Genomic DNA, 115,343 nt, shown 5'->3' on the forward strand with positions numbered 1-115,343 from the left:
CGACGGAAAACGGCAGCCAACTTAGTGGGCTGATCACTTCACAAGACCCGGATAACCATGCATCCGTCGCTTATTCAATGGCTACTCCGGTTGATGGCTTCACACTTAACAGGGATGGACAATATACTTTTGATCCGGGCCATGCTGCTTACCAGTCCCTTGCCGCCGGTCAGGATCAAACGCTGACGATCCCCATTACGGTTACGGATCAACACGGGGCCAGTGATACCCGGAATCTGGTCGTTACCGTACACGGTCAATCTAATGATGCGGTGATTGCTGGAGCAGACTCCGGTAGCGTCACTGAGGATTCTTCACTACAAGTCACTGGCATCCTGAGTATTACCGATAACGATGCCGGGCAGGATTACTTCCAGGCAGGTAGCTACACAGCAGCCCATGGCACCTTGTACCTTAATGCTAATGGTCACTGGGCTTACAATCTGGATAACACCATTGCCGACGTTCAGGCGTTGGGGGCTGGCACAACGACCACCAACAGCCTGACCGATATAATCCCGATTCAGAGTGCAGATGGCACAACGCATGATGTTGTTATCACCATTAACGGTTCTAACGATGGCCCGGTACTGAATGCCATTTCCGCCGCCTCTGCAACAGAAGGTGACAGCCAGCTGACCACGGGAAGCATTACTTGCGCCGATGTCGATACGGGTGACACTGCAACTTACTCCACCACTATGACAGTGTCAGGGTTTACATTGAATGCCGATGGCACCTACTCTTTCGACCCGACCGATCCGGCCTACGATGGTTTAGCTCAAGGCGATACGCAAAAAATCGTGATCCCGGTCACGGTGACCGACGGTAGTGGTGCTGCAGATACTAAAGCCCTGGTGATGACGGTTAGTGGTACCAACGACGCCCCCGTGCTTGCTCAGATACAGGCGCAAAGCGCGACGGAAGATGGCAGCCAACTTGGCGGACAGATCACTTCACAAGACCCGGACAACCATGCGTCCGTCGCTTATTCAGTGGCTACTCCGGTTGATGGCTTCACGCTTAACAAGGATGGTCAATATACTTTTGATCCGGGCCATGCTGCGTACCAGTCCATTGCGGCCGGTCAGGATAAAACGCTGACTATCCCCATTACGGCTACGGATCAGCACGGAGCCACCGATACCCGGAATCTGGTCATTACTGTACACGGTCAATCGGATGCTGCGGTGATTGCTGGAACAGATTCCGGTAGCGTCACCGAGGATTCTTTATTACAAGTCACTGGTAGTCTGATTATTACCGATAAGGATGCAGGGCAGGATCACTTCCAGGCAGGTAACTACACAGCAACCCATGGTACCTTGCACCTTAATGCTAATGGTCACTGGGCTTACAATCTGGATAACACCCATGCCGACGTTCAGGCGTTAGGAGCTGGCACAACGACCACCAACAGCCTGACCGACAGGGTTCAGATTCAGAGTGCTGATGGCACAACGCATGATATTGTTATCACCATTAACGGTTCTAACGATGGCCCGGTGCTGAATGCCATTTCCGCCGCCTCTGCAACAGAAGGTGACAGCCAGTCGACCACGGGAAGCATTACTTCCGTCGATGTCGATACGGGTGACACTGCAACTTACTCCACCACAGCGACAGTGGCAGGATTCACCCTGAAGGCCGATGGCAGCTATTCTTTCGACCCGGCCGATCCAACCTACAATGGCTTGGCTCAGGGCGATACGCAAAGAATCGTGATCCCGGTCACGGTGACCGACGGTAGTGGCGCTACTGATACTAAAGCCTTGGTGATGACGGTTAGCGGCACCAACGACGCTCCCGTGCTTGATCAGATACAGGCGCAAAGCGCGACAGAAGATGGCAGCCAACTTGGCGGGCAGATCACTTCACAAGACCCGGATAACCATGCATCCGTCGCTTATTCAATCGCTACTCCGGTCGATGGCTTCACGCTTAACCGGGATGGTCAATATACTTTTGATCCGGGCCATGCTGCGTACCAGTCCCTTGCGACCGGTCAGCATAAAACGCTGACTATCCCCATTACGGTTACGGATCAACACGGGGCCACCGATACCGGGAATCTGGTCATTACTGTACACGGTCAATCGGATGCTGCGGTGATTGCTGGAGCAAACTCTGGTAGCGTCACCGAGGATTCTTCATTACAAGTCACTGGTAGTCTGAGTATCACCGATAACGATGCAGGACAGGATCACTTCCGGGCAGGAAACTACACAGGAACCCATGGCGGCTTGCACCTTAATGCTAATGGTCACTGGAGTTACAATCTGGACGACACCCATGCCGACGTTCAGGCGTTGGGGGCTGGCACAACCACCACCAACAGCCTGACCGATAGGATCCCGATTCAGAGTGCGGATGGCACAACGCATGATATTGTTGTCACCATTAACGGTTCTAACGATGGCCCGGTACTGAATGCCATTTCCGCCGCCTCTGCAATAGAAGGTGACAGCCAGCCGACCACCGGAAGCATTACTTCGACCGATGTCGATACGGGTGACACTGCAACTTACTCCAGCACTATGAGAGTGCCAGGGTTTACATTGAATGCCGATGGTAACTATTCTTTCGACCCAGCCGATCCGGCCTACGATGGTTTAGCTCAGGGCGATACGCAAAGAATCGTGATCCCGGTCATGGTGACTGACGGTAGTGGCGCTACTGATACTAAAGCCTTGATGATGACGGTTAGCGGCACCAATGACGCACCAACACTCTCTTCAACCGTTGTGTTGCCTGCCGGTACAGAGGATAAGGTGGTTATCATAAAGACTTCTGACCTCCTGGCTCACGCGGCTGATGTGGATCATCGTGCCCGTCTTAGTATTCATAACCTGTCGGCGGACCATGGTCGGATTACTGATAATCGTAATGGCACATACACCTTCACCCCGACTGCAAATTACAACGGCCCGGTGCAATTTAGCTATGAAGTACAGGACGAGCATCAATCCTCTGTCGCTCAAACAGCTTCTATGAATCTGGCTGCTGTTGATCATCTTTCAGTAATATCCGGAAATGTTGTTGCCACTGTTGCCGAAGGTGACATTGGTGATATCACCAATGTTAGAGGCATGCTCACTATCAGTGATGTTGATGTTGGTGATAATCCCGTTTTCCCGAATGTGTCGCCCACTGCAACGACCTATGGTCATTTCACCATGGTTAATGGTTTGTGGACCTATCTGCTTGACCAGAGCAAGGTGCAGGATCTAAACCCGTCTGCTCCGGATGCCAGCAAGCGCCAGGTCGCAGACTCTTACACATTTACGGCCAGTGATGGCAATGCTCAAACCGTTAATGTCGCTATCACGGGTACCAATGATGCGCCCACGATTGCGACGGTTGCTCTCAGTGGTACTGAAGACATAGCTTATACCTTCAGTCCCACTGACTTTGGCTTTCAGGATGTGGATGCGGGTGCAGTTTTGGATCATGTCACCATCACCCGGTTGCCTGTTGCCAGTGAGGGCAAACTGCAATTAAATGGTGCAGATGTCACTGTCGGCCAGAATATAGTGACCAGTGCTATCCCCAATTTAGTATTCACCCCTGCCGCCAATTTTCACGGCGATGTGCATTTTGCTTATACCGTAAACGATGGTAAGGCAGATTCAGCCGAAGCAACTGGCAACATCAGTGTTTCGAGTATTGTTGATGCCGCTACCCTATCGACAAGTGCCACACCTGTGGGAGATGAAGATAAGGCCATCGCGCTAAACCTGGTTGTTGCATCGCACGGTGATACCCCGGAAAGCATTACCCTGACAGGTTTTTTAGCAGGTACTCAGTTTTCATCAGGTCAGAGCGACGGTTCCGGTGGCTGGGTGGTAAATGCCAGCGATGTCTCATCGTTGACTTTAACACCGCCAGCAAATTATCAGGGCTCCATGCCGTTATACGTCACTGCAAAGACGAGTGATGGTACCCACTCTGTTACCTCTCCCCCCCAGACTGTTTCGGTCACGGCCAGACCTGTAACCGATGCAGCGTCAGTGGCTTTACATTTTACCGCTGAGCAAAAAGTTATGACCTTTGGCAGTGAGGGAACCGGCGGGGTTTTGAACCAGAGCCAGCTTGATACACCAAACCTTATTACAAAACTGGCCGTTGAGTTTAACATTATCGGAAGTCAACAAGTTGCCACAAGTGCCCATCATGCCGCTACGTTTCTAAGTTATGGCGTCCCCGCAGATCCAAATGAGTTTTTTGTCTGGAGACCAGATAACCTGACCATTGGAATAGGTCGCCATGAGCATGCTACCGGCATCGATACAACTGACGGAAACAGCCATCGCTACACAATATTATGGGACTCAGTGACGGGTCACCTGGATGTACTTGTCGACGGCCAAAGTGCCTATAGCCGTGACAACATCGCAACAGGCTATCAAATCCCGGGGCATGGCGTTTTTGCTCTTGCCCAGGATCAGGATCATTATGCAGAAGAGTCGGGGCCTGCTGCCACAGGGAACCATGGTTTTAACCCTAATAGCGCCTATCATGGTCAGATGTACAGTGTATCGATGGCTGCCAATGTCGATGTCGAAAAAACTCTCTTGGCTCATTCTCCCCTGGGCAAAGTAATACCAAAAAATGCAGGCCTGGTTTTTGACATACAAGCAGACCATTCTGGCACTCTTGTCGATGTAACGGGTCACCATCAGTTATCCCAGGCCGGGGCATTGACTGAACAGAAGGTATCAGTCGATACGGATATCGCTACTCCAGATAGCTCTGCACTACTGCATTTACACCCAACGATAACACCACCTTCTGATCCGCAGGACCATATCAGTAAGATTGAACTCACAGGTTTTAATGTCGGAACGGTATTAAGTGATGGCCGTGGTCACACTCATACAGTTACCCAAATAACAGAACATATCGATGTTCACGACTGGGCAACCAGTGGTGTGACAGCTCAGTTACCCGGTGGAAATGCACAAAATATGGATATCCGGCTAGTCGTAACAACCACCGGTGCTGGAGGTGATGCGGTTGGTGAACATTCTGAACCGCTGATACTGGATCCGACTCAGCCTTTACCTGCACCTCCGATTTCGAGCCATGATCAGGCTCCGGGCAGTGAAAGCTCTGACGTTACCGTTCAACAGGATAGACAGGCATCTGGAGGACCTTTACAGGGAAGCCTTTCCGATAACGAACCTGAAATCAATCTGGAGGCGCTGCGCGATCAAAATCAACCCCTGGCCTCGGGTGATATCGACAGTGCCCGGATTATACGTGCCGGGGTCGTTCTTGAAGCAGCTACCGAAAATGAAGCCGAGGACTCGTTAGACCGTCAGGTTGAGCAACATCTCAATGAACAACAAAGCCAGAGAGGTGAAGAAGAAACCGTTTCGAATGAGGTAAAAGGCGAACCATCACGATCGACCGATGAAAAGCTCCTGGCAAGCGGTACCGCAGATACTAACCACGATGATGCAACCTCAGGGAGTTCAAGCTTTCACATAGATAACCTGGTACCCAAGCCGGATGATAATTCCTTTCCACCGATTTAACGACCCAACTGACAATTGCTGCAAACGCAGACAAGAACCGTTCCAAAACTCAATTTTTGGGAGAATAGATGACAGATCAGAGCAACAATGAAGCCACTGATCGATGGGATACGGGATCTCCTGAGCGGACACACTTTGATGCCTTGCTCGATAGCCTGGTTATCGTGACTAAGTTGTATGATAAACCAAGTACAGCGACTGCCTTAAGTGCTGGCTTGCCTTTGATTGAGAATAAACTCACCCTCGCTCTGTTACCACTGGCGGCCGAACGAGCCAGTTTGTCTGCGCGCTTATTGAATCGTGAACTCGACACAATACTTCCCGAAGTCTTGCCTGCTATTTTGTTGCTCCACAATGGCAATGCCTGCGTGCTGACCAAACTCGACATTACCGCTAACGAGGCCACAATTATTCGCCCGGAAGCAGGCCTGGGCAAGGCTGAAATGCACCTTGATGAGCTGCGTATGCTGTACACAGGGTTCTGTTTTTTTATTAAGCGTGAGTACAAATTTGATAAAGGCCGCCGCCTGATAACCGGCGAGGCAGGCAAACATTGGTTTTGGGACACCTTGCGACTGTCTTTCCCGATTTATCGTGATGTGGTCATTGCTTCTGTTGTTATTAATTTATTTGTACTCTCCACACCCTTTTATGTCCGAAATATCTATGATCGGGTCGTCCCTAACTCAGCCTTTGATACTTTATGGGCATTTTCAATTGGGGTCGCCATTATTTTTTTCTTCGATCTTTTGCTGAAATTGATCCGGACCTTTTTCCTGGATGTTGCGGGGAGAAAGTCAGATGTCATTCTTTCATCCAGAATTTTTGCTCATGTTCAGGCTTTGAAATTAGAACACCGACCCAGGTCAGTGGGTTCATTTGCCAGAATGGTAAGTGAATTTGAGTGTATTCGAGATTTTATTACCTCTGCGACACTGAGCACATTGGTTGATGTACCTTTTGTCATTATTTTCCTGATCGCAATTTACATATTTAGTGGCCACCTCGCTCTTGTCCCGGTGGTTTCAATTTTTATTATTTTAGTCATTACACTGTTGATCCGCCGACCGGTTGATGAGGCTATCTCCCATAGCTATGGTGCATCCTCGGTAAAGAATGGGTTACTGATTGAAACCCTTAATGGCCTGGAAACCGTTAAAAGTAATCGAATGGAGGGGTTGAATCAGCGAAAGTGGGAACAGAATATTGGCGAAGCCTCATACTGGAGCAACCGCTCCCGGCTTTATTCAACCTTTGGTACGAGCACGTCTGGCTTTATACAGCAAATGTCGACGGTTGCCTTACTTATTGTTGGTGTGTATGAAATTGCAAACCATGATCTGACCATGGGTGGGTTGATTGCGGCAAGTATGTTAACAGGGCGTGTGATTTCTCCAATGACCCATGTTGCAGGCTTAATCGCACGATGGGGACAAACCAAAGTAGCTTACAAGGGTATTGCCGGTATCATGGCAATGCCTGTCGAACGGGAGGATGAAAAACAGTACCTTCAGTGCGACCTTACTGATGGCCACTATCAGCTTGAAAATGTTTCGTTAACCTTTCCTGAGCAAACTGTTCCTGTTATCAAAACAGTGTCAATTAATATTCCCGCAGGAAGTCGATTGGCGGTAATTGGTCGTATTGGTTGCGGAAAAACCACTTTGCTTCGGCTCTTAATGGGACTTTATACGCCTACCGAAGGTGTCATTAAGCTCGACGGTATTGATATTCGTCAGCTTGATCCGAGTGACCTGCGCAAGATGATAGGCTCTGTTGAGCAGCTGCCCACCCTGTTTTCAGGAACAATACGCGATAATATCGCCACAGGTACCCCCTATGCTACCGATGCGCAGATCCTTAAAGCCGCAGAGATGGCAGGTGTCGTCGAATTTACTGCGACGCACCCAGACGGCTTGAACCGGGAGTGCGGTGAGCAAGGGAGAATGCTTTCTGGAGGTCAACGACAGTGTGTGGCACTTGCTCGCGCTTTGCTCCGAGATCCAAAAATTCTGATCTTTGACGAGCCAACCAGTGCACTTGATCAAGACTCGGAAAGAAAACTGATACAGCGCCTGAATCAACTGGCACCTGATAAAACCATTATTATTTTTACACAACGGCTTGCCATATTGAGTTTACTGGATTCCATCGCGGTCATGGATCATGGCGAGATACTGATGAAAGGAGAAAAGCAAAAAATTCTTGATCAGCTTGCGAGTCAGCCTCCCGGCCGGATGAGGGCTGTATGAGTTTATCACGGTTAAAAGGCAAATCATTCACTCAGGCCGATCTCGATTTTATCACTGACGCCTCTCAAGGCGAGTTATTGCGAACACCATCTGCAGCCAGAGTGACGCTCTGGATAGTATTTGTCATGGTGTTGTTTTTGCTCGTTTGGGCCTATTTCGCCAACATCAATGAAATCGTTCGCGGCCAGGGCAAAGCGACCCCCATTAGCCGTACACAGGTCATTCAAAACCTCGAAGGCGGTACTATTAAAGCAATCCACGTCAGTGAAGGACAATCGGTCATGCAGGGGGAGTTGCTCATGGAGCTTGATCCGACTGTGGCGAGCGGGTCATTGACACAATCGGTCGTGGAGACTTCATCGTTACTTGCAGAAGAAACTCGCCTTTCGGCAGAAGTTGCAGGCATTCACCCTGAATTCACCCCTGAACAAGTTGCCACCCACAACACTTTTATTGATACACAGTTAAAGCTCTACAAAGTGAGACAGGATGAGCTTCATATGCAGCTTGATGATATCCATCTAAAAACAAGCAAGGCTCACCAGGAACTTGTCTCCGCTCAACAGCAGTTGGAAGATCAGCAGCGACAGGTTGATTTGATCCAGCAGCAGCTCAAAATGAACGAGCCTCTACTTAAAATGGGTGCAGTATCTGAGTCGGTTGTGATTGACGTTAAACAACGGCTCAGTCAAGCACAATCAGAGGTTAATAAAACAAACAATCAGATCCCAAAGCTGCAAGCAGAGATTCAGCGCCTTAAGAAAGAAGAAGGCAGTACTTTATCAGGCTTTCGGGCGGAAGCTCAGGAACAGCTATCCGAAGTGCGAACTCGTCTTGGTATTGCACGTGGTAAAAAAACCGTCAACGAGGCAAGCGTCCAAAACACCGAACTGCATTCTCCGGTTGATGGGGTGATTCAAAAATTGTATGTCACAACGATTGGTGGTGTCGCAAAACCAGGGGCTGAGCTTATTGACATTGTGCCAGTGGGTGATGAGCTATTGGTTGAGGCTAAGGTAAAGCCCAAAGATATTGGTTTTGTGCAGCACGGCCAGCATGCAAAAGTGAAAATTTCGGCGTTTGATTTTGCTGTCTACGGTGGCCTGGATGGCAGGGTTCAGACCATTTCCGCCGATTCCATTACGGACCAACATGGCGATAGTTTTTACATCGTAAAAGTAAGAGTCGAAAAAGCATACTTTGGCGAGGGTTACAGCCACCTGAATGTCATTCCTGGCATGCAGGCAACTGTCGACATTAGCGTGGCAGAACGCAGTGTATTGCAGTACATCACGAAACCACTATTGAGAGCTTTACAGTAATAACCATCTACTGCAGTGGCGATTATGTGTTTATATTGGGAGCTGATGACAATGAAGCCTGTATTACGCACCACACTCACAGTCCTTGGTATGCTCTGGTGCAACACGAGTTGGGCACAAAGCCTTGAGCAAACGATTAATGATGCTATAAAGACAAACCCGGATATGGCTGCAACCATACAGGCTTACTTTGCATCGCAGGCTGAACTCGACATTGCCCAGGGAAGGTTTCTACCCAATGTTGATTTAAGTGCTGATAGCGGGCGGGAAGATCTGGATCGGGCTAATGTTGGAGAAACCAATCAAACTCGCAAGCAGGCCAGGCTGAAATTATCAATCCCGCTATTTCGTGGTTTTGCCAATACCAGTGAATACTCACGCGCTGACTTCAACATGCAGGCTCATTATCATCAGACACTGGCACAAGCTGAATCACTCGCTCTACAGGTGGCGCAGGTTTATACCAGTGTAATGAATGCTCAAGAGGTATTGCGTTTGTCGCAAGAAAACCTGGAGCAACATCTCGAAACCTACGATATGGTCGCTGCACGCAAGCGACAGGGCATATCGGATAAATCCGATCTTACGCAAATCAAAGGACGCATTGCCAGAGTCAGAGCCAATTTACTTGCTGCCCGCAACAACTTGAATGATGCTGAAACATTATACAAGCAACTCACTGGTAACTATCCTGGTGACTTTATCCGTCCGGAGGTCGATCAGTCTTATTTACCTGAAAGCCATGATCGAGCCATTAAATTAGCACTTCAGAATAATCAGCTACTCATCGCCAGCAGGCTCGATGTGAATGCTTCAACAGCTGATGTGAAGGGTGTTCAATCTGAAAACTACCCCAGCTTTGACTTGGTCGCAGATCGTAGTTGGAAAGATAACGTGTCTGGTTTTGATGGTCGGGAAGATGAATCGCGACTGCTTGTAGAAATGAACTGGAACCTCTATTCCGGAGGGCAAAGCAGCTCTCGTTATCGTCGGGCTCTCTACCAGGAGGAAGCCTCTCGGATGCGTTCGAATAAGGTGTACCGCGAGGTTCAGGCCAATGCAGAGTCATCTTGGGACGCTTTCGTGACACTAAAGCAATCACGCGTCCATTTACACGATTATGTTGAGCAATCCAGAGAGAGTACTAAGCTATACTTGGCACAATTTAAGGCTGGTCATCGTACGTTATTGGATTTACTTGATACTCAGAACGAGCTGTTTGAAGCACGCAAACAATACCTCGCTGCTGATTATCAGTATGTTTATGCCCAATACCGTGTTCTTGCGAGCATAAGCAATATCCTGGGTGCGATGCGAATCAATACTATTCGGCCACTGTTGCAAAAAGAGCCACAAAAGACAATTCCATAAGCTAGGGGTGTGTATCCACCCGGGGCTCACTTCCGCAGCGGAATTTGACAGATTCGACAATCGTATCTAATTAAAATATGTGCTCTGTTATCCTTCCAGTGCCTTGCATATTCATTCCTTGAACTCTCCTCGGGCTCGTCATGAATACACGACTATCATTGTTTATCGCCTTGTTCCTGTCTCTTTCTTTCCCTCCTGCTTTTGCCGACAAAGAATGTTCTGATATTGACGCTCTCGGCCTGAAAGAGAAGCAGCAAAGATTGACTGATATGAAACAGCGCTTCATCGAAACCCTTAAACCCTGGAAACATCTGGATCATATTCGTAAAGAGGCCACCAATCCCGCGCAATTAGATGAAGCAGGGGATCTTACCCTGCAAAGCATCCCTGAAATCATTCAAAAAAATTATCCGGAAGTGTCCAAAACTATTCAGGAAGATATTACTCAGCAGATAGAAGAACTCGATAGGGTGGCAGACTGTTTCCACTTCGGTAAGCGAAGCAAAGAGTCGCTGATGAAACTGCGTTACCGCAAGGTCAAAGATACCGACAACCCCTATATTGGCTTCCTGTTGCCAAAGGAGAGGGATCAGCCCCGCAAAGCGGAAGTTACCAGCGCTTCATCCTGCCGGGATAAACACTGCGACTTCAGTATAAGGAATGTCGATGACCTGGATAAAGATATTATCCTGCTGGTTCATCGCCCTGCCCGACTCAGCACTCCGATCATGCATACGAAACCCATTGTCGACCCCAACACCACTGCCACAGAACGCCTGCCTGAACGCGCTTATCTTCTGGAGCTGAACCTGCAAAGGGTCGGCGAGTGTTTTACAAAGCCCGAAATCTACATGCACCTGACCTACTACAATGGCGACCAGCCCATTCGTGAGGATACGATTGAAATCCCCTGGGCAAAAGAAAAAGGCGTCAATAAAGGCAAAACAGAACTGGTTATCTGGTTGAATGCAGACTCTGTTCAACTGACACTGATGGAAAATGACTGGGACATCCCCTTCAGACTGATCGGCAAAATCCTCAGCAGGGCTGTAGCCATTGGAATACAGCTGGCCAGCGCCAGTTATCCTGAAATAGGCCATATCCAGAATGCTCTTGGTACACTCAGTAATCGCTCCTCATCGGAAGAGACAGACTTCTATGATGCCCTGGACAGAATGAATGCGGATGACCTCCTGGATACCGTTCGCCTGCAAAGAACCAACGTTCAAAGTTATGTCATCATGAAAACCGGGGTTGTAAAAATGACACTGATGCCTGTCTACACCCTCAAAACAGGATTGAATGACGAACTCTAACCGAACGGTTATCACGTAATCCCTGCATGGAGGGTCAGAAATATTGCTCACTACCTTCCGGAGTCTACTGCCGTTATAATGGCGACCTTTTCACCAGCCAGATCAGTTTTCGCTGATTTTGCTATTCTGAGTCACCTGGGGCCTGAACATGACAGCTTCAGGGTCTCAGACCCGTTATACAGCAGACAGGAATCCGGCTTTGGCGTCTGAAATAACCAAAACAGCCCTGAGCGAACAAACAGCCCTGAGTGAAAAGACGGCCCTGAGCGAAAAAAATGTGAACCCAGAAAGCGAAAGTATGAGCGCAACAAAAAAGCTTTATATCAAGACCCACGGTTGCCAGATGAACGAGTACGACTCAGCTCGAATGGCTGACCTGCTCGGAGAAACCCATACTCTGGAGTTGACAGACAATCCGGAAGAAGCCGATGTTGTGTTGGTTAACACCTGCTCTGTGAGGGAAAAAGCCCAGGAAAAGCTGTTCCATCAACTGGGTCGCTGGAAAAAACTGAAAGAAGCCAATCCCGATCTGGTGATCGGTGTCGGAGGCTGCGTGGCCAGTCAGGAAGGGGAAGCTATCCGCAAGCGTGCGCCCCAGGTAGATGTAGTATTCGGACCACAAACCCTGCACCGCCTGCCAGAAATGATCGATGCCACCCAGAGCAACCATATCCCCGTGGTCGATGTCACCTTTCCAGAAATTGAAAAGTTTGACCGGCTTCCAGAGCCTTCCGTAGAAGGGCCAACGGCCTTCGTTTCCATCATGGAGGGGTGCAGCAAGTACTGTACATTCTGCATTGTTCCTTACACCCGTGGTGAAGAAGTCAGCCGCCCCATGGATGACGTGATTGCCGAGTGCGTGGGTCTGGCCGAGAAAGGGGTTCGGGAAATCAATCTGCTAGGGCAGAATGTGAATGCTTACCGCGGCGAAAAAGACGATGGTACTGTTTGTGATCTGGCTGAGCTGATCACCATAATCGCTGCGATAGACGGCATTGACCGAATTCGTTTCACCACGTCTCACCCGAAAGAGTTCTCCCAGAGCCTGATCGATGTTTACGCTCAGGTACCGGAGCTTGTCAGCCACCTGCACCTTCCTGTGCAGGCCGGATCTGACCGAATTCTCTCCCTGATGAAACGTAACCACGAAGTTGAGATGTACCGGGACAAGATTCGCCAGTTGCGTGAACACCGCCCTGACCTGAGTCTCTCTTCAGACTTTATCGTGGGCTTCCCGGGTGAAACCGATGAAGATTTTGAAGACACCATGAACCTGATCAATGAGATCGGTTTTGATGCCTCGTTCAGTTTCATCTACAGCAAACGCCCTGGAACACCGGCATCGGACATGCCCGATAACGTTCCTGAGTCCACCAAAAAGCAGCGACTGAAAATTCTGCAGGAGCGGATCAATCAACAGGCCATGCAAATCAGCCGTCGTCTGGTAGGCAGCACCCAGAAAATTCTGGTAACGGGCTACTCCAAAAAAGACCCGGGCGAACTGAGTGGCCGTACAGAGTGCAATCGTGTGGTTAACTTCAAGTGTGCCGAACCTCGCCTGATTGGTCGATTTGCCGACGTTGAGATTGTTGAGGCGTTCCCTCACAGTTTGCGTGGCAGTCTGATTGATTCTGAACTGGGTGTTGTTGCCTGACCCTTCGAACAGAGTGGCTGGCCTCAAGCTCACCGGGACCAGCTATCAATCTTCTTTTCCCCTCTTACAAATCCGCTAACAAAATCGTGCAGGCTAGAACATACCTCTGAGCTTTGTAAGCTTTTGACGTTAAAACATAACTACCCAGAGGAGACCCACGCTCTCTGGCCACACCACCAGAAGACCTCTGGCGGTAGCGTGCAGGGAAAATCATGAATGTCCAGGGAAAAATCATGACCCCCCTGCAATTATTAACCCGTAGCTTATATTTTTTTCTTCTTAATACGTCCATGGCCTTATACCTGCACATCAGGATAAGGCCTCAGCATTAATGCTCACGATTTGGCTACTACATCAGCTCTGCAGAGCTAACGGCTGAGCAATTGGTAAGGCCAGCCGGGAGCATTGGCACATCGAGAATAAGCTTCACTGGAAACTCGATGTTGCGATGAGAGAAGACGAGTGTCGCATCCGAAGAAATGACGAAGCAGAAATTTTGGCAGGCTTTAAGTACTCAACCTTAGACATATTGCAGTCAATCTGCTGAACAACACGAAAACCTTCAAAGCAGACCTGAAGAGAAAACAAAAGAAAGCCGCTATGAGTGCACGTTATCTGGCTGAAGTCTATACTGGGCAGGCTCTTTCACGATTTTGCCGTGGATCGACAGCCCGGCAGGAAAACGGATTTACAGCAAACGCCTCGCCATTGCCGAGCCGCCCTTCGGCCATATGCAGGAGATGGGGCTCACACGGTGAGCACTTCGAGGGCGTCCCAAGGTCAATACCCAGTGACAATTGATATGCGCTTTGCACAATCTCAAGAAAATCCATGGTTATGGCGGCGAGAAGCTGCTAAGACGGATGGATAAGATCAAAAAGAAACGCTTAAACGACTCTGTTCGGTGTTTGTGTGAACAGCTTGCCCCCCAGAAGCGCCTGCGGTGCTCTGAACGGTTCTCAGACTGTTAATAAGCCAGAGTGGAAAAATTATAAATTAACCGGGAGCCTGAAGTTCAGCACTCGCTAATAACAGAATGCGCAAATTTTACGGTTTTTTTTGGGTTTTTCTACGGGCTCGTTATGTGCTCAAAATACAACTATAATCCCTTCGGGCATAGTTGGTTAAAACGTGTGCCTTTGTTCCTGAAAGGCGTGATTATCAAGAAATTGAGAGATTTTGCATACAAATCTATCATTTTTTGAGTTTCGTTAATTGCACTAACATGCTCTCATTATGAGTTGGCTTTAGCGCATAAATACTAAACATTAGTACTAGATGTAAGGAGTTTAATCTATCAAGAGCTTTATTATATGCGCCCTTTTTATTACAGGCATATCGAATTTAGGGTACGCTTCGTGTCTGGTATATAAGAGTTCCAACAGCTGGACCGCAATTGGTTATATTGGTCTAGATAACCGAACTATCTACAAGATTTCTGATAGATCACTGAAAAATGTTTACGTTGACATGCTACAAAAGTTTGCTTTTGAGCTAACAAACAACTTGGGTTTTAGTATTTTTTCAAAAATCTTCTACGAAATCCCACATCAAGAAAAAGTGATAGGCTATATTAGCGTTTTCAAAAATGTCGTTTATGAAAGCGCAGATAGTTGGAATAAGGTTGGTTATATAGGTTGGAATCGTCGTACTATCTATAAAAATAAGGATAGTTGGGATATCACAGGGTATATCGGATTTGGTTGCGACGATTATGACGACGATTAGTAATTCTAAACTTTAAGTTAAAGTTCAACGAATAAGTATAGATTGTGCGCAGCCGCAATCTTATCCGGTTGTTGGACAAGCCCGGATTTGACAGCCACTCGGTATAGTTTACGGGAAATAGCTTTTTCTCTGACAGCCTTTATAACTGATGTAGGTTGATTTTGGCTTTTGTTACGCTGAGCGCCCTCTGTGTCAGGCTAGATGTCACCCTATTTTCTTTTCTCGCAGGTTCGCTGGTCGGCCATTGACAGCTCCACCTGATCCGTTACAGTGTCCTCACTCAACCTGCATGCCAACTGACACCCGTTAGGTGGCATTTCCCATAACATCAGACAACTATCACGGAGCACACCATGTCAGTTTTGAGAATCGCTGTGAACGGAGCCAAAGGCAAAATGGGACAGACAGTGGTTGAGTTTGTCCAAAAACACAGCCGTCTGGAACTGGCCGCATCCATCGACCTGGGCGATGACCTGGCAGCGGAAGTGAAAAACAACGACGCCGATATTGTCGTTGACTTTACCCGTCCGGAAATTCGTATGGAAACTGTAAAGAACACTCTGTTCTCTGGTGCTTCAGCGGTAGTCGGTACCACCGGCTTTACACCTGATGACCTGGAGAGCATTCGGAGCTGGGTCAGGGAAACCGGCAAAGGCTGCTTTATTGCACCTAATTTCATCGTGGGTAACGTGCTGATGCAGCAGTTTGCCAGGCAGGCCGCCCGTTATTATGAATACGCCGAAATCATTGAGTACCATCACCAGCAAAAAGTGGACTTCCCATCGGGTACCGCAGTAAAAACAGCCGAACTGATGAGCGAAGAGCGCGAGAAGTTCAATATTGGTACCCATGACCAGGTCGCCAACATTGAAGGCTCGCGGGGTGGTGATTACAGGGGAATAAAGCTGCACGCAGTCCGTATGCCAGGCTTTGTAGCCTCTCAGGAAGTGATTCTGGGCGACACTGGTCAGTACCTGACCATCCGTCATGATTCCATCGAACGAACAAGCTACATGCCGGGTATTCTTATGGCCAGTGAGTACATTCACGACAAGGCTGAACTGGTATACGGGCTGGAACATATTCTCTGATCGCGGAGAATGAATGGATTAAACAGATGACATTGTTAAAACCTACGGTAAAATCAGACTTTCAGCAGTCTGATTCACTCATTTTTGCCGACTGTGAGTGCTCTGCAAAATACACTCATAGCGAATAAAATACGGCAAGAATCGGACTACAGTATATGCTTAACCAATATGAATCGCAGTAAGAGCTGAATTCTCGACTTGAATACCCAGATCCAGGCAACACCGACAAAAAGTGCAGGTATAACCTGTCAATTTCTCCTCGAACCGGACGATCCCCGTCGATTCGCAGAACTTTGCGGACAATTCAATCAGCACCTGAAACAGATAGAACAGCGCCTTGGCGTTGATATCCGTTATCGTGGCAACCAGTTCACGATCAGGGGTGAGGATCAGAATGCCCAGGCTGCTTCAGAGATACTCAAGCGTCTCTACCGGGAGACCGGAAAAACAGAACACCTGACGGCTGAGACAGTGCACCTCTATCTTCAGGAATCAGCCGTTGAATGGGTCCACGAAGCCAGATCCGACCATCTGATCACTCTGCGTACCCGCAAGGGCACAGTCACTCCAAGAGGTGAAAACCAGCAGAAGTATGTTCGTTCCATTCTTACTCACGATATCAACTTTGGTATTGGCCCGGCTGGCACCGGTAAAACCTATCTGGCTGTTGCTGCTGCCGTCCAGGCTCTGGAAGAAGAGGAAATCCGTCGAATCCTGCTGGTAAGGCCCGCTGTGGAAGCCGGTGAAAAGCTGGGCTTTCTTCCGGGTGACCTGTCTCAAAAGATCGATCCTTATTTGCGTCCTCTCTACGATGCACTCTATGAAATGCTAGGCTTTGAGCGAGTCGACAAACTGATCGAGAAAAATGTGATCGAGGTTGCCCCCCTTGCTTACATGCGTGGCCGTACTCTTAACAACTCTTACATCATTCTTGATGAAGCCCAGAACACGACGCCGGAACAGATGAAAATGTTTCTGACCCGCATCGGTTTTGGCTCAACGGCCGTCATTACCGGTGACATTACCCAGGTCGACCTGCCCAGGGGTACACGTTCTGGCCTGGCTCATGCCATTGATGTTCTCAAAGGTGTCGACGGTATTGGCTTCAACTGGTTTAACGCCAAAGACGTTGTCCGTCACCCGATTGTCCAGAGAATTGTGCGGGCTTACGATCGCTTTGATCAGGCAAGTCAGAACAAGTCTGTTGCAGGGGTTCAGTAATGTCTGCAGACGTCCATGTCGACATACAAATAGCCAGCGGGAGTTCCGAAATACCCTCGCAATCGGATCTGCACAGATGGGCAGCTGCAGCTGTTGGCGATCATCGCGAAGAAGCAGAAATCAGTCTGCGTATTGTTGACAGTGAGGAAGGTGCAGAACTCAACCGGCAATGGCGCCGGAAAAACGGCCCTACCAACGTTCTGTCTTTTCCCTCTGACCTGCCGGAAGAACTCAACCTGCCCCTTTTGGGCGATCTGGTTATCTGTACACCCGTGGTTGAGCGTGAGGCCAGGGAACAGAAAAAAACCCTTCAGGCACACTGGGCTCATATGATGGTTCATGGCACACTGCACTTGCTGGGTTATGACCATATCGAAGAAGACGAAGCCGAAGCGATGGAATCTCTTGAAACAGCGATTCTCCAAAGCCTCGGTTTTCCTGATCCGTACCAGTCTGAAAAGAGCGGATCATCATCATAGGAGAGGCTGGCCGAATCATGCAGATGATGCCATGAGAAGGCCTTCACGGTAATACAAGGTAATGAACGACGACACTGCTCCGGGCGACTCGCCCGCCCCGACATGGAAAGACAAACTGACGGCTTTGTTCGCTCAGGACCCTCAGAACCGGAGTGAGTTAATGACTCTGCTCAATGATGCCGGACTCAGGGGCATTATTGACGATGAAGCTCTCAGTATTATTGAGGGCGCTGTTCAGGTGGCCGACATGCAGGTCAGGGAAATCATGATCCCACGCTCCCAGATGGTCTGCGTTGATGAAGACCAGGAGCCTCGGGACTTCCTGTCCAAGGTGATCGAATCAGCCCACTCCCGCTTTCCCGTCATCGGCGATACCAAAGACGAGATTATCGGCATTCTTCTGGCCAAGGATCTTCTTCCGCTGATTCTCCAGAATGGGAAATTCAATATCAAGGACCACCTTCGTCCTGCCACTTTCATTCCTGAAAGCAAACGTCTGAATGTGCTCCTGAAAGAGTTCCGAACCAACCGTAATCACATGGCCATAGTCATTGATGAATTTGGTGGTGTAGCCGGTCTGGTGACGATCGAAGACGTACTCGAACAGATTGTCGGGGACATAGAAGACGAGCACGATGTTGAAGAGGACAGCTTCATCAAACCGGTTGAGGAACAGACCCGTACTTTTATCGTCAAAGCCCTGACCCCCATAGAAGACTTCAACGAGCACTTTGAATCCAGCTTCAGCGACGAAGAGTTCGATACCATTGGCGGGATTGTCCTGCAGGAGTTCGGGCATATGCCCAAACGGAATGAGTTCGTGGAAATTAACGGTTTCCGATTTGATGTTCTGAATTCTGACGGCCGCCGAATTCGACTGTTGCGAGTTAGCGCCGTCTAGCAGCCTGTCGGACTTAAGCGTCCGTAGCGAGGATTGCAAGAAATTGAGGATAAAAATCTCTGTTTCTGAGGAGAATAGCGAGCTATTTGACGAAGAAACAGGGATTTTTAGACCAGTTTATTGCAACCGCACGACTGCATGGATGCAGGAGCTAGAGCAACGCAGGAGCAGTTGTCGTGTAGGACAGTCTTAAGTCCGACAGGCTGCTAGTACAAAATCAGGCAAGCTGGCCTGGAGGACTCAGGGTGACTGGTTTCAGTCAGATCTCCAGCCAGTCACCGCTGAGGAAACTGATTTTCCCGTATTCCATTTATGAACAAAAAAACGCTCTACTTTGGTCACCTTGCCACACTGTTTGCTGGAAGTTTGTTTCCACTGGGCTTCAGTCCCTTTAACATCTGGCCTGTCCTGATCGTTGCTACGGCAGCAGGCTTTGCTTATACCCGTACAGAAACAGTAAAAACGACCACTGTCCGAGGCTTTCTGTTTGGACTGGGCCTTTTCGGTACAGGGACTTCATGGATTTATGTCAGCATCCATAATTTTGGTGCTGCCTCAGTCCCCCTGGCAGGTCTGCTAACTGCTCTGTTCGTTATTATGCTGGCTGCCCTGATGGTTATGCCGCTTTTCTATCTTTATGCAAAACTCAGGCATCGATTCAATATTCAGGCTCCCTGGCAACAAGCCTTGATTTTCGCCGGATTATGGACACTGTTTGAATGGGTCCGTAGCTGGCTACTCACTGGCTTCCCTTGGCTTCTTGAGGGTTACTCACTGCTCGACACGCCTGTTCAATCCTGGGCACCTGTCGTAGGTGTTTTTGGATTGACTCTGCTCATGGCTTCGACTGCAGCCCTGATTACTGCAACACTGGTCACTGATAGAGCCCATCGGAACCCATCTTTGATCGCCCTGTCAATCTCCTTGGTGTTCTGGGTTGCATCGGTTCCACTGGGTAAATTACAGTGGACTAGCCCCGTGGGAGAAATCAGCTTCAGTGCTGTTCAGGGGAATATCCCCCAGCTCCTGAAGTGGGAACCCGGCCATGTTGAGGAAACACTGAATACTTTCTATAGACTTTCTGAAGACGAGTGGGATCAGGAGCTGATCATCTGGCCTGAAAATGCCATACCTCTTTACTACAGTCAGGCCAGATCAGTGCTCAGTCAGCTCAATCGAAAAGCAGCTGAACACAACAGCGCCCTGGTTCTCGGCTTGCCTGTTGATGAGCGATCTGAGGGCACAGCATCTCTGTTCGACGAAAAATATTACAACGGCATAATCGCCATGGGTCTGGGAGAAGGTCGCTATTACAAGCAAAAGCTGGTTCCCTTTGGGGAGTACGTTCCTTTCGATTCACTCCTGCGCGGGCTGATCAGCTTTTTTGACCTGCCTATGTCAGCATTCAGCCCGGGGCATAGTGGTCAGGAAAAACTGCGAGTCCCCAACGCTGTAATGACCACTTATATTTGTTATGAAGTGGTTTACCCTGACTTTGCTGCCCGGCAGGCAAAAGACAGTGGGTTGTTAATAACCATCAGTAATGACACCTGGTTTGGCAAGTCCATTGGCCCCGAGCAACATTTCCAGATGGCCCGTATGCGCTCACTGGAGACCGGTCGATACATGATTCGCGCGACCAATGACGGTATCAGCGCCCTGATAAACGATAAAGGTCAGGTGGTTGCAAGCATCGAACGTTTCAAACCCGGAGTACTGAGAGGTACCGCTGAAGTCATGACAGGCAATACCCCTTTCATGCTACTGGGGTCCTGGCCCGTTTTATTCCTGAGTTTGATAATGATTATTGTGGCGACTCTCTGTGCAAGAAGATCTGTCACTGATTCAGAGAAGAAAGCATCGGTTGTCTCTTATCTGAAGTGACATACTCCCAAAATTAAACCACGCCCAGTTCTTTCAGTCGTTCCACCAGGTAACTGCGCTGAGTATGACGCTCAGACAAGACCACTTCACTGCGTGGATGCAAGAACAGAGGCAGGGACATTCTGGACTTCTCACTCTTACCACCAGTCGGGTTGATCACCCTGTGACTGGTGGAAGGGAAATAACCTCCGGAAGCTTCCTGCAACATATCCCCGGTGTTGATAATCAGGTAGCCGAACTTTGAAGGAACATCGACCCAGCTGCCATCTTTCAATTTGACCTGCAAGCCTGGCTCACTGGCCGCTGGCAGAATGGTCAGCAGATTAATATCTTCATGAGCCGCAGCGCGAATGGCTCCCGGCTCTTCTTCTCCAGTGAACGGAGGATAGTGAAGTACCCTGAGTAATGTATTTGGCGTGTCTTCAATCATATGAGGAAGCGGCTCGGAAAAGCCTTCAGCTACTTCAGAGGGCGCATTACTTTCAACCCATTCCAGCAACTCAGCCGCCAGATCAGAAGCTTTTTCATAATAATCTGTAATTTCTGATTTCAGTTCAGCAGGAATCCGGCCCCAGGGGTAAATATGGTAATACTCTTTAATATCTTTCTTCTCATGCCCTTTGGCTACTTCCGAAACCTCAGGTGGAAAATAGCCGTCCTGCTTTTCAGGATCAAACAGAAAATCCTGTCTGGCGGAAGAATTAAAGAAGTTCAACCAGTTATCGTAAATTGACTGAACCAGATCCTGACTCAAAGGGTGATTGGTTAAAACCGCAAAGCCGGTTTCGCGGAGTGATTCAACAAATTTTTGAGCTGCATCTGTGGCCGTATAATCAACTACTTTAACGTCCATTATCCTGATATCCGGTCAGTAAAAGTGGCGAGATATTATCGTTCAGTTCAAGAAAAGAACAAGCTTTATGTGGTATTAAAAGCATTAAACCGGCTTCATACAAAAGATTGTTTTTTTATTCTCAATAGCCGCCGATAGGCTATAAGGGTCTATGATATTGGCGTTCACATTCGAATTCCGGACTGGATGGGGTTCTGATTCAATGACAAACACCAACTTCAAGCAAAAACCCTGGCGACATTTGACTCTGGCACTACTAATGGGACAGTCGACAGCCATGTACAGCTCTGCAGAACGCCCATCCGGGGTGCGAATTGAACGCGATAGCCTGGGAGAAGTGACTGTTCCCAGGGACGCCCTCTACGGTGCCCAGACCCAGCGGGCAGTTGAGAATTTTCCTGTTAGTGGGCAGCCATTGCCTCATTCTTTCATAGAAGCCATTATCCGCATCAAAAAAGCCGCAGCCCGAACCAATCAATCACTTGAGTTACTGGCTGAAGAAAATGCTCTGGCCATTATCGAAGCTGCAGACACTCTTATTGAAGGAAAATATGCGGATCAGTTTCCTATCGATGTCTACCAGACCGGGTCCGGAACAAGCAGTAATATGAACGTGAACGAAGTGATCAGTAATCTGGTCAATCGTACTTCAGGATTAAAAATCTCACCCAATGATCACGTCAATATGGGACAAAGCAGTAACGACGTCATTCCTTCTGCTATTCATGTATCGTCTGCCTTGTTGATTCATAATCACCTGCTGCCCGCTTTGAATCATCTTCTGGAGGTGATGAAAAAGCGTCGGGTAGAGCTTGAGAATACCGTAAAAACGGGTAGAACCCATATGATGGACGCCATGCCCGTCACTTTTGGTCAGGAAATCAGTGGCTGGATAGCGCTGATCAATAATGACCGGCAGCGAATCAGGCAAACCCTCGACCGTCTCTATCAAATCACCCTCGGTGGCACCGCTGTTGGAACCGGTACCAACACTCATCACGACTTTGCAACAAAAGTCAGTCAACAACTGAGTCAGGATACCGGTTTGCTTTTCAAACCTGCCAATAACTTCTTCGCTGCCCAGAGCCTGCCGGCGACAGCACTTGAACTGTCCTCCGACCTTCGCAGTGTGGCGGTGTCACTGATGAAGATCGCCAATGATCTGCGCCTGATGAACAGTGGACCTTTGGCGGGATTAGGTGAAATTGAACTGCCTACTCTGCAGCCTGGCTCCAGTATTATGCCGGGTAAGGTGAATCCGGTTATCTCCGAATCGGTTACCATGGCGGCCGCCCAAATCATGGGTCTGGATTCAGCCATCGCGATTGCCGCCCAGTCTGGCAATTTTCAGCTCAATGTCATGCTGCCGCTGATCGCCAACAACCTGATCAATAGCATTACCCTGGCCACCAATAGCAGCCTGATTCTCGCTGACAAGGCTATAGCCGACTTTACTGTCAGGGAAGCTCATATCAAGGAAACACTGAGGCGTAATCCGGTACTGGTGACAGCCCTGAACCCGTTGATTGGTTACATGAAGGCAGCAGAAATTGCCAAGCAGGCTTATCGTGAGAAACGTCCGGTCATCGAAGTTGCTAAAGAAAAAACCGGCATGTCGGAAGAGGCATTGAAGAAGATTCTGGACCCTGGACGGGCCACCAAAGGCGGTATTGTCAAATAGCCTGAAGGGGGTGTCACAAAAACCCGTTTTCGACACCCTTAACGAATAGTCAGCCGATACCAGATTAAGCCCAGATATTCATGCAGGGCCAGTTCACTGAGCCTGAGATTGCGAACCCTCGGGATCCAGTTGGACCCTTTCTGCCAGGGGATCTCTTTCGAGTTGAATGCTGTGGGTGCCGGGATCACTTTGAAGCCAGCCCTTTCAAAACTCAACACTGCCCGGGGTTAAAAACAGTTCGCAACAATCTATTATAATCTCAAACTATCTTATAAAATCTAAAGCATAGATAAGAGATTAGTAAAGATAGGTGAGGCAGCTCGTCTACTTGGTACAGAACCAGTAACACTTCGAAAATGGGAAAGTACAGGTGAGCTGCTTCCTGCCAGAAAGACCAAAGGTGGAACTCGTTACTACGACGTGTCTGAATTCATAGGCTACAGTAACGAAGCTGCGCCTACGCTTTGCTATTGCAGAGTATCCGGTCACGACCAAAAGCCGGACTTAGACAGGCAGCAAGAGTTACTGGAAGCCTGCTGTTCTGCAAAAGGTTGGCGAACTCAGGTTATACGAAAAAATGCTTGAGACTTTGCAAGATGTTGTTAGCTCACAAGATTGAACTCAGACCGACAAAACAACAAGCCGATTATCTTGATAGGGCTTGTGGTTCTCGTCGTCATGCGTTCAATCAACTGTTAGCCCATTTCAATCAAGAAGGCGTTAAATGGTCAAAGAAGGCTGCCAATGAAAAATACCAAGAACTCAGGCTTGAGTTTCCCTGGTATGCCGAAGTCAGCCAACGTGTCACCAGGAACACAATCGACGATCTTCATGACGCCTTTACTCACTTCTTTCGTCGGGTGAAGAAAGGAGAAAAAGCAGGTTATCCAAGATTCAAGAAGCGAGGACTACACGACAGTTTTTCTCTCAGAGAAAAACCCAAGTTCGATGTTGATGGCAGAACACTTCGCATTGAGAAACTGAAAACCCGCATCAAGATGCGCCAAGAGCAGAGGTTCACAGGAACACCCTGTCAGGTGACGATCAGTAAGCGAGCCGGAAAGTATTTCGCTTCTATTTTGGTAGACACTCAGGATTACGACCCAAAAGCACAAAGCCGTGAGTCTGTAGGCGTTGATTTTGGCATCAAAGGTTTAGCTATTTGTTCGAATGGTAAAACCTTTGCTGCTAATCAGAAACTGAAAGGCTCTCTGAAACGCCTTAACAGGAAACAGAGGGCGTTAAGCCGCAAAACAAAGGGAAGCAACCGCTATGTGAAAGCCAAGCGAGCGGTTGCCAAACTACATTACCGGATAAGTAACCAGCGATCAGCCGTACTACATGAGGTAAGTGATTATCTGACGTCAAGATTCAAAATAATCACCCTCGAAAATCTGAATGTCAAAGGCATGGTAAAAAACCGCAAACTGGCAAGAGCAATCAGTGACGCAGGTTTCGGTAAGCTGAGAGAACTTGTTGAATACAAGGCAGAGCTGAGAGGATGCCAGGTTGTGATTGCAGATCGGTTCTTTCCCAGCTCGAAGAAGTGTGCGGTTCATACTTGCGACTACGTAAATGATAATCTTACTCTGTCTGATCGTGAGTGGCGGTGTCCAAAATGTAAAACTCTGCATGATAGGGATTACAGTGCGAGTTTTAACCTTGATAATTATGGACTAGGCGACCCCGTCGAGACACGTTACAGCTCGACGGGGTCGCCCAGACCCTAAACCCTACGCAAGAGTGGAGTTAGACACGATTCGTCGTGCATCCATGTCGACGGCGTAGATAAGCCTACATAATTATAGATTATGTTAGATTTTTAGTAGCGGCATATGCCAGGCGTGAGTAATCAGGACAACAGTTGTCTGCACTTTATCTGGCAGCTTATTACCCAGCAGTTTTTTACTGTTTTGGGCGTTTTGCCGGGTTGTCATGCTCTGAGTTTCTATCCATGATACATCAACGTTATAGTCATTCTTCAGAACTCTGGCCATCATTTCCGACTCAGGTCGCTTCCCACCTCCAGTGGCCAGAATGGGGACTTCACACTCCCGGTACAACAAAGCGGTATAACGAATACGCTCAAGTGACAGAGGGGTCGGCTGATAACCCTCCAGTTCAGCAGAGTTTCTCGGCCTTCCCCCTCCCAGCAGCACCATGGCATCGGCTTTTTTACAAAGACTCCCATTAACAGGAGGATATATTTCCAGCCCCCTGGCCAGAAGATGGGCAATAGGGGCAACCGAAAGCAGATAGAGAAAAATCAGGGCCAACCACGCCAGCCAGCCCATTGTTGTTTTAAAGATCATGTTTTAAAGATCATGTTTTAAAGATCATTGCCACAATCAGCATCCATAGAATATTAAAGGGGGAAGCTGGCAGCTCTCGCTCACCCCAATCAGCTACTGTAATTCACCAACAATATAACATCGTTACTGAGAAAAAAGCTTAACCGGCCAGGAGCCTGTCAGAATGATCTGATTCAGGCATTCAACCTGATAGCAATGAGTCAAAAAAAAATGACAAGGCTCAGCTTGATGGGGTCAATAAGAGCCTACTTATTCAGCTGCCACTAATGCTGATCTTTTAAGCTTTTTCGTGACATCCAATGATCAGTATTCCGGCTCAGGACTATTTACCTGACAAGAGATCCTGATAACAGATCGGAAAGCACGTACTAAACCCCTAATCCAGACATGAGTTAATAAAGCCACTGACAAACCTTTATTGAAGTAGCCTTATGACCGAAAAAGAGAAAATGCTTGCAGGACTGGATTACATCGCATTTGATTCTGAATTGACCAAGGATCGTCTGGAGGCCAAGAAGCTGTGTCACCGCTTTAATCAAGTTTCACCGGACGACAAAACACAACAGGCAGAGGTTCTCAATGAACTTCTGGGTACCCTTTCGGAAGCATGGATAGAGCCCTTTTTCTATTGTGATTATGGCTACAACATCCACCTGGGAGAGAACTTTTACGCCAACCATCACTGCACGATTTTAGACGGTGCAAAAGTCACCATTGGTAATGATGTGCTGTTTGGTCCCAGTGTCACCATAAGCACTGCGGGACACCCTCTGGATTCAGTAACTCGAAACACAGGGCTGGAGTTCTGCAAACCCATCACCATCGGCAATAACGTCTGGCTGGGCGCTAATGTGAGCGTCAATCCCGGAGTAACTATTGGCGATAATTCTGTGATTGGAGCGGGCAGTGTGGTGACTCGTGACATTCCTGCCAATAGCGTGGCTGTGGGAGCCCCCTGCAGAGTCATTAAATCAGTCATGAGCAAAGAAGCCATTTTATCCCCCTTAGGCTGATGAGATAGCTTTATCGCAAAGGGCCTCTGGTTCACGACTGCACTTCGGCTTCCTTTGGTTTTCGAGACGTCAGACGAGCAAACAGAATGCCCACCTCAAACAACAACCACATCGGGCCAGCCAGCAGAGCCTGGGAAATCACATCAGGAGGGGTCAGCAGCATGCCCAGAACAAAGCAACCTACGACAATATGGGGACGCTTTCCGGACAGGGACTCGACGGTTGAGACTCCCGACCAGATCAGAAGCACAGTGGCAACAGGAATCTCAAACGCCATACCGAAGGCAAAAAACAGTTTCAGAATAAAATTCAGGTAACTGTTTATGTCGGTCATCATCGTGACACTCTCAGGGCCTGCACTGCTAAAGAACCCGAAGATCAGCGGAAAGACCACAAAGTAGGCAAAAGCCACTCCGGCATAAAACAGTACGACACTGACAACAAGCAGTGGTATTGCCAGCCTTTTCTCATGCCTGTATAGCCCTGGCGCAATAAACCCCCATATCTGATTCAGAATAAAAGGAATAGCGGCAAACAGTGACAGGACCATGGTCAGTTTGAAAGGCGCCAGAAAGGGCGATGCAACATCGGTGGCTATCATACTGGTGTTTTCCGGCAGGAAAACTCGCAGAGGCTCTGAAAAGAATTCATAGAGCGTAGTGGAAAAGTAGAAGAGCCCGGCAAAAATAATCAGCACAACAACGATGCTCCGCAGAATACGGGTTCTCAGTTCAAGCAGATGCTGAACCAATGGTTGCTGCTTGTCATTGCTCTCGGTAGTAGATGACATTTGTTTATTATCCTGAAAACCCTGCAGAAAATAGCCTTCGGCATCAGGCTTTATGGGAAATTTCTTTTTGAGTGCTGCCTCCCTGTGCGGCCTTTTTCAAAGCGGGATCACTCTCTTCTTCAGTCAACGCTTGCTTGAAGCCTTTCAACGCACCACCCAGATCGCCGCCTATGCTCTTCAACTTTTTCGTACCGAACAGCACAACCACAATCAGCAGAATAATTAATAACTGCCAGATACTGATTCCACCAAGACCCATTGTTACTCACTCCGATGGTTAGGTAGTTAAGCATACTCAACTGAAAACCCTTCTCACAATCAGTAGATTCAATAGGACAGCCACTACTTGCGAAATAAACAGCCGCCATTCTGCACAGAATCCTACCTGAAAGGATTTCCAATAAGTACCTGGCCAGTTGGTTTCGCATATTCTGGCGAGTGGATTTTTTCATCCTTCAAGGCGCAACGACGGGCGCGTAGCCATAGCTACGCAACCAGAGTTGGAACGCAGAAGGGTGGAAAAAGCCGCCGTCCAGAATATGCGAAACCAACTGGTTAGGTACTTAAGTGAATTCATTCGATTAATGACATACCCATCCTTACAATAGCGGGCAATATTTGTGAGGACAGTTTATGAGACACTCGATTCTCGACATCTTCTGGCGCTTTCTGGTGCTGGGTTGCTACTCCTTCGGGGGGCCCACAGCCCATATTGGCTACTTTCATAAAGAGTTTGTGGGACGTCGTAAATGGCTCAGCGAAAGAGATTACGCTGACACCGTAGCCCTCTGCCAGATGCTGCCCGGACCGGCCAGCAGTCAGGTGGGAATGAGCATCGGTTTTGAACGTGCCGGCCTGCCGGGTGCTATTGCTGCATTCCTGGGTTTCACCCTTCCTTCTGCCCTGATCATGATCTTGCTGGCGCTGGGCTACAGTGAGATATCCGGCATCCCTGCCGCTATGGGAATGCTACAGGGCATCAAGCTGTTTGCCGTTGCTGTAGTGGCTGATGCGCTTATCAAAATGGGCAAATCATTATGCCCGGACCGCCCCAGGGTGACATTAGCGGTATTGTCAGCAGGGGCCATGTTGCTGCTTCCCCATGTATTCACCCAGATTGGGGTGATTTTTGTGGCGGCAGCCTGTGGATTCTTCATCTATAAAGATCAGTCTGCCCATGACGACCATGCCCGGGTTAAAGGCAGCAAACGACAAGCCTTTGCTGCACTTATTCTTTTTCTTGCCGGCCTGATCTTGCTGCCTTTCTTTGCAGATATGTCAGACTCTACCAGTCTGAGCCTGTTTGACAGTTTCTATCGGGCCGGTGCCCTGGTATTTGGCGGCGGCCATGTCGTTCTGCCGATGCTTCAGGCTGAAGTTGTACATCCCGGCGGTGTTACCCCTGACGCCTTCCTGGTAGGCTACAGTGCCGCCCAGGCAGTACCTGGCCCTATGTTTGCGCTGGCCCCTTTTCTGGGCGGTGTATACGGCGGTAGCTACAGTATTTCCCATGCACTGGCCGCGCTGTTGGGTATTTTTGCTCCCTCTTTCCTTCTGCTGGCAGCGGCCTGGCCCTTCTGGAATCGTCTGAAAGCCATGCCAAAGCTGAGAGCTGCTATCAATGGCATTAATGCGGCGGTAGTAGGCTTGCTTCTGGCAGCCTTCTACAACCCGGTTATTACTCTGGCCATCAAGGATGCTCAGGATGTTGCCCTGGCATTGCTGGCTTATCTGCTTCTGGCTGTCTGGAAGCTGCCAATTGCCTGGATGGTTCCCCTGTTTGCAGGCATTGGTTTTCTGTTGATCTGACACTGAACAAGCACTTCCGGGGAACTTTTCACTCCCCGGAGCCTCTAAACTATATAAGCTTTTGGAGGGTACGATTATGCAATTCGTGGTGTTCTGGGATATTAACTGGCTCAAGGAACGACTGAGAAAGAAGCCTCTCTCTGGTCGGGAAACCTACCTCTATGTTCTCTGCTGGCTGGCGCTTCTGACCCTGGGATTTTTTCCTGAAAACATCAATGACCGCTCCGCCCATTCAGGCTGGCTTGAAGCCATAGAACTCTTAATTCCTGTCATTGCTATCTTTTATGCCTGGCTCTGCAACGGGGGTCTTCAGGGAGAACAGTTCTGGACCCGTCTGATTTCAATAGGTTGGGTGGTCACCATGAGAGCGTTGGTGTTCAGCCTGCCGATGTTTTTAATACTGGCTTATGCACCCTTGGAACACTCAGAGCTTATTGTTGAATCAGCCGCCACTCTGGTGAGTCTGTTCATTATCTGGCGGCTGGGGAGTCATATTGAAGGGCTAAGGGAAGTCAATATGACTAAAAAAACTTCCCTGTGAGCGGGTGCTTTACTGTTACTTGTCCTTCTCGAGAGTCTTGATTCTGGCTCTCACCTGCCTTATGTCCCGCCACAGTTGAAAGCTTTCTGCAGGGTTCTTATACCACTTCAATTTGTCTTTTTGCTTAATCATATTTTTCAATACATCTTGTTCGTTAACTAATCTGACCTGACGCCCACCCCATTCGACAGCCTGTGATGCAGTCTGATAAAGCTCTTCTGCTTCATGCTTGACGGCATCAACAACCTTAACTGCGGCTTTTTTTATTTGATTCAGAGGACCCTTCTGTCTTGCTCTCTTTGCTTCGGCCATTCGGCTTTTTTGTTCCTTACGATTTTTTTCAGTTTGGAGCTGGGCACTGGTTTTGGCATTTGCCGCCTGGGTTCTGAATTTTTGAGCTTGCTCTAGTGTGCACTGTTGCGCAACCTTCGATCTGTACTGTCCAGCCTGTTTTACCAGATGATCAGCTTGAGCCAAAAAGAATTCTTTTGACTCCTTGAGGATGGGTTTGCCATCGACAGCCTCAGCTGCTCGATGATCATATCGCCCGACCTGCTTGCCTTTGACCTTGTTCGAACTCTGCGAAGTTGAAGTTCCCACCAAGCCTTTGAGAAAATTTACTGGTCCAGCCATGGCTCATGATCCTCCTTGAAAGCTGAAAATCCCTTACTTCTAACTATCGACGATTTTCAGGTTTCTTCCATTAGTAGACGGTGTTTAGAGAAATTCTTCTCCCATACCTTCGCCAAAAACGTTATATTGTAACAACCTCAATCAGTTTCAGATGTCATGACCAAAGCAATCCCTACTAACCTGATTACCGGCTTCCTCGGATCCGGCAAAACCACTGCCATCCTTCACCTGCTTGCCAACAAACCCAGGGACGAAACCTGGGGTGTGCTGGTGAATGAGTTTGGAGAAATCGGCATCGATGGCGCCATAATGTCGGGCAAAGGTGCTGTTGTCCGGGAAGTGCCCGGTGGCTGCATGTGCTGCGTGGCCGGGCTGCCCATGCAGATTGGGTTGAATATGCTGATTGCCCGCAGCAAACCAGACCGTATTCTGATCGAACCTACAGGGCTGGGGCATCCGGAACAGATTCTGCAGACGCTGACAGGTGAGCACTATTGCCAAGTACTCGACCTGAAAGCCAGTATCTGTCTGGTGGACCCCCGGAATCTGAAAGACCAGCGGTATCTGGATAACGAAAACTTTCAGGATCAGATCGCTCTGGCAGACGTCATCGTGGCCAATAAAACCGACTGTTGTGAGGATTCCGACAAAGAGCGTTTTGACGACTTCTGCGGCTCTATGGAAAACAAAACATTCAAAACAGCCTGGGTAGCCCATGGCGCATTGGAGCAGCAATGGCTGGACCTTCCTAAAGGTCATCAGGTCGCTCTGCACCCGGATGCACACCACTCACACAGTGCCATGCCCCAAACCGCTCCTCTGCAACTGCCTGATGGCAAGCTGTTTATCCGGCGAGAGAACAAGGGACAGGGCCATTTCAGCTGTGGCTGGCTTTACAGTTCAATGCTGGTGTTTTCCTTCGATGCACTGTTTCATCTATTCAACAGCGTACCTGCCAAACGTCTGAAAGCCGTGGTTAATACCCATCTCGGGCCAAGGGCATTTAATGCCCAGGATGGCGTAGTCAGCATCATGGAACTGGAAGAATGCGATAACAGTCGGATTGAGGTGATTCACAACGAACCTCTGGCATGGGATGAGATTGAAGAGTTATTGTGCCAGGCGGCAGGTTTGGTGCCTGATTCAGAGTGAAGGCTGTACCAGACACAAAAACGGGACCTACATAAGACCCCGTTTCCAGAAAGTGTTGTGTTTCATCTGGATAATAAGTTTGCCAGAATCAAGCACCGCAGCACTTCTTGTATTTCTTACCACTGCCACAGGGACAAGGATCATTGCGGCCAATTTTGGTAACAGAAACCGGATCTGGCGTTTCCGTAATGGCTTCCCAACGGGTGCGAACTCCCAAGTCAATGGAAGCCAGCTCTCTGGCTACAGAGGGCACTGCAGACAGCATCTTCCCAATGTCAGGCCCCCCCGGTTTTTTGGCTTTATCCAGGAGCTGTTCAGGGTTGGACCAGACGCTGAGGAGAATGGTGCAGGCCGTCCAGGATTCTTCCAGCTCTTTCATGGCCTGGTGCTGGAATATTTCTTCCCAGAAGTTCACCAGCAAGGCATTGGCTTCACCGAAACCTTTGGACCACTTTTGAAGATTGGGGAACAACTCATCTTCCGGCGTTTCTGACAGACAGTCTTCAGGAATGATATCCAGCCCCATTGCAGCAGTCCGCTCAATCGTGTCGCAAAGATTAAACAATATACGGTGAGCGTCTTTTTCCTGCTGCGCATCCGTAAAAGCAGGCGTTTCACCAAAGATTTTTTTAAACCAGCGGTTGGGTGGCACCGGTTGAGGCGAGCCCCAGATACCAAACAGGAAACCTTCCACTTCCTGGTAGGACATATGACCGTATTCAGACAGCATGGTTGCCAGTATTCCCTTCTGGGCATCGTCAAAACGCCAGTCAGGAATGAAGGAACGGGTTTCTCTCAGACCCAGCTCAATCTCCACGTCTTCAATATCACCAAGCATCTCACGATCGAGTTTACCGCGCTCAAACGCATCGCGAATGGCTTTAGCTGCTTCTTTGCCGTGCAGATCGACCAGGGCACGGACCAATGCCATATTCAGATAGTTCCCATCATCTTCCCTGTCTTCCAGAAGCTGCTGAAGGCCTGCCACTGTGCTTTCACGATCCGCCTCATGGTAAGTCGCATTCCAGCGCAGAGACTCTATAGCCAGATCCCGGGCAACTTCATTTTCCCCGGTGTTTCTGACAATGCTCCAAAGGCGATCAGTGGCCACTTTACCAAGACGCCCCACCACAGAAGGCAGATACTCTGAAATCACAAAATGTTCATCATCTTCGTAGAACAGCTCCAGCAGAGGATCTACGGCTTCTTTTGCCTGCAGAATACCCAGAACCCTCCAGGCATGAACGGGTGACCAAACCGTATCGGCATCGTCATGATCAAAGAAGGTCCAGTCCTGAGCCAACTTCAACAGCTCGGGGATATGCGACTCATTAAATTCAAAACGGCTGTAATCCGTCCAATCCTGCCAGTCGCAGTGGCCCAGACCAAGAAGTTCAGAAATAGGTGAGGTATAGGGACTCATGGAGATATCCGAAGTTGATCCGTACAGAAAGGCACGCAATCATAGTAGATCAGTTCAGCTAATCCAACATCCTTGAAGCGCTGTAGCTTGAATAAGGTATTAGAAGGCAGCTCAAACCAGAGAGTCATACGACTCAGGCATGGGCAAGATTGGAACAAATACTCCAGAGAAATTATCGCGCTAATTCAAACTACCGTCTGAGAATAGCAATCCAGCGGCCAAGATTGAGCAGGCTGCTCAGCGCTGCAGCAACATAAGTCATGGCAGCCGCTTTTAATACCTCTCTGGCAGCAGGCATATCTTTTTCTGACAGGTAACCCTCCGCCAGAATGGGCAGGGCTTTTTTAAAGCTGGCATCCAGTTCAACGGGCAAATTGATCAGTTGCACCCAGATGGCCGCAAGCATACCGGAAACACCGATCAAAACCGTTAGCAACATACTGTGTGGAACCCGGGTCAGAGCGAAAATCAGTGGCGTAATCATCAGTGCCATGGCACTGAAACGCTCTATAGTTATGGCGAGACGTACCCGCCTCTGGCGAAGCATAAATCCGGCATGTTTTTCCTGATGCTGAAGCGCATGTCCGGTTTCGTGGGCCGCGACAGCAACTGCAGAAACTGAACGTCCATCGTAGTTTTCTGGAGAAAGTGAAATCAGCCACTCTTCCGGGTTATAGAAGTCTTCTCCCTTGCTGCCTTTGACGACCTTTACGCCCTCAAGGCCAAAGCGTTCCACAAGATGTTCTGCCAGCTCGCCACCGGTTCCCTGGAGATCCGGACGATCACTGTTATGTAGTCTGATTGTTCGCTTTACCCAGATCTGGGGACCAAACACCAGAACAAGAATCAACAACCCCAGGATGACAAAGACCATTCCATGCTCTCCAATCCATTAATAATATTTTAACCCGGAAATTTCATAAACTATCGAGCTTTTCGCTCAGCCATTCTCTTGATTTACAGCGTTTTATAAGCTTTCAGGATTATTTTATCCTGATGACCTATACAGGCTGACCATCGAAGCAGTATCAGGATTAAAAAATGGCCTGTTCACGCACCACGTCGGCGATCACTTTCAAGACGACCAGGGCCAGAATCAGCCTTGGGGCCCAGTGCATATTTTTTACATCTTTAAAGAATTGCAGCATGTTTTTCAGCCCATATTACCGCTTACTGTTTGTGAAAAGGTCTTTCATAATGAAAAATAATTTCACTTTTTCACTTATGGCTGGGAAGCTTTATATCATATCTAGGCTGCCAGCTCATATAAGTGTCCGTCGCTGGCGTGGTTCAGTGACGGTATACCTCTATTTCTGCTGTTTACTAAAATCCTGACCTGAATCGGGAAGCTTGGCATTATTGGCCGACCTGGTTTCTGAATCCTTTTGCCGGGCTCCAGAATCTGCTTTTCATGGCTATACCAAATTCTGCCCCTGAGTATAATCACCGAACCGTGTCCAGCCTTCTGCTGGATATTGCTGTTCTGCTTATTTCATCTGGTGCTCATACAGACAGGGTCAATCGTAATATACGACGAATATCTTATGCTATGGGTTATGACATTGAACTATTCTTCTCCTTTGCCGGGATTACTTTGACTCTATCTGATCGAGAGAGTCCACACCTTCAACACACCGCTTTTAAAAGAGTTACCCATTACGCTGTAAACCTCAGTGTGGTATCCGCTATCAGTCGAATGAGTTGGAAAGTCGCTTTTGAAAACTGGCCCATGACCGACATTGCCACAGAAATAGAGCGTATCCGAAGCATTCCTCATTACCCAAAAATGGTATCGCTGGTCATGATAACTCTGGCAGGTATGGCCTTTTGTCGATTGGCCGGCGGAGAAGTTCTGGCGATGCTGCTGGCAGGTGCGGCAACAGCCATTGGCTTTACAGTCCGAAATATATTGCTGGCCAAGGGTTATAACCTTATCCTGACTGTTGTCTCTGCAGCCTTTATCGCCAGTACTATCAGTGGACTGGGCCTGGTGTTTCACTGGGGAGATTCTCCGGAAATAGCCGTAGCCACTTCCGTTCTTTTTTTGATTCCGGGTGTACCGCTGATCAACAGTATTATTGATCTCATGCATGGCTATATTATTGTCGGACAGGCACGAGCCACGCAGGGCATTGTTATCGCATTTGCCATTGCCACGGGTATCGTCATCAGCTCCGCACTGTTGGGAGTTCATCAATGATGAACGGCTTGCTGTTAGAAAAGTGTATTTGGGCTGCTCTGGCCGCCATGGGCTTTGCCACACTGTTCACTTCGCCTATTCGGGCATTCTGGGCTGCAGCTTTTCTGGCTGCCCTCGGGTACGGGCTGAGAGGTGTAGCCCTGCAGTTTGGTCTCGATTTACTGACATCCACACTACTGGCGTCATGCACCATGGGCTTGCTGTCGATTCAGTTAGCACACTGGGTGCATACACCTACTACTGTTTTTATGGCACCCGCTATTATTCCGATGGTGCCAGGCGTCTACGCCTACAAAAGCATTATGGGGCTTATAGAGATGAGCCAGGCCACCACCTTCTCAAGCGATCTTTTAATGCAAACCATCAGCTATGGACTGAATACATTATTTATTCTTTTGTCCCTTGGCGTCGGCGTCACCATTCCATCTCTGCTCTTTAAGAATCGCAGTGTGAAAGACATCCGTTTCCTGAAATCCCGTCGGACAAGAGTCTAACTTTCTCATAAGTAGCTGGTTAAGTTGTCATCCAGGGAGTGTCAGGCAGTTTATCGAGATTTTGCTCGTATCGGTTCAGGTTGAAGGTCGTATTATTTTGAATAATATCGATAATCTCGACCGAGAGGGCGCAGGCAATATAGTCCATGGCTTCCTGTCTATCCATACCCGTCATGGTCAGCCTGAGCAGTGTCTCTTTAACCCTTGTGGGATTATTCTCGGTCAGCTGATTTTCTACGATTTCAAGCAAATGTGCCTCAGTGACCAGATCATCATCTGTCATGGGAGTTTTCCGGTTGAATAAATAGGGTTAAAAACAGTTCACAGAAATCTATTATAATCTAAAACTATCATATAAAATCTCAAGCATGAATAAGTGATTAGTGAAGATAGGTGAGGCAGCTCGTTTACATGGTACAGACCCAGTAACACTACGAAAATCGGAAAGCACAGGTGAGCTGCTTCCTGCCAGAAAGACCAAAGGCGGAGCTCGTTACTACGACGTGTCTGAATTGATGGGCTACAGTAACGAAGCTGCGCCTACGCTTTGCTATTGCAGAGTATCCGGTCACGACCAAAAGCCAGACTTAGACAGGCAGCAAGAGTTACTGGAAGCCTGCTGTTCTGAAAAAGGTTGGCGAACTCAGGTTATACGAAAAAATGCTTGAGACTTTGCGAGATGTTGTTAGCTCACAAGATTGAACTCAGACCGACAAAACAACAAGCCGATTATCTTGATAGAGCTTGTGGTTCTCGTCGTCATGCGTTCAATCAACTGTTAGCCCATTTCAATCAAGAAGGCGTTAAATGGTCAAAGAAGGCTGCGAATGAAAAATACCAAGAACTCAGGCTTGAGTTTCCCTGGTATGCCGAAGTCAGCCAACGTGTGACCAGGAACACAATCGACGATCTTCATGACGCCTTTACTCACTTCTTTCGTCGGGTGAAGAAAGGAGAAAAAGCAGGTTATCCAAGATTCAAGAAGCGAGGACTACACGACAGCTTTTCTCTCAGAGAAAAACCCAAGTTCGATGTTGATGGCAGAACACTTCGCATTGAGAAACTGAAAACCCGCATCAAGATGCGCCAAGAGCTGAGATTCACAGGAACACCCTGTCAGGTGACGATCAGTAAGCGAGCCGAAAAGTATTTCGCTTCTATTTTGGTAGACACTCAGGATTACGACCCAAAAGCACAAAGCAATGAGTCTGTAGGCGTTGATTTTGGCATCAAGGATTTAGCTATTTGTTCGAATGGCAAAACCTTTGTTGCTAATCAGAAACTGAAAGGCTCTCTGAAACGCCTTAACAGGAAACAGAGGGCGTTAAGCCGCAAAACAAAGGGAAGCAACCGCTATGTGAAAGCCAAGCGAGCGGTTGCCAAACTGCATTACCGGATAAGTAACCAGCGATCAGCCGTACTACATGAGGTAAGTGATTATCTGACGTCAAGATTCAAAATAATCACCATCGAAAATCTGAATGTCAAAGGCATGGTAAAAAACCGCAAACTGGCAAGAGCAATCAGTGACGCAGGTTTCGGTAAGCTGAGAGAACTGGTTGAATACAAGGCAGAGCTGCGAGGATGTCAGGTTGTGATTGCAGATCGGTTCTTTCCCAGCTCGAAGAAATGTGCAGTTCATACTTGCGACTACATAAATGACAATCTCACCCTGTCTGATCGTGAGTGGCGGTGTCCAAAATGTAAAACTCTGCATGATAGGGATTACAGTGCGAGTTTGAACCTTGATAATTACGGTCGAGACAGGTTTCAGCTCGACCCTAAACCCTACGCAAGAGTGGAGTTAGACACGATTCGTCGTGCATCCATGTCGACGGCGTAGATAAGTCTACATAATTACAGATTATGTTAGATTTTTAGTAGCGGTAATCTTAGCCTTTTACCTTATTGATTGGCAGCCTGACGATGACTGAAGCGGTTGAAATTCCGGAAGACTATTATCTGACCAACTTCCTGTCACTGTTGGATTTTGTTACTCATCATTATGAAGACCTGTTGGTGGATGATGAGAATAGTTTTCTCAGCTGTTTCTACGCTGCCTCTGAACCTGCACAGCGCCTCTATATACGTCTGATTTGCAGAAAGGGCCCCTTGTTCCGCTCAGACTCATTGAAGTATCCGGAAATATTGGGCATAACCCCGGCAGCCCGTGAGCTTGAGAAGCTGGGGCTACTGGCTATTAACCCTGATATTGACATCACGGAGCTGGTACAACTTTGCACCAAGCCAGAGCTCTTGAAATGGTTCAGCTCAGTCAGTGGCATTTCCTCGAAGTTGAAAAGGCCTGAACTTGTTGAACGGATTGTGACTGAAGTCTCTCAGTCACCCGATCTGCCTTTTGATATCTATAAGCCTCTTTTCGCAGAACAGGTTCAGAATCTACAATTCCTGTTTTTTGGCAATCTCCATCAGAATCTGACCGAATTTGTGCTGCAAGACCTGGGACTTTATAAGTTTGAAAATTACCCTCTGGAAAAAAGCAATCGACTATTCAAAACCCGGCAAGAATTAAACGACGCTTTACAACTATCTAAGTTAGGCATTCTCGCTTATGAAGCAGAATTTGATAAAGACTCTCAAGCCCTGTGCCATTTACAAAATGAACTCCCTGCCCCACCTGTCAGCCCCATTCTAAAAAGACGCTTCAGTCGCCTGGTTAACCGGATCGCCAAAGAGTTGGAGCGAAAAGAACGGTTCGATGAAGCTCTGAGCCTGTTTGCACAATCAAACCTGCCGCCAGCTCTGGAAAGAATGGCTCGTATCCACCATAAGCTTGGAAAGATAGAGGCCAGCGAAACGATTTGCACCCATATTCTGAAACAACCTGCCAGCGATATGGAGCTGGAGTTTGCCAAACGATTCATCAAAAAATTAAAGGGGGAGAAAACCTTACGAAAACAATCCCGTTTTTCTGAAAAGCGCCTTTCCCTGCCTGATAGCAGCGAAAGGGTTGAACTTCAGGTTCAAAAACACTTCCAGAATAATGGCTGGAAAACATTCTATGTAGAAAACACTCTGATCTGCGGGCTGGCAGGTCTGCTGTTCTGGGACATTCTGTTTGCCGATATTCCAGATGCCTTTTTTCATCCTTTCCAGAGTGCGCCTGCTGACTTATCGACCCCCGACTTTTACCGTAAACGACAGAATTTGTTTGAAAAAAGATTCAGACAACTGAAAGCGTCTAATGTGACCCGGGAGGCTCTGACTATTTATCAACAAAAGCGGGGGATTTCCAACCGTTTAATCTATTGGCCCCGGCTGTCAGAAGAGTTAATCACGCTCGCCTGCGACCTGATACCCCGGCCTCACCTGAAAGCCATGCTGGAAAAACTGGTTTTCGACTTTGCCCATAATCGTACTGGCTTTCCGGACTTGATTCTTTTTCAGCCAGAGACTCGGGAGTACCGGTGGGTAGAAGTAAAAGGCCCCGGCGACCGACTTCAGGACAATCAGAAACGCTGGCTTTCATTTTTTTCCGAACACGATATACCGGCTGAAGTTATTTATCTGGATTGGCAGTAGTCAGAATGGTGTCATGACCGTCGCCGAGATCAGACTCTCTGGCTTCACGCACATTGCACGTGACCGACTTTCCTTTTATCGTGGTCAGGCTTAAATGCTTTTTCAGAGTCCGGTTTCTGAAAAGATTTCCTCTTCCCCATCTGAGGTATTTCTTTGATAAGGTGGTGGAGGGTCTGCAGGTGCAGGTAGGGTGTATCGACTGTCTCTTTCTTCATAGGGTGGCGGTTGCATTGAAATAATGGGCGGATAAGAATGGCTACCGGCATCTTCATCAGCCCGGAGTAAACCCTGAAGCACGGGAGTACTCCCAGGCTGGTCTGTTACTGGCAAATGTCTGCGACAGGCATCATTTGACTCAGTTATACGACGACACCGGATACTGCAGCCATCGTTCCGATATGCACTGACAGCTGAGTAAGCCAGGCAACCAATACTGGAGCCAGTAATGCTACCGATAATTAATCCTGTGGGAGTAGTTCCGCTTCCAATCGTGACAACACTCCCAAAAAGGCAACCAACAGCACCTCCAAGGCTTGTAGAAATTCCAGTACAAATCCCGTGTGTTCGAGCACTTTGCAACGTCGGGTCCTGGCAAATACATTCTACTATTGTTGCACTTCCTGCTACCTGCATAACATCCTACCCCCATTAGTGGTCTGTGTTGTCATTATTTAATTAGACTAAAGTGTCTGAAAAAAGTTCTTCAGTTTTTGTCAGAAAACATCCAGAGCCTGTGAGAGTGAGTTAATACTTTAAATGCTTTTTCAAACCATAGTGTCTGAAAAAGTTTCCTCTTGCCCATCCGACGCTGAATCATGTCTTTGGTAGGGTGGCGGAGGATCTGCAGGTGTGGTCAGGGTGGCTCGACTGTCTCTTTCTTCATAGGGTGGCGGTTGCATTGAAATAATGGGCGGATAAGAATGGCTACCGGCATCTTCATCAGCACGGAATGACCCCTGAAGCATAGGGGTACTTTCGGGCTGGTTCATTACTGGCAGATGTCTGTGACAGGCAACGTTTGTCTCAGTTATACGACGGCAGCGGATAGTGCAGCCTTCAGTCCTGTATGCAACATAAGCCGCGTAAGACAGGCAACCAACACAGGAACCTATAATGCCTCCGGCAAGAAATCCTACGTAAGTATTTGCGGTTGCCAGAGCGATCAAATTCCCAGAGAAGCCACAAAACAAACCTCCACAAGATGCAGAAACTCCACCAAGAATGCCGTGTTTTCGAGCACTTTCCGGCGTTGGGTCTGGGCAAATACATTCTACTATTGTTGCACTTCCTGATACCTGCATAACATCCTACCTCCATTAATGATTTATGTTGTTATTACTTTATTGGACTAAGGTACATTAAAAAAGTTCCTCAGTTTTTGTCAGAAAAAATGAATTTTTCTCTCTGTCAACAATCACGGAGCAGCGGGGATCATTGCTTAGTGCCTGACAGGCACAGTCTTGATATGTGATGCAGGGGAATAGCGTGACTGAACCCGGAAAGGTTCATTATTCGGTATCAACAAGGACAATCAATGAAATGGCGCTCTCGTAGGGAATCGAACCCCAATCTCAGCCTCCGGAGGGCCGCGTGTTATCCGTTACACCACGAGAGCATCGTCTGGCGTAGCCTCGACAGGGCTGAAGCAGGTTAGACTCCCTGTCCAGCTGGGCTACGATTGTTTGAAAGCCAATTGACTTCAGGGCTTTCAGCGGAGGCCAATATTACTGATCAGCTTCCTGCCTGTCTATGGCTTTTTGCCGCAAATACGGTTTTAGACACTGGTATCTCAAGCTGAACAGGTTTTGGCGGATTCGTCAACTGTCAGCCAATGACCATTCCTATGGTAACAAACCGAGGGTTGCCTGAAGCAGCCAGGGCTCAGCATGCAGAGGCGTATCTTGTCTGGTGGAAATACCTGTGACGAACCTTTGCTTTTTCAAACGCCCTATCCGAAGTGGCGTAGTTTCAGCATTTGTCATGATGTCAGGGAACTGATGGAAAACGATGAAATCTGATCTGGACGAACACGACACTGCACTCTATACATGAAGCACAACTCTCGAAGCAGCGCTTAATAACAAATTAAGGGACTGCCAGGTAGATGCATTCCTGTGGATTTTTTTGTGACGCTTGCTCTCTTTATTAAAATCTAAACGGTGTAGCTGTTTATGCGCTTGTTTATTTTTTTAGTTTTCAACTTAATTTTAACAATCAGCATAGGATATGCTGACGTATATCCAATTTGTCTGCATGAAATTAACAGCGGTCAGCAAAGTACCAGCCTTTGCTGCGGACATGATTTTCATAAGGATTGTATAGAGACATTGCGATCAAACCATCGAGATCTGTTATGCCCGGTTTGCAGGCAGCGATCCCTAGTACACCATGGTGCAAGTTCGGGAGATCATAGTGTTTGTTTTGGGCAAGAACCTGCGGTTGAGACACTTTCCAGACCGGGTTTCAGGCAAGAATGATTGCCCAGCTACAAAACGAACCGGCAAGTCCTGAATTATTATCTGCAGCAGCTCTATTTGTACAATCACAGCTCCATTGCCCAGCAAGAGACGATACTGACAGAAGATTATACAAAACATAACTTGATTTGTTCTTTCAGCGTTCTTCAGAGTTAAGCGAAGCCGATCGGTGGAAATCAGTAGAATCTTTTCGAATGTTAATGGATATAACATGCAAGCCAGAGACACAGACTCAGACAGAGAATCAGACAGAGACAGAGACAGAGACACAGACAGAGACACAGACAGAGACACAGACAGAGACACAGACACAGACAGAGACAGAGACAGAAACTCAGACAGAGACTCAGATTCATACTCAGGCAGAGACACAATGACAGCTGATTTTATCTAGCAAAATCGCCGTAAACCCTCGCCCAATCGAGGGTGTCGCAAATAAAGAAACACCAATGTTTATATTTCGACAAATAGTTCAATATAATCAATCTGTTAAACAATTAGCTGATATGACAAACGTTTTGTTCTATAATCCGCGTTGCTTAAAAACAATTCGGTTGCTGGCGGTGCCCTGAGCACACAATAATAAAATCATCGCAATGGTTTATTCAGGTCCACTCGATGTAACCATAAACAGCATAAGCGTTGAGATGCCTGACGTAGCCAAGTGCCACTGGCCAATTAAAGTTAATTGGGCCACTGACTCACTACATGGTGGCGCAGGCCTTTGTCGATATAGGGGATAAGTGAGTGTCTCGGGTAACTCAAATACGTACTTTAATTGCCTTGGTCGGTGGCCTGTTTTCCGTCCTGGCGTTCGCCAAGCCTGTTGAGCTGGATGATATTTCCCGTAAAGAAGTAGCCGAGCGCATCGCTCCCGTTGGCTCTGTGTGTCTGGAAGGTGACGAGTGTGCTGCCAATGCTGGCGCCGCTGCCAGCACCGCCAGCGGCCCTCGTTCCGGTGAGCAAATCTTCAACCAGTTCTGTACCGCCTGCCATACTTCCGGTCTGCTTGGCGCTCCCAAGAAAGGTGACAAGGCCACCTGGGAAACCAAACTGTCTGAAGCGGGTAGTTTCAGCAAACTGCTGGGTCTCGCTATCAGTGGTGTCGGCAGCATGCCTCCGAAAGGAACTTGCGCAGACTGCTCTGACGAAGAGATCAGTCATGCCATTGAATTCATGAGCGGCCTCAAACCCTGATTCGCTTTCAGTGCTATCGTCTCCACTGGCTCTCAAGCCAGTGGACTGACAAAGCCTTCCGGCTTAACAGCCAGAATAGAACAGTAGATATTGTTCAGAATATTCTCAGCCGTGTTCCCCATCAGTACTCCACGGGCATGACGGCTCAGAGTTCCCATGACGATCAGATCCACATTAATTTCGTTGGCTAAATTCTGTATTTCTCTGGCAGCATTGCCTTTCAAAAGGTGCACTTTTACCTTGTTGGATTCAGGATTAACGCCTGCATCTTCCAGTGCCTTATCCAGTCTCTGCTGATAGCGCTGATGAGTGCTCTCCTGAAGATCATAGATCTCCTCGTCACCCAACATTCTCAATGCAGGCTGGTTCAACGGTAAGTTCCAGACTGTCACTATATGCAGCTCAGCGTCTTCCTGACTGCTGAGATAGTGACCATGAAGGAGCAGATTTCTATTCAGAGCCACTGCATCAGCGTCCGGGTCACCGACATCGACCGCGACCAGAAGCTTGCCGGTGAAATCAGGCAGCTGATCCCTGCAGGCCATCATCAATACAGGGACCGGACATTTTCTCAGCAGCGCAAGGTCATTACCCGTTAACTGATTACGAACCAATGCCCCGGAGGGATCTGCAAGCTTGATAACCAGGTCTACACCAAATTCTTCAATTAAACCCGCTATGAGCTGTCTTGGCTTACCAGCAACAATATGAACTTCAGCTTCAATGCCTTCTTCCCATGCCAGTTGCCTGAGCTTCTCGGCATCCAGTTCCAACTGCTTTCTCATGGTAGCTTCCAGCTTGCTTTCCAGAGGTATAAACTGAAGCTTGCGCATAACTTCAAGACTTTGATCAAAAAAGGCCATAATCAGCCTGCCGTGGTTATCAGCCACCAGCCTGAAGGCTTGTCTTAACTCGAGTTCGCTGGTGTGGCTTCTGGTAATGGCCACCATAACGGTCTTGAAAGCATGCATAGTCAACCCCATACAGTTCGCATTGGGCTTGTCGAATTTCGTTGCCACTATCCTGCGACAAGCTCAGAACGAACGAAGTGTGTACATCAGCTCTTAGCTGCACTGAAAGCAAGACTCCAGAAAACGCCTCAGATCATCTCACCAATAACCGGAATAATAGACAGCACCAGTAAAAGCGCCATAGTGATGTTAAACGCTCTTTGATAAGACGGCTGTTGCAACACCTTTTTCAGACGAACACCAAAAAATAACCAGACACCAACGCAGGGAATCGCAGCGACCAGAAAGGCCAGCGCAATGACAAGCACTTGCAGAAAGACATCTCCGGACACCGTTGTATAAGCAGCAACGGCACCTGTCGCCATAATCCATGCCTTCGGGTTTACCCACTGAAAAAGGGCTGACTGTATAAAAGTCAGTGGTCTGGACTTGCCGCCATTTAAATCGGGAGGTGCAGACTTTGCGATGAGCCAGGCAAGATAAAGAAGATAAGCGACACCCAGAACCTTGATAATATCGTGAAGCACTGGAAAAAGATCAAATACCGCCCCGAGCCCCAAACCCACAAACAGCACCATCAAAGGAAAGCCCAGACAGATGCCCAAAAAATGGGGGATGCTCTGCCGGGTGCCATAATTCATACCCGAGGTCATGATCATGACATTATTGGGTCCAGGAGTAATCGTACTGGAAAAAGCAAAAGCCAGCAGGGGCCACAAAACGATGCTCAACTCACCACTCATTATGAAACTCCCGTTACACTTATCTGGCCTCTGAGGAAGAGCACAGCGGCTCCACGCAGCAATACCCTGTCCTCAACCCATTCACACTCCAGCTGCCCCGTTCTCCGGGAAATCTGTTCAGCTTTGAGTGTTCTTTTGCCCAATAGTTCAGACCAGTAAGGAGTTAGCATAGTATGAGCTGATCCGGTGACCGGATCTTCTTTTATGGCAACCTCAGTTCCACCAAACCAGCGAGAGACAAAATCCACCCCCACTCTTTCAGAGCGGGCAGAAATAACCACACCACGCACTCTGCTGTTTTTCAGTCGGGTAAAGTCCAGATCCAGATTAGCCAGTGTTTCTTCATCCGGAGCCACAATTAACAGATCATTTTTATTGAATCTGGAATCCAAGGCTTCAAAGGGAAGCTGTTTTGCAACTTCTTCCGGAATGGGCTCATGTGTGAAGGAAGCCGCCGGAAAATCCAGTTCGATCAAACCTTCTTTGAACCTGACATTTAAAACGCCGGATAAACTATCGAAGGACAGCTCTTCTGATTGATCTCCGAGTTCGTGTCGGATTACATAACTGGCTGCCAGTGTCGCATGCCCACACAAGCTGACTTCTGTGCCCGGTGTGAACCAGCGAATCTGATAACAGCCATCAGCGCCAGAAATATAAGCGGTTTCTGAAAGATTATTTTCCAGAGCAATGCTTTGCATCAGCTCATCAGACAGCATCTCTTCAACCGGACAAATAGCGGCTGGATTACCCCGAAACAGCTCACTGGTAAAAGCATCGACCTGATAAATGGGAAGCACTTTCATTATTTGTTCCTTTCTTCTGTTGTCTGATCAAAAACGATTTGGACTCTCTTGTTTTGCTTGCCTTTACTTACAGCCGGCATAAATTGTCACCATACAATTTTGTTTTTATTTTGCTTGTTCACTTTGATTGCAGTTTAGAGACTCCTTAAAATGGTTCAATCCTTTTATTGTCACCATGACAATCATATAGATGGCTGAATCTATGATCGACTGGCAACCTGATCTGGATCGTTTTTCCGGTCCCAAATACAAAGCGCTGGCTGACGCTATAGAAGAAGCCATAAAGGAGGGCGAGCTAAACAGTGGCGATCGGCTGCCCACACATCGCTCTCTATCTGAGCAACTGGGTGTCACCATCGGGACAATTACACGTGGCTACGCTGAAGCTGAACGACGACGGCTTATCACCGCAAGAGTAGGAAGTGGTACATTTGTTCTTGGTAAGGTCTGGGAAAAAAGAGATTTCTCTATTCCACAGCCCCGGGAATCCGACCTCATCGACCTTAGCCTCAGCTTGCCCGTCCCGGCCAACCGGGAGCAGATTCTGGCCAAAAGCCTCGGTTCAATAGCCGAAAAATGGCAACAATTGTCGCCTTTACTGGATTACCATCCGGAAACGGGCATCCCCCGGCACCGTGAGACCATAGTGCGCTGGATGGGCTATCACGGAATGGAAGCGGCACCAGACAATATTCTGATAACATCCGGTGGCCAGAACGCTAATATGCTTACCCTTCAGGGACTCATGAGGCCCGGAGATATTATCGCGTCAGAATATCTGACCTACCGCGGATTTATTAATGCCGCCAGACAGTGGCAACTTCGCCATATGGGTTTGGCCATGGATCAGCATGGTCTGACGCCTGAGGCGCTGGAGCAATGTTGTGATCAATTCAAACTCCGTCTTCTCTACCTGACGCCAAACCTTCAGAACCCAACGGCCACTCTAATGCCACTGGCCAGGCGTCAGGAAATTCTGGACGTTGCCGCTAAGCATAACCTTGTGATTCTTGAAGACGATGTGCAGTTTATTCCGCCTGAAAATCGGTTACCGTCTCTCTATAGCCTTGCACCGGAACGAGTGGTGTACACTTCAAGTTTTTCCAAATTCCTGGCAGGAGGGCTGAGAGTCGGTTTTATTTGCAGCCCGGAAGACTTGAACCTGAAAATCAGGATTGCCATGCAAAACAATTACTGGAGCGCTCCCCCACTGATGTCAGAAGTGGTAACGGAATGGATTGACTCCGGGGAAGCCCGGCAATTGACAGACTGGCAGCGGGAAGAAATCCTGCACCGGCAGGAGATTCTGAAAGAAACTATCGGGCACCTGGATATCCAGTCACAGCCTTATAGTTTTTACGCCTGGCTAAGAATGCCAGAACCCTGGCGGGCAGAAACATTTGTCCAACAGCTGGAAAGTCAAAATGTTAAAGTATTGCATTCCGAAGTTTTTGCGGTTGGTAGCTCGGCTGCACCTCAGGCCGTAAGAATCTGTATCAGCAGTCCATCATCAAGGGATCAACTCAGAAGAGGCCTGGAAACCATCAGCGAATTACTGGCCTCTGACCCCAACCCTGTTTTCAGACCCATTGTCTTTTAAATGGTTTTTTAGATGAAAAAATTGAATACTTTCTGGCTTAACAGTGCTCTGGCTTTGACAGGCTGGCTGGTCTGCATGACAACCCGATCAACCTGGGCTATTGCAGCAACAATCATCATTCTGATAGTACATTTCTCTACCTACGGCTCATGGAAAAAAGAGCGGGAGATTATCTTTATTACCCTGATTCTCGGTAGCGCCCTGGACAGTGTGATGAGCAATATAAGTGTTCTTCAGTTTTCCGGTGAGAGTCGAATTCTTCCGTCATGGCTGGCTTGTATCTGGATAATGCTGGGACTGACCATCCGTCATAGTCTGAGTTGGGTAGGTAAAAGCAGACTGACAGGCAACCTGTTTCTTATTAATTTGACTGCTGCACATTACTTCCTGTTGTTACAGTTCACTTATGTTTCTTCCTGCCTGCCCACATGGCAGGCAGTGGCTATTCTTTCAATATCCGCAACAATAATTATTAATATTATCCTGACATTCTCTGATGTCTGGTGGGAAAAATATCGTCTCCAGAACCCGAAGTAATCTCACCTGTTATTGAGTCTGAAAAATCACTGCTATCGAATTTCTGCAACAGAAACAGGCTCGAAAAGAGCCTGTTCTCAAATACGCTTACACAAAAGTATCACTTTAGTTACATAAACTATTGTAATATGCCGTCATTTCTGTGTAGCCTGACAACATTTCCGGGCGATGAGCTCTAGATGACATAGTGCGCGAAAATAAAAAAGGAAAGTATTTGATGACCGTCTCAGCCCCCCCTGTTAATGCCAGCAACTTTCTGACTCAAAAGGCAGCTGATATGAAGTCCTGGTTCGAGTCCGGGACTCAACCCATAGAAGGCCTGAATGTTCGAAAAATGCCGGCCCGTGCAGAGCCTCTTGAATACATACCGAGCGAGGGAAAAACCAAAAACAAGGCTCGCTTCAAACTGATTGTCAGTAAAAACTTTAAGCTCTGGTCGATGGACCTTGAAATGAGCTTTTTCTGCCAGCCCTGGCTAAGCAACGACGGCATAGCTAACCCACCTGGTTTACTTTTCTCGGTCATTGATGACGAAGGCACGATCCACCCCGTTGAATACCTGCCGATAGTGTTCGATTATGAAGAAGAGGATATGAATGCACCACAGTGGTTCAGCTTCTGGATTCAAAAGATTCTGAAAAGACCTTCAATCAAAATCGTCTTTGCCTATAAACAACTGATTTTCTCTGAGCTTGATGACTAAAGCACCCTTTCATTTATCATGAAACGTCCAGCAACAATAATGAGAACCGGAGCCTGTTTTGAACAATTCATAACAAAAGGCTCCTTTCTTTTTATTTCCGGACAGGTAAAAAACATCTGCTATCACTTAATAAAAACAGGCAGAGCTTTCTTTCTCCGAAAATACTGAATTAGTAACATAGATTTTTCTGCCATCTAGCTCTTTGAAAGGAAAAAAATGAATCGTTTACTCCTGCTTTTCTTCACTGCTTCACTATCACTCTTCTCATATTCAGAATTCAGTCAATATACTCATCGCTGGGTCGCCGTATTTGACTCAGGCATTGTTAAAAGCTGCGAAACAGAACTACTGATCGAAAAGCTGGACAAACTCTCTTCAGAGGTGACGATATCATTGGTACGCCCCTTCGGATCCTGCGGTATTGTTTTTCTTTCCGATTCATCGCTGGATATTGAAAGCCTGACTCAGCAGGACTCATCTATTCGATATATTGAACCAGATGACCTTAACCAAATTCTGCCGGTAATGACACCCATTAATTAGCAACAAAGCATAAAAGAACGATAATTAAAACAATCCCCATCTAAAGAATAATGACAGCACTAACAACCTGGTAGCCTGTTATCTGGCATTGATTCCCGGGACTCCGGCCCTCACCTGCTTGCTTCTGCAACTTTTAGTGCTAAAGTACATGATTTTTCCGTTTTATCTCTCTTGAGCATTTTAATGATCTCCCCAGACATCAACAACATCAAGCTGACTGAATACAGCCATGGCGCAGGTTGCGGCTGCAAAATATCGCCACAAATTCTCGATGGTATTCTAAAAACCAACCTTCAGCTGCCTGAATTCCCCGGACTGATTGTCGGCAACTCCAGCAAGGACGATGCCGCTGTTTTTGACCTCGGAAATGGTGAAGGCGTGATCAGCACCACTGACTTTTTCATGCCTATAGTGGATGACCCCTTCGACTTTGGACGAATCGCTGCCACCAATGCGATCAGTGATATCTACGCCATGGGAGGTAAGCCCATGATGGCTATTGCCATTCTGGGCTGGCCAGTGAATAGGCTGCCTCCTGAAATTGCCGCAAAAGTTGTCGATGGCGGTCGTCAGGCCTGTGCTGATGCCGGTATTCCTTTGGCAGGTGGGCACAGCATTGATGCACCGGAACCTATTTTCGGACTGGCGGTCACCGGCAAAGTACCGCTGGAGCATCTCAAACGCAATAACCAGGCCCGCGCAGGTAGCAAGCTTTACCTCACCAAGCCTCTTGGTGTCGGTATTCTCACCACAGCCCAGAAGAAAAAGCTGCTCAAGGATGAACACAGCCACCTGGCTCGTGATGCCATGTGTACACTTAACAAGATTGGCTCAGAACTGGCCCAGTTACCGGGTATCAGTGCCATGACCGATGTCACAGGATTTGGCCTGCTGGGTCATCTGATTGAAGTCTGTGAAGGCAGCAAAGTAGCGGCCAATATCAGGATGAGCACTCTTCCACTAATCCCCCAGGTCAGTGAATACCAACTACAAGGTTGCATTCCGGGTGGTACTGCACGTAATTTTGACAGTTATGGACATAAGGCTGGAGTCATCACAGAAGAGCAAAAACAACTCCTGTGTGATCCTCAGACCAGTGGTGGCTTATTGGTCACTGTGGACAGGGAGAGTGAAGAAGCGTTTCTGGCCATCACCCGGCAGCATGGTCTTTCACTGGAGCCTATTGGTGAACTGGAAGAATATTCAGAGGGCCCTTTGGTGAGGGTTCAGATATAAGAGGCCAAAAAAAGCCCGACAGTGTCGGGCTTAAAAAACGGGTTAAATTGTACGGTTACCGTATTCGCTCGAAGGTTTTTTGGGCGGATCAGCAGTGACGTTTGATGGGACCTCTTCAATTTCACCACCGGAGTTAAGAAAGGCCTCTACCTGAGCGTTGAGGCTCTCTCTGAGTTTTTTCCGGGATTCGACTGTGCGTTGATCAGCGGGTTCGTCTCGACTCCCCAGATAACTGATATCAACCCCGTCAAAACCAGCAGCAGCTTTTTTCGGCGTTTTCCTTGCCATAGCTATTTCCTCTTGGATACTGGCCAATGGAGCAATCTGTGCTCCAACCCATATTTTAAGACTTTAGTTCCGATTTTTTTTAGTTATAGTCCAGCGTTGATAAAACGCCAGTCGGTTTGAGTCCTCCATTGATATACTGCTGTTAAAAAAGACCAATGAAATTATAATTACCTATATAGATGACCTTGTAAAGTCACAATCAAGCGACGTTTTCCTCCGCGCTGTTTGTGCTCTCCCAACCAGAGCCCCTGCCAGGTTCCCAGATTAAATCGGCCCTTGGTAACAGGTATCATCACACTGGCACCCCACAAGCTTGATTTTATATGGGCTGGCATATCATCAGCACCCTCAAGAACATGGCGATAGTAGTCGGCACTGTCCGGAATAGCTTGAAGGGAAAATGTTTCCATATCATGACGAACATCCGGATCTGTATTCTCATTCAGAGTAAGGGATGCGGATGTGTGCTGAATAAAGATATGAGCCAGACCCACCTGATAGAGCGAAAGCTCGGGAAGCTTTGACTCCAGCTCATCAGTAATGAGATGGAAGCCCCTGTCTTTTTCCGACAGTTGAATCAGTTTCTGAAACCAGCTCATATCAAGTCTTCTCGTGTTTTGCCGAACTGAATTGGGCATTGAAGCCTTTTGGTAAGCTTAACAGGCCTGTTTAATGATTCAGAGATATTGGTTTGCTCTCATACTGCTTTTTTCTTTTCTGACAGCATTGTCTCACGCCAACGATTTGAATAACTTTGGCTGTGACTTTCTGGACATGCAGGCTTTCTACATGGAAGAACTGGGAGTCATTGGTGTCACTATTGTTCATCTGACACAAAAAATGGATAAGCCCGAAATAAAGGGCTTTACCAAACCGCTCGGGCCGAAAAAGTACCTGATAGCGTTGGCAGAAGGACTCGAACCCAGTGAAATAAGAGTCACCATGGCTCATGAACTGGTGCATGTCCGACAGCTGGAAGAAGGCTCGATCAAAAACAGTGAGTTTAAAAGGCATTATCTGGACCGAAGCTTCGAAGATGAAGCCTTCCGGCTAAGCCTGCCATTAGCTGCCCAATTCTACACCACCCACTCATGTCATGATGAAAACCAGGCAAAGCAATAGTGAAAGAAGGGGGAGTAGAGTAGTTTTCAACTCAGGGGCGTCGATAGTTGCGCCGTCTATTGATGGCAACCTCTGCGAACTTATTGATCTACCCGCTGTTATAGCCTAATTTTTGGATATACAAAATATATATACACGACTAACCATGGAAACCAGTGTATTTAGAAACAACCGTTCACAGGCAGTCAGAATCCCTAAAGAGCTTGAGCTACCAGAGGGCACAAATCGTGTCAGGATCTCCAAACGTGGTGAATCTATACTGATCACTCCGATAAAAGGAGACTGGGACTCATTCTTTCAGATGGTTGATGAAAACGCTGTTGAGTTCGAGCGTCAGCCTCAACCCGACATGCAGGCCAGAGATCTGGGGGATTGGGGCGAATGAAATATATGCTGGATACCAACATGGTTATCTTTGCTATGCAAAAAGACGACCCCAGGCAAGTACGCCAAAAGATAACCAGCCACAATGGTGATATGTTCATTTCCTCAATCACCTATGATGAGCTGATGTACGGTGTTTATAACTCATACAGCGAAAAACGAAAGCAGACCAAAATCATAATGCTGAACGAGTTTCTTACGAGGGTGTCCATTTTGCCCTTTGATGAAAAAGCCGCCGATCACTCAGCCAATATCCGTGAATTCGCCAGAGTACCCTCTCTGCTCGTGGAAGACTGGAGCAATGTAAAAACACAAAAAACCAGCAGAAAGAGGCCATTGAGTTCAAACTGATTTACGAAAGCGTCGATCACAAAAGTGGTGAAGAAGAGATGCCTGTTTTGAAACAAGAGCCAAAAGCTGTCGGTAATACTGTATTGAGACAATTTCAGTTCTGATTTAACGAGGGCCTAAGCAGCGTTACAGCTTCGATTGTCATAAGAAAAACAGCCATATTATGGCAAATAAACGACGCTTGAAGTTCCTTCGCCCAGCCTGGCGTCAACTGCCAGAGTTCACCGCTGATTCAATTTCCGAAAGTTGAGTCTATTAGTTAAACAGAGTCGAGAGATAATCCAGGGGTGCATAGAACTTTTTCCACTGAGTCCAGCCGGTCTCTGAAAAGCCCTCTTCCAGTGGATAACCATAAACGGCGTAGTTTGAAAGACTATTAATAACAGCAAAAGTCAACGCAGGCACGAGAGTGACACCGGCTTTGATAAACAGGTTGTTTGAGGTTATCTTCGAACTGTGCAGCGTAAGCGAGGCTCCGACTCCGCCCAGGACTGAGGCTCCAGCTCCGGCCAGGGATGCGGCTCCGACTCCGTCTAAAACATTGGCTCCGGCTTCGGCTCCGTCTAAAACACTGGCTCCGGCCCCAGTCATGGCTCCAGCTAAGGCTCCTGCTCCAACTATGACTATGGCTCCGGTTCCGGCTATGGCTCCGGCTATGGCTCCGAGTCCGTATGATGCTCCGATTATAGCTCCGGCTCCGGTTACGGTTATAGCTACGGCTCCAGCTACAGCTACAGCTACGGCCCGTGTTTGTCCGCCGACATCAACTGTTAACACTGATACAATTCCCGAGAAGGTACCCGCAATCGCAGCGCTGACAACAGAAGCAAGAGTGGCTTTTGCTGGACTGAGGCCTTTATAGATCATGGCTTCATAAGCGACAGTCCCTGCAACAGCTCCATTAGCCACAGACAATAATGTGTATTCCAAAGCCGCATACCGTTCGATTGAAATATTCCTCACGCTCATTTTTCTTAGAGTTAGCGCCGAAATAGCACCGGCTCCAGTGCTTGATACCGCCCCGGACGCAAGGTAGATCAAGACTGCGACAGGTATCATCTCCTTCGTTTCCGCAATAGCGGCATAAGCTGCCATTCCTGCACCAGCAAAATACAGGGGTTTCCACCAGCGCTGTTCCAAGGGCCAGGGAGACACATGCCCGGCCAGCGCCACTTCGGTGGTGGTCATCACGGGGGCCAGCTGCAAGCAAAAATCCGTTTTCAACTTCTCCAGCTCCTTTGTATCCGATTCAGCCAGATCATATTTGCTTGAAAGCCCGGAGACTATTCCCGCTGTTTTACATACGCCCCACCATATGCCCAGGTTGAGCAGGGTAGACAAAGAGAATCCTGCAATGCTTCCCGTTAACTCAAGCCCGTTTGCCACCAGTGCGGTGTCATTTAAAGGCTCAAGAAAATCAAAATCATTTTGTAAGGGGGGACCGGCCTGTGCCGTCGTATAAAACAAACACAAAAGGAATGGAAACAGGTTAAATGACTTTCTCATGGTGATTTGCCAGATGCAGCTACTGAACCGGAAATATAGACCCTAAATGGAGGTATGGATGACAAAATCCTTAACTACCAAGTGCGGTGCAAATAAGGCAGCAAACACAGATTAAGGCTCTGTTACCGAGGTCTCACCATGGCCTGATGGTTCAACTCCCTGTTAACTTCAGGGGCACTTCGAGTCAATGAATTTGAAAGTTGAGTCTGTCATTTAAACAGAGTCGAGAGATAATCCAGGGGCGCATAGAACTTTTTCCACTGAGTCCAGCCGGTCTCTGAAAAACCTTCTTCCAGTGGATAGCCATAAACAGCGTAGTTTGAAAGACTATTGATAACAGCAAAAGTCAACCCAGGCACCAGAGTGACACCGGCTTTAATAAGCAGGTTGTTTGAGGTTATCTTAGAACTGCGCAACGTAAGCAAGGCTACGACTTCGCCAAAGCTAACAGCTCCAGCTCCGGCTCCAACTACGACAACAGCTCCCGCTCTTAACCCTGCTGTGGCTGCAATTATGTCTGGAGCTGTGGCTGCAGCTATGGCTGTGGCTGTGGCCATGGCTGCAGCTATGGCTGCAGCTGAGGCTGCGGCTCTTGCACCGACTCCTAAACCGACTCCTACTCCAGCTAATGTTCCGGCTAGAGTTCCGATTCCGGCTTTGACCTCTTTCCGTCCGCCCGTATCAATTGTTAAGAATGAAATAATCCCCGAGAAGGTACCCACAATTGCTGCGCTGACAACAGAAGCAAGAATCGCTTTTTCTGGCCTGAAGTCTTTATGGATCAGGGCTTCATAGACGACAGCGCCTGCCATAATCCCATTCATCATAGAGAATATTGCGTATTCCCCAAGCTCATACCATTCAGCTTTCATATCCCTTACGCTCATTTTTCTTAGAACTAACGCCGAAATCGCGCTGACTCCAGTTCTTGTTAACGCTTCGGAAGTAAGGTAGGTCAAGACTGCGACAGGTACCTGCTCCCTCGTTTCCGTAAAAGCGGCGTAAGCTGCCATTCCTGCACCGGCAAAATACAGGGGTTTCCACCAGCGCTGTTCCAGGGGCCAGGGAGACACACGCCCAGCCAGCGCCACTTCGGTGGAGGTCATCACGGGAGCCAACTGCAAACAAAAATCCGTTTTCAACTTCTCCAGCTCTTTTGTATCCGATTCAGCCAGATCATATTCGCTTGAAAGCCCGGAGACTATTCCCACTGTTTTACATACACCCCACCATATGCCCAGGTTGAGCAGGGTAGACAAAGAGACTGCAGCAATGCTTCCCGTTAACTCAAGCCCGTTTGCCACCAGTGCGGTGTCATTAAAAGTCTCAAGATAATTAAAATCATTTTGTGAGGGGGATCTGGCCTGTGCCATCGTATAAAGCAAACACAAAAGTAACGAAAAAAGGTGGAATGACTTTCTCATGGTGATTTGCCAGATGCAGTTACTGAACGGGAAATATAGACCCTAAAAACAGCTATGAATGACAAAATCCTTAACTACAACGTGCAGTGCAAATAAGGCAGCTAACACATACTGAGGTTCTTTTACCGCGGTCTCAGCAAGGCTGATGGTATACTTCCTGTTAGTCTCAGGGGCACTTCGAGTGTCTGTCATCTAAACAGAGTCGAGAGATAATCCAGGGGCGCATAGAACTTTTTCCACTGAGTCCAGCCGGTCTCTGAAAAGCCTTCTTCCAGTGGATAGCCATAAATGGCGTAGTTTGAAAGACTATTGATAAGAGCGAAGGTCAATGCAGGCACGAGGGTGACACCGGCTTTGATAAACGGGTTGTTTGGGGTTAGGGTTATCTTCCAACTGCCCAACATAAGCAAGGCTGAGAATCCGCCTAAGGCAATGGTTCCGGCTCCGATTCCGCCGTCGATTCCAATACTGACTTCTGCTGAGGCTCCAGCTCCAGCTGCGAGTCCGGCTACGGCTCCGGCTCCGGCTCCAATTCCGACTACGGTGCCTGCACATGCTCCTCCTCCGGCAACAGCTCTGACTACAGATTCGATTGTGGCTGTGGGTGTAACTTCAGGTCCGAATCTGGCTAAGCCTAAGGCTAAGACTCCAGCTCCGATTCCGACTATGGCTCCAGCTTCGATTCCGGCTAAGGCTCCAGTTACGATTATGGCCAGGGCCTCTGTCTGTGCGTCCACATCAATTGTTAGCATTGAAATGACTCCCGAGAGGGTACCCGCAATCGCTGAGCTGACAACAGAAGCAAGAGTCGCTTTTGCTGGACTAAGGCCTTTATAGATGATGGCTTCATAAACGACAGCGCCTGCCATAACCCCATTAATCGCAGAAAATATTAAGTATTCCCGCGCAGCATACCTTTCAGCTTTAATATCCCCCACGTTCGTTTTCCTTAGAATTAACGTCGAAATAGCGCTGGCTCCAGTTCTTGATATCGCTTCGGACGCAAGGTAGGTCAAAACTGCGACAGGAACATGCTCCCTCGTTTTCGTAACACTGGCGTAAGCTGCCATTCCTGCACCCGCAAAATACAAGGGTTTCCACCATCGCTGCTCCAGGGGCCAGGGAGATAGATTTCCAGCCAAAGCCACTTCGGTGATGGTCACCATGGGGGCCAGCTGCAAACAGAAATCCGTTTTCAACTTCTCCAGCTCTTTTGTATCCGATTCAGTCAGATCATATGTGCTTGAAAGCCCGGAGACTATTCCCGCTGTTTTGCATACACCCCACCATATACCGAGGTTGAGCAGGGTAGACAAAGAGACTCCTGCGATGCTTCCCGTTAACTCAAGCCCGTTTGCCACCAGTGCGGTATTATTTAAAGGCCCAAGAAAATCAAAATCATTTTGTGGGGGGGGACTGGCTTCTGCCGTCGTATAAAGAAAACACAAAAGTAAAGGAAACAGGTTGAATGACTTTCTCATGGTGACTTACCAGATACACTTACTGAACGGGAAATATAGACCCTAAACAGAGCTATGGATGACAAAATCCTTAACTACAACGTGCGCGGTTCAGATATGGCAGCAAACACATATTGAGGCTCTCTTATTGGGTCTCACCACTGCCTGTTGGTTTACTTCCTGTCAACCTCAGGGACACTTCGAGTAAATGGATTTGAAAGCTGAGCCTGTCACTTAAACAGAGTCGAGAGATAATCCAGGGGCGCATAGAATTTTTTCCACTGAGTCCAGCCGGTCTCTGAAAAACCTTCTTCCAGTGGATACCCATAAACAGCGTAGTTTGAAAGACTATTGATAACAGCAAAAGTCAACGCAGGCACCAGAGTGACACCGGCTTTAATAAGCAGGTTGTTTGAGGTTATCTTAGAACTGCTCAACATAAGCAAGGCTGCGACTCCGCCAAAGGTAAAAGCTCCAGCTATGCCTCCAGCTACGGCTACAACTCCCGCTCTGAAATCGGCTGTGGCTACGGCTGTGGCTGCACCTGTGGCTGTGGCTATGGCTGCGGCTATGACTGTGGCTTTGGCTGCGGCTCCGACTACTGCTCCGGTTCCGACTACTGATCCGGCTCCGGCTACAGCTCCGGCCAGAGCTCCCGCCAGAACTCCGATTCCGGCTTTGGCCTCTGCAGGTTTGCCCACATCAATTGGTAATAATGAAATAAAACCCGAGAGGGTACCCGCAATCGCTGCGCTGACAACAGAAGCAAGAATCGCTTTTGCTGGCCTGAAACCTTTACGGATCATCGCTTCATAGACGACAGCGCCTGCCATAACCCCATTAATCACAGACAATATTGCGTATTCCCCAGCCGCATACCATTCAGTTACCGCATCCCTTACGTTCATTTTTGTTAGAACTAACGCCGAAAAAGTGCTGGCTCCAGTTCTTGATATCGCTTCGGACGCAAAGTAGATCAAGACTGCCACAGGTAAGTGCCCCTTCGTTTTCGTAGTACTGGCATAAGCTGCCATTCCTGCACCGGCAAAATACAGGGGTTTCCACCAGCACTGTTCCAGGGGCCAGGGAGACACATGCCCGGCCAGAGCCACTTCAGTGGTGGTCACCATAGGGGCCAGCTGCATACAGAAATCCGTTTTCAACTTCTCAAACTCCTTTGCATCCGATTCAGTCAGATCATGAGTGCTTGAATGCCCGAAGACTATTCCCGCTCTTTTACATACACCCCACCATATACCCACATTGAGCAGGGTAGACAAAGAGACTCCAGCAATGCTTTTCGTTAACTCAAGTCCGTTTGCCACCAGTGCGGTGTCATTAAAAGACTCAAGAAAATCAAAATCATTTTGTGAGGGAGGACTGGCCTGCGCCATCGTATAATGCAAACACAAAAGTAAAGGAAAAAGGTTGAATGACTTTCTCATGGTGATGTGCCAAGTACATTTACTGAACGGGAAATGTAGACCCTACAGAGCCAGTGTGTCCCCGATATCGGGAACGGTTTTTAATACCCTGAACTCTTTGTCGAAACAGGCCAACAAGTCCAAGTCAAGATTAACGATGATTTAAACCATGGCATTCGGGAAGAAATTAAGCATCAAGGCGCCCAAACAAACGACACCTGACCCGCCTCTGCCTGGTTTGCCGGTAGCTGGCAGAGTTCACCGCTGATCCAATTGCTGACAGTTAAGCCTGTCAGTTGAACAGAGTCGAGAGATAATCAAGAGGCGCATAGAACTTTTTCCACTGATTCCAGCCGGTCTCTGAAAAGCCTTCTTCCAGTGGATAGCCATAAACAGCGTAGTTTGAAAGACTATTGATAACAGCGAAAGTCAATGCAGCTACCAGAGTGACACCGGCTTTGATAAACGGGCTGCTTGAGGTTATCTTCGAACTACCCAACATAAGCGAGGCTCCAACTCCGCCGAGGGCTGAGGCTCCAACTCCAACTCCAACTCCGACTCCGACTCCGACTCCGGCACCGAGTCCGGCTGTGGCTATGGTTCCGGCTAAGACTCCGGCTCCGGCTCCGGCTACGGCTCCGGATAAAGCTCCGGTTATAGCTCCGGGAAAAGCTCCGATAGCTCTGGTTCTGGTTAAAGCTCCGGTTACCGCTCCGATTCCGATTACTGCTCCGCTTACAGCTCCGGTTATGGCTCCAGCTTCACTAACAACCCCGGGCTTTGTCTGTTCGTCCACATCAATTATTAACCCTGAATAAATTCCCGAGAGGGTACCTGCAATCGCTGCGCTGACAACAGAAGCAAGAGTCGCTTTTGCTGGCCTGAAGCCCTTATAGATCATGATTTCATAGGCGATATCCCCTACCATAAGCCCATTAACCACAGACAATATTGCGTATTCCCCAGCCGCATACCATTCAGTTGCAATATCCCTTACGCTCATTTTTCTTAGAATTAACGTCGAAATAGCGCCGGCTCCGGTTCTTGATACCGCTTCGGACGCAAGGTAGGTCAAGACTACGACAGGTACCTGCTCCCTCGTTTTCGTAAAAGCGCCGTAAACTGCCATTCCTGCACCGGTAAAATACAGAGGTTTCCAGAAGCACTGTTTCAGGGGCCAGGGAGACACATGCCCGGCCAGCGCCACCTCGGTGGCAGTCATCACGGGAGCCAGCTGCAAACAAAAATCCGTTTTCAACTTCTCCAGTTCCTTTGTATCCGATTCAGCCAGATCATATTTACTTGAAAGCCCGGAGACTATTCCCGCTGTTTTACATACGCCCCACCATATGCCCAGGTTGAGCAGGGTAGACAAAGAGAATCCTGCAATGCTTCCCGTTAACTCAAGCCCGTTTGCCACCAGTGCGGTGTCATTTAAAGGCTCAAGAAAATCAAAATCATTTTGTAAGGGGGGACTAGCCTTTGCCGTCGTATAAAGCAAACACAAAAGTAACGGAAACAGGTTGAATGACTTTCTCATGGCGATTTTCCAGATGCAGCTACTGAACCGGAAATATAGACCTTTAACAGAGCTATGGATGACAAAATCCTTAACTACAACGTGCAGTGCAAATAAGGCAGCTAACACATACTAAGGTTCTTTTACCGCGGTCTCAGCAAGGCTGATGGTTTACTTCCTGTTAGTCTCAGGGGCACTTCGAGTGTCTGTCATCTAAACAGAGTCGAGAGATAATCCAGGGGCACATAGAACTTTTTCCACTGAGTCCAGCCGGTCTCTGAAAAGCCTTCTTCCAGCGGATAGCCATAAACTGCATAGTTTGAAAGACTATTGATAACAGCGAAAGTCAACACAGGCCCCAGAGTGACACCGGCTTTGATAAACGGGTTGTTTGGGGTTATCTTCCAACTGCCCAACATAAGCAAAGCTGCAACTCCACCTGAGATAGCTCCGGCCAGGGCTACAGCCGTGGCCCCGTGAGCAACTCCTGCTGGGGCTGAGGCTGAGGCTACAACCATGGTTCCGACTAAAACTCTGGCAAACGCTACGTCTGCAGCTCCCACTCCGACACTGGCTCCAAATGCCAGAATTCCGGCTAGAATTCCGACTCCGGCTACAGCCTTTGTCTGTCCGTCCACATCAATTGTTGACAATGAAATAATTCCCGAGAGGGTACCCGCAATTGCTGCGCTGACAAAAGCAGCAAGAATCGCTTTTTCTGACCTGAAGCCTTTATGGATCAAAGCTTCATAGACGACAGCGCCTGCCATAAACCCATTAATCACAGACAATATTGCGTATTCCCGAACCGCATTCCATTCAGTTGCAATACCCTTTACGCTCATTTTTCTTAGAATTAACACCGAAATGGCGCTAGCTGCGGTTGTTGATAACGCTTCGGACGCAAGATAGATCAGGACTGCGACAGTTGTGTATTCCGCAGTCGCATACCATTTAGTTGCAATAGCACTTACGGCCATTTTTCTTAGAATTGACTCCGAAACAGCACTGGATCCAGTTCTTGATTCCGCTCCGGACGGGGGATAGATCAGGACTGCGGTATATAGCTGCTCTATCATTTTCGTGGTAGTGGCGTAAGCTGCCATTCCTGCACCGGCAAAATACAGGGGTTTCCACCAGCGCTGTTCCAGGGGCCAGGGAGAAACATGCCCGGCCAGCGCTACTTCGGTGGTGGTCATTAGGGGGGCCAGATGCAAACAGAAATCCGTTTTAAACTTCTCCAGCTCCTTTGTTTCCGATTCATCCAGATCATGTGTGCTTGAGACTATTACCGCTGTTTTACATACACCCCACCATATCCCTATATTGAGCAGGGTAGACAGAGAGAATCCAGCAATGCTTCCCGTTAACTCAAGCCCGTTTGCCACCAGTGCGGTGTCATTAAAAGGCTCTAGAAAATCAAAATCACTTTGTGAGGGAGGTCTGGCCTGTGCCGTCATATAAAGCAAACACAAAAATAACGGAGACAGGCTCAATGACATTCTCATGGTGATTTGCCAGATGCAGTTACTGAACCGGAAATATAGACCCTAAACGGAGCCTTTGATGACAAAATCCTTAACTACAACGTGCAGTGCAAATAAGGCAGCTAACACATACTGAGCTTCTTTTACCGCGGTCTCAGCAAGGCTGATGGTTTACTTCCTGTTAGTCTCAGGGGCACTTCGAGTGTCTGTCATCTAAACAGAGTCGAGAGATAATCCAGGGGCGCATAGAACTTTTTCCACTGAGTCCAGCCGGTCTCTGAAAAGCCTTCTTCCAGTGGATAGCCATAAATGGCGTAGTTTGAAAGACTATTGATAACAGCGAAAGTCAACGCAGGCACCAGAGTGATACCGGCTTTAATAAGCGGGTTGTTTGAGGTTATCTTAGCACTGCCCAACATAAGCAAGGCTGCGACTCCGCCAAAGGTAAAAGATCCAACTTCGGCTCCAACCAGGGCTGCAAGTCTCGCTCTGAATCCGACTGGAGACGCGGCTGGAGCTGTGGCTGCGGCTGTGGCTGTGGCTGCGGCCGCGGCTGTGACTGTGACTGTGGCTGTGGCTCCGGCTCCTAATCCTGCTCCTGCTCCTGCTCCTGCTCCGAGTCCGACTCCTACTCCGGCTACAGCTCCGGCTAGAACTCCAACCCCGGCTTTGGCCACTGCCTCTCCGCCCACATCAATTGTTAACAATGAAATAATTCCCGAGAGGGTACCCGTAATCGCTGCGCTGACAACAGAAGCAAGAATCGCTTTTGCTGGCCTGTGACCTTTATGGATCATGGCTTCATAGACGACAGCGCCTGCCATAAACCCATTAATCAAAGACAATACTGCGTATTCCCCAGCCGCATACCATTCAGTTACCATATCCCTTACGCTCATTTTTCTTAAAGCTAATGTCGAAATAGCGCTGGCTCCAGTTCTTGATACCGCTTCGGACGCGAGGTAGATCAAGACTGCGACAGGTACGTGCTGCCTCGCTTTCGTAACAGTGGCATAGGCTGCCATTCCTGCACCGGCAAAATACAGGGGTTTCCACCAGCGCTGCTCCAGGGGCCAGGGAGATACATGCCCGGCCAGCGCCACTTCGGCGGAGGTCACCAGGGGAGCCAGCTGCAAACAGAAATCCGTTTTCAACTTCCCCAACTCCTTTGTATCCGATTCAGCCAGATCATATGTGCTTGAAAGTCCGGTCACTATTCCTGCTGTTTTACATACACCCCACCATATACCCATGTTTAACAGGGTAGACAAAGAGACTCCTGCAATGCTTCCCGTTAACTCAAGCCCGTTTGCCACCAGTGCGGTGTCATTGAAAGACCTAAGAAAATCAAAATCATTTTGTGAGGGGGGTCTGGCCTGTGCCGTCGCACAAAGCAAACACAAAAGTAACAGAAACAGGTTGAATGACTTTCTCATGGTGATTTGCCAGATACAGTTAATGAACGGGAAATATAGACCCTAAACGAAGCCATGGATGACAAAACCCTCAACTATAAAGTGCGGTGGAGATAAAGCAGCTAACACACTTGAGCCGAACTCCGTCAAGGACAAATAAATGCCCTTGGGTTTCCTGTCTTTAATACCTGAAGCATTGGGCATTAGTTTTTTACGACGGCTGCAGCGGGTATTATCCGGTGATGTCCGGTTAAGTGGCCAGCTCACTGTCAGTGGTGACTTTTTATGTCTCAAACATCGGAAAGGATCATAATTCGGGGGACAAATCCGTGATATCTTTCACGATTACCAGACGCTGTTGGTTGGGCAGTAACAGACGTTTGAGCAACTGCCTGTAAAAAGCTTGCAGCCAACAGGATAAGCAAACCCGCAATAGACCGGCCCTTTGCAATGCCCATAACCACTCTCCAGAATTCCGGCTTTGGATTCTTCACTTGGTGATCTGACCTTGCTGACCCTATTTGCTGATACTGGGCTTTGATACGCTGCACAGGAATGTCAGGTGTCTTCTCGCTAATCCCAGAGGATCATCAGCGGATTGATCTGGTTGCCAGACTGTTTGGTGGTTATTCATGATCATAACTCTTGGAACGCATTCGTGGCATCACTTACTGGAACGGGTGGTTTCCTCTTGAACTTCTTAAGGACTAAGACTGAAACCGCAACAACCAGGGCCACAACACCCACTGTAATAAGCCCAATACACCACTCTGGGAATTCTTCAGGGAATGAAGGCGACAGGTTCTCAGGATACAGAAAAATCACCTGCATCCGGACATGCCGGGTACCCTTCTCAATATCGGCGTCTGCAACTGCCAGATAGGCGTTATTGCCCACAAAAACCGGGCGCATTGACCTTGTTGCCGGGATCTTGAATGCGGTGTCAAAATGATGGACATTGACCTGATTTTCATAAGTAATGACAGTCAGTTGTCCATTACTGTTGTAAATAATGGCGTGCAAACAATTTTTCGCAGTCACCAGTCTAACGGTTAAAAACGTACCAGATGTGCCTGAAGAAACACGAATCGTATCGTCAATAATAAAAGCGCTATCCATTTGTCCATTGTCAGTGGCGAACCGGCGAATGGAGAGCTTCTCTGATGCAGGGTTGAATGCGGCAACATAAACATGGTTCTTTTGAATCAGAATGTCCTGCAGACTGTTGTCACTTTCGATGTTTGTGTCAATTACTATCTCTTTGCCATTGTATCCAAAAGAGACAGCAGGATTGAGTTGTTTTTTTTCGAACTGTCTTATAAATACAGGATAGGGCGCATTTTTACCGCCACTGATGCCTGTTACATAAAGGTGCTTGCCATCTGGGGAAACCCTCAAAAAAAGTCCTCGTTCCCCGTCGTTCTTAAAACATTTTTCAGGAAACGTGAGTCGTTGTTGATGATAACTGCTCATCAACAGTTTGTTATTGATTTTTCCTGTTAAATACATGACCCCCTGATGATGAGCAGTATCATTAATTTGAACCCCTTCAGGAAATACCTTGTCGTGTACGCTGAATCGTGCCCTGTATCCCTGGCCGACAATTAACGGAAACTCCAACAGAACCGTTTTTCCAGACGTTGGCGTTGCAATAATGTCAAGGTGCGAACCCGTAGTTTCGTGAATAACCTGTCCAGCCAGAGACTGATAGGAAGCCAACCTTCTGAAACTGCTGGCAGAGGTTGTGTAAGTCACAATGCCGCAAAGACCAAATTGTTTATCCAGTTCAGAGCCTTTATAACGTGCCAGATTAACCTTTTTGGTATGCGACTCAGGCTGAATGACAACGTATATCTTCTCATTTTTTGCATCATACGCTTGAAACAGGGGTATTCCTTCTGGCTGCGGGCAACTACCCGGCAGGCTGGGCGCTTTTGTATTGTGAGGCAGGGCTGTATACGACGATGAATGCCTGATCAGCGTCGAATTTTCTGATGGAGATCCCGAAATGGTTGTAGAAGCAGTGGTTAGTTTACTGGTTGAGAGACGTGTAGATGACGATGTTGTAGCTGATGCTCTTATACCGATCCGATAAATCCTGACCTTTTCATCTTTCCCCCCGACTGCCAGCAGGGTGCCGTCGTGATTATAGTCAACGCTCCGTATATCGTCTTTCGCATCAGAGATGATGTACACGGGGCGTAGTGGATTTATCGCCTTGGACGCAATGGGCGGGGGCAGTTTGGTGTGCAGGAGGCCAGATGTATTCGACATGTCATATATCCTGACCCTTCGATCACCCGACCCAACTGCGAGCTGGGTGCCGTCGTGATTGAAGTCGATGCTCATGATCCAGTCTTTCGCATCGGACAGAACACGCGGCGCAATGGACAGGTCATTCGGGTTATAAATCCTGACCCTATTCCAGATCTTATTATCACTTCCCCCAGTTGCCAGCTGAGTGCCGTCGTGGTTGTATTTAACGCTCCGTACCTGACCATTTGAATCGTCAAGGATGAATGGGGAAATGGACAGATCCCCCAGATCATAAACCCTGACCTTTTTATCTCTCCCTCCCACTGCCAGCTGGGTGCCGTCGTGGTTGTAGTCAACGCTCATTACCCATTCCTTTGCATCGGACAGAATGTGCGGGGAAATGGACAGGTCATTCGGGTTATAAATCCTGACCTTTTGATCTTGCCCACCCACTGCCAGCTGGGTGCCGTCGTGATTGTATTTAACGCTGCGTACCTCTCCTGCCGCATCAGACAGGGTAGCAAGGGGGGTGGACGGGGACACTGGGTCATAAATCCTGACCTTTTTATCATTCCCCCCGACTGCCAGCCGGGTGCCGTCGTGGTTGAAGGCAACAGACCTCACCCAGTCTTTAAAATCGTGCAGGGTATGCAGCAGTCTGGGCCTCGCCGGGTCACTCATATCAAAGATTTGTACGGGGCCTGAAAAAGGGCATCCGGGATCAACAGTGCCGGAACCCATTCCCACAGCCATGAGCATACTGTTCATATTCCATGAGACACTCATAACCCTGTGGGGCCCACAATATCTTGGTGGGACAACGCCTCCTGTGGGTGTTGGAGCGGTGGTTACCGGCAACACGTTCGGATCTATACTAATCACATGGATCAATAGAGGGCGCAAGCTTGTAATACCAGACGTTGTTGGCTGGATTGTATACGACGATGAATGTCTGGTCAGCGTTGAATTTCCTGATGGAGATCTCGAAATGGTTGTAGAAGCAGTGGTAGGTTTACCGGTTGAGGGACGTGCAGATGGCGTAGCAGTGGTGAGTTGACTGGTTGAGGGACGCGCAGATGACGATGTTGTCGCTGGCGCTCCTGTAGGGACCTGATAAATCCTCACCTTTCCATCTTCCGCCCCGACTGCCAGCAGGGTGCCGTCGTGGTTGTATTTAACGCTCCGTACAACATCTGTCGCATCAGAGAGGGTGTACAAAACGCCAGGTAGATTCAACATGTCATATATCCTGACCTTCTGATCAGCCGACCCGGCGGCGAGTCGGGTATTGTGGTGATTGAAGTCAATGCTCATGACCGTGTTTGTCGCCCCCCACAGAGTATACTTCGTGCTGGCCAGGTTCTTTGTGTCATAAACCCCAACCCTTTTTTCCTTTTTATGAAGATCACTTCCCCCAATTGCCAGCAGCGTCCCGTCCTGGTTGAATTTAACGCTCCGCATTTGACCAAGCCAAGGGATCACAGCTTGTGGGGCAATGGATAGATCCCTCGGGTCATAAACCCTGAGCCTGTAGTCTCTTGATACCATTGCCAGTTCGGTGTCGTCGTGGTTGTAGTCAATGTCCATTACCCAACCTCGTGAATCGGTCAGAATGGTCGGGCGAATGGTCAGGTCCCTTGGGTCATAAATCCTGACCTTTTGATCTTGCCCACCCACTGCCAGCTGAGTGCCGCCGTGATTGTATTTAACGCTGCGAATGGGGCCTGTCGCCTCGGACAGGGTGGCAAGAGGGGTGGACGGGGACACTGGGTCATAAATCCTGACCTTTTTATCATCCCCCCCGACTGCCAGCCGGGTGCCGTCGTGGTTGAAGGCAACAGTCCTCACCCAGTCTTTAAAATCGTGCAGGGTATGCAGCAGTCTGGGCCTCGCCGGGTCACTCATATCAAAGATTTGTACGGGGCCTGAAAAAGGGCATTTGGGACCAGCGCTGCCGGAACCCATTCCCACAGCCATGAGCGTACTGTTCTTATTCCATGAGACACTCATAACCCTGTGGGGCCCACAATGTCTTGGTGGGACAACGCCTCCTGTGGGTGTTGGAGCGGCCGTTACCGGCAACATATTCGGATCTATATTAATCTCATGGATCAGTTGAGGTTGCATTGTTGGCCGGGCAGTAACAGCCGTTTGAGCAACTGCCTGCATACAGCTTGCTGCCAATAAGATAACCAAACTCACAATAGAACAGCTCTTTGCAATACCCATTGCCATTCTCCAGAGTTCTGTCAATAGACACTTCACTTCGTGGTCGAGGAAGCCAGTATGGTTTAAAAACCTTTACAAACATCCTCTACAAAAACGAATGAGAGCAAAGTAAGAGTCGTAAAGTTGATTGCTGAAATAATGCTTGCGTTGAAAGCTACTTTCATTCTTTGAAAGTAGAAATGCAGCTTTGTACGCCTATGATGAATGGGGCAGAAGATGCGTCAGGCAGTGTTTGAATATATTGAAATTGATTATAGTCAGACGCGTCAACACAGTTCTAACGGGTATGTGAGTTCTGAAAAATATGAGTAGACAGAAGCAGTTTAATCCAGCGTTACTTTTATACTGTCTCAGATCAAGTGTTCTCCGGCACATAAAAAAAGACCTCGGTCACACAATACCTGAAGTATTGTTGCCGAGGTCTTGTTTGTCAGAGTTGTCGCTTTATGTCATCGCTAAACGTTTTATGTCAGAATATGCACATATGGATGCCAGCTTTAAGCAGTATGAATTCACTCAAGGTATGAACCTGCAGGAACAGGTACCCTTTGATGCCCAGGCTCTGCTGGATGAGATTCAAGCCAATTCAACCATTAATGAAAAGCAGGGTTTTGTACAGAACCTGCCCCAGACGACCATAGAACAGCAGTTGCAGGACTACATAACCAAACCAGAATTCTGATGCAACAGTAGGTGAAGTGCTGGGCTTACAGGTAGTCAAGGTAAAGCCACCGACTCCTCTGTCGGCAGGCCTGCCCTATAAAGTGTTGGTCACCAGCGAACGCTTTGCAGAAGTACCAGAAAAACTGCGACACAAATTCAAGTACCAGCTACAAACCCAACTCTATGGCAACCCGGATGGGGATGTCAGCCTGTTTAACTTTGAACAGCCCACCGTCAAGCTGGCCGCTAAAAAACTGGCCCTGTCCTTCCGTCCCAGCACAGAAGAAGACGAAGCGATTATTGAAAGCTACCTGCCTCAGCCAAACGACGATGGCAGCCCGATAGACCCATCACAACTGCCGGATACTCTGCCCGGCTACCTGATCGATATGACGGCTGAATTCACTCTGGATGGTGAGGTAGAACTCACTGCCGGAGCAGGGAAAATGGGGTTAAAAACAGTTCGCAGAAATCTATTATAATCCAAAACTATCTTATAAAATCTCAAGCATTGATAAGTGATTACTGAAGATAGGTGAGGCAGCTCGTTTACATGGTACAGAACCAGTAACACTACGAAAATCGGAAAGCACAGGTGAGCTGCTTCCTGCCAGAAAGACCAAAGGCGGAGCTCGTTACTACGACGTGTCTGAATTGATGGGCTACAGTAACGAAGCTGCGCCTACGCTTTGCTATTGCAGAGTATCCGGTCACGACCAAAAGCCAGACTTAGACAGGCAGCAAGAGTTACTGGAAGCCTGCTGTTCTGAAAAAGGTTGGCGAACTCAGGTTATACGAAAAAATGCTTGAGACTTTGCGAGATGTTGTTAGCTCACAAGATTGAACTCAGACCGACAAAACAACAAGCCGATTATCTTGATAGAGCTTGTGGTTCTCGTCGTCATGCGTTCAATCAACTGTTAGCCCATTTCAATCAAGAAGGCGTTAAATGGTCAAAGAAGGCTGCGAATGAAAAATACCAAGAACTCAGGCTTGAGTTTCCCTGGTATGCCGAAGTCAGCCAACGTGTGACCAGGAACACAATCGACGATCTTCATGACGCCTTTACTCACTTCTTTCGTCGGGTGAAGAAAGGAGAAAAAGCAGGTTATCCAAGATTCAAGAAGCGAGGACTACACGACAGCTTTTCTCTCAGAGAAAAACCCAAGTTCGATGTTGATGGCAGAACACTTCGCATTGAGAAACTGAAAACCCGCATCAAGATGCGCCAAGAGCTGAGATTCACAGGAACACCCTGTCAGGTGACGATCAGTAAGCGAGCCGGAAAGTATTTCGTTTCTATTTTGGTAGACACTCAGGATTACGACCCAAAAGCACAAAGCCGTGAGTCTGTAGGCGTTGATTTTGGCATCAAAGGTTTAGCTATTTGTTCGAATGGCAAAACCTTTGCTGCTAATCAGAAACTGAAAGGCTCTCTGAAACGCCTTAACAGGAAACAGAGGGCGTTAAGCCGCAAAACAAAGGGAAGCAACCGCTATGTGAAAGCCAAGCGAGCGGTTGCCAAACTGCATTACCGGATAAGTAACCAGCGATCAGCCGTACTACATGAGGTAAGTGATTATCTGACGTCAAGATTCAAAATAATCACCCTCGAAAATCTGAATGTCAAAGGCATGGTAAAAAACCGCAAACTGGCAAGAGCAATCAGTGACGCAGGTTTCGGTAAGCTGAGAGAACTGGTTGAATACAAGGCAGAGCTGCGAGGATGTCAGGTTGTGATTGCAGATCGGTTCTTTCCCAGCTCGAAGAAATGTGCAGTTCATACTTGCGACTACGTAAATGACAATCTTACTCTGTCTGATCGTGAGTGGCGGTGTCCAAAATGTAAAACTCTGCATGATAGGGATTACAGTGCGAGTTTTAACCTTGATAATTATGGTCGAGACAGGTTACAGCTCGACCCTAAACCCTACGCAAGAGTGGAGTTAGACACGATTCGTCGTGCATCCATGTTGACGGCGTAGATAAGTCTAAATAATTGCAGATTATGTTAGATTTTTAGTAGCAGTCAGAGTTGTACAGTACACTGGGCCTGTATTCACCAACACATGGATGGATAACTGTGAATAACAAACCGGTAGCGGGGGAGTATCGGGCTATTGGGTTGGATTTGCAGGGAATGTCCGCAGAGCAGGCTACTGAGTTACAGAAGAAAGTAGAAGAAACAAAGTCCCGAGTAGATGCATCAGATCTGACAGGAATGACCAAACACGATCTGGTGGGGGATATTGTGTTCTCGACCATATTCGGCTACTTCGGTTTAAATGATATTCAGGATCAGATTTCGGCACAATCCAGTGATATGGTTCAATACCGTGCCCCCAGTTTTGGCCTGTTTATGACTAGCGTCACACCTTTATACTGGTTTGGTATACCCAGGGAGGTAAAAATGGGTGGACTGGTTATGGATGTGGATAACTATATGACCATGGCCCGCTGTGTCATAGGATAGTTGTCCCGCTCACTGATTAACCAATAAAAGCTAGGGAGCGTTCTTATCTAACCAGACGATCAATTTACTGACGTTGCCATGCTAACCAGATCATGATGGCTGCTATCTGAAGCATTCCCATATAATTGCGTGCCAAGCGTTCATAGCGAGTTGCAACTCGCCGAAAGTTCTTGAGCTTTTGGAATAGTCGCTCAATTAGATTTCGCTCCTTGTAGATTTCTTTGTCATATTTTCGCTGATCTATCCTATTTCGCTTTGGAGGAATCACTGCTTCAGCACCTGACTTCTTGACCTCGAGGAGGAATGCATTTGAGTCATATCCCTTGTCAGCAAGAACGAAGTCCGCTGAAAACCCCTCTATCAGGGCATTTGCCTGTCCGTACTCTGATGCTTGTCCAGCTGTGAGAATGAAGCGAACAGGATTACCAAGTGCATCCGTCGCAGCGTGGATCTTGGTTGTTAAACCTCCCCTTGATTTTCCAACTGCTTCGGCACTGTTATCCGTTTTTTTGGAGCACCGTGTTGATGAACACGGGTGATTGATCCGTCAACCATGAGGTATTCCATATCACAATCCTGACTCAGTTCTTCAAAGACTTGATTCCATATTCCTTTCAAGCTCCAGCGACTGAATCGGTTGTATATATTGTGCCAATCACCGAACTCTTCAGGCATGTCTCTCCAAGGTGCTCCGGTACGAGCAAGCCAGAGAATCGACTCAATGAATAACCTGTTGTCAGCTGTTGGTCCGGGGTCAGAGACTTTACCGGGAAGCATGTCTTTGATCCGATCCCATTGTTCATCTTTGAGTACTGTGCGAGTCATAGCAAACCTAAATGCCATACTCTAGATCACTTTTAGGTGTCTTTCCGGTCAGGTTGCTGATGTTTTTATCTGTTCGGTCGGTTGGATAAGAACACCCCCTAGAACTCTGGAAATCTGGCTCTGACCTGCCAAATAGTGAGTCCTCAAGATAAAAAGGAATGAAAAAAGTTCTTCAATGACCTGTGCTAACTTGTTCCTTTCATTACTCAGTCGTTCCTGTCTCTGCCTTTCCGTTTCAACAATCTGCCTGTGAGATCAACTGCAGAAGAAAGCTCAAATTTCCCTTACGAAAAATAGCCCGATCATTGAACACATGTTTTTTAGATCGCCACTTATCCAGTATGGATTCGAGGCTGAGATCACGTTTATCCAGCCTTGGCGGGTAATAGAGGCAATACAGTTTCCCTCCGCAAGTCGCCAAAAAACTGCTGACTTGAAAGGGCCACGCATAGAATAACGGACGACAACGAATGTCCGTATGCCTCACCAGGTTGTGTATCCATCTCTGAAAACCAACCTCAACCAACGGGGTAACAGCGATATAATTTCCATCTCCATCGGGAAAAGAGACCACCACACTGTTTGGACTCACAAAATCAGGTAGAGTGTTATACATTCCCCCTCGACAAGCATCCTGTAGTGGTTGAACTCGCTTCTCCGGAAACCCAAGGGTGATAAGCTTTTGAATAAACGGGCTGCCCCTCTCGTTCGAGAACTGTTCAAAAAGCGAGGTCACTCGGTTATGCCAGAAAAACTCCGTCGCCAGGAAATGGCTCTTCGATACTTTGTTGCTGTTATGGGAATATCCCAAATGCTTCTGGCCGTCCTCGCCATAGTGTTCAGGGAACCATCGGGCGCAACCAGAGGCACGACTGTTTGGATCCTTAAAGTAATGGGTAACCACCCATGGCGCGGTTGCAAGTATGCCTTTATGCCAGTGCTCACTTTTGAAGAGCTCCTTTGCTGCCATTTCATCAAACAAATCCGTCTTGTCACCCATTGATCGTGTCAAATTTGCCAGAATGATCAGAGCCTGAGCAATACTTCCATCAATCACCACAGGAACATCAGAGAAAAAGGCATGCTTGATTCTGATGTTACGCTCCTGACTGTCCTTACCCTCCAGCAGATCACTCAGTTTCACCATTATCACCACCTTGAAAGATAGAGGCTGCGGTTGGATTCTCCTGACTGAAAGCTCACGCACCATAGGACAAAAACGTCATTCAATCTGAATAACGGCTGTTCAGGGCTTATGAGTTGCTTGTCTTTTTGCAGCCTATACGGATGCAGCATCCCCTCTTCAATCAGCCGTGCCAGATGCCGAGTATTAATCCCTAAAATCACAAAGGCCTCAAAACCATCCAGCAGGGTTTGGCCGATTTCAGCATAGGGATGCCCCTCCTGAAAAATAGCCCGGTCAAAAAAGGAAAATACGAACTTGAGAATGTCGTTGGTCGCCAGCCGACTATCTGGCAAATAACGGCTTACTCTCAGCAACGAACCAAAAATAGAGCGAAATGCAGTTTCTTGCATCGATCGCACAGAATACTCAAGTCCGCCCTGAGCCAGCTGATCCAGCCGGACGTATAGCTTGCGCGGCCAGTCATCAAAGAAATCAATGCACCGAAGCAGAACGTCGTCTTCATCCACAGATGGTCCGCCAGAATCATCAGCCCACAGCATAAACCACAGCACTGCTCCAAAAACGGCTTCCGTCGTTGAAGCACTGTACAGAAGATTGTCTCCTTTGCTTTTTGTCTTGTACCCGTAGACCCGTTCCGCCAACTTCACCAACTGAGGATTCCCAATTTCAGTTTTTGCCGAGATTAAATCAAAGCCACACCGGCAAGAGTGGACTGCTGCGTCTCGTATATAATCGGCACCCACCCCGCACTGAGGACATTTAAAAACAAGCGCGGTACCATGCCTGGGACAAGCTCGCACCAGAGAGATATGCCAAAAAGTTGGGATATAAGATTTCTCTTTTAAACATTGAGGGCATACAGGAATGTTCTCTGATCGAAAAAACACCTTGGGAATATCAAGCCCTTTCCAGTACAGTGAAGAGTGATGCCCCGCAAACAGCCGATCTGTTTTGAGTACCGACAGCTCCAGAAAAGGCAGGTGTTCTTTGCAGCACAAATCAGATAGCAAGCTCAACGCCCAGTAGCGTTTACTTGAGGAAGTGTTGGCGTGATAGAGATTGAAAGAGCCAAGGTCTGTGGGCATTGCCCCTGCCAACTTGCCATGTTGCTTTTGCAGGAGCTTCCCTAAATGGGGGAAAAGCTTCTTTACCCTGAAATGGTTTTCTTCGGCGAGCCGGATAATATAGCTCTCCAGAGATTCGTCGTATTCAGGGTCTGGGCGGATCAGAAACATAAGCACCATTACTCAGGAATTCTGAGCATCAATATAGCGGCTAATTCTCCACACGGAGTGGCATTTTCCTGCGCTTCTATGGATTGTGCTGCAATCATCTGACTTACGCTTTAAAATTTGAACTGACACAGTAACACTCTTGCATGTGAAGGCATAAATCTACTAAAAATTAGCTGAACTTACCTGAAATAATTAAACTACAAATACAGGGTAAACATAGAGACAATATTTTTTAAGAAAAATCAAAAAGCTAAAGCCTTTGCACCATTTGAAAGCATACTTTCGCACTCATATAAGGCATTTCCTATTTTGAAAAATTATTGACTTACGCAGACGATCCAATTAAATTTTCTCATGCTTCCTGTGAAGTATAAGGTAGCCAACCCATGAGCTTGAAAGGAATGATAAAATGAAAATTAAAGCAGATGTTAATGTCGATGCTCCCAGTGCATTCACTATTCGTAATCATGCATTTGAAACAAAAAATCCAAGTGCATTTACTATTCGTAATCATGCATTTGAAACAAAAAGCCCAAGTGCATTCACTATTCGTAATCATGCGTTTAAATCAAAAAAATAAGCTGTATTTTTGATAAAGTAAGCTGTTTGGCCGAGTGGAGCAGTTCATTCTGTCAGACACATTTTAGGCGATAAGGATAAGACTATGAAGCTTGCTGAAAATGTTATTAGGGAGTTGAAAAGTATAGGTGCTAATAAGTATCCATTGTACGAAAAGATTTTAAAACACTCTTTTGATATTAATAGCCCGATCTTTGCAAAAGATAAATTTTCTCGAGCTTACAGAGAGCTTGCTAATGATGGTGAGTGGTTTGCGAACCAAATGGTTGCAAATGCTTGTTTGGAAGGCTATGGCGCTCAACAAATATGGAAATTCTCGAATAAACTTGATAATGAAGAGTATGCCAAAAAAGTTAGGCAGCATGCCCTAGATGAATCTAGGCATTCAACAATGTTCATATCTATGCTGCATTTAACTTTTCCTGGGCTTGATATCGATTCAGAGACTTCGTCCAAAATAGATAAAATGCAACCAAGGTTCACAAAACAGAATCACCCTGAAATAAAAAAAGTCAATCATTCAGATAGGTTATTTGAAATTTAGTCAATCAATGAGTTGATTCAGGTTCATATAACGGAAATTAGAGCACTTGTCCTTCAGTATATGGTTAGAGATGCACTAATACAGCATTCCCCAGACACTAATATTAAAAGGTTAATGTTATTTTCTGATTCTTTGATTAAAGATGAGGCTAGGCATATAAAATATTCTGCTGAAATCTTCGAGAATTACGCATCAAGAGATAATAATAAGGATTTCTTTTATCAAATGTTTGAGGATAGGCTGAGAGACTTTAACGAGCTAACAAAAGAAGAATTAGATAGAGAAGAGATAGATTTATAATATGGAAAAAACAATTTTTGAAAAGATATTCAAAAGTATAGATCTAAAAGACTTCTTAGAACTTTTTTATGATAATGAAGCTTATTTTTTCAAGCGAGATAATAACAGCTACTTTGATTGCATTGAAATAAATATTAAGGATATTCTTTTAAATCATGCAGATTCATGGGGTGATATACGCTTAGCAAAAAGTGAAGATCCAGATAAAAGGCTTATTAATACACCACCTAGCATGAATATTATCGAGATGGCATTTCAATCTGGTCATACTATCGTAGTGAATGATTTACAAAATAAAGACATTGACCTTTATAAACTTTGTAGGGATTTTGAAAATAGTTTTTTTTGCAAATCAAATTGCAATATGTATATTACACCTCCAAACACTCAAGGTTTGAAAGCTCATTATGATACTCAAGATGTAATAGTGCTTCAGATAAAAGGCTGTAAGAAGTGGTTCTTTGAAAAAGAATCAACCTTATACCCAATGGACAATGATTACGATGACCAACATGTCGAAGATATTATAGAACTTCACTCAGAGTTTTTAACTCCTGGGAGTATTCTTTATTTGCCAAGAGGTTGTGTTCATAAAGCCCTTAATGAAGGTGATAATACTTCTATTCACCTCACAATATCGCTAACACCGTACAGAAAGATACACTTATTGCATGCAATGCTGGAGCAGGCTGTTAATAATCATTCCTTTTTAAGGAAAGCGGTTACTTTAAGCGACATTAAAAAAACCTTAAGTGGGAAAGACACTGGATCAATAACACGTTTAGTTGACTCTCTTAATGAGTTCATATGTAACAGTATTGAAAAAACAGAAGAAAGAATTCTACTTGACGCAGCTCTTAGTTTAATAAAAGATATTCACGATCATCAAAGAACAATATCAATAAACTCGACATTTGAATTCTCTGATATGAATAGGGTTGTTGATCATAATTCGATATTAACTGTATGCGAAGACCAAAACCTATTCTTTTCAGAGAATGAAAATAAGATTTTTTATATAGGAGGTGAAATTACTATAGATCAAGAGCATATATTTATTAAACGACTATTACTCGAAAAGAAGGTATTCAAGGTTAGTGATATTGAGTCTGATGATGCACTAAATATAGCTGATTCTCTAATCAAATCAGGGATCGTCTATTTGAAATAATCTATTTCGCCAGACAACTATAGGGGATGCACCAGTGCTTTTATTTTTCTTTCTTGCGGTATCAGTAATGGTAATTACTCCAGGGCCTAATGGAGCACTTATAATAAAAACAGTTTCAAAATATGGAAAATTGCATGGTTATCATAATGTGCTTGGAATAGTAGCAGCATTTTTTATACACGGTACTTTATCTATATTCGGATTATCAGCAATTATATTGACTTCTACTGGGATCTTCAATGCAATAAAAACTATAGGAGCTATATATCTTGCATATTTGGCGATTAAAGCTTTTATGTCATCTATTAAATATAGAGAATTAAAGAGTGATGGATACAACATCGAAAAAGGACGGTGCCTTTATAGGAGAAAATACATCTTATCTTTAACAGAAGGACTCTTGACTAATACTTTAAACCCTAAAGTTTCGTTGTTTTATATTTCTGTGTTCCCACAATTTTCAGGCTACTACGGTAGCAATATTGCAACGCTATATAGTCTTGTCACTATTCATGCTATCTTCGCTTTTTTATGGTTTTCCCTAATGACAATATTTGTATCGAAGAGTATTTCATTTACTAATTCACAAACCTCAAACTTTGTCATCCAGTTCAGTGTAGGGTGCATTCTGTCCGTTTTTTCATACAAAGTGTTAATTCTTGGAGTTTAGCATTAAGTCTTTAAAAATCAATGAGTTATATGCATTTTCTGACGTAAAAGCAATTTTGCAGGCCGATAGATACTCCCTTTCAATGGCCTTCATGTCACGTCTGAAATTCTGAAATGCTCTCTTGTCACTCGGTGAGCATGGTACCCTAAGAAATGGGCCAAATGGGGAAATAAGCTTTCCATGCCTTTTACCGTTCTGAAATAACCAGCCTTGGTCGACTTTCTTTGAGACCAGTGCGCCGATCTCTTTACAACTGCTGAACTTTCGCATTATCAACATCCTTGAAGGCAGGTGCATTCATACACCTGCCATATTCATTTACTTACTTTTTTGGAACTTCCTGTATTCTTAGCTGCAGCAGACTGTGCACGAGAAGCAAAACTGCCACTGGAAACCTTTCCACCATTTGCTTTAGCTTCACTGCTCTGGATGCGTGCCGCTGCACTGGGTGTCATAGGAGCACTGGTCTTGGACTTATTAGCCATGAGATAACCCTCAAGCGTTCTACACAACCCACCGTAGGTTGCGTTTCGAGTCTCGCTTTGGAGACAAGGTTGAGGTTACGAAAGAAGCGGGGAGTTGGCGGCAGCGTGGGTGGTGAAAAATTTTTTATTTTTGTGTAGGCCAGATAAAACCTGACCTACACGTGGACTCTATAATATCTCGGATAGAGTTCTCACTTCTGTAAATGTTTCCTCAACAACTGGATTTACTCCTCTCTTTGCATTTTGATCCCAGTACGATGGTTTCTCTAGCTCAACAAATTCTATCTGATCAAGGTCTTTCATACGGAATGGATTTTTATCCTCTGGAAAGAATACCTCACATGCTTTCAGAAAATGGTCGTAAGTAATTTGTCGAGTACTTTCTTTGATTGCAAGGAATGCAGCTTGATCGATAACATTCCTTAAAACCCGCAAATTGCCACGACTCACCACAAAAAGTCGAAGAGATATTTCTCGACTCTTCAAATTCGCTTTTTCTTCAAACCCAAGCTTCTCGTCCAATTCATCCAGAAAGTTGAGATAAATTGCCTTTTTTGGTTTGTCTGAGATGATAAATGGAGACAGATATCTTCTACGAAGAAAACGACTTGCTAACTGGGAGTTCTGTTCAATGGCATGCAGGCACCAAGGCATCCCAAACAGGATAAAAGGTCTTTTGGTTTCAATGATTAGCCTTTTTAAGCACTCTGTAGCGTCATATACCAATTTTCTACTTTCGTGTTCCAGAAACCCCTGGGCTTCATCAATAATGAAAAGCTCAATACCAAGCTGATCCACATATTTAACTATTAATTGCAGCAGATCCTCCTCATCCAGTTCCTTGTAATCTTCAATCTCCTGACCAATGGCTTTTAGAATCTTGATCAACAGGCCTCTCTCTGACAGTTTCGTAGGCAAGACACAATATACGACAGGCATTATTGATCGATCCGCCTTCTCATAGCGCTTATGGTCATTTCTAAATTTTTCGATTTGTGCTGACTTACCTGCTCCAGTGTCTCCGTAACATAACATGCATGGTGGTTCTCCCCCGTACTTTGCCAGCTCCTTACATTCTTCCATGTCACTAAAAACAAGGTTATGAATCTCCATCCAGATTCGCAGGTCTCTGACGTAAGCACTTCTCTTTTTTTGCCAGTCTGACAGTACTAACGCCATTACTCTTCACCTCCAGAAGAACTCCAAGCTGAACGGTCAATAGGAACATACCAATCATCTTTTTGATCTGATGAATCACTGGAATTGGAGCTCACTGCATTATTTCCAGGCTCCTTGGTTACACTTGTCAAAGAGCCTGTTGAGTTGTCTGCGACTTTGGCATACCTAGCAGCTCTGACAGACGTACTATTTTTTCCGGTTCTTCCATGACTTTCCCAACGCTCAATCTCCTTTCGAACCAACTCTTTGATAGCGTCTCTTGCCGCTACAACGTCATCATGCCTGTATTTCGCACAAATATATTTCCGAGCGTACTTTTTATGTACCTTATGCTGCCATTCAGAGAGACCATCAGCATATTCAAAATCGACAGCAGGTACTTTCAAGTAACGCCGCTCCGATTCATTAAACACATGAATATACCCAAGGTCATCAGGGTCAACTTTGTACATGACCGTACCGCTACCGATTCTGCCTCTCAACATAGCCAGTTCATCTGAGTCATATCGAAGATTTGAATACTGAACACCACCACGACGCAACTTGCTGTACTTGGTTCGACCTAAGATAACATCCAGTCTTTTTGGATCTACATGCCGAGGAGGGAAATCAAGGATAGCTTCCTTCCAGGCAAGGTCAGGAATAATGGTTCCTTTCGCTACTGGTTGCTGCTGATAAATATCCACTACCCAGGTATATAGAATTTCTGTGAAGGTAGTAAAAGTTATTACGGCATTTTTGGCTGGGTCATAGTCACCTCGCTCAAGGATATTGCAGAAGGTTTTACCAGGTAGATCAATCAACAATTGTTTATTGATGGTTCCATATAACCTCTCAACCTTCCCTTTCAGCCACGGCTTTTGTACAGGATTATATTGGGTCTGGATGTTTAACTCTGCCAGAACAACCTCAAGGTCTTTTGACCAAAACTCTTTTCCATTATCAAAAACAAACAGCTCTGGCACACCAGAGCAAATCCATGGATTCTGTATCTCCGGATATTTTTCACTAATATAATTTTTGGGAATAATTATCGACTTGAGCAGCTTTATAAGAGACAAAAAGCTCGGTGGATGAAAGCCTATATAGAAGCCAGTAATAGAGCGAGACAAAGCATCTATGGAAGTAGTCAGCCAGGGACGTCCAAGAGGTAGGAAGTTCTCATCATCAACAACAAAGACATCAAGCTTCGTATGATCGACTTCTACTCGTTGTAAAACCCTTTCTAGGTTCAAGGACTTACCTGTAGAAGAAAACTCAATATCAGCCTTTCTCTTTCCTTCTCTTGCCATCATCAATTCATAGGGCGGCTCAGCTTTTATACGTTTTCGGAATATGTCATAGCAAGGTGTTTTGAGTTTTTCATCTTCAGATCTTTGCTTGTTCGCCTTTGTTATATAACCATCAAGGTTATCCCACGCTTCCTGAATCGATATACGTTCTTTGGTCTTGTATGTTTCTATTGCCTGCTTTATGAAATCCTCAACTTCCTCTGGTAGTCTGCTGGTATGATTTCCCTGCTTAATATAATCCGTAAATAATGCTTTCACTGTTTGACCATTGGAACTGTACGCAGCATTCCAGCGTGCGAGAGTTCTCCAACCAGGAGGTTTTGAGTCATTCAGCTCTCTGGCAATCTTAGGAATTAATGGAGAAAGTGATTTCTCTGTCCAAGAATCAACAGATTTTCGCAATTTACTGACATATTTGAATCTTCGTAGTACTTCTTCTCTTTGCTTTTTGGGTAAGCTGGCTAAATCTTCAGATAAAGAATCCTCTTCCAAGCTTTCTGGACTATTGATCACAAACTCAACTCTTCCAGCAGCCAGACTGGTTTCAATCTCTTCTATGCTTTTTTTGAGAACCTCACCACTTTGCAAAAGATCTCTTAGAGCAAGCTCCTTTTCATTGCGATTCTCCACTCGAAAAAGTTTTTCAACTTGCGTTTCCTCCTCTGGAAAAAACTTAAACACAGTTCCTTCAGTGAAACGCTGGACGATGGTCATGGCATATTCTCACTACAGAGTCTTTGGTCAAGGGAGAAGTATCTAAGTCAGTGGTCAACTCGTTTCTGGCAAGAAGGTCATATGCCAGCGGAAGAAAATAAGGTAGCTCCATATCAGACAGAACAGCATGATCCTGAAGACTTAGTTGCTGTTCTTCGTTTGATCTCACTATTTCAATTATTTTTCTTTGTTCTGATGCTAGAACACCACCAGTCCTATACCTGTGCAGTATTTTCAGATTATTTAGGTAAGGCTGTCTCCGGATATACTCTTCAGTCCACAACAAGAGCTGAGTGCCTGAACGTTCTGCAGCAGCCTTCATGCAATGAAAACGCTCCAGAAAATCTTTCCGCCTGGCAACTCTCTCTGGTTTAACCTCTATATATGGTCTTTCACCTCCTATCATTCGAGACAGAAAATCAGGGGTATATCTGCAAATGCGACCTTCAAAAACATACTCATAACCCTCAGGCTGGGACTCATAGGAGAGTACCTTTGAGCTGTATTCAAGAGGGTAACAACTATCAAATTCGAGCGCTGATTCAGTGAGGATCGTTGAAGGGTTCTTGAGGCTAACGAAACGATGAATATTGTTAACCTTGGATTTTCCGAGTTTTCTACGATACATAAAAAAGACCCCGGTCATACAACACCAGAAGTATTGTTGCCGGGGTCTGTTTTGTCAAAGTCGTCGTTTTATGTCATTCCTAAACGTTTTATGTCACGTTATGGAAGTATCAACACACACGGCGACAACTTTTTTTAATCACCTGCATCCTATCACTGTTTACCCATAAACTCAGGATAAGCTTCCATACCACATTCGGTCAGGTCAGCACCTTCATACTCTTCTTCTTCAGTGATACGCAGACCGATTATCTGTTTGATAACAGCCCAGACGATCAGGGAAGCGATGAATACCCAGGCGAAGATGGAGGCGATACCTAACAACTGGGCACCGAAAGTTGCACCGTCGTTGGTCAGAGGCACTGCCAGCAGACCCCAGATACCTACAACACCGTGTACAGAAATGGCACCCACTGGGTCGTCGATGCGCAGCTTGTCCAGAGCCAGAATGGCAAAGACAACCAGAGCACCACCGACACCACCGATCAGAGTGGCAGATACAGCGCTTGGTGTCAGCGGCTCAGCCGTGATGGATACCAGACCGGCCAGAGCACCGTTCAGAGCCATGGTCAGGTCAGCCTTACCGAACAGGATACGAGCTACGATCAGGGCAGCAATGACACCGCCAGCAGCACCAGCGTTAGTGTTGACAAAGATCTGGGCGACAGCGTTCGCATTTTCAACATCAGACAGTTTCAGCTGAGAACCCCCATTGAAGCCGAACCATCCCAGCCACAGAATAAAGGTACCCAGAGTAGCGAGAGGCAGGTTGGCACCAGGGATCGCATTAACAGCGCCGTCTTTACCGTATTTGCCTTTGCGAGCACCCAACAGCAGCACACCTGCCAGAGCGGCAGCAGCACCGGCCATGTGGACAACACCGGAACCTGCAAAGTCCTGGAAGTTAGCTTCGTTCAGGAACCCACCACCCCATTTCCAGAAGCCCTGTACGGGATAAATGAAGCCAGTCATGAAGACCGCAAACAGCAGGAAAGACCAGAGCTTCATGCGCTCTGCAACTGCACCGGAAACGATGGACATTGCAGTCGCAACAAAGACCACCTGGAAGAAGAAGTCTGAACGTGCAGAGTAGTAGGGCGCATCATCACCACCGGCAGTTACCGCTGCAACCGTGTTTTCATTACCAATCAGAGAACCAAGGACCGGCAGGATACCGCCTTCATTGGTTCCAGGATACATAATGGCGTAACCACAGAGCAGATACATGGTACAGGCAATTGCAAACAGGGCGATATTTTTAGTAAGAATTTCAACCGTGTTTTTAGAACGGACCAGGCCGGCTTCGAGCATGGCAAAACCAGCTGCCATCCACATTACCAGCGCACCGGACATAAGAAAGTAGAAAGTATCGAGTGCGTACGACACTTGAGCCAGATTTTCCACAGGGCTCCTCCCAAAAAAGTTCAGCAGATAAGTAGTCTTTTGCTACGGCGTTTGTGCCCTGGAAACAGCCTCCTTGACTCGAAAACTGTTTCCACATTAGCCATTTTTATTTTTGCGAATGCCGTCTGATGCTTTTAGTGTATCTGAAGCAAACGACAAAGCTTGTTTATTGTTGTGCATGCACCCTGAGAACCATGAGCTTCCTGACTATGGTCTCTTGCTGCTCTGTAAATCAAATAGCGTCTTCGCCAGTTTCGTTAGTTCTGATCCGAATCGCCTGCTCCAGATTAGTAACGAAGATCTTTCCGTCACCAATCTTGCCTGTGTTGGCAGCCGAAGAAATGGCTTCGATCACCTGATCCAGCAGGTCATCTGCAATGCCGACCTCCAGCTTGACCTTGGGCAGAAAATCAACCACATATTCAGCTCCACGATAGAGCTCAGTATGTCCTTTCTGTCGACCGAACCCCTTAACTTCGGTGACAGTGATACCCTGAACACCAATCTCGGACAAAGCCTCTCGCACGTCGTCCAGTTTGAATGGCTTAATGATGGCTGATACCAACTTCATAAAAGCTCTCCTGAGTGAATCCTGTTGGCCAACAGGGAAAATCCGGACATTGTTATTGTGATCCGCGCTCCCAGCCCCAAGTATTCAGCTGATCTAATTTCCAACTGAGTTTGGTGGCTTATATGCAGACACTGTGCCAAATTTTGAAAACAACCTGTCAAAAGGGCTTCTGGAGTGAAAAAGGCCCATTCCAGTTCACTCGTTAAATTGTACGCACCAAAAAAGCCCGCCTCTCACACCTCCTGCACTCAAATCGCGCATTTCTTTAGTGCAATGGATCATCATCTGCCTCTGAGACAAAGCCTGCTAACTGCTTGGACAACATTGCCGTAACTGCAAAACGTAAGCCCCAATCTTCAGCGCCCCGTTCTGGCGCATCATCCCAATAACGCACACCACCTGCGATGCTCACCGATAGCTGGCCTATGCGTACTATTTTTGACAGCACAGCATTTACCGAAATATTCCATTGACTATTTTCCCAATCGTAAGCGCTTTCGGTTTGTAGCGAATATGTCCGGCCTTGCAACCGTCGTGTATCAGACAAACTGTAACCATTTTTGATTGCTCGCACCGAGAAATCTTCGGTTGACGTGGCGTAAGGGTCGTCTCCGTTATCCGCAGCGTTGAGACTGTTTGAGACGATAAAACTCGCAGACAGAGAGAACCAGCCGAGGGCAGATACAGGTTTGATTTGAGTCTTCGGCATAAGCCAAATCCATGAACTCATCGGGTCACTATTCATGGAGCAACCAATAATTTAGCACATAAAAGCAGACACGGCGAAATAGCTGCTTGTGGTATCATCACCAACGGTTTTTAATCACAGCAATTGCAGGAATAATCGATGATCGACAAAGCCTCCCTTATCGGTAGTATTGCCGGCAAAGCAGGACAGGTTCTGGGTGGGCAGAAAAGCCAAACCCGGGAAGATATTGAGCACAACATCAAGGCAATGGTGAGCAGTGCTCTGGCCAAATTTGAACTGGTCAACCGTGACGAGTTTGATGCCCAAGTCGCCGTTCTGAAGCACACCCGTGAAAGACTGGAAGCCCTTGAAAAGAAAGTGGCCGAATTGGAAAAAGCGGAACCGTCTGACTCCTGCTGTTGATGTCATTGGCCGTTCTTGCCCTGAGAACGGCTGACCCACGCCCTGCCCTGCCCGTTTTTACTCTTCACTGACATTTTTTACTATTTGAGAAAAACTTTAAAATCAATAACTTAAGTAACAACCACGATTATCCCCCTCGGTAGTTATCCCTATAGAGATACTACTTTCTTCGCTATAGCATTGCTCTACAAATTAAGGCGGCCGCCTCAATATCATGGGGTGGCAAGGGCCATATCCCAACAAAGACAGAATGGCCTCAAGGACAAATAGTGAAAATCTCAGGAGAACAATCACTATGAAACGCGCACTTTCAATGTTTACTCTGCTGATGACCATGCTGATGTCTGGCTTTGCACAGACCGCTTCAGCCGCTGGCTGGGAACTGCTGGGCGAAAAGAAAGTCAGTCGTCGTGCAGAAGTAGACACCATCCGTGTTGGTCTGAGAGACGGTGCTTTCAAGCGTATTCAATTCAAGGTCAAAGGGGCTGACGTGGATTTCGACAAAGTGATCGTTCACTACGAGAACGGTCAAAGCCGTGAAGTAGCCATCCGCAGCAAAGTCAGAAAAGGCGGCAGCTCTCGCGTCATTGATCTGCCCGGTAAAGCAAGGGCCATTGAAAAAGTCAGATTCTACTACGACACCGAAGGAACCGGACGCGCTCAGGCCAACGTTCTGCTCATGGGTAAGTCTGCCTGATGACAGACAATCGAGAAGTGGCAGCTGAACGATTGTAAAGCTTCCGGGTCTGGAGCCATTTAGCTTCAGACCTCTCTGGAGAGAACCCATATGATAAAACGACTGTTTACGTTTTTAGTTTTAGTTACCACCTTTTCAACGGGCTCAACGGTGGTCCATGCAAGCCCGGGCAATAATGACCGGGATGAAATCCGTGAAGAGCGCCGTGACGATCGTCAAGATAATCGTGAAGAGCGCCGCGACGATCGTCAAGATAATCGTGAAGAGCGCCGCGACGATCGTCAAGATAATCGTGAAGAAAGCCGTGACGACCGTCAGGATAATCGTGAAGAGCGTCGCGACGACCGCCAGGATAATAGAGAAGACAGAAGGGACGATCGTCAAGACCACCGTCATAATCGCTGGGATGGTCCAAAGGTCATCAAGAACAACCTGGTTGTTGTAGCCCCAAGAAAAAGGGTGATCAGAAACAATATTGTTGTGGTAAGAAACTATGGTAACTCATACTACGGCTATGGCCATTACCACGATGACAATGACGCCTATAAATGGCTGGCGTTTACCGCCATCACGCTGAAAATTCTCGACAACATCAATGAAGCGGCGCAGCGTGCTCACGAAGAAGCCCAGATCAAAGCCACTTCAGCGCCGGTCGGTGAAAAGATCATCTGGGATGAAGGCGATGCTTCCGGCTATGTTGTTACTACCAAAGAAGGCAAAAGTGCCTCCAGCGGTCTGGTTTGCCGTGAATTTCAACAGTCCATTACGGTAGGTGGTCAAACCGAGGATGCCTGGGGACAGGCCTGCCTGCAGGAAGACGGTTCCTGGAAAATCATCAACTGACCTCTGCACCGGCCAGCCTGCTGGCCGGACACTTCTGCCAGCAAATCCCTGAATCACTGCTATTCTGAACCCTTCAGCTTTGCAAAGGCATTCCATTGCGGTGTGCCAAAACAACAAAAACAAGCACAAAAAGAAGGGAGTGTTTATGTCGCGGCTCGCTGTTGTTCAAACCCGCGCCAAAACCGGACTGGACGCACCTGCGGTATCGGTTGAAGTCCATTTGTCGGCAGGTCTGCCAGCTCTGAATATGGTCGGTCTTCCGGAAGCCGCTGTTCGTGAAAGCAAAGACAGGGTAAGAAGTGCCATCCTCAACAGTGGCTTTGAGTTTCCGGTTTCCCGTATTACCGTGAATCTGGCACCCGCTGATCTTCCCAAAGAAGGCGGTCGCTTTGATCTGCCTATCGCTCTGGGTATTCTGGCGGCATCGGGCCAGCTTAAACCTGAGTCTCTGGCAGGTTACGAGTTTCTTGGTGAGCTGGCCCTGTCGGGCGCACTGAGACCGATCACCGGCTCATTGCCAGCATCCATAGCCTGCAGCCAATCGGCTCACACACTGCTGCTGCCCCAGATGAATGCACAAGCGGCAGCCCTTTGCCCCGATGCCAGAGTGTTGGGGGCAGAAAACCTGCTGGGAGTCTGCGCTCATCTCACCGGTAATCAACATCTTACAGAAGCCATCTGCAACAGGAATGAATCCCCTGTCGATTATCCTGATCTGCTGGATGTAAGGGGGCAACAACAGGCTAAACGGGGTCTGATGACGGCCGCCGCTGGTGCTCACCATCTGATTTTCTACGGCCCTCCGGGAACCGGCAAAACCATGCTGGCCAGTCGCCTGCCCGGGATTCTTCCCGAGATGAATGACCAGGAAGCTCTGGAAGTGGCCGCCATACATACTTTGTCTTCCTATAGCCAGCCCCCTTCATGGAAGCAGCGACCCTTTCGCAACCCCCATCATACCGCTTCAGCCGTCGCCCTGGTGGGTGGAGGCAGCCAACCCCGACCAGGAGAGATTTCCTTTGCGCACAACGGTGTTCTGTTCCTGGATGAACTGCCGGAGTTTCAAAAGGTAGCCCTGGAAGTACTGAGAGAACCCCTGGAAACCCGCGAAGTGGTTATTTCCCGGGCCAAAGGTCAGGCCAGCTTCCCTGCCGGCTTTCAGTTAATTGCCGCTATGAACCCCTGCCCCTGTGGATATCTTGGCGATCCACAGAAAGCCTGCCAGTGTTCTGCAGAGCAGGTCAGGCGTTATAAACGAAAACTGTCAGGCCCTTTACTGGATCGCATTGACTTACAGATAGAGGTCTCCAGTCAGAAAACGGAGCGACTTTTTGAAAACCCGCCTGAAGATGAAAACCTGTCAACTGAAAAAATACGTCAGCAGGTGATTAAGGCAAGGTCTATCCAGCAGCGCAGGCAGGGGAAACTCAACGCCCGTTTGTCTGCCAGCGAGATGAATGAATACTGTTCACTGAATAAAAAAGAACAGGATTTCATGACCCGGCTGTGTGACAAACTGGGTTACTCCGCCAGAGCCGTACACCGAATACTGAGAGTAGCCCGAACTCTGGCGGATCTTGAGGAAAAAGACATTCAACAAAAACATCTTGCTGAAGCGGTGCATTACAGGAAGCTGGATCGTGAACCGGGTTAACCGATGACCTCTTTCTGTTTTAAAGCTATTTTTTCAATCTCTGGCTATCAGTTACCGGCTCTGGCAAATCATGCATCGGTTAGCTCTTACTTCCAGGTTCACACCCTGAGAGTATTAATGTTCCTGCCAGTACATGCTTTCGGAAACGGCTTTAATCAATCGACTGATGTCTTCCGGATACACTTCTCCGATATTGCCGATTCTGAAACAGTCGGCATCGGAGACTTTACCCGGATAAATAACGAAACCTTTCCCTTTCAGCTGCTCATAAAAGCGCAGGAATTCATAATCCGGGTGCTCTGGAGAGTAAAAAGAAGTAATAAACGGAGAGTGCAGTTCACTGTCTAACAGACACTGGAAGCCCAGCTCATTCATACCCTGGACGAGCAAACGCTGATTGCTGAAGTAACGCTTGTGGCGGGCAGCAATGCCCCCCTCTTCATTTAACTCAGCCAGGGCTTGATGGAAAGCCCTTACGGTGTGGGTAGGAGAGGTAAAACGCCACTTACCGTGATTCTTCTCCATACATTGCCACTGATCATAGAGGTCCAGAGACAGAGAGCGGGCCAGCCCCTTGCATTGGGACAAAAAAGTGCGACGTGCTATGACAAAGCCAAAACCGGGTACGCCCTGAATACATTTGTTGGCAGAGCTGATCAGAAAATCAATGCCCAGCCCGGCAAGGTCAATCGGGACACCGCCGAAGCTGCTCATGGCATCAACTATAAGAATACAGTCGTATTTCTTCACCACGGGTGCTAGAACTTCAATAGGATTTAGCATGCCTGTTGTGGTTTCACAATGAACAATGGCGACATGAGTGATGGCTTTATCTTCACAGAGTATCTGATCGATTTCCCCCGGCGTCGGCGGATTAATCTCACCACAATTCAAAATGCTGTGGGGAATATTCAGATACTCGGCTATCTGGGCAATACGGGCACCGTAAGCCCCATTGTTGATGACTAGTAATTTACCTTCATCAGGGATAACCGACCCAATCGTAGCTTCTACCGAAGCAGTACCACTACCCTGCATGAGAACGGCGGTGTAATCCTCAGTGTCCGAAGCCAGTTTAATGAGCTGACTGCGGATCTCTTCAACCACGCCAAGGTTGTAATCATCATCCCAGGTACACCAGTCACGCAGCATCGCTTCGCGGACACTGGCAGAGGTTGAGAGAGGTCCCGGGGTCAACAGGAGATAGGGATTTTCCAGGCTCTTTTCTTTCACAGTGGGTACTTCTTTTGTAGACATGGCTTTAAACGAGAAACCTTATAGAAACAGATATTTTTAATTATCTGGTATATACCAATTTACATTAATCATGACGGGGACACCTTTTTCTGTAAATAGCCAACGGCCATTCTTCATAAAAATTTCACATTCATCACAGTCGGGAGACCTCAGATAAAGGAAGCCAGAACGCCTGATGAAGCAAATATTTAATTGTCATAAAAGCGTTCATTTAATTGTCATAAAAACGGTTTAGCATGGTATATACCAGTTGAGAATCTATTGACCCTTAGAGAATAGTATTTATGGGACAGGGAAAAAATCAGTATCAAATCATCCGCGCTGTCCTGAATGAACAGATAGAAAGTGGTGAATTAAAACCGGGGAGCAAACTGCCCTCGGAACGATTGCTGAGTGAAAAATTCGGCACCACCCGCATTACTCTCAGAGAGTCATTGTCCTCACTGGAAGCCGACGGGCTGGTCTATCGCGAAGATCGCAGAGGCTGGTTTGTTTCTCCGCAAAGAGTGACCTTCGATCCGACGGTGAATGCTAACTTTCATACTATCGTCACCCGCCAGGGTAGAGTGCCTGGTACCAAGGTGATCAATGCCGACCTGGTGCCAGCACCGCCCGGGGTTCAAAAGCTACTTCAGATTCCAGCTCTGACCCCGGTGTATCGGCTGCAACGCCTTCGTTCAGTGGATGGGCGAAATGTCCTGTACGTTGAACATTACATGAACCCGGCCTACTTCCCGGATCTGCTTAAACACGACTTGTCTCAATCACTGTCCGATGTTTATCAGGAGCACTACAACCGCCGGTATGCCCGGGTCAGTTTCAGGTTGTACCCGGTAGGCCTGAATGCCGAGGCTTCTTCACACCTCAAGGTCACCACGGGCAGTTCCGGTTTGCTGGTTGAGCGTATTAACTTCGATCAATCGGATGTCTTGATTGACTGTGACTTTGAATATTGGCGACAGGATGCCGTGGTTATTGCTGCTAATACCACTATTACCCCAATGACTTGAGAGCCATTAATACCTGCTGGTGCCTAGGAGCTATTTTCTAACTAAACGTCCATAACCCTTTAACTTCCAGATCTGACAAATGAAAAGAGGTCACAATGAGCAAAATTCAACTCGCAGTTTTTGATATGGCTGGTACCACGGTCAATGAAGACAACGTCGTTTACAAAACCGTTCATAAAAGTCTTGTCGACGCAGGCTACGACTTCACTCTCGATGAAGTCCTTGAGCATGGTGCAGGCAAAGAGAAACATCAGGCCATAAAAGATACCCTGTCGTCCAAAGGCTTCGACCACTCGGACTCGGAACAAATCTTCCAGTCCTTTAAAAAACAACTGACACTGGCCTATGAAGAACTGGCAGTCAGCTCTTTTGACGGCGTTCCCGAACTTTTAAAAGAGCTGCGGGCAAGAGGCATCAAAGTCGCACTCAACACCGGCTATAGCCAGCAGGTAGCAACAGGCCTGCTGAAAAAGATGAACTGGCTGCCCGGGGTCGAATTCGACACCCTGATCACTGCGGATGATGTAACAAACGGCAGACCAGCACCCGACATGATTGAGCTGGCCATGGAGAAAACCGGCATTCACGACAGTTCACAGGTACTTAAAGCCGGAGATTCAGCCATTGATATCGAGGAAGGAAAAAACGCCCGCTGCGGTATCACGGTTGGCGTGACTACAGGCGCCCAGACCCGGGAGCAACTGGCAACAGCCGCCCCAACGCTGGTGCTCGACAACTTGGCCGATATCCTCAAGCACATTTAAACACCGGGAGAAACCTTTGAAATACGATTTAATGGTTGTCGGTGCAGGTATTCTTGGCACTTTTCATGCCTTCGCTGCTGCGAAGCGGGGGTATAAAGTACTGCTGGTTGAAAAAGACAGTCAACCGGTACAGGCCACCGTCAGAAACTTTGGCATGGTTGTCCCATCTGGCATGGCAGCAGACCTGCTGCCGACCGCCCTGGACTCTCTGAGCATTTATCAGACCCTGCAAGATCAGTTTGATATTTCCGCTCGAAGAAATGGCAGCTGGTATATAGCCTCCGATGACCAGGAGTTGGCCATGTTGCAGGAGCTACACCAACGAAACCAGCAAACGGGCTACCCTTCATCACTGCTAAGTATTGACGAGGTAATACGTGCCAATCCTGTCGTCAAGAAAAGTTATGCAAAAGGTGCCCTGTACTTCCCGGAGGAATTCAGTGTTAATCCCCTGCAACTGATTTACCGGATCATTGGGTTCATTCAGCAGGAATACACCGTTGAATATCGACCCAACACCCAAATCATCAGCATGGAAACCGGGCAGGATGAAGTCATCAGTGAGGATTCAGCTGGCGAGCAATACCGGGCTTCAAAAGCGATAGTCTGTAACGGGCATGATTTCAAAACCCTGTTTCCATCACGCTTTCTAAACAGCGATATTGAGCTGGTCAAGCTGCAAATGATGCGTACCAAACCACTGCAGAGCGTCAGCCTCAATGGCAATTTGCTTTTGGGCAGAACTATCAGACGCTATGAGAGCTTTCGCAACTTGCCTTCCTGGAGTGCCGGAGAAAAGGACTCAGATCTGGATAAGTACGGGATTCATATTCTGTTCAAACAAGAACTGGATGGATCCATCATCATTGGCGACTCACACGAGTACGCCGATGCTCATGAGGCAGAAAAACTCTCCTTCACAATGAATCAATCCATCAATGAACGGATGCTGACAGAGGCCAGAAACATTGTTGAGCTACCTGGCTGGGATATAGCGGAATACTGGGCAGGCTATTACTGCCAGAGTAAAACCGATCACTACTACCAGGACGATATAGACGGCAAAATTTACTTTCTCACGGCCATCGGTGGCAAGGGCATGACCCTGGCTCCCGGCATTGCAGAAAAGAATATCGAAGACATCCTTTGACATCCTCCCCGACGTAAAGAGGCTGTCGCAAAACCCTCTCCAGCGAGGGAACGAGTTGACTCCCGTCATTCCCGACTTCATTCTCGTCATTCCCGCGAAGGCGGGAATCCACACAGACTCACCACCAGAACCATACTGCCCGATGCCCCCTTGGCCTTGTCATCCCCGAGAAGGCAGAGATCCACCGTTGGCGCTGGATTCCCGCCTTCGCGGGAATGACGACCTCAGAGCATGGGAACGAGCTGTTGGAGTTTTGCGACACCCTCTCAAAGTGTAGGGTTTTACACTCATTCGATAAAAAATATTTGATTGGGGATAATACGTTTTCTGGACCAGTGTTCGCCTATCGTCTGAGTAAAATCACTTCTTACCAGCTTGGCTCTTCTTAGTAAAAAGTCACTCTCATCTTGCCTCAGATATACACCTTCCAGTTTTTCCGCATCGTAGCTGGACGGCTTTTCCAGAAACTCTTCAAGCCTCGGCTCTGAGAATACGCCTCTCGCCATGGGTTTAATCACGGGAATACCCAACGATGCCAAAAGCTCATTTCTTCGATCAACAGAATAAAACTGATTGGTACTCTGATCATAGATATCAAAACCGATAAACCAGTCCGGTAGAGTCCGGTAATGGATTGAATGTTGTGCATAACACCATTCGCCAAACAGAATAAGGTTTCTACCAAGTCGTTCGATCAAGTCGTATTCATAGCGTCTGGCCCATTGCCATAAGTGTTTAAACTGCCCTCCGGCATCATGCTCGATCCAGGCTCCTCTGTTCTGGGCTCTTAGACGCCCATGCGAGCCAACAGAAAAGCCGACATTGGCACCGTCCACCTTCTCTTCTACTGTCAGTGAAAAAGACAGCATTTCTGCTGCCTCCTCGTCCGACAGCAGTTTATCGCCTCTGGGTTCAGATGGACCCAGCCACTTGATATGGGGCGTATGAGGAAAACGGAAAAAATCATCGATTATGATGTGCTCGCCATTTCTCTCTTGACCAGTCCTCAATGATCTGTTCAACAATCACTCCTTCGGCTTCCAGAGCCTCTTGCCAGTCATACCAGTCAGTATCACAGGCATTCACAATGTTGCAAGGCATTCCGGATTTATTAGCATTGAAGCAGGCAGCGACCATTTTAGTATCGGCCAGATCGTGAATGACAGGCTGTAAAGACGCTTCTAAACGGGCGACCTTTTCAGTGTCAGGCAGAGCAGGGTCTTCAACCCACTCAATATCAACATAATCAATTTCTGAGCGTGACATTTTCTCAAACAGAACCCGTTGACCATAATCCTGATCGGTCAGCTTGTTCTGGTATTCACCAATAATGGCCCAGTCCTTGTCTACCACCATCCTTCCGACACTGGCTTCAAAATCCATTAGCCAGTTCAATACCTTTTCAGACTGCTCTGCATCTTCAACAGGATGCCTGTCCGAGGCAAAAGGTGAGTCAGGGTGTTCACCACTGGCAACAATCAAAACATTCGTATCAACAACATGCCGGTTCATGAAGCCTTGCGTTCCTCTTTCATGCGTTGCATGGTCACTTTTGCCTGCTCTCTCACTTCGCCTGTTGCATCACCGAAGAAGTTGTCTGGCCAATTGGCGAGCCTGCCATACTGATCCATAGCCAGTGTTTTCAATACGGCGTCTGACTTTTTCCGGTCGACAAAATAAAGAGCGCACTGATCGGGTTGAGCTTTTCCTTTAGCAACCAGTGTCTGCATACGCCTAAACAGATGCTCCGAGTGAGTTTCTACCAGAAATTGTATTTTCCGTTTTCTGCTGACCTCCAGAAAAAGCTCCGCCAGTAAGGATTGTGCTTGTGGATGAAGGTGGATTTCAGGCTCTTCCAGGATGATTGTGGAGTATTTGGGAGCAAAATAGGCCAGCACCAGAACCGGGAGAACCTGAGATATCCCGATACCCACGTCTCGCAGATTTGCAGCAACGCCGTCCCGATGAATAATCACACTGTAGTTGCCAGCACTCAGCTGTTTGATTTCGAGCCTATCGGCTATCTTCATTCTCTTTAGCCACCTGGATACTGATGCAACGAGATCATCATCGTTTTTCTGCCTTGCAAAGACACTGGCCAATAAAGCTGGGACGGCATTATTCCCATCATCACCAATAATGCCGGGGCGGGTTCTGTTCCAGATATAGGTGCGTTTGGGCTTGTTCCTCAACGGGCCAAGATAAGCAATATCTTCAAGCTCACGTCTCAGTTGCAGGCTGATATCTTCTACCTGTCCACCCTGTTCTTTCAGTTCAGCGATGGCATCGGCAGAGAATGCGATCCCCCGCTCAGGAGTGTAAGCCCTGCTTTTAAGACTGGATCGAGTCTCACCGGGCGCATAAATAGCAAAAGCTCTGCGTTCAGTGCGTGCCAAACGAAACCAGTCTGTACTGTTCTGACTGAGGGAGAGGTTGTCAACAACCGGACTCTTCCTGGAGTCCTGAGCGTACTCGACAGCAAAGAAACAGTTGGATTTCTGATGAACCACATCCAGCTCAATCCCCACTTTTCGTTTTTCCGGATTCCGAGTCAGCAGGTCTTCAAATGAGCCCATATCCACAAAATCATTCACTTCATCGCCACCAAGATTCAGGTGAACAGAGCGATCAGGTGAAGCGGCAGTCTGTTTCATTAACAGCAGACTTTGCAACAGGCTCGATTTGCCTGTGGAATTCCCACCCAGCAGAAGGGTGACAGGTGCCAGGCGAACATCGCCAGAACTCCGCCAGGCTTTAAAATTGGTGAGCTTCAACCGGGTAAGCATGCAAACAATATCCTTAGTTAAGCCATCGATACATCATAACCAAACTCAGGGGTTATTGTCCCTGAGTGTTAATCTCCATCAGGTGTTTCCAGCTCAAAACCCTCCTGAAGAATAAAGCTACGCAACAGGTTGGCCGCCTTAATATTCACCCTGAAGTTAGCAACGGGTGCTCCCTCAAAGGTTTCAAAATAGGCCTTGGCTCTGGGTTTGTCGATAGAGTCTGTCAGCTCATCAAACCGCCCGTATTCATTAAGGTTGGCTTTGGTAACACCGGTATTCATCAAGGCGAGCAGTTTATCTTTGTCCACTCCCAATGCATCAACAATGGCCTCAACCTCTTTATTTTGTGCCTACACTTTGTAATCGTTGAGGTAATCTCGAAAACTGCGAGAAGGGTCAACACTCACATCACCACACTGAATTCCCCTCAATAAAATCCCGGCAAATTTCTGCTCAGCCTGAGAGAGTGAGGCAAAAGAGCGTTGCAGCTCCGCCAGTGTCGCCTCCCGGGATTTTTCATCACCGCCTTCCTGCATTTTAAGGAACTTCTTAAAGTTCGAGTTCATATAGTCCGCATCAATCTTGCCGGTATCGATCTCGGTAATATGGCTGTCAATATCGAAAGGCACTGCATCATCGCCGCCACTGCCGCTGCCCTTGCTCAGCTCTTTGTAACGCTGTAACAAAGTACGATATTGCTGATAGGTAAAGTTCAGGGTAACGGTCTGTTTCGGGTCTTCAAAAGTGTAAATGATTTTCTCCCAGCAGAATCCCTGAATTTTGGCCGCCTCCAGAATATCGCTGAACTCCTGAAACAGTTTGGCAAAGGCCGCCCGGTCGCTGTTTTCATCCGGCAGTTGCTTGAAGTCATCAATACCGGCAGCAGCGAATAACGCGACCATCTCCGTAAAGCGGGCATTCATTCTTTCCAGGTTGCCCGGCAGACGATCCGCAAACAAGCCGGTAGGCTTATCACCAGAATACAGTTTGACCGCCGCATTGACATTGCGGGTCATGGTGTGAGGCTTACGATAGTAACGAATAGTGCCAAAGGGTTTGTCCGGCCCAAACAGGCGGTTAGTGCGGGAAAACGCCTGAATGATATTTTCATAGGTCAGCACCTTATCCATGTACAGGGTGTTGATCCATTTGGAATCAAAGCCGGTCAGCATCTGATCCACCACAATCAGCAGATTGAGCTGCTTTTCAGGCTCATTTTCTATTCGGTTGTAGGGTTTTTTATGGGCCAGCCGGTTGCTAATGTCTTTTTTAAATTTGCCGTGGCTGCCGAGGTCGAAGCTCTGGTTATAATCTTCTAGCAGTTCCACCAGCCCGTCGGACTTAACAGCAAACCCACCATCATTATCAATTGTAGGGTCAAACAGTGCCGTGATCTTTAAATCCGGGCATTTGTCTTTTATCAGCCGGTAATAGTTGATCGCCTCAGGAATACTGTGGGTGGCAAAAATTGCATGAAACTTGCCATCCTGACTGAGCGTCAGCCAGTTATCAGCAATATCCTGCACCACGGCGTTCTGGTGTTCAGCCCGGTTGTACTGGCTATTGGGTAAATGATCTTCAATCCCCCGCTGGTATATACCCATATCATCCCGAAATCCGGTCATGGGCACGTCGTTCATGTAACGCTGGAAGACTTTTTTCTTATCAGAATCCGCCAACGCTTCCTGCACAGTATTCGCCCTCGATTTTTCCAGCGCAATGGCCTGACGCACATCCCGGTCCTTGTAGGTACGAACCTCGTAAGGGTCAAAGCCCAGTACGTTTTTATCGCGGATGCCATCGGCAATGCTGTAACGGTGCAGCTCATCGCCAAATACGTCGGTCGTTGTATTATCTTTGCGAGTATTTTCCTTATGAATGGGCGTGCCGCTAAACCCAAAAAATACCGCACCGGGAAAGCTCTTTTTAATATCGATGAGCATATCGCCAAAAGTGGAGCGATGGCACTCATCAATAATAAATACAATGCGCTTGGCACGCATGGTATCCAGATCGTGTGCTTTGAGCCCGCCTTCTTCATCTTTCAATCGGCTCATTTTCTGAATAGACGTCACTATCAATGTATTCGCCGGATTGGTACTTTTCAGCTTATTAATCAGAACCGCAGTATGTTCGGTGGCCTGCACAGCATTCTCATCACCGGCAAAATCCTGATAAGCCTCCAGCGTCTGGGTGCCCAGTTCAATCCGGTCGAGCAGAAAGACCACCTTATCTGCATCTTTGGAATTGGCAATCAGCTGGGCGCATTTGAAACTGGTCATGGTTTTACCGGCTCCCGTGGTATGCCAGATATAACCGCCAAGCCTATTCGGATTTTTCCAGTCGGTTCTGGCCACCTTGTCGGAAATAGCGTGGGCCGCGTAATACTGATAACTGCGCATCACCTTCAGCACCCCGTCGGACTCATCTGCCACGGTATAAAACCCGATCAGCTGATGGGCCATAGGTATCGATAGCAGGCGAGCAGTGAATGACTGCCACTGATTAATGGGTTCGTTATTCACATCCGCCCAGTGGAAAGCGTAATCTTTGTTAAACTTCCCATCCGGTCCTGGATTGGCAAAAAATAGCGCTTCCTCCGGCACCATTGCCACAAAAATCTGCACCAGAGAAAACAGTCCGCTAAAAATCCCCTCACGGGAATATTTCTCAATTTGATGATATGCCTGACTGACCGGCACACCGCTGCGCTTCAGCTCGATATGAATCACCGGCATGCCATTGATTAACAGCATCAGGTCGCCCCGGCGGTCATTGAGTATTTTTGAGCCACGCACAAACTGGGGCTGCTGCACAATCTGGTAGCGGCTCTGACCGGCGGCAATCTCATGGCGGTCGTAAATTTTCAGGCTGACCTCTTTGCCAAAATGCAGCTTGTCGTCTGGATTATCGCGGGTAATGGCGACGGTTTTACCGTTAATAAATCCGTTCAGCTTCAGCGGTGTGCGCAGTTCGGTGAGCTGTTCCATCACCTGCTGCATTTCGCTCCCGGTCAGCGGCACTTCATTGAGCCGGTCAATGCCTTTATTGTTCTCAAACAGAATCTGTGCCCAGTTATCCAGCAAATCCTGTTCGCCAGAATTTTTGATAATCTCAGACTCCCAGCCCCGCTGAGTCAGCTCGTGGATTACGGCGTTTTCAAAATCGGCTTCTCTGGCAAAGGTGGGCATGGCTACACTCCCTGTTTTGTGTTCATGGTGCTGGGGTTAGACAAACATCTTCTCCAGACAGGCGGATTTGATCTGTTTGAGTTTTTGCAGTTGGGTGGTGTGTTGAGCAATCAACTTGTCGAGGTTGCGGAAGTAGTTGCCTATTTTTTGTTGTTCTTCTGGCTGAGGGATTGTGACTTCCTTAAGCTCCATACCTTCTTTTGTAATATGAATCATAGTTGAGCCACTGCTATTGCTGAGTATTCTCTCCTTGTCATTTTCGAGAAGTTGCAAAGCAAACTCTTTTCGAAGCTTTGCGGTGAGCTCAACTTTCCAAATATGGTAATGGTAAATGACTTTATCACCTTCCCATATATGCGGGCCAAAGCTAGCTGACCATGTGTAAAGTAAATCACCTTTATTGGCGTAATACTTTTCACCTAATTGCAAATCTGAGAAATACCATGATGAATTTGTATAGAAGTTACCGACACGGAGGACTTTATATTTTCCTCTATCTAGTAGCTCATTTTGACTGTAGGCTCTTCCATTTATGAAATTGGTAATATCACCTAACTTGTACTTCTTCCAATGTCCAGAAACCCCCTTAAACCGAACTTCCGGAGTAGTAGCACCCTCCTGCGGAAACATCTTTTGCAGCATCGCCTGCTTCAGCGTCACCAGCTTGTTATGCTTGCGCTGGTGCAGTTCAATCATTCGGTCCAGAGCTTTGAAATAGGTGCCGATTTGGGTTTGCTCTTCTTTGCAAGGCAGATTGATTCTTGTTATAAAGGTGCTTGATTGTACTTCCTTCAAGCCCTGACCACTCTACAATCGAGTAAAATTGTTTTAAAAAGGTGTTAACAATAGCCCCATTATGCTGAAGCCAGACAATGTTCGAATCCTGAAAGTATTCATCTTTTCCTTCGTATTCAACAACTCTGCCAATGCTCCCAATCACTGAGAACAGAAGATCACCTTTTGAAGGGAATGGAAATCGCTCTTTGTACTCATCAAAAAGCTTCTGAGAGATAAAAAGTTTTGGCTGTCTGCCAAATGTCCCTATTTTATAAAAGGGTACATCACCCGAATCAGTTGTTTGGTGCTTGAAAATACGTTTGTTCATGGCAACACTGCCAAGCTGGCCAAGTGTTTTTTCTACCCAGTTCGCCTCGAAGCCTTCAAACCGTAGCTCTGGCACCTTCCTATCCATCTGCTTCGCCATCTCAGTTACTCACCAGAAAAGTTTTCAGTTCTGCCAGACCTTTCCGGTCAAACTCGTTGCCATCCAGTTCATCCAGCATCCCGGCCAGTTCGATCTCGGTCTGCTGAATCTCCCGGGCATTGTCGGCGTAGGTGATCCGGTATTTTTCCACCAGTGCTTGCAGCTTGCCGGTTAGGGCATACATCTTCTGGTCGGGCAGTCGGTGGAGAGCGTCGTTTAAAGGAGTAATCCATTTACGCTCCAGCAAATCATTCACCTGTTCGTCAGTCAGATTTTCGATAGTCGTTTTGGTCAGCAAGTGCAGTAACTTGTCTTCCTCTTTAATAGCGGCCTTCAGCTCTTTTTCTTCCGCCAACAAGCTGCTGGCCTTGATGAGTTTGTAAGCAAAACTTTCTTCCGGGAACTCAAACGCAGACTGTAGCTGTATAATATAACTGTTCACCTTAGCCTTGGCGTAGGTGCCGTCTTTGTTTGCTTCCATCCGAACCCACTGGACCTCTGGATGCTCTGCAATAAACGCCTCTTTTTCTGGTTTCCTGGCTTTTGCATTGAGCAGATCAACGTAGGCGTTTAACGACCGAATCTCATCGGTTTCGACATCGCTTAACTGTTCTTTGAGTTCGCTATTAACCTCTTTGGCAACAAATTTGTCATTGGCATCGTTCAGGACGGAATATTCTCCATCAGTTTCCGACAATGTTTCTATTAAGCCTTCAAGTTCGCTGCTGACTTCACAAAGGCGGTTTTCTTTCAGGCTCAGGGCATCCAGTTCGTCTTTGAGGTAAGTGTTTTGCACCAATTCAAACGGCATAATACGGCCTTTCCAGCCTTCCTGTTCTTCGACCTCTTTACCTTTTTTCTTTTTGATCACCAGATTAGGGTCAACCACACGGGAGGCTTCAAACCCTTCGGTTTGCAGAATTTCCAGATCCACCGCAATGTCCTGCCATTGATCCGCCAGCAGTTGATAGGCGTGGTATTTATCCAGCAGCGGCAAAGGTTCCAGGCGGCTGAAAATATGTTCGCCAATCACCGTTTTCTGGCGAGGCACATGCAGCTCAAGACATTGCTCGATCAGCTCACGCTTCAGGTAGGCCGGGAAATCCGCAAAGGCATCGGCAAACTGGGCATTGAATTGCTGTACATCGGAATGGTCGCTGATGGCTTTGGCAAGGTCACCCACTTTCAGGCTGGCATAAGGTGTTCCGTCATCGCTGAACAGATGGTGGCGCAAATGGGGGAACGCTTGCCAGTAGTCGTTTAATGCGTCCAGCTCGCTGGTGGGAATGCCACCAAACATGGAGGCGTACAAATCCCAGCTTTCTGCCGGGTCGGATGAGTCTACATATCTTGGGATATTGAGGTTGTAGCCGTTTTCCCGGATTTCTTCCTTGGGGACGACACGGCTGTAGTCGGGTATATTCTGACGACCAATCACAGTGTCGGCGATTTTCTTAATATCGCTGGCCCGCAGTTTGTTGTTTTTGCCTTCTTTTACGAATCCTTTGGAGGCATCCACAATCAGTACATCGTTATTCCCACGCTTCTGTTTAAGCACCAGAATAGTGGTAGGAATGCCGGTGCCAAAGAAGATATTGGCAGGCAGCCCAATAATGGTGTCCAGATGGTCGTTTTCGATCAGGTTTCGGCGAATTTCACCTTCTTCCCCCCCCCGGAATAAAACACCGTGAGGCAGAATAATCGCCATAATGCCGGTTGGTTTCAGGTGGTAAAGATCGTGCAGCAGAAAGGCATAATCCGCCTTGGATTTGGGGGCAAGACCAAAGCGGGAATAACGGGGGTCGTTGTCTTTATGTTCCGGCTCCCATTTTTGTGAATAGGGCGGATTGGAGACTACGGCATCCAGATAGAGAGGGTTGTAGGAGCCTACGGGATCGTTGTCCTCAAAGAATGGCCAGTCATCTTCCAGCGTATCGCCGTTTCGGGTGACGATATTGCTGGGCAGAATGTTCCACATAATCAGGTTCATTCGGGTGAGGTTTTAGGTGTTCTCTTTTAGCTCCTGGGCATAGTATTTGATGTTGTCTCTGTTGCCCATGTACTTGGCGATGGCCTGACCCTGGCTCCCGGTATTGCAGAAAAGAATATCGAAGACATCCTTTGACATCCTCCCCGACGTAAAGAGGCTGTCACAAAACCCTCTCCAGCGAGGGAACGAGTTGACTCCCGTCATTCCCGACTTCATTCTCGTCATTCCCGCGAAGGCGGGAATCCACACAGACTCACCACCAGAACCATACTGCCCGATGCCCCCTTGGCCTTGTCATCCCCGAGAAGGCAGAGATCCACCGTTGGCGCTGGATTCCCGCCTTCGCGGGAATGACGACCTCAGAGCATGGGAACGAGCTGTTGGAGTTTTGCGACACCCTCGAAGGCGGGAATCCACACTGACTCACCACCAGAACCCTACTGCCCGGTGCCCCCCTGGCCTTGTCATCCCCGAGAAGGCAGAGATCCACCGTTGGCGCTGGATTCCCGCCTTCGCGGGAATGACGACCTCAGAGCATGGGAACGAGCTGTTGGAGTTTTGCGACACCCTCGAAGGCGGGAATCCACACTGACTCTCCACCAGAACCCCACTGCCCGGTGCCCCCCTGGCCTTGTCATCCCCGAGAAGACAGAGATCCACCGTTGGCGCTGGATTCCCGCCTTCGCGGGAATGACGACCTCAGAGCATGGGAACCAGAGTTTTGCGACACCCTCTAGAAGTACGGGGTTTTACGCTCATTCGATAAATCTTTCCGCATCCCCATCATTTCTTTGCGATATTGACGGTTCTCTTTGGCATCAATGGCGGAATTGACCAGCCCAAAACCACGGGCAAAGCCCCCGGCAAAAGCATCTGTGCTTTGGTAATTCATTTTGATTCCCTTCTGTTATTTGCCTACAGTGGTAGGGCAATGGAGGTGATTTATGGAAAACTTGTATGACACTGATTTCTACACATGGTCTTATCGACAAGCCGAGCTTATCAGGCAAGGCCGTTTCGATGAACTTGATATGGACAACCTGGTCGAGGAAGTTGAGGACATGGGTAGAGCCCGATATCGTTCAGTACAGAGCCGTTTGTCTCAATTACTCATGCACTCGCTTAAATGGCAGATGCAGCGTAAAAAAAATGATTTGCATGAGATGGATCAATGGTTCCGAAGCTGGTCAACCAGTATCAGTAAACAACGTATTGCCATTGAGCATGAGCTTGAAGAAAATCCCGCTCTCAATAGTAAACTGGACGAGATTTTGCCAAAAGCCTATCAGTACGCCCGAAAGCTTGCTGCCAACGAGATGCAGTGCAAACCCGACGCTTTCCCGTCTGAGTGCCCATGGACGTACGAACAAATCATGGCAGAAGACTGGCTGCCGGAGGCTGACGATGACTGATTTATACAAAACCGACTACACCGCCTGGCTAAGCCAGCAACGGGAACTGCTGGCTCAGCGACAATTTCACAAACTCGACATTGACAATCTGTTGGAGGCGATGGATTACGAAATGGGCAGTACCAGAGATACTCTTGAGTCTCATTTATCGGTATTGGTTTTACATCTTCTCAAATACGATTATCAGAAACGGATTCTGAAAGATTTGTGGGTAGAGGATAAGGTTGTCCAGACGTGGATGCCAAGTATCTACAATTCCAGAGCAGCGATTGAAAAGCAAATTTCAAAACACCCTCATTTACAGCCCACGATCGAGGAGTTATTGGCGGGTGCATATTCCGATGCATGTCGGCAAGCAGTTAAGCAGATGAACAATTACGCTCGCAGTGAAAGCCAGAAGCTGAGCAAAAACAGTTTTCCCGACCAATGCCCATGGACCTTTGAACAGATCACAGATGACGACTGGCTGCCCGGCGATTAAAACAACGCAGCAGCCCCAATCCCCGCCCCTTACCAATGATGCCAAAGAACCCGCCCTGGTTCTGGGCACTCTGCTGAACCGCCGCCTGATTGCACAGCCTCCGAAGACCAAGAGTTGGCCATGTTGCAGGTAACTGTCACAGAGTCGACAAAGATCTGTAATATTTTAGTCATTTCTCTCTCGTAGAATCGCGATATCCCTTCTGGTCTTGGCCAGAACAAAATGATTATCCGACTGGAGAGAGCTCCATGAAAAAACACCTGACAGCCCTGGCCCTGGCCCTGGCAACAACTTCGATTTTTAGCGCTTCATCTTTCGCTGCGACCCCTGTAGAGCTGACGGTTTATACAGCTTTTGAGACCGACATTCTGAATCGCTACAAAAAAGCCTTTGAGCAGGACAATCCCGATATCAGCATCAAATGGGTTCGAGACTCTACTGGTATCATGACCGCCAAACTGCTGGCAGAAAAAGATAACAGCAGGGCAGACGTCGTATGGGGTCTGGCCGGTTCCAGCATGGCACTGCTGAAGGACGAAGGCGTACTGGACACCTACAAGCCCAGAGGTCTGGATCAAATCAAGACTCAGCTGGTTGATCCTGATGCCGCCAAAGCCTGGTTTGGCAACCAGGCCTATTTCAATGTCATTTGCTACAACGAAGCGGTAGCTGCGGCCAAAAATCTGCCCAAGCCTCAATCCTGGCAAGACCTGCTTAATCCGGTCTATCAGGGCCAGATTGCCATGCCTAACCCGGCCTCTTCTGGCACTGGCTATATGCAGGTTTCTGCCTGGCTGCAAAGCATGGGCGAAGACCAAGGCTGGGCTTATATGGACAAGCTGAACAACAACATGTCCCAATACACTCACTCAGGCTCCAAGCCCTGTGTTCAGGCCGCCATGGGTGAAGTGGCTATTGGTATTTCCATGGCGGTTCGTGGCGCCCAACTGAAAAGTCAGGGTGCACCACTGGACCTGATTCTTCCCAAAGGTGGCGTTGGCTGGGATGTGGAGTCAGTAGGTCTGGTTGCAGGTACCGATCATGCTGCAGCGGCGAAAAAGCTGGTCGACTGGTCTCTCAGCCAGGAAGCTAATGAGCATTATGTAGAGGCTTACCCCGTTGTCGGTCACAAAGACGTCAGTAAAGAAGTGCCCAACTATCCAGACGTAGAAAGCGCTATGGTGGATCTGGACTTTGGCGAAATGGCCAGTGAGCGTGAGGCTGTGCTCGCTGAATGGTCCAAGCGTTTCGACCATATGTCTGAACCCAAGTCTTGATGCCTCACTAGTTATGCAGAAAGCGCCGTTTATTCCCCACAGGGAATAAACGGCTTTTTCAGGTTTGGAGCTTTAGGAAGTTACCGCTATGCAACCCTTTCTCACCATCGAAAACCTCGGGAAACGCTTTGGCGATTTCACCGCCCTCAAAGAGATTTCCCTGTCCGTTAACAAAGGTGAATTCATCTGTTTTCTCGGCCCCTCTGGCTGCGGAAAGACGACACTACTGAGAATGATTGCGGGATTGGAAGCCTGTCAACAAGGTGAGATCTGGCAGGATGGCGCCAACATAACAGCACTGCCGCCTGAACAAAGAGACTTCGGCATTGTCTTTCAATCCTATGCCCTGTTCCCGAACCTGAATGTTTCAGAGAATATTGGCTTTGGTTTGAAAAACCAAGGTCAATCCAAACGGGAAGTTGAGAAGAACGTTAACCACTGGCTGAACATTATCGGCTTGCAGGATTCCGGCCCCAAATTCCCCTCTCAGCTTTCTGGCGGTCAACAACAGCGCGTGGCACTGGCGAGGGCTCTGGCACTCTCTCCGGAGTTGCTGCTACTGGATGAACCCCTCTCTGCCCTGGATGCCAAAGTCAGAATTAAATTGCGAGAAACAATCTGTAAGCTGCAAAGAAAACTGGGCATTACCACCATTATGGTGACCCATGACCAGGAAGAGGCTATGGCTATGGCTGATCGCATCGTGGTAATGAATCACGGAAACATTGAACAGATAGGCACACCGGAAGAAATTTACAAGCAGCCGGCCTCTCGCTTCGTTGCTGAATTTGTCGGTGCCATGAACTTTCTGGAAGGTGATACCAACAGCAAGAATCAGGTCGTTCTGGCCAACCAGCCACTCTCTCTGCCAGTGACTGACTCAACAGCGAGAAAAGTGATTCTGGGGATTCGTCCTGAAGACCTGAGCTTCAGTGAAGGTCAGTCTGCTCTGCCAGTCAGTGTTGAAAGTCTGGAGTTTCAGGGTTCCTTTGTTCGTGCAGAGTGCAGCCCCGTTGGCTGGAGCAGTAAACGACTGATTAAAGTCGATGTGCCTATCCACCAGCTGGCCGGTCTTGAGCTGAAACCAGGAAGCCTGAACCGGTTGTCCCTGAGTGAAAAACATATCCATGTCTTCCCTGCAGCCTGATGAGTCCGCTTTAAATATGAGTATCTCTACACACACCCCAGCGGATGCAAACTCTCCAGCGCTGAGCCGGAAGCCTCTGCTGCCAACCATCAGCAGGGATCAATGGATTCTTGGACTGGTCATCGGAGCGGTTGCTCTCTATCTGATCATTTCACTGCTTCTGCCACTGCTGGCCATGCTGGCAAGAAGCGTTCAGGACAGCAATGGGGCTTTTGTTGGCCTGAGTTACTTTGCTGATTATCTTGGCAACCCGGCCCTGAGTCATTCCATTGGCAACACCCTGAAAGCCGGTGTTATTGTTACGACAATAGTCGTCAGCTTGTCATTCCTGTTTGCTTACGGACTGACACGAACCCAGATGCCTTTCAAACCCCTCTTCAAGGTAATGGGCATGTTACCCATACTGGCACCTTCCCTGTTGCCTGCCATCAGTATGATTTATCTGTTTGGCAATCAGGGGGTGGCTGTAGACCTGCTGTTTGGACAGTCTATTTATGGTCTGCCCGGTATTGTTATGGGTCTTGCTTTCTGGACCTTTCCCCATGCACTGCTAATTCTCACGACGGCGCTTTCAACATCCGACGCCAGACTCTATGAAGCAGCTCGCTCCATGGGCACCTCTCCGTTCAGAACGTTTACAACAATCACTCTTCCAGCCGCCAAGTTTGGTTTGATCAGCACAGTCACTGTCGTTTTCACCCTGGTTGTGACCGACTTTGGTGTCCCAAAAGTAATTGGTGGCCAATATAACGTACTGGCCACCGACATCTATAAACAGGTCGCCGGTCAGCAGAACTTTGCCATGGGTGCCGTCATCAGTGTGCTTTTGCTGATACCCGCCCTGTTGGCATTTGTGATTGATCACAGAGTGCAGAAAAAACAGAAAGAATTGTTTGGCGCTCGCTCAGTCAATTTCCAGCCTGAGCGAAACCCCGTGAAAGATGGCATTTTCTTCCTGCTGTGTAGCCTGGTCTCTCTGGCCATTGCGGTCGTGGTGGGCATGGCGATTTATGGCTCACTGGTCACTTTCTGGCCCTGGAATATGGAGCTGTCCTGGAACAACTATCAGTTTGAAAAGTTCAGTGCCAATGGTTGGGAGCCCTACTTCAACTCTCTGGAAATGGCGTTCTACACGGCTATTGTCGGAACTCTGATTATTTTCATTACCGCCTACAATGTGGAAAAAAGTAAATTACCCGCCATTCTGAAACACTTTATCCACATTATGGCCATGTTGCCGATGGCAGTACCCGGTATGGTGCTGGGTCTGGGTTATATCTTCTTCTTTAACCAGGCCGGTAATCCGCTGGGGATACTCTATGGAACCATGGCTATTCTGGTCATCAATACCGTGGCCCACTATTTCACTGTCGGGCACCTGACGGCATTGACTGCCCTAAAGAAGTTACCCGCCGAGATCGAACAGGTAGCCGCATCACTCAAGATTCCACAGTATAAAGCTTTCCTGAAAGTATCCCTGCCAGTCTGCACGCCAGCTCTGCTGGATATAGCGATCTACCTTTTCGTCAACGCCCTGACCACCACTTCAGCTGTCGTTTTCCTTTACTCTACCGATACCATGCTGGCTTCGGTTTCTGTAATGAACATGGAAGATGCTGGACAAACAGGCCCGGCCGCAGCCATGGCGGTTTTGATTCTGGCAACCGCAGCCTGCGTCAAGATAGCTCATATGACGTTGGGTAAATTGCTATTGAACAGAACCCAGAAGTGGAAGCGCTCCTGAAGCACCCTTGAAATCCTCCAAATCCGGTCAGATTTCTGACCGGTTATCCAACAACCTGCGGATTCCCGTTATACAGAAAGTTAGACATGCGAAATCTTCATGTCTATAAATGACACAAACTCTTTGAAAATTTTATTATGGAGTCTTGATGATCGTTAGACTTTTGTTGGTACTTTTCTTTATTTTAATTTCAAATATATGTCTTGCCAGCGTCGAGGAAGATCTTGAAGAAATCAAGAAAAACATGAAAATAGCTAATGAAAAAATAGAAGAAACTAAAAATAAATTAAAAACACCTGAGCTTGTAATGTCTGGCCCTTTAGGAGCTTCGGGAGCTGTTGAATTCAGATTGTGTGGTTTCTCAAGAAATAATCCAGAAGCAAATGCCGCATTATTTTCAGCAGTATCCTATTTGACAGAAGTTTTACAACAAATGAAGTTTTTAATAGAAAGTTATCCTGAATTTGATCGGGCTGGAACGCTATTAAATCTTCACTCCACTGTACAACATCCACTAGAGTACGTTTCATCAGTAGGTCCTGTGCTATTGGCATTGCCATTCGCTCCTGAAATAGAGAGTCAGCTTCAGAAAGTTGAAGACGTTGCAAACAAAATCAACACTGCATTGAACAGAATTTAGAAAAATTTTCAGGGGACTGCGCGCTTGAAATTGGTGATATAATAGCCCTCTCAGCTCAAGACATCGAAGCAACCCGTGCACAGACTCAACGACCGACAGGCCGAAGCCGTCAAATACATTGATACCCCTTTGCTGGTTCTGGCCGGTGCGGGCAGTGGCAAAACCAGTGTAATCACCACTAAAATTGCTTACCTGATTCAGGAATGTGGTATCAACGCCCGCAATATTATTGCCGTGACCTTCACCAACAAGGCCGCACGGGAAATGAAAGAGCGTGTAGGCAAACTGGTCAAGGGCAGGGCCTCCTACGGTTTGACGGTTTCAACCTTTCACAATCTCGGGCTCAACCTGATCCGCAAGGAATGCAAGACGCTGGGTTACAAGCCGGGCTTTTCCATTTTTGATGCCCAGGATGCCCACGCCCTGATAGGCGAGTTGATGCAGCGGGAAATGGGATCAGAGGAAGAAAGTGTTGATGCCGTCCAGCATATGATCTCCAACTGGAAGAATGATCTGATTCTGCCCCCGCAGGCCATGGCCAATGCCCGTCAGCCCAACGAGCAACTCGCTGCCCGGGTTTATGAACACTATAACCGCACGTTAAAAGCCTTTAATGCGGTCGATTTTGATGATTTGATTCTGCAACCGGTCATGTTGTTCCGTGAGCATCCGGAAGTTCTGGAGCGATGGCAGAATAAAACGCACTATGTTCTGGTCGACGAATATCAGGATACCAATGGTGCCCAGTATGAATTAATCAGTCGACTGGTAGGAGACCGGGGCAAACTCACCGTGGTAGGTGACGATGATCAGTCTATTTATGCCTGGCGTGGTGCCCGTCCTGAAAACCTGGCCCTGCTCAAGGACGATTATCCTTCATTAAGAGTTATCAAGCTTGAGCAGAATTACCGCTCCACCAGCCGTATCCTGAAAGCGGCCAATACCCTGATTGCCAACAATCCCCACGTGTTTGAAAAAACGCTGTGGAGCGAACTGGGCATGGGGGAAACTATTCGGGTTATTCGATGCCGCAATGATGAGATGGAATGTGAACGCATTGCTACCGAGATACTCACCCAAAAGCTAAAAAACGGTACCCACTGGAAAGATTATGCGGTGCTGTATCGGGGCAACTTCCAGTCTCGCCTGCTGGAAATGAAGCTTCAGCATCATCAGATTCCTTACCATATCAATGGCGGCACCTCATTCTTCGCCCGCGCTGAAGTCAAAGATATGATGGCTTATCTCAGGCTGCTGGTGAATCAGGATGATGACAACGCCTTCCTGCGTGTTGTTAACATCCCCCGTCGGGAGATAGGCCCTGCTACGTTGGAAAAACTGGGCAATTACGCCGGTACTCACAACCTGAGTCTGTATGCTGCTTCACAGGAAATGGGTCTTCAGGAAGACCTGTCGCCCAAGTATGTCGAGAAGCTACGCAACTTTACCCAGTGGCTGGATTCGGTGTCCCGCCGCTGCCAGACCGATGAAGACCCCATTGCCGCTATCCGTGAAATGATTAACGACTGCGACTATGAAAACTGGCTGATGCAGACCACAGCAACGCCTGCAGGTGCAGAGAAACGCATGGGTAATGTCTGGTTCCTGATTGACTCACTGCAACAGACTCTGGAAAGAGGCGACGAAGACGCTACGGTTGAAGACGCCATCGCCCGCCTGATTCTCAGAGATATGATGGAACGGCAGGAAGAGCAAGAAGATAACGATAAGGTACAACTGTTAACGCTCCATGCCTCCAAGGGGCTTGAGTACCCCTATGTATTCATGATGGGTATGGAAGAGGACCTTCTGCCCCACCGCACCAGCATTGAAGAAGACAATATTGAAGAAGAACGACGACTGACTTACGTTGGCATTACGCGTGCCAGAAAGACTTTGACCATGACACTGGCAGGACAGCGAAAGCAATATGGTGAAATCATTGATACCACACCCAGTCGTTTCCTCGACGAACTGCCACAGGAAGACCTGGAATATACAGGATTTGGCGAGAAAGCCAGTAAGGAACAGAATGCCCTGACCGGCAATGCAGCTCTGGCCATGTTGCGCAGCCGGTTGAGCGACTGAATAGCAATAGCAGCCCACCTTAAAAACCATTCGGATTTTTCTTCTGCCAGCTTCAAGGCAACTCTGACCCAGTCAATGGGGTGTCTGGAATCATTCTGCATGATGACGCCCCGTAGTCTATACATACAGACTCAAGTGGTTATTATCATTATTCTTATCGCAGTATCCGTATGAATAAAAGCCTGACTGTCGCTGAAAGATCGTCTTTGCTATTTGTGTCGCTTGTCGCCTGTTTTCCAAACTGCAGCAGTTGGGCTGACACTGTCGAGCTGAACAATAATAATTTCAATCAATACCTGAATGCTGACCATCCTGTCAAAGGTGACTATCAGTTAATCAGTAATATTGACCTGAGCCAATTCCTCTGGAAACCCATCGGCAATGCGTCCGTTCCGTTTTCTCTCACTCTGAATGGCAACGGCCACGTTATTTCCGGACTCAAGATTTCAACTTCAACTGATAACACAACCTCAGGCTTGTTCGGGTCACTGCAGAACAGCACCATCAGGCAGATCCTGTTTAAAAAGCCAAAAGTGACCAGTACCGGATTTACGAGTCCGGCAGGTGCGCTTGTGGGAGAGTTGAAAGGCAGCAGGATTGAAGAAGTAGTCAATTATGGCGGAGCCGTCAAAACCATTGGTTCTCTCAGTCATTCCGGAGGTATAGCGGGCAGTGTTACTGATAGCATTATACACGACAGTGTAAACACCGGAACCGTTATCACGACCGCAGATGCCAGCGCAGGCGGTATCGCCGGATTGGCGGTTCAGTCATCGTCGCTGTCAAATAACCTGAATACTGGAAAAATAGCCTCCAGAAATTCATATGCCTCACCTGCCGGTGGCATTGTCGGAACCCTGAGAAACAACAGCATTGCTAACAACAATGTCAATACCGGTGAAGTTTATGTTGGCTTTCGCCAATATTCCGGGGGAGTTGCAGGAGAAGCACAAGCAGCCAAGGTATTACATAACCTCAACACTGGAAAAATATCTTCAGATTATTCGAGAGCCTCCTCCAGGTCACCTGGAAGCAGTGGCGGAATAGTGGGGCATGCTTCCGGGCAAACCCTGGTCAGTAAAAATCTCAATACGGGTAGCATTTCTACAAAGCGTTGGCATACCTATGCAGGTGGAATAGCAGGAGACGTGATCAACGCGCCTGTTGTTCAAAATGTCAATGTCGGAACTGTCACTACTCAAGGCTATCAGGCATCTGCAGGGGGTATTACCGGAGAAGCGGAAGGTACAAGCGTTCAGGACAACCTGAATGCTGGAGCAGTCATAACGAAAGGCGTTAATGGCGACGTAGGTGGTATTACCGGGGCTGCGGTCCGTTTAGCCTCAGTTTACAATAATGTCAATACGGGGCTGGTTGAGGCACAGGGATCGTGGTGCTACGTCAGTCCTGCAGCCGCAAGAGTGTACCTGGCAGGTCCTATTGAGCATAATCTGGATACTTTCACAAAGTACCAATGGACCAGTGAGACATTCAGTGGACGTAATAAAGGTGTCGTAAGACTATCGAAAAGTGCTCTCAAATCAAACCTGACCGGATTGAACAGCACGCTCTGGAATGCCGGTAATGAATCGCAGCTGCCGATGCTCAGAGGCATTAACATCCCCTACCGTGAACTGGCCCGAATAAGTGGTAACAAATTCCCGACAGTCCTGAATGAGTTTGCAGACCCCGGTGGTGTTTCAAATGCCACCTCTTTTAATCCTGATGTCTGGAACAGTCGGGATGGCTATTTACCGTTTCCAAAAGTTTTCTCCGAACCACAAACATCTCTGGCCGGGATTGATTGCACAGAAGGGGCATTTGACTGCAGCGAGGAAAAGCAGCAAAAGACAGCTCATTCTCCCGACCTTTCAGATCACTGCCCGCCACCAGAAGGCATACCTCTCTTTCAAGCCTATGACCCGGAAAAGCAGCAGGTATACGTTGTCATTCAACCTGAACCGTCTTCTGAATCGGCTTCTAAAGGAATTATACTGGCGCGCTATAAAGGCCCTGAGCTGGATAAACAATTTGGTCTGTGTGGCGTTGTGACTTATACAACCTCTACCAACCACGCCACAATACTGGCTTCATATCAGTCTCTGTCAGGGCAGATTATCCACGAAACAACAGGTCCTCACCCCGGCTCTTCCCTCAATATCGTTGCAATGACAACGTCAGGAAAAACGACTCTGTTCGAGTTCCCGTTGAGTGCTACCCAGAGATACCAGGCAGGATTGGGCGTACGTGACGACTTATTCCCTGAAAATGTTCAGATCAGTGATATTACTCATCATCAGGGGGTCCTGTATTTAACAGGAAAAATCGATAACAGCGTATTTGTTGGCCGTTACCACCAACGACAGCTCTTTTTTCCTGAAAAGCATCCTGAAGAGCATCCTGAAAAAAGTGGCCAATATGATGAGGAGCAAGGACTTCATCTGAAGCTCTCTGCAGATGGCGAACGCCTTTATGTCGCAGGCAAAAGTGATGAAGATGCCTCACATCCTTTGTTTATCAGACAGTACGACAGTAAACGACTAACCCCCAACTCTTCTTTTGCCAACAATGACAAAGCGTTAATGACCATCAATGCCGATGACATGGACACGGTTAACAGCCAGCAGGACATCCTCGTGCAAAAAGACCAGGTCTATGTTGCGGTTTTCAGCCCTGAGAAAGAGAAACTTTTTATTCGTCGGTTCGCCGCTGACAATGGACAGATGGATAGTGCTTTTATTATTAACGACAGGACTGATTTTTCTTCCCGCACACCGGGTTCGTTTGCAACTGTCAGGCTGATGGCAACGGAAGGTTATTTGCACGCCATTATTTACAACAGCGATGGGCAAATGTCTGTGTTTACTTATGAAGATCAGGTCATCGTCCATCGTTTTGACACCAGATTTAAACCTGCGGCAGCAGAATCCATGCGCCCGGTATTTGTAGGTAATAAAGCCTACCTGGCCATTAATAACTCTGATTCTGAGGAGGGCGGTCGGCAGGTTCAGATGCAAGAAATCTCTCTGGGTCCTGAAAACTGCAATCGTCAAAAACCCTCTGTCGCATTATGGTCTGCGGAATCGTCTGCGGTGATTTCTGACTGGCGAACTGAGCTTATTGCAGGAGGCGCTGTAGTGGCTACAGCGGCGGTTGCAGTCATCCTGGTCATTAACAAGTTTAAAAGGTCAGGAATGCGAACCCATAAGTAGCGCCCCTGAGAAAACTGGCAAATAACAAAGTCAGTCGGCATGATGACTCTGAATAGTCTACATTAACGTACCTATTATCATTATCTCTATGGTAGTGCCGCAATGAATAAAAGCCTGATAAGAGATAGAAATCGGCAAAGCCTGACTCTAAAAAAAGAATCCTCTGTACTATTACTGTCACTTGTCGTCTGTTTCTCAAACGGAAGCAATTGGGCCAGCACTATTGAGCTGAACAATAATAATTTCAGAGAATATCTGAATGCCGACCACCCGGTTGAAGGTTACTATCAGTTACTGAGTGATATTGACTTGAGCCAATTCACTCCCTGGAAGCCCATAGGCAACACCTCCATTCCGTTTTCTCTCACCCTTTATGGCAACGGCCACGTTATTTCCGGCCTCAAGGTTTCAACGTCAACCCATAACACAGCCTCAGGCTTATTCGGGTCACTGCAAAACAGCACCATCAGGCAGATCCTGTTTAAACAGCCAAAAGTGACCAGTACCGGATTTACGAGCCCGGCAGGTGCGCTTGTGGGAGAGTTGAAAGGCAGCAGGATTGAAGAGGTGGTCAATTATGCCGGAACCGTCAGAGCGAGCGGCCCTCACAGTCATAGCGGAGGTTTGGCGGGCAGTGTTTCTGACAGCGTTATACACGACAGTGTAAACACCGGCACCGTTCTCACGATCATAGCTGCCAGCGCAGGTGGTATCGCTGGCTGGGCCGATCAGACGTCTTCCCTGTCAAATAACCTGAATACCGGAAAAATAACCTCCAGAATTTTATATTCCTCCTCACCTGCCGGTGGCATTGTCGGAACCCTGAAAAACAACAGTATTGCTAACAACAATATAAACACCGGTGAAGTTAATGTTGGCTATACCGAATATTCCGGTGGGGTTGCAGGAGAAGTAGAAGCATCGAAGGTATTACATAACCTGAATACCGGAAAAGTTTCCTCGGATTATTTGCGAAGCTTCTGCTTCTGCTGCGGAGAAGGTGGAAGCAGTGGTGGAATAGTGGGACACGCCTCCGGGCAAACCCTGGTCAGCAAAAATCTTAATACGGGTAGCATTTTTACAAAGTATTGGCGCACCTATGCAGGTGGAATAGCGGGGGACGTCGTCAACGCTACTGTTGTTCAAAATGTCAATGCCGGAACTGTCACTACTCAAGGCCCTCAGGCATCTGCCGGGGGTATTACCGGAGAAGCTGAAGGTACAAGCGTAAAGGACAACCTGAATGTTGGAGCAATCAGAACGAAAGGTGTTAATGGTCACATAGGTGCAATTTCCGGGGCTGCCACCCTTTCAGCCTCAGTTTGCAACAATGTCAACACAGGGTCGGTTGAAGCCCAGCGAAACTTCAGCTACGTAAGCGGGGCCGCGGCAAGAGTTTGGAAGGCAGGTCGTATTGAGCATAATCTGGATACTTTCACAAAATACCAATGGACCAGTGAAAGGGGCAGTGGACGTAATAAAGGTGTCGTAAGGTTATCGAAAAGTACTCTTAAATCAAACCTGACCGGATTGAACAGCACGCTCTGGAATGCCGGCGATGCATCGCAGCTGCCAATGCTCAAAGGCATTAATATCCCCTACCGTGAACTTGCCCGCATAAGTGCTGCCAAAACAAACCGTCAGTTCCCAACAGCCCTGAATGAGTTTGCTGATCCTGGTGGTTTTGCAAATGCCACCTCTTTCAATCCTGGTGTCTGGAACGCCCGGAGCGGCTATTTACCCTTTCTACTCGTTTTCTCCAAATCACAGACCTTATTAGCCGGGATTGACTGCACACAAGGAGGATTTGACTGCAGCGCAGACAATGACATCCCGTCCACTCCAGCAGCCGCACAACCTTTGCCACCCCATTCGCCCGGCCTCTCAAGTCACTGCCCACCACCAAAGGGCACACCACTCTTGCAAGCTTATGACCCGGAAAACCAGCATATATACGTTGTCATTCAAGCTGAACCTTCTTCTGAATGGGCGCCCGGAGGAATAATTCTGGCACGCTATAAAGGCCCTGAACTGGATCAACAATTTGGTTTGTGCGGCACTGTGACTTATACAACCGCTTCCCACCACGCCAGAATACTGAGTTCCTACCCGTCTCTGTCAGCACAGGTTATTCACAAACCCACAGGCTCTTCCCTCAAGATTATTGCAATGACAAAGTCAGGAAAAACAACTCTGTTCGAGTTCCCGTTAACGCCCAACCAGAAATACCGGGCGCAATTCAACGTAAAACTAAATCCCGCTGCGGCTTCTGAAAACGATAATAGAAAGTTGTTAACCATCAGTAACATTGACACGGTCAACTGTCAGCTGGACATCCTGGTACAAAACGACCAGACCTACGTTGCCACGTACGATCCCGGGGAAGAGAAACTTTCTATTCGTCGGTTTGCCGCTGACAGTGGAGAAATGGATAGTACTTTTATTATTGACGACTGGATTGATTTTTCTTCCCGCCCCCCGGATTCATTTACAACCGTCAGGCTGATGACAACGGAAGGTTATCTGCACGCCATTATTTACAACAGCGATGGACAACTGTCTGTGTTTAGTTATGAAGATCAGGTCAACGTCCATCGTTTTGACACCACATTTAAACCTGCGACAGCAAAGTCTATGCGTCTGGTATTTGTTGGTAATAAAGCCTACCTGGCCATTGAAAACTCTGATAGTGAGGAGGGCAGTCGGCAGATTCGGATGCAAGAAATCTCTCTGGGTCTTGAAAGCTACGATCGTCAAAAACCCTGTGTCGCTTTACGATCTGCGGAATCGTCTGCGGTGATTTCTGACTGGCTAACTGAGCTTATTGCAGGGGGCGCAGTAGTAGCTACAGCGGCGGTTGCAGTCATCCTGGTCATTTACAAGTTTAAAAGGCCAGGAATGCAAACCAGCAAGTTGCGACCCTGA

The 115,343-nt window shown here is 47.7% G+C and carries 107 protein-coding genes, 1 tRNA gene and 1 pseudogene (1 of these 109 only partly in view); 64 read left to right on the plus strand and 45 right to left on the minus strand.

Translation table 11 applies throughout. From position 1 onward, the window contains the following. The 13 genes and pseudogenes from P6910_RS22730 to lnt form a co-directional block, all read left to right on the plus strand. Positions 1-5,540 carry the 3' portion of a VCBS domain-containing protein gene (locus tag P6910_RS22730; RefSeq protein WP_317143535.1) on the plus strand. Its footprint begins 4,831 nt before the window's first position, so the window shows 5,540 of its 10,371 coding nt (coding positions 4,832-10,371); the start codon falls outside the window, past its left edge; the stop codon is at positions 5,538-5,540. A 68-nt stretch (positions 5,541-5,608) separates the two neighbouring features. Beyond that, a complete protein-coding gene (locus P6910_RS22735; protein ID WP_317143536.1) occupies positions 5,609-7,792 on the plus strand; it encodes a type I secretion system permease/ATPase in 2,184 nt (727 codons plus the stop codon). Then, the gene (locus tag P6910_RS22740) at positions 7,789-9,114 is read left to right on the plus strand and encodes an HlyD family type I secretion periplasmic adaptor subunit (protein WP_317143537.1); all 1,326 of its coding nucleotides are present in this window, start codon (positions 7,789-7,791) and stop codon (positions 9,112-9,114) included. The genes P6910_RS22735 and P6910_RS22740 overlap by 4 nt, the downstream gene beginning before the upstream one ends. Before the next feature lie 51 nt (positions 9,115-9,165). Further along, on the plus strand, positions 9,166-10,485 hold the full coding sequence (locus P6910_RS22745) for a TolC family outer membrane protein (RefSeq protein ID WP_317143538.1): 1,320 nt from the start codon (positions 9,166-9,168) through the stop codon (positions 10,483-10,485). A 140-nt stretch (positions 10,486-10,625) separates the two neighbouring features. Next, on the plus strand, positions 10,626-11,801 hold the full coding sequence (locus P6910_RS22750) for a hypothetical protein (protein WP_317143539.1): 1,176 nt from the start codon (positions 10,626-10,628) through the stop codon (positions 11,799-11,801). Between the two features lie 298 nt (positions 11,802-12,099). Next, positions 12,100-13,455 carry a tRNA (N6-isopentenyl adenosine(37)-C2)-methylthiotransferase MiaB gene (gene miaB, locus P6910_RS22755; protein WP_317146583.1) on the plus strand — a complete coding sequence of 452 codons (1,356 nt, stop codon included), beginning with the start codon at positions 12,100-12,102 and terminating at the stop codon, positions 13,453-13,455. 347 nt (positions 13,456-13,802) lie between these two features. Next, positions 13,803-14,103: pseudogene (locus P6910_RS22760) on the plus strand (ISAs1 family transposase); the annotation flags it as partial. Positions 14,104-14,925: 822 nt separating this feature from the next. Beyond that, the gene (locus P6910_RS22765; RefSeq protein ID WP_317143540.1) at positions 14,926-15,183 is read left to right on the plus strand and encodes a hypothetical protein; all 258 of its coding nucleotides are present in this window, start codon (positions 14,926-14,928) and stop codon (positions 15,181-15,183) included. A gap of 353 nt (positions 15,184-15,536) precedes the next feature. Further along, positions 15,537-16,274: a 4-hydroxy-tetrahydrodipicolinate reductase gene (gene dapB, locus P6910_RS22770; protein ID WP_317143541.1), complete on the plus strand. Its 738-nt coding sequence runs from the start codon at positions 15,537-15,539 to the stop codon at positions 16,272-16,274. Between the two features lie 198 nt (positions 16,275-16,472). Continuing rightward, positions 16,473-17,495, plus strand: a complete 1,023-nt coding sequence (locus P6910_RS22775; RefSeq protein ID WP_317143542.1) for a PhoH family protein — start codon at positions 16,473-16,475, stop codon at positions 17,493-17,495. Continuing rightward, the gene (ybeY, locus tag P6910_RS22780; RefSeq protein ID WP_317143543.1) at positions 17,495-17,974 is read left to right on the plus strand and encodes an rRNA maturation RNase YbeY; all 480 of its coding nucleotides are present in this window, start codon (positions 17,495-17,497) and stop codon (positions 17,972-17,974) included. The genes P6910_RS22775 and ybeY overlap by 1 nt, the downstream gene beginning before the upstream one ends. A gap of 61 nt (positions 17,975-18,035) precedes the next feature. Continuing rightward, positions 18,036-18,875, plus strand: a complete 840-nt coding sequence (locus P6910_RS22785; protein WP_317143544.1) for an HlyC/CorC family transporter — start codon at positions 18,036-18,038, stop codon at positions 18,873-18,875. Between the two features lie 312 nt (positions 18,876-19,187). After that, a complete protein-coding gene (lnt, locus tag P6910_RS22790; RefSeq protein ID WP_317143545.1) occupies positions 19,188-20,759 on the plus strand; it encodes an apolipoprotein N-acyltransferase in 1,572 nt (523 codons plus the stop codon). 13 nt (positions 20,760-20,772) lie between these two features. Here lnt and P6910_RS22795 read toward each other — a convergent pair whose 3' ends face one another. Then, positions 20,773-21,612 carry an isopenicillin N synthase family dioxygenase gene (locus P6910_RS22795; RefSeq protein ID WP_317143546.1) on the minus strand — a complete coding sequence of 280 codons (840 nt, stop codon included), beginning with the start codon at positions 21,610-21,612 and terminating at the stop codon, positions 20,773-20,775. Between the two features lie 277 nt (positions 21,613-21,889). Between P6910_RS22795 and P6910_RS22800 the strand changes: the two genes are divergently transcribed. The 3 genes from P6910_RS22800 to P6910_RS22805 all read left to right on the plus strand — a co-directional run bounded on the left by P6910_RS22800 (position 21,890) and on the right by P6910_RS22805 (position 25,023). Continuing rightward, positions 21,890-23,293, plus strand: a complete 1,404-nt coding sequence (locus P6910_RS22800) for a class II fumarate hydratase (protein ID WP_317146584.1) — start codon at positions 21,890-21,892, stop codon at positions 23,291-23,293. Between the two features lie 306 nt (positions 23,294-23,599). Continuing rightward, complete coding sequence (locus P6910_RS26965; RefSeq protein WP_410493947.1) at positions 23,600-23,878, plus strand: IS607 family transposase; 279 nt, start codon at positions 23,600-23,602, stop codon at positions 23,876-23,878. Between the two features lie 11 nt (positions 23,879-23,889). Beyond that, positions 23,890-25,023, plus strand: coding sequence for an RNA-guided endonuclease TnpB family protein (locus P6910_RS22805; protein ID WP_317143547.1), 1,134 nt, complete (start codon positions 23,890-23,892; stop codon positions 25,021-25,023). A gap of 84 nt (positions 25,024-25,107) precedes the next feature. On the opposite strand, the gene P6910_RS22810 is transcribed toward P6910_RS22805, so the two are convergent. Then, positions 25,108-25,605: a YdcF family protein gene (locus tag P6910_RS22810; protein WP_317143548.1), complete on the minus strand. Its 498-nt coding sequence runs from the start codon at positions 25,603-25,605 to the stop codon at positions 25,108-25,110. A 431-nt stretch (positions 25,606-26,036) separates the two neighbouring features. On the opposite strand from P6910_RS22810, the gene P6910_RS22815 reads away from it, so the two are divergent. After that, positions 26,037-26,618: a sugar O-acetyltransferase gene (locus P6910_RS22815; protein WP_317143549.1), complete on the plus strand. Its 582-nt coding sequence runs from the start codon at positions 26,037-26,039 to the stop codon at positions 26,616-26,618. A 31-nt stretch (positions 26,619-26,649) separates the two neighbouring features. Here P6910_RS22815 and tatC read toward each other — a convergent pair whose 3' ends face one another. Together tatC and tatA are read right to left on the minus strand one after the other, a co-directional pair. Continuing rightward, positions 26,650-27,408 (minus strand): twin-arginine translocase subunit TatC, encoded by a 759-nt coding sequence (gene tatC, locus P6910_RS22820; RefSeq protein ID WP_317143550.1) that lies wholly within the window; start codon positions 27,406-27,408, stop codon positions 26,650-26,652. Positions 27,409-27,451: 43 nt separating this feature from the next. Then, on the minus strand, positions 27,452-27,667 hold the full coding sequence (tatA, locus tag P6910_RS22825; RefSeq protein ID WP_317143551.1) for a twin-arginine translocase TatA/TatE family subunit: 216 nt from the start codon (positions 27,665-27,667) through the stop codon (positions 27,452-27,454). A gap of 374 nt (positions 27,668-28,041) precedes the next feature. Between tatA and chrA the strand changes: the two genes are divergently transcribed. Continuing rightward, on the plus strand, positions 28,042-29,217 hold the full coding sequence (gene chrA, locus P6910_RS22830) for a chromate efflux transporter (protein WP_317143552.1): 1,176 nt from the start codon (positions 28,042-28,044) through the stop codon (positions 29,215-29,217). A gap of 76 nt (positions 29,218-29,293) precedes the next feature. Beyond that, complete coding sequence (locus tag P6910_RS22835; RefSeq protein WP_317143553.1) at positions 29,294-29,758, plus strand: hypothetical protein; 465 nt, start codon at positions 29,294-29,296, stop codon at positions 29,756-29,758. A gap of 15 nt (positions 29,759-29,773) precedes the next feature. Here P6910_RS22835 and P6910_RS22840 read toward each other — a convergent pair whose 3' ends face one another. Then, complete coding sequence (locus tag P6910_RS22840) at positions 29,774-30,391, minus strand: hypothetical protein (RefSeq protein ID WP_317143554.1); 618 nt, start codon at positions 30,389-30,391, stop codon at positions 29,774-29,776. 156 nt (positions 30,392-30,547) lie between these two features. On the opposite strand from P6910_RS22840, the gene P6910_RS22845 reads away from it, so the two are divergent. Beyond that, positions 30,548-31,543, plus strand: a complete 996-nt coding sequence (locus P6910_RS22845; protein ID WP_317143555.1) for a GTP-binding protein — start codon at positions 30,548-30,550, stop codon at positions 31,541-31,543. An 88-nt stretch (positions 31,544-31,631) separates the two neighbouring features. Here the strand turns inward: P6910_RS22845 and P6910_RS22850 are convergent, their stop codons facing one another. Both P6910_RS22850 and P6910_RS22855 read right to left on the minus strand, forming a co-directional pair. Further along, complete coding sequence (locus P6910_RS22850; RefSeq protein WP_317143556.1) at positions 31,632-32,966, minus strand: UPF0149 family protein; 1,335 nt, start codon at positions 32,964-32,966, stop codon at positions 31,632-31,634. 190 nt (positions 32,967-33,156) lie between these two features. After that, positions 33,157-33,840 carry a zinc metallopeptidase gene (locus tag P6910_RS22855; RefSeq protein ID WP_317143557.1) on the minus strand — a complete coding sequence of 228 codons (684 nt, stop codon included), beginning with the start codon at positions 33,838-33,840 and terminating at the stop codon, positions 33,157-33,159. Between the two features lie 537 nt (positions 33,841-34,377). Between P6910_RS22855 and P6910_RS22860 the strand changes: the two genes are divergently transcribed. Together P6910_RS22860 and P6910_RS22865 are read left to right on the plus strand one after the other, a co-directional pair. Continuing rightward, a complete protein-coding gene (locus P6910_RS22860) occupies positions 34,378-35,166 on the plus strand; it encodes a threonine/serine exporter family protein (protein ID WP_317143558.1) in 789 nt (262 codons plus the stop codon). Continuing rightward, complete coding sequence (locus tag P6910_RS22865) at positions 35,163-35,660, plus strand: threonine/serine exporter family protein (RefSeq protein ID WP_317143559.1); 498 nt, start codon at positions 35,163-35,165, stop codon at positions 35,658-35,660. The genes P6910_RS22860 and P6910_RS22865 overlap by 4 nt, the downstream gene beginning before the upstream one ends. Before the next feature lie 19 nt (positions 35,661-35,679). On the opposite strand, the gene P6910_RS22870 is transcribed toward P6910_RS22865, so the two are convergent. Beyond that, on the minus strand, positions 35,680-35,943 hold the full coding sequence (locus tag P6910_RS22870) for a hypothetical protein (RefSeq protein ID WP_317143560.1): 264 nt from the start codon (positions 35,941-35,943) through the stop codon (positions 35,680-35,682). A 100-nt stretch (positions 35,944-36,043) separates the two neighbouring features. On the opposite strand from P6910_RS22870, the gene P6910_RS22875 reads away from it, so the two are divergent. The 3 genes from P6910_RS22875 (at position 36,044) to P6910_RS22885 (ending at position 39,203) form a co-directional block, all read left to right on the plus strand. Then, positions 36,044-36,328: a recombinase family protein gene (locus tag P6910_RS22875; RefSeq protein ID WP_317143561.1), complete on the plus strand. Its 285-nt coding sequence runs from the start codon at positions 36,044-36,046 to the stop codon at positions 36,326-36,328. Positions 36,329-36,339: 11 nt separating this feature from the next. After that, positions 36,340-37,503: an RNA-guided endonuclease TnpB family protein gene (locus P6910_RS22880; RefSeq protein ID WP_317143562.1), complete on the plus strand. Its 1,164-nt coding sequence runs from the start codon at positions 36,340-36,342 to the stop codon at positions 37,501-37,503. 83 nt (positions 37,504-37,586) lie between these two features. After that, the gene (locus tag P6910_RS22885; protein ID WP_317143563.1) at positions 37,587-39,203 is read left to right on the plus strand and encodes a VRR-NUC domain-containing protein; all 1,617 of its coding nucleotides are present in this window, start codon (positions 37,587-37,589) and stop codon (positions 39,201-39,203) included. Positions 39,204-39,305: 102 nt separating this feature from the next. On the opposite strand, the gene P6910_RS22890 is transcribed toward P6910_RS22885, so the two are convergent. From P6910_RS22890 to P6910_RS22900, 3 genes are all read right to left on the minus strand, one after another. Next, positions 39,306-39,500, minus strand: a complete 195-nt coding sequence (locus tag P6910_RS22890; RefSeq protein ID WP_317143564.1) for a hypothetical protein — start codon at positions 39,498-39,500, stop codon at positions 39,306-39,308. A 467-nt stretch (positions 39,501-39,967) separates the two neighbouring features. Further along, positions 39,968-40,192 carry a hypothetical protein gene (locus P6910_RS22895; RefSeq protein ID WP_317143565.1) on the minus strand — a complete coding sequence of 75 codons (225 nt, stop codon included), beginning with the start codon at positions 40,190-40,192 and terminating at the stop codon, positions 39,968-39,970. 551 nt (positions 40,193-40,743) lie between these two features. Next, positions 40,744-40,818, minus strand: a tRNA-Arg gene (locus P6910_RS22900). A gap of 556 nt (positions 40,819-41,374) precedes the next feature. Here P6910_RS22900 and P6910_RS26970 point away from each other — a divergent pair. Further along, entirely contained in the window at positions 41,375-41,680 is a 306-nt protein-coding gene (locus tag P6910_RS26970) for an RING finger domain-containing protein (protein ID WP_410493851.1), read from the plus strand. A gap of 747 nt (positions 41,681-42,427) precedes the next feature. Beyond that, complete coding sequence (locus tag P6910_RS22905; protein ID WP_317143566.1) at positions 42,428-42,877, plus strand: c-type cytochrome; 450 nt, start codon at positions 42,428-42,430, stop codon at positions 42,875-42,877. Between the two features lie 32 nt (positions 42,878-42,909). On the opposite strand, the gene P6910_RS22910 is transcribed toward P6910_RS22905, so the two are convergent. The 3 genes from P6910_RS22910 to P6910_RS22920 all read right to left on the minus strand — a co-directional run bounded on the left by P6910_RS22910 (position 42,910) and on the right by P6910_RS22920 (position 45,397). After that, positions 42,910-43,848 (minus strand): universal stress protein, encoded by a 939-nt coding sequence (locus P6910_RS22910; protein WP_317143567.1) that lies wholly within the window; start codon positions 43,846-43,848, stop codon positions 42,910-42,912. 128 nt (positions 43,849-43,976) lie between these two features. After that, on the minus strand, positions 43,977-44,591 hold the full coding sequence (locus tag P6910_RS22915) for a LysE family translocator (RefSeq protein WP_317143568.1): 615 nt from the start codon (positions 44,589-44,591) through the stop codon (positions 43,977-43,979). Then, positions 44,591-45,397, minus strand: coding sequence for a PhzF family phenazine biosynthesis protein (locus tag P6910_RS22920; protein WP_317143569.1), 807 nt, complete (start codon positions 45,395-45,397; stop codon positions 44,591-44,593). The genes P6910_RS22915 and P6910_RS22920 overlap by 1 nt, the downstream gene beginning before the upstream one ends. A gap of 202 nt (positions 45,398-45,599) precedes the next feature. Here P6910_RS22920 and P6910_RS22925 point away from each other — a divergent pair, with 202 nt between their 5' ends. The 5 genes from P6910_RS22925 (at position 45,600) to selD (ending at position 50,016) form a co-directional block, all read left to right on the plus strand. Beyond that, entirely contained in the window at positions 45,600-46,997 is a 1,398-nt protein-coding gene (locus P6910_RS22925) for a PLP-dependent aminotransferase family protein (RefSeq protein WP_317143570.1), read from the plus strand. A 12-nt stretch (positions 46,998-47,009) separates the two neighbouring features. Then, complete coding sequence (locus P6910_RS22930) at positions 47,010-47,534, plus strand: DUF2878 domain-containing protein (RefSeq protein WP_317143571.1); 525 nt, start codon at positions 47,010-47,012, stop codon at positions 47,532-47,534. A 217-nt stretch (positions 47,535-47,751) separates the two neighbouring features. Beyond that, a complete protein-coding gene (locus tag P6910_RS22935) occupies positions 47,752-48,237 on the plus strand; it encodes a hypothetical protein (protein WP_317143572.1) in 486 nt (161 codons plus the stop codon). A 216-nt stretch (positions 48,238-48,453) separates the two neighbouring features. After that, the gene (locus P6910_RS22940) at positions 48,454-48,780 is read left to right on the plus strand and encodes a hypothetical protein (RefSeq protein ID WP_317143573.1); all 327 of its coding nucleotides are present in this window, start codon (positions 48,454-48,456) and stop codon (positions 48,778-48,780) included. Positions 48,781-48,963: 183 nt separating this feature from the next. Next, on the plus strand, positions 48,964-50,016 hold the full coding sequence (gene selD / locus P6910_RS22945; RefSeq protein ID WP_317143574.1) for a selenide, water dikinase SelD: 1,053 nt from the start codon (positions 48,964-48,966) through the stop codon (positions 50,014-50,016). A 42-nt stretch (positions 50,017-50,058) separates the two neighbouring features. On the opposite strand, the gene P6910_RS22950 is transcribed toward selD, so the two are convergent. Both P6910_RS22950 and P6910_RS22955 read right to left on the minus strand, forming a co-directional pair. Next, positions 50,059-50,304, minus strand: a complete 246-nt coding sequence (locus P6910_RS22950; RefSeq protein ID WP_317143575.1) for a hypothetical protein — start codon at positions 50,302-50,304, stop codon at positions 50,059-50,061. Positions 50,305-50,471: 167 nt separating this feature from the next. Continuing rightward, positions 50,472-50,903: a secondary thiamine-phosphate synthase enzyme YjbQ gene (locus tag P6910_RS22955; RefSeq protein ID WP_317143576.1), complete on the minus strand. Its 432-nt coding sequence runs from the start codon at positions 50,901-50,903 to the stop codon at positions 50,472-50,474. A 73-nt stretch (positions 50,904-50,976) separates the two neighbouring features. On the opposite strand from P6910_RS22955, the gene P6910_RS22960 reads away from it, so the two are divergent. The 3 genes from P6910_RS22960 (at position 50,977) to P6910_RS22970 (ending at position 52,161) form a co-directional block, all read left to right on the plus strand. Beyond that, positions 50,977-51,426: a hypothetical protein gene (locus P6910_RS22960; RefSeq protein WP_317143577.1), complete on the plus strand. Its 450-nt coding sequence runs from the start codon at positions 50,977-50,979 to the stop codon at positions 51,424-51,426. A gap of 145 nt (positions 51,427-51,571) precedes the next feature. Then, complete coding sequence (vapB, locus tag P6910_RS22965) at positions 51,572-51,811, plus strand: type II toxin-antitoxin system VapB family antitoxin (RefSeq protein ID WP_317143578.1); 240 nt, start codon at positions 51,572-51,574, stop codon at positions 51,809-51,811. Next, a complete protein-coding gene (locus P6910_RS22970; protein ID WP_317143579.1) occupies positions 51,808-52,161 on the plus strand; it encodes a PIN domain-containing protein in 354 nt (117 codons plus the stop codon). Before vapB ends, P6910_RS22970 begins: the two co-directional genes overlap by 4 nt. Positions 52,162-52,416: 255 nt before the next feature. On the opposite strand, the gene P6910_RS22975 is transcribed toward P6910_RS22970, so the two are convergent. The 8 genes from P6910_RS22975 to P6910_RS23010 form a co-directional block, all read right to left on the minus strand. Next, a complete protein-coding gene (locus P6910_RS22975; RefSeq protein WP_317143580.1) occupies positions 52,417-53,667 on the minus strand; it encodes a hypothetical protein in 1,251 nt (416 codons plus the stop codon). A gap of 209 nt (positions 53,668-53,876) precedes the next feature. Beyond that, positions 53,877-55,091, minus strand: coding sequence for a hypothetical protein (locus P6910_RS22980; RefSeq protein WP_317143581.1), 1,215 nt, complete (start codon positions 55,089-55,091; stop codon positions 53,877-53,879). Positions 55,092-55,279: 188 nt separating this feature from the next. Further along, positions 55,280-56,572 (minus strand): hypothetical protein, encoded by a 1,293-nt coding sequence (locus P6910_RS22985; protein ID WP_317143582.1) that lies wholly within the window; start codon positions 56,570-56,572, stop codon positions 55,280-55,282. A 209-nt stretch (positions 56,573-56,781) separates the two neighbouring features. Next, entirely contained in the window at positions 56,782-57,945 is a 1,164-nt protein-coding gene (locus P6910_RS22990) for a hypothetical protein (RefSeq protein WP_317143583.1), read from the minus strand. A gap of 322 nt (positions 57,946-58,267) precedes the next feature. Next, a complete protein-coding gene (locus P6910_RS22995; protein WP_317143584.1) occupies positions 58,268-59,515 on the minus strand; it encodes a hypothetical protein in 1,248 nt (415 codons plus the stop codon). A 188-nt stretch (positions 59,516-59,703) separates the two neighbouring features. Further along, the gene (locus P6910_RS23000; protein ID WP_317143585.1) at positions 59,704-61,002 is read right to left on the minus strand and encodes a hypothetical protein; all 1,299 of its coding nucleotides are present in this window, start codon (positions 61,000-61,002) and stop codon (positions 59,704-59,706) included. A gap of 188 nt (positions 61,003-61,190) precedes the next feature. Then, the gene (locus P6910_RS23005) at positions 61,191-62,417 is read right to left on the minus strand and encodes a hypothetical protein (protein WP_317143586.1); all 1,227 of its coding nucleotides are present in this window, start codon (positions 62,415-62,417) and stop codon (positions 61,191-61,193) included. 615 nt (positions 62,418-63,032) lie between these two features. After that, the gene (locus tag P6910_RS23010) at positions 63,033-66,854 is read right to left on the minus strand and encodes a hypothetical protein (RefSeq protein ID WP_317143587.1); all 3,822 of its coding nucleotides are present in this window, start codon (positions 66,852-66,854) and stop codon (positions 63,033-63,035) included. Between the two features lie 493 nt (positions 66,855-67,347). Here P6910_RS23010 and P6910_RS23015 point away from each other — a divergent pair, with 493 nt between their 5' ends. From P6910_RS23015 to P6910_RS23030, 5 genes are read left to right on the plus strand one after another with little or no spacing between them, the layout of a single operon-like run. Further along, a complete protein-coding gene (locus tag P6910_RS23015) occupies positions 67,348-67,563 on the plus strand; it encodes a hypothetical protein (RefSeq protein WP_317143588.1) in 216 nt (71 codons plus the stop codon). A 16-nt stretch (positions 67,564-67,579) separates the two neighbouring features. Then, positions 67,580-68,026, plus strand: coding sequence for a hypothetical protein (locus P6910_RS23020; RefSeq protein ID WP_317143589.1), 447 nt, complete (start codon positions 67,580-67,582; stop codon positions 68,024-68,026). Positions 68,027-68,075: 49 nt separating this feature from the next. Next, positions 68,076-68,354: an IS607 family transposase gene (locus tag P6910_RS26975; RefSeq protein ID WP_410493948.1), complete on the plus strand. Its 279-nt coding sequence runs from the start codon at positions 68,076-68,078 to the stop codon at positions 68,352-68,354. An 11-nt stretch (positions 68,355-68,365) separates the two neighbouring features. Next, a complete protein-coding gene (locus P6910_RS23025; RefSeq protein ID WP_317143590.1) occupies positions 68,366-69,529 on the plus strand; it encodes an RNA-guided endonuclease TnpB family protein in 1,164 nt (387 codons plus the stop codon). A gap of 50 nt (positions 69,530-69,579) precedes the next feature. Further along, the gene (locus tag P6910_RS23030) at positions 69,580-70,017 is read left to right on the plus strand and encodes a hypothetical protein (protein WP_317143591.1); all 438 of its coding nucleotides are present in this window, start codon (positions 69,580-69,582) and stop codon (positions 70,015-70,017) included. Between the two features lie 64 nt (positions 70,018-70,081). On the opposite strand, the gene P6910_RS23035 is transcribed toward P6910_RS23030, so the two are convergent. From P6910_RS23035 to P6910_RS23045, 3 genes are all read right to left on the minus strand, one after another. Next, a protein-coding gene (locus tag P6910_RS23035; protein WP_317143592.1) for an IS5 family transposase occupies positions 70,082-70,842 on the minus strand; the annotation gives its coding sequence in 2 pieces (ribosomal slippage) (positions 70,082-70,518 and positions 70,518-70,842; 762 coding nt in all). Positions 70,843-71,077: 235 nt separating this feature from the next. Beyond that, a complete protein-coding gene (locus P6910_RS23040) occupies positions 71,078-71,989 on the minus strand; it encodes a hypothetical protein (RefSeq protein ID WP_317143593.1) in 912 nt (303 codons plus the stop codon). Positions 71,990-71,991: 2 nt separating this feature from the next. Continuing rightward, positions 71,992-73,224: a TniQ family protein gene (locus P6910_RS23045; RefSeq protein ID WP_317143594.1), complete on the minus strand. Its 1,233-nt coding sequence runs from the start codon at positions 73,222-73,224 to the stop codon at positions 71,992-71,994. 409 nt (positions 73,225-73,633) lie between these two features. Between P6910_RS23045 and P6910_RS23050 the strand changes: the two genes are divergently transcribed. From P6910_RS23050 to P6910_RS23070, 5 genes are all read left to right on the plus strand, one after another. After that, on the plus strand, positions 73,634-73,804 hold the full coding sequence (locus P6910_RS23050) for a hypothetical protein (RefSeq protein ID WP_317143595.1): 171 nt from the start codon (positions 73,634-73,636) through the stop codon (positions 73,802-73,804). Between the two features lie 84 nt (positions 73,805-73,888). Beyond that, entirely contained in the window at positions 73,889-74,347 is a 459-nt protein-coding gene (locus P6910_RS23055) for a hypothetical protein (RefSeq protein ID WP_317143596.1), read from the plus strand. 12 nt (positions 74,348-74,359) lie between these two features. Further along, positions 74,360-74,647, plus strand: a complete 288-nt coding sequence (locus P6910_RS23060; protein ID WP_317143597.1) for a hypothetical protein — start codon at positions 74,360-74,362, stop codon at positions 74,645-74,647. A gap of 1 nt (position 74,648) precedes the next feature. After that, entirely contained in the window at positions 74,649-75,818 is a 1,170-nt protein-coding gene (locus P6910_RS23065; protein WP_317143598.1) for a JmjC domain-containing protein, read from the plus strand. Between the two features lie 34 nt (positions 75,819-75,852). After that, positions 75,853-76,488, plus strand: coding sequence for a LysE family translocator (locus tag P6910_RS23070; protein ID WP_317143599.1), 636 nt, complete (start codon positions 75,853-75,855; stop codon positions 76,486-76,488). Between the two features lie 314 nt (positions 76,489-76,802). Here P6910_RS23070 and P6910_RS23075 read toward each other — a convergent pair whose 3' ends face one another. The 7 genes from P6910_RS23075 to P6910_RS23105 all read right to left on the minus strand — a co-directional run bounded on the left by P6910_RS23075 (position 76,803) and on the right by P6910_RS23105 (position 83,490). Further along, positions 76,803-76,973, minus strand: a complete 171-nt coding sequence (locus P6910_RS23075) for a hypothetical protein (RefSeq protein ID WP_317143600.1) — start codon at positions 76,971-76,973, stop codon at positions 76,803-76,805. Positions 76,974-77,141: 168 nt separating this feature from the next. Continuing rightward, the gene (locus P6910_RS23080) at positions 77,142-78,152 is read right to left on the minus strand and encodes a TniB family NTP-binding protein (protein ID WP_317143601.1); all 1,011 of its coding nucleotides are present in this window, start codon (positions 78,150-78,152) and stop codon (positions 77,142-77,144) included. Continuing rightward, positions 78,152-80,158 carry a transposase family protein gene (locus P6910_RS23085; RefSeq protein WP_317143602.1) on the minus strand — a complete coding sequence of 669 codons (2,007 nt, stop codon included), beginning with the start codon at positions 80,156-80,158 and terminating at the stop codon, positions 78,152-78,154. The genes P6910_RS23080 and P6910_RS23085 overlap by 1 nt, the downstream gene beginning before the upstream one ends. Then, positions 80,133-80,804, minus strand: coding sequence for a TnsA endonuclease N-terminal domain-containing protein (locus P6910_RS26980; protein ID WP_410493852.1), 672 nt, complete (start codon positions 80,802-80,804; stop codon positions 80,133-80,135). Before P6910_RS26980 ends, P6910_RS23085 begins: the two co-directional genes overlap by 26 nt. 134 nt (positions 80,805-80,938) lie before the next feature. Next, entirely contained in the window at positions 80,939-82,189 is a 1,251-nt protein-coding gene (locus P6910_RS23095) for an ammonium transporter (RefSeq protein ID WP_317143604.1), read from the minus strand. Positions 82,190-82,421: 232 nt separating this feature from the next. Continuing rightward, on the minus strand, positions 82,422-82,760 hold the full coding sequence (glnK, locus tag P6910_RS23100; RefSeq protein WP_317143605.1) for a P-II family nitrogen regulator: 339 nt from the start codon (positions 82,758-82,760) through the stop codon (positions 82,422-82,424). 265 nt (positions 82,761-83,025) lie between these two features. Then, positions 83,026-83,490 (minus strand): hypothetical protein, encoded by a 465-nt coding sequence (locus P6910_RS23105; RefSeq protein ID WP_317143606.1) that lies wholly within the window; start codon positions 83,488-83,490, stop codon positions 83,026-83,028. A 117-nt stretch (positions 83,491-83,607) separates the two neighbouring features. Between P6910_RS23105 and P6910_RS23110 the strand changes: the two genes are divergently transcribed. The 4 genes from P6910_RS23110 to P6910_RS23125 all read left to right on the plus strand — a co-directional run bounded on the left by P6910_RS23110 (position 83,608) and on the right by P6910_RS23125 (position 87,065). After that, positions 83,608-83,871 carry an accessory factor UbiK family protein gene (locus P6910_RS23110; protein WP_317143607.1) on the plus strand — a complete coding sequence of 88 codons (264 nt, stop codon included), beginning with the start codon at positions 83,608-83,610 and terminating at the stop codon, positions 83,869-83,871. 295 nt (positions 83,872-84,166) lie between these two features. Next, positions 84,167-84,568 carry a DUF2541 family protein gene (locus P6910_RS23115; protein WP_317143608.1) on the plus strand — a complete coding sequence of 134 codons (402 nt, stop codon included), beginning with the start codon at positions 84,167-84,169 and terminating at the stop codon, positions 84,566-84,568. Between the two features lie 90 nt (positions 84,569-84,658). Next, a complete protein-coding gene (locus tag P6910_RS23120; protein WP_317143609.1) occupies positions 84,659-85,411 on the plus strand; it encodes a hypothetical protein in 753 nt (250 codons plus the stop codon). Between the two features lie 145 nt (positions 85,412-85,556). Then, entirely contained in the window at positions 85,557-87,065 is a 1,509-nt protein-coding gene (locus P6910_RS23125) for a YifB family Mg chelatase-like AAA ATPase (protein WP_317143610.1), read from the plus strand. Between the two features lie 114 nt (positions 87,066-87,179). Here P6910_RS23125 and phnW read toward each other — a convergent pair whose 3' ends face one another. Further along, positions 87,180-88,322 (minus strand): 2-aminoethylphosphonate--pyruvate transaminase, encoded by a 1,143-nt coding sequence (phnW, locus tag P6910_RS23130; RefSeq protein WP_317143611.1) that lies wholly within the window; start codon positions 88,320-88,322, stop codon positions 87,180-87,182. A 284-nt stretch (positions 88,323-88,606) separates the two neighbouring features. On the opposite strand from phnW, the gene P6910_RS23135 reads away from it, so the two are divergent. The 4 genes from P6910_RS23135 to P6910_RS23150 all read left to right on the plus strand — a co-directional run bounded on the left by P6910_RS23135 (position 88,607) and on the right by P6910_RS23150 (position 91,523). Beyond that, positions 88,607-89,332, plus strand: coding sequence for a UTRA domain-containing protein (locus tag P6910_RS23135; RefSeq protein ID WP_317143612.1), 726 nt, complete (start codon positions 88,607-88,609; stop codon positions 89,330-89,332). A 95-nt stretch (positions 89,333-89,427) separates the two neighbouring features. After that, positions 89,428-90,096, plus strand: a complete 669-nt coding sequence (locus tag P6910_RS23140; protein ID WP_317143613.1) for a phosphonatase-like hydrolase — start codon at positions 89,428-89,430, stop codon at positions 90,094-90,096. A gap of 16 nt (positions 90,097-90,112) precedes the next feature. Next, the gene (locus P6910_RS23145) at positions 90,113-91,246 is read left to right on the plus strand and encodes a TIGR03364 family FAD-dependent oxidoreductase (protein WP_317143614.1); all 1,134 of its coding nucleotides are present in this window, start codon (positions 90,113-90,115) and stop codon (positions 91,244-91,246) included. A 55-nt stretch (positions 91,247-91,301) separates the two neighbouring features. After that, a complete protein-coding gene (locus P6910_RS23150) occupies positions 91,302-91,523 on the plus strand; it encodes a hypothetical protein (RefSeq protein WP_317143615.1) in 222 nt (73 codons plus the stop codon). Between the two features lie 10 nt (positions 91,524-91,533). On the opposite strand, the gene P6910_RS23155 is transcribed toward P6910_RS23150, so the two are convergent. The 9 genes from P6910_RS23155 to P6910_RS23195 all read right to left on the minus strand — a co-directional run bounded on the left by P6910_RS23155 (position 91,534) and on the right by P6910_RS23195 (position 100,555). Further along, a complete protein-coding gene (locus P6910_RS23155; RefSeq protein WP_317143616.1) occupies positions 91,534-92,268 on the minus strand; it encodes an RNA ligase family protein in 735 nt (244 codons plus the stop codon). Next, a complete protein-coding gene (locus P6910_RS23160) occupies positions 92,210-92,758 on the minus strand; it encodes a hypothetical protein (RefSeq protein ID WP_317143617.1) in 549 nt (182 codons plus the stop codon). Before P6910_RS23160 ends, P6910_RS23155 begins: the two co-directional genes overlap by 59 nt. Further along, positions 92,755-94,032, minus strand: coding sequence for an AAA family ATPase (locus P6910_RS23165; RefSeq protein ID WP_317143618.1), 1,278 nt, complete (start codon positions 94,030-94,032; stop codon positions 92,755-92,757). The genes P6910_RS23160 and P6910_RS23165 overlap by 4 nt, the downstream gene beginning before the upstream one ends. A 68-nt stretch (positions 94,033-94,100) precedes the next feature. Then, positions 94,101-94,340 (minus strand): hypothetical protein, encoded by a 240-nt coding sequence (locus P6910_RS23170; protein WP_317143619.1) that lies wholly within the window; start codon positions 94,338-94,340, stop codon positions 94,101-94,103. A 42-nt stretch (positions 94,341-94,382) separates the two neighbouring features. Next, positions 94,383-97,223, minus strand: a complete 2,841-nt coding sequence (locus tag P6910_RS23175; RefSeq protein WP_317143620.1) for a type I restriction endonuclease subunit R, EcoR124 family — start codon at positions 97,221-97,223, stop codon at positions 94,383-94,385. A gap of 36 nt (positions 97,224-97,259) precedes the next feature. After that, on the minus strand, positions 97,260-97,919 hold the full coding sequence (locus tag P6910_RS23180) for a restriction endonuclease subunit S (protein WP_317143621.1): 660 nt from the start codon (positions 97,917-97,919) through the stop codon (positions 97,260-97,262). After that, positions 97,912-98,427: a restriction endonuclease subunit S gene (locus tag P6910_RS23185; protein WP_317143622.1), complete on the minus strand. Its 516-nt coding sequence runs from the start codon at positions 98,425-98,427 to the stop codon at positions 97,912-97,914. The genes P6910_RS23180 and P6910_RS23185 overlap by 8 nt, the downstream gene beginning before the upstream one ends. Position 98,428: 1 nt before the next feature. Next, a complete protein-coding gene (locus tag P6910_RS23190) occupies positions 98,429-100,417 on the minus strand; it encodes an N-6 DNA methylase (RefSeq protein ID WP_317143623.1) in 1,989 nt (662 codons plus the stop codon). Between the two features lie 12 nt (positions 100,418-100,429). Continuing rightward, on the minus strand, positions 100,430-100,555 hold the full coding sequence (locus P6910_RS23195) for a hypothetical protein (protein ID WP_317143624.1): 126 nt from the start codon (positions 100,553-100,555) through the stop codon (positions 100,430-100,432). A 52-nt stretch (positions 100,556-100,607) separates the two neighbouring features. Here P6910_RS23195 and P6910_RS23200 point away from each other — a divergent pair, with 52 nt between their 5' ends. Both P6910_RS23200 and P6910_RS23205 read left to right on the plus strand, forming a co-directional pair. Then, the gene (locus P6910_RS23200) at positions 100,608-101,009 is read left to right on the plus strand and encodes a hypothetical protein (RefSeq protein ID WP_317143625.1); all 402 of its coding nucleotides are present in this window, start codon (positions 100,608-100,610) and stop codon (positions 101,007-101,009) included. Next, positions 100,954-101,154, plus strand: a complete 201-nt coding sequence (locus tag P6910_RS23205) for a hypothetical protein (protein WP_317143626.1) — start codon at positions 100,954-100,956, stop codon at positions 101,152-101,154. The genes P6910_RS23200 and P6910_RS23205 overlap by 56 nt, the downstream gene beginning before the upstream one ends. On the opposite strand, the gene P6910_RS23210 is transcribed toward P6910_RS23205, so the two are convergent. Then, complete coding sequence (locus P6910_RS23210) at positions 101,151-101,309, minus strand: hypothetical protein (protein ID WP_317143627.1); 159 nt, start codon at positions 101,307-101,309, stop codon at positions 101,151-101,153. The genes P6910_RS23205 and P6910_RS23210 overlap by 4 nt on opposite strands. Positions 101,310-101,361: 52 nt before the next feature. Between P6910_RS23210 and P6910_RS23215 the strand changes: the two genes are divergently transcribed. The 9 genes from P6910_RS23215 to P6910_RS23255 all read left to right on the plus strand — a co-directional run bounded on the left by P6910_RS23215 (position 101,362) and on the right by P6910_RS23255 (position 115,343). Beyond that, on the plus strand, positions 101,362-101,829 hold the full coding sequence (locus tag P6910_RS23215) for a DUF29 domain-containing protein (RefSeq protein WP_317143628.1): 468 nt from the start codon (positions 101,362-101,364) through the stop codon (positions 101,827-101,829). Then, entirely contained in the window at positions 101,822-102,310 is a 489-nt protein-coding gene (locus tag P6910_RS23220) for a DUF29 domain-containing protein (RefSeq protein WP_317143629.1), read from the plus strand. The genes P6910_RS23215 and P6910_RS23220 overlap by 8 nt, the downstream gene beginning before the upstream one ends. Before the next feature lie 248 nt (positions 102,311-102,558). Then, a complete protein-coding gene (locus P6910_RS23225) occupies positions 102,559-103,587 on the plus strand; it encodes a putative 2-aminoethylphosphonate ABC transporter substrate-binding protein (protein WP_317143630.1) in 1,029 nt (342 codons plus the stop codon). Positions 103,588-103,675: 88 nt separating this feature from the next. Then, positions 103,676-104,734, plus strand: coding sequence for a putative 2-aminoethylphosphonate ABC transporter ATP-binding protein (locus P6910_RS23230; protein ID WP_317143631.1), 1,059 nt, complete (start codon positions 103,676-103,678; stop codon positions 104,732-104,734). A 16-nt stretch (positions 104,735-104,750) separates the two neighbouring features. Next, positions 104,751-106,478: a putative 2-aminoethylphosphonate ABC transporter permease subunit gene (locus tag P6910_RS23235; protein ID WP_317143632.1), complete on the plus strand. Its 1,728-nt coding sequence runs from the start codon at positions 104,751-104,753 to the stop codon at positions 106,476-106,478. 148 nt (positions 106,479-106,626) lie between these two features. After that, on the plus strand, positions 106,627-107,118 hold the full coding sequence (locus tag P6910_RS23240; protein ID WP_317143633.1) for a hypothetical protein: 492 nt from the start codon (positions 106,627-106,629) through the stop codon (positions 107,116-107,118). Between the two features lie 75 nt (positions 107,119-107,193). After that, a complete protein-coding gene (gene rep, locus P6910_RS23245; protein WP_317143634.1) occupies positions 107,194-109,206 on the plus strand; it encodes a DNA helicase Rep in 2,013 nt (670 codons plus the stop codon). A gap of 170 nt (positions 109,207-109,376) precedes the next feature. Further along, complete coding sequence (locus P6910_RS23250; RefSeq protein ID WP_317143635.1) at positions 109,377-112,418, plus strand: hypothetical protein; 3,042 nt, start codon at positions 109,377-109,379, stop codon at positions 112,416-112,418. A 102-nt stretch (positions 112,419-112,520) separates the two neighbouring features. After that, complete coding sequence (locus P6910_RS23255; RefSeq protein ID WP_317143636.1) at positions 112,521-115,343, plus strand: hypothetical protein; 2,823 nt, start codon at positions 112,521-112,523, stop codon at positions 115,341-115,343.

The sequence above is a fragment of the Endozoicomonas sp. 8E genome (assembly GCF_032883915.1).
Lineage (GTDB): Bacteria > Pseudomonadota > Gammaproteobacteria > Pseudomonadales > Endozoicomonadaceae > Endozoicomonas_A.

Bases quoted from the DNA above. Each gene is read 5' to 3' on its own strand.
- P6910_RS22735 (WP_317143536.1), top strand. From the start codon at position 5,609: ATGACAGATCAGAGCAACAATGAAGCCACTGATCGATGGGATACGGGA.
- P6910_RS22740 (WP_317143537.1), top strand. From the start codon at position 7,789: ATGAGTTTATCACGGTTAAAAGGCAAATCATTCACTCAGGCCGATCTC.
- P6910_RS22745 (WP_317143538.1), top strand. From the start codon at position 9,166: ATGAAGCCTGTATTACGCACCACACTCACAGTCCTTGGTATGCTCTGG.
- P6910_RS22750 (WP_317143539.1), top strand. From the start codon at position 10,626: ATGAATACACGACTATCATTGTTTATCGCCTTGTTCCTGTCTCTTTCT.
- miaB (WP_317146583.1), top strand. From the start codon at position 12,100: ATGAGCGCAACAAAAAAGCTTTATATCAAGACCCACGGTTGCCAGATG.
- P6910_RS22765 (WP_317143540.1), top strand. From the start codon at position 14,926: ATGCTACAAAAGTTTGCTTTTGAGCTAACAAACAACTTGGGTTTTAGT.
- dapB (WP_317143541.1), top strand. From the start codon at position 15,537: ATGTCAGTTTTGAGAATCGCTGTGAACGGAGCCAAAGGCAAAATGGGA.
- ybeY (WP_317143543.1), top strand. From the start codon at position 17,495: ATGTCTGCAGACGTCCATGTCGACATACAAATAGCCAGCGGGAGTTCC.
- P6910_RS22785 (WP_317143544.1), top strand. From the start codon at position 18,036: ATGAACGACGACACTGCTCCGGGCGACTCGCCCGCCCCGACATGGAAA.
- lnt (WP_317143545.1), top strand. From the start codon at position 19,188: ATGAACAAAAAAACGCTCTACTTTGGTCACCTTGCCACACTGTTTGCT.
- P6910_RS22795 (WP_317143546.1), bottom strand. From the start codon at position 21,612: ATGGACGTTAAAGTAGTTGATTATACGGCCACAGATGCAGCTCAAAAA.
- P6910_RS22800 (WP_317146584.1), top strand. From the start codon at position 21,890: ATGTACAGCTCTGCAGAACGCCCATCCGGGGTGCGAATTGAACGCGAT.
- P6910_RS22805 (WP_317143547.1), top strand. From the start codon at position 23,890: ATGTTGTTAGCTCACAAGATTGAACTCAGACCGACAAAACAACAAGCC.
- P6910_RS22810 (WP_317143548.1), bottom strand. From the start codon at position 25,605: ATGATCTTTAAAACAACAATGGGCTGGCTGGCGTGGTTGGCCCTGATT.
- P6910_RS22815 (WP_317143549.1), top strand. From the start codon at position 26,037: ATGACCGAAAAAGAGAAAATGCTTGCAGGACTGGATTACATCGCATTT.
- tatC (WP_317143550.1), bottom strand. From the start codon at position 27,408: ATGTCATCTACTACCGAGAGCAATGACAAGCAGCAACCATTGGTTCAG.
- tatA (WP_317143551.1), bottom strand. From the start codon at position 27,667: ATGGGTCTTGGTGGAATCAGTATCTGGCAGTTATTAATTATTCTGCTG.
- chrA (WP_317143552.1), top strand. From the start codon at position 28,042: ATGAGACACTCGATTCTCGACATCTTCTGGCGCTTTCTGGTGCTGGGT.
- P6910_RS22835 (WP_317143553.1), top strand. From the start codon at position 29,294: ATGCAATTCGTGGTGTTCTGGGATATTAACTGGCTCAAGGAACGACTG.
- P6910_RS22840 (WP_317143554.1), bottom strand. From the start codon at position 30,391: ATGGCTGGACCAGTAAATTTTCTCAAAGGCTTGGTGGGAACTTCAACT.
- P6910_RS22845 (WP_317143555.1), top strand. From the start codon at position 30,548: ATGACCAAAGCAATCCCTACTAACCTGATTACCGGCTTCCTCGGATCC.
- P6910_RS22850 (WP_317143556.1), bottom strand. From the start codon at position 32,966: ATGAGTCCCTATACCTCACCTATTTCTGAACTTCTTGGTCTGGGCCAC.
- P6910_RS22855 (WP_317143557.1), bottom strand. From the start codon at position 33,840: ATGGTCTTTGTCATCCTGGGGTTGTTGATTCTTGTTCTGGTGTTTGGT.
- P6910_RS22860 (WP_317143558.1), top strand. From the start codon at position 34,378: ATGGCTATACCAAATTCTGCCCCTGAGTATAATCACCGAACCGTGTCC.
- P6910_RS22865 (WP_317143559.1), top strand. From the start codon at position 35,163: ATGATGAACGGCTTGCTGTTAGAAAAGTGTATTTGGGCTGCTCTGGCC.
- P6910_RS22870 (WP_317143560.1), bottom strand. From the start codon at position 35,943: ATGACAGATGATGATCTGGTCACTGAGGCACATTTGCTTGAAATCGTA.
- P6910_RS22880 (WP_317143562.1), top strand. From the start codon at position 36,340: ATGTTGTTAGCTCACAAGATTGAACTCAGACCGACAAAACAACAAGCC.
- P6910_RS22885 (WP_317143563.1), top strand. From the start codon at position 37,587: ATGACTGAAGCGGTTGAAATTCCGGAAGACTATTATCTGACCAACTTC.
- P6910_RS22895 (WP_317143565.1), bottom strand. From the start codon at position 40,192: ATGAACCAGCCCGAAAGTACCCCTATGCTTCAGGGGTCATTCCGTGCT.
- P6910_RS26970 (WP_410493851.1), top strand. From the start codon at position 41,375: ATGCGCTTGTTTATTTTTTTAGTTTTCAACTTAATTTTAACAATCAGC.
- P6910_RS22910 (WP_317143567.1), bottom strand. From the start codon at position 43,848: ATGCATGCTTTCAAGACCGTTATGGTGGCCATTACCAGAAGCCACACC.
- P6910_RS22915 (WP_317143568.1), bottom strand. From the start codon at position 44,591: ATGAGTGGTGAGTTGAGCATCGTTTTGTGGCCCCTGCTGGCTTTTGCT.
- P6910_RS22920 (WP_317143569.1), bottom strand. From the start codon at position 45,397: ATGAAAGTGCTTCCCATTTATCAGGTCGATGCTTTTACCAGTGAGCTG.
- P6910_RS22925 (WP_317143570.1), top strand. From the start codon at position 45,600: ATGATCGACTGGCAACCTGATCTGGATCGTTTTTCCGGTCCCAAATAC.
- P6910_RS22930 (WP_317143571.1), top strand. From the start codon at position 47,010: ATGAAAAAATTGAATACTTTCTGGCTTAACAGTGCTCTGGCTTTGACA.
- P6910_RS22935 (WP_317143572.1), top strand. From the start codon at position 47,752: ATGACCGTCTCAGCCCCCCCTGTTAATGCCAGCAACTTTCTGACTCAA.
- P6910_RS22940 (WP_317143573.1), top strand. From the start codon at position 48,454: ATGAATCGTTTACTCCTGCTTTTCTTCACTGCTTCACTATCACTCTTC.
- selD (WP_317143574.1), top strand. From the start codon at position 48,964: ATGATCTCCCCAGACATCAACAACATCAAGCTGACTGAATACAGCCAT.
- P6910_RS22950 (WP_317143575.1), bottom strand. From the start codon at position 50,304: ATGGCAAGGAAAACGCCGAAAAAAGCTGCTGCTGGTTTTGACGGGGTT.
- P6910_RS22955 (WP_317143576.1), bottom strand. From the start codon at position 50,903: ATGAGCTGGTTTCAGAAACTGATTCAACTGTCGGAAAAAGACAGGGGC.
- P6910_RS22960 (WP_317143577.1), top strand. From the start codon at position 50,977: ATGATTCAGAGATATTGGTTTGCTCTCATACTGCTTTTTTCTTTTCTG.
- vapB (WP_317143578.1), top strand. From the start codon at position 51,572: ATGGAAACCAGTGTATTTAGAAACAACCGTTCACAGGCAGTCAGAATC.
- P6910_RS22970 (WP_317143579.1), top strand. From the start codon at position 51,808: ATGAAATATATGCTGGATACCAACATGGTTATCTTTGCTATGCAAAAA.
- P6910_RS22975 (WP_317143580.1), bottom strand. From the start codon at position 53,667: ATGAGAAAGTCATTTAACCTGTTTCCATTCCTTTTGTGTTTGTTTTAT.
- P6910_RS22980 (WP_317143581.1), bottom strand. From the start codon at position 55,091: ATGAGAAAGTCATTCCACCTTTTTTCGTTACTTTTGTGTTTGCTTTAT.
- P6910_RS22985 (WP_317143582.1), bottom strand. From the start codon at position 56,572: ATGAGAAAGTCATTCAACCTGTTTCCTTTACTTTTGTGTTTTCTTTAT.
- P6910_RS22990 (WP_317143583.1), bottom strand. From the start codon at position 57,945: ATGGCGCAGGCCAGTCCTCCCTCACAAAATGATTTTGATTTTCTTGAG.
- P6910_RS22995 (WP_317143584.1), bottom strand. From the start codon at position 59,515: ATGAGAAAGTCATTCAACCTGTTTCCGTTACTTTTGTGTTTGCTTTAT.
- P6910_RS23000 (WP_317143585.1), bottom strand. From the start codon at position 61,002: ATGAGAATGTCATTGAGCCTGTCTCCGTTATTTTTGTGTTTGCTTTAT.
- P6910_RS23005 (WP_317143586.1), bottom strand. From the start codon at position 62,417: ATGAGAAAGTCATTCAACCTGTTTCTGTTACTTTTGTGTTTGCTTTGT.
- P6910_RS23015 (WP_317143588.1), top strand. From the start codon at position 67,348: ATGTCAGAATATGCACATATGGATGCCAGCTTTAAGCAGTATGAATTC.
- P6910_RS23025 (WP_317143590.1), top strand. From the start codon at position 68,366: ATGTTGTTAGCTCACAAGATTGAACTCAGACCGACAAAACAACAAGCC.
- P6910_RS23040 (WP_317143593.1), bottom strand. From the start codon at position 71,989: ATGGTGAAACTGAGTGATCTGCTGGAGGGTAAGGACAGTCAGGAGCGT.
- P6910_RS23045 (WP_317143594.1), bottom strand. From the start codon at position 73,224: ATGTTTCTGATCCGCCCAGACCCTGAATACGACGAATCTCTGGAGAGC.
- P6910_RS23050 (WP_317143595.1), top strand. From the start codon at position 73,634: ATGAAAATTAAAGCAGATGTTAATGTCGATGCTCCCAGTGCATTCACT.
- P6910_RS23055 (WP_317143596.1), top strand. From the start codon at position 73,889: ATGAAGCTTGCTGAAAATGTTATTAGGGAGTTGAAAAGTATAGGTGCT.
- P6910_RS23065 (WP_317143598.1), top strand. From the start codon at position 74,649: ATGGAAAAAACAATTTTTGAAAAGATATTCAAAAGTATAGATCTAAAA.
- P6910_RS23075 (WP_317143600.1), bottom strand. From the start codon at position 76,973: ATGGCTAATAAGTCCAAGACCAGTGCTCCTATGACACCCAGTGCAGCG.
- P6910_RS23080 (WP_317143601.1), bottom strand. From the start codon at position 78,152: ATGGCGTTAGTACTGTCAGACTGGCAAAAAAAGAGAAGTGCTTACGTC.
- P6910_RS23085 (WP_317143602.1), bottom strand. From the start codon at position 80,158: ATGACCATCGTCCAGCGTTTCACTGAAGGAACTGTGTTTAAGTTTTTT.
- P6910_RS26980 (WP_410493852.1), bottom strand. From the start codon at position 80,804: ATGACCGGGGTCTTTTTTATGTATCGTAGAAAACTCGGAAAATCCAAG.
- glnK (WP_317143605.1), bottom strand. From the start codon at position 82,760: ATGAAGTTGGTATCAGCCATCATTAAGCCATTCAAACTGGACGACGTG.
- P6910_RS23105 (WP_317143606.1), bottom strand. From the start codon at position 83,490: ATGAGTTCATGGATTTGGCTTATGCCGAAGACTCAAATCAAACCTGTA.
- P6910_RS23110 (WP_317143607.1), top strand. From the start codon at position 83,608: ATGATCGACAAAGCCTCCCTTATCGGTAGTATTGCCGGCAAAGCAGGA.
- P6910_RS23115 (WP_317143608.1), top strand. From the start codon at position 84,167: ATGAAACGCGCACTTTCAATGTTTACTCTGCTGATGACCATGCTGATG.
- P6910_RS23120 (WP_317143609.1), top strand. From the start codon at position 84,659: ATGATAAAACGACTGTTTACGTTTTTAGTTTTAGTTACCACCTTTTCA.
- P6910_RS23125 (WP_317143610.1), top strand. From the start codon at position 85,557: ATGTCGCGGCTCGCTGTTGTTCAAACCCGCGCCAAAACCGGACTGGAC.
- phnW (WP_317143611.1), bottom strand. From the start codon at position 88,322: ATGTCTACAAAAGAAGTACCCACTGTGAAAGAAAAGAGCCTGGAAAAT.
- P6910_RS23135 (WP_317143612.1), top strand. From the start codon at position 88,607: ATGGGACAGGGAAAAAATCAGTATCAAATCATCCGCGCTGTCCTGAAT.
- P6910_RS23140 (WP_317143613.1), top strand. From the start codon at position 89,428: ATGAGCAAAATTCAACTCGCAGTTTTTGATATGGCTGGTACCACGGTC.
- P6910_RS23160 (WP_317143617.1), bottom strand. From the start codon at position 92,758: ATGAACCGGCATGTTGTTGATACGAATGTTTTGATTGTTGCCAGTGGT.
- P6910_RS23165 (WP_317143618.1), bottom strand. From the start codon at position 94,032: ATGCTTACCCGGTTGAAGCTCACCAATTTTAAAGCCTGGCGGAGTTCT.
- P6910_RS23175 (WP_317143620.1), bottom strand. From the start codon at position 97,223: ATGCCCACCTTTGCCAGAGAAGCCGATTTTGAAAACGCCGTAATCCAC.
- P6910_RS23180 (WP_317143621.1), bottom strand. From the start codon at position 97,919: ATGATTGAACTGCACCAGCGCAAGCATAACAAGCTGGTGACGCTGAAG.
- P6910_RS23185 (WP_317143622.1), bottom strand. From the start codon at position 98,427: ATGGCGAAGCAGATGGATAGGAAGGTGCCAGAGCTACGGTTTGAAGGC.
- P6910_RS23190 (WP_317143623.1), bottom strand. From the start codon at position 100,417: ATGAACCTGATTATGTGGAACATTCTGCCCAGCAATATCGTCACCCGA.
- P6910_RS23195 (WP_317143624.1), bottom strand. From the start codon at position 100,555: ATGTCAAAGGATGTCTTCGATATTCTTTTCTGCAATACCGGGAGCCAG.
- P6910_RS23205 (WP_317143626.1), top strand. From the start codon at position 100,954: ATGGGAACGAGCTGTTGGAGTTTTGCGACACCCTCGAAGGCGGGAATC.
- P6910_RS23210 (WP_317143627.1), bottom strand. From the start codon at position 101,309: ATGAATTACCAAAGCACAGATGCTTTTGCCGGGGGCTTTGCCCGTGGT.
- P6910_RS23215 (WP_317143628.1), top strand. From the start codon at position 101,362: ATGGAAAACTTGTATGACACTGATTTCTACACATGGTCTTATCGACAA.
- P6910_RS23220 (WP_317143629.1), top strand. From the start codon at position 101,822: ATGACTGATTTATACAAAACCGACTACACCGCCTGGCTAAGCCAGCAA.
- P6910_RS23225 (WP_317143630.1), top strand. From the start codon at position 102,559: ATGAAAAAACACCTGACAGCCCTGGCCCTGGCCCTGGCAACAACTTCG.
- P6910_RS23230 (WP_317143631.1), top strand. From the start codon at position 103,676: ATGCAACCCTTTCTCACCATCGAAAACCTCGGGAAACGCTTTGGCGAT.
- P6910_RS23235 (WP_317143632.1), top strand. From the start codon at position 104,751: ATGAGTATCTCTACACACACCCCAGCGGATGCAAACTCTCCAGCGCTG.
- P6910_RS23240 (WP_317143633.1), top strand. From the start codon at position 106,627: ATGATCGTTAGACTTTTGTTGGTACTTTTCTTTATTTTAATTTCAAAT.
- P6910_RS23250 (WP_317143635.1), top strand. From the start codon at position 109,377: ATGAATAAAAGCCTGACTGTCGCTGAAAGATCGTCTTTGCTATTTGTG.
- P6910_RS23255 (WP_317143636.1), top strand. From the start codon at position 112,521: ATGAATAAAAGCCTGATAAGAGATAGAAATCGGCAAAGCCTGACTCTA.